This window comes from Paenibacillus sp. GD4 (genome assembly GCF_030846225.1).
GTDB classification, from domain to species: domain Bacteria; phylum Bacillota; class Bacilli; order Paenibacillales; family NBRC-103111; genus Paenibacillus_G; species Paenibacillus_G silviterrae.
This window is the reverse complement of record NZ_JAVCYK010000001.1, coordinates 1263247-1378589: the sequence shown is the minus strand read 5'-3', so window position 1 is coordinate 1378589 and position 115343 is coordinate 1263247. Positions and strand designations below refer to the sequence as shown.

At 52.9% G+C, this 115343-nt stretch carries 111 protein-coding genes and 1 pseudogene (1 of these 112 running past the window's edge); 81 read left to right on the top strand and 31 right to left on the bottom strand.

Annotated elements, in window-relative coordinates; translation table 11 throughout:
- Nucleotides 1-124: 124 nt before the first annotated feature.
- Nucleotides 125-1267, top strand: coding sequence for a cyclic dehypoxanthinyl futalosine synthase (mqnC, locus tag RAC89_RS06590; RefSeq protein ID WP_306612557.1), 1143 nt, complete (start codon nt 125-127; stop codon nt 1265-1267).
- Nucleotides 1268-1301: 34 nt separating this feature from the next.
- On the opposite strand, the gene RAC89_RS06585 is transcribed toward mqnC, so the two are convergent.
- Nucleotides 1302-2429 (bottom strand): GGDEF domain-containing protein, encoded by a 1128-nt coding sequence (locus RAC89_RS06585; RefSeq protein WP_306612555.1) that lies wholly within the window; start codon nt 2427-2429, stop codon nt 1302-1304.
- A gap of 151 nt (nt 2430-2580) precedes the next feature.
- Here RAC89_RS06585 and ytxC point away from each other — a divergent pair, with 151 nt between their 5' ends.
- From ytxC to RAC89_RS06560, 5 genes are all read left to right on the top strand, one after another.
- Nucleotides 2581-3510 (top strand): putative sporulation protein YtxC, encoded by a 930-nt coding sequence (gene ytxC / locus RAC89_RS06580; protein WP_306612553.1) that lies wholly within the window; start codon nt 2581-2583, stop codon nt 3508-3510.
- A 316-nt stretch (nt 3511-3826) separates the two neighbouring features.
- A complete protein-coding gene (gene thrS, locus RAC89_RS06575; protein WP_306612551.1) occupies nt 3827-5764 on the top strand; it encodes a threonine--tRNA ligase in 1938 nt (645 codons plus the stop codon).
- A gap of 140 nt (nt 5765-5904) precedes the next feature.
- Nucleotides 5905-6591 (top strand): 3D domain-containing protein, encoded by a 687-nt coding sequence (locus tag RAC89_RS06570; RefSeq protein WP_306612550.1) that lies wholly within the window; start codon nt 5905-5907, stop codon nt 6589-6591.
- A gap of 19 nt (nt 6592-6610) precedes the next feature.
- Nucleotides 6611-6733, top strand: a complete 123-nt coding sequence (locus RAC89_RS06565; RefSeq protein ID WP_306612549.1) for a hypothetical protein — start codon at nt 6611-6613, stop codon at nt 6731-6733.
- A 207-nt stretch (nt 6734-6940) separates the two neighbouring features.
- Nucleotides 6941-7282: a hypothetical protein gene (locus tag RAC89_RS06560; RefSeq protein ID WP_306612548.1), complete on the top strand. Its 342-nt coding sequence runs from the start codon at nt 6941-6943 to the stop codon at nt 7280-7282.
- Between the two features lie 148 nt (nt 7283-7430).
- Here the strand turns inward: RAC89_RS06560 and RAC89_RS06555 are convergent, their stop codons facing one another.
- On the bottom strand, nt 7431-8726 hold the full coding sequence (locus RAC89_RS06555) for an ammonium transporter (RefSeq protein ID WP_306612547.1): 1296 nt from the start codon (nt 8724-8726) through the stop codon (nt 7431-7433).
- Between the two features lie 221 nt (nt 8727-8947).
- Here RAC89_RS06555 and RAC89_RS06550 point away from each other — a divergent pair, with 221 nt between their 5' ends.
- The 8 genes from RAC89_RS06550 (at nt 8948) to glnA (ending at nt 17821) form a co-directional block, all read left to right on the top strand.
- Nucleotides 8948-9361, top strand: coding sequence for a YugN-like family protein (locus tag RAC89_RS06550; protein ID WP_306612546.1), 414 nt, complete (start codon nt 8948-8950; stop codon nt 9359-9361).
- 136 nt (nt 9362-9497) lie between these two features.
- Nucleotides 9498-11051, top strand: a complete 1554-nt coding sequence (locus RAC89_RS06545) for a S1C family serine protease (protein ID WP_306612545.1) — start codon at nt 9498-9500, stop codon at nt 11049-11051.
- A 103-nt stretch (nt 11052-11154) separates the two neighbouring features.
- The gene (locus RAC89_RS06540) at nt 11155-11847 is read left to right on the top strand and encodes a response regulator transcription factor (RefSeq protein ID WP_306612543.1); all 693 of its coding nucleotides are present in this window, start codon (nt 11155-11157) and stop codon (nt 11845-11847) included.
- On the top strand, nt 11848-13389 hold the full coding sequence (locus RAC89_RS06535) for a sensor histidine kinase (protein WP_306612541.1): 1542 nt from the start codon (nt 11848-11850) through the stop codon (nt 13387-13389).
- Nucleotides 13390-13433: 44 nt separating this feature from the next.
- Nucleotides 13434-14390: a 4-hydroxy-3-methylbut-2-enyl diphosphate reductase gene (locus RAC89_RS06530; protein ID WP_306612540.1), complete on the top strand. Its 957-nt coding sequence runs from the start codon at nt 13434-13436 to the stop codon at nt 14388-14390.
- Nucleotides 14391-14427: 37 nt separating this feature from the next.
- Nucleotides 14428-14964 (top strand): DUF2062 domain-containing protein, encoded by a 537-nt coding sequence (locus tag RAC89_RS06525; RefSeq protein ID WP_306612539.1) that lies wholly within the window; start codon nt 14428-14430, stop codon nt 14962-14964.
- A gap of 132 nt (nt 14965-15096) precedes the next feature.
- The gene (aroF, locus tag RAC89_RS06520) at nt 15097-16140 is read left to right on the top strand and encodes a 3-deoxy-7-phosphoheptulonate synthase (RefSeq protein ID WP_306612538.1); all 1044 of its coding nucleotides are present in this window, start codon (nt 15097-15099) and stop codon (nt 16138-16140) included.
- Between the two features lie 253 nt (nt 16141-16393).
- The gene (gene glnA / locus RAC89_RS06515) at nt 16394-17821 is read left to right on the top strand and encodes a type I glutamate--ammonia ligase (RefSeq protein WP_284641315.1); all 1428 of its coding nucleotides are present in this window, start codon (nt 16394-16396) and stop codon (nt 17819-17821) included.
- 73 nt (nt 17822-17894) lie between these two features.
- On the opposite strand, the gene thpR is transcribed toward glnA, so the two are convergent.
- Entirely contained in the window at nt 17895-18482 is a 588-nt protein-coding gene (gene thpR / locus RAC89_RS06510; protein ID WP_306612537.1) for an RNA 2',3'-cyclic phosphodiesterase, read from the bottom strand.
- Nucleotides 18483-18606: 124 nt separating this feature from the next.
- Here thpR and serC point away from each other — a divergent pair, with 124 nt between their 5' ends.
- Nucleotides 18607-19695: a 3-phosphoserine/phosphohydroxythreonine transaminase gene (gene serC, locus RAC89_RS06505; protein ID WP_306612536.1), complete on the top strand. Its 1089-nt coding sequence runs from the start codon at nt 18607-18609 to the stop codon at nt 19693-19695.
- A gap of 109 nt (nt 19696-19804) precedes the next feature.
- Here serC and RAC89_RS06500 read toward each other — a convergent pair whose 3' ends face one another.
- On the bottom strand, nt 19805-20521 hold the full coding sequence (locus RAC89_RS06500) for a response regulator transcription factor (protein ID WP_284641312.1): 717 nt from the start codon (nt 20519-20521) through the stop codon (nt 19805-19807).
- A 147-nt stretch (nt 20522-20668) separates the two neighbouring features.
- Between RAC89_RS06500 and trmL the strand changes: the two genes are divergently transcribed.
- Nucleotides 20669-21133: a tRNA (uridine(34)/cytosine(34)/5-carboxymethylaminomethyluridine(34)-2'-O)-methyltransferase TrmL gene (trmL, locus tag RAC89_RS06495; protein ID WP_306612535.1), complete on the top strand. Its 465-nt coding sequence runs from the start codon at nt 20669-20671 to the stop codon at nt 21131-21133.
- A 110-nt stretch (nt 21134-21243) separates the two neighbouring features.
- Complete coding sequence (locus RAC89_RS06490) at nt 21244-21516, top strand: AbrB/MazE/SpoVT family DNA-binding domain-containing protein (RefSeq protein WP_284644932.1); 273 nt, start codon at nt 21244-21246, stop codon at nt 21514-21516.
- 291 nt (nt 21517-21807) lie between these two features.
- On the opposite strand, the gene RAC89_RS06485 is transcribed toward RAC89_RS06490, so the two are convergent.
- From RAC89_RS06485 to RAC89_RS06470, 4 genes are read right to left on the bottom strand one after another with little or no spacing between them, the layout of a single operon-like run.
- A complete protein-coding gene (locus tag RAC89_RS06485) occupies nt 21808-22881 on the bottom strand; it encodes a phosphodiester glycosidase family protein (RefSeq protein WP_306616057.1) in 1074 nt (357 codons plus the stop codon).
- Between the two features lie 17 nt (nt 22882-22898).
- Nucleotides 22899-23330 carry a hypothetical protein gene (locus RAC89_RS06480; protein WP_306612534.1) on the bottom strand — a complete coding sequence of 144 codons (432 nt, stop codon included), beginning with the start codon at nt 23328-23330 and terminating at the stop codon, nt 22899-22901.
- Nucleotides 23327-24949 (bottom strand): response regulator, encoded by a 1623-nt coding sequence (locus RAC89_RS06475; RefSeq protein WP_306612533.1) that lies wholly within the window; start codon nt 24947-24949, stop codon nt 23327-23329. The genes RAC89_RS06480 and RAC89_RS06475 overlap by 4 nt, the downstream gene beginning before the upstream one ends.
- Nucleotides 24950-26740 (bottom strand): sensor histidine kinase, encoded by a 1791-nt coding sequence (locus tag RAC89_RS06470; RefSeq protein WP_306612532.1) that lies wholly within the window; start codon nt 26738-26740, stop codon nt 24950-24952. It abuts the gene before it with no gap.
- Nucleotides 26741-26923: 183 nt separating this feature from the next.
- Between RAC89_RS06470 and RAC89_RS06465 the strand changes: the two genes are divergently transcribed.
- The 5 genes from RAC89_RS06465 (at nt 26924) to RAC89_RS06445 (ending at nt 32760) form a co-directional block, all read left to right on the top strand.
- Nucleotides 26924-27805: a carbohydrate ABC transporter permease gene (locus tag RAC89_RS06465; RefSeq protein WP_306612531.1), complete on the top strand. Its 882-nt coding sequence runs from the start codon at nt 26924-26926 to the stop codon at nt 27803-27805.
- On the top strand, nt 27805-28638 hold the full coding sequence (locus tag RAC89_RS06460) for a carbohydrate ABC transporter permease (protein ID WP_306612530.1): 834 nt from the start codon (nt 27805-27807) through the stop codon (nt 28636-28638). The genes RAC89_RS06465 and RAC89_RS06460 overlap by 1 nt, the downstream gene beginning before the upstream one ends.
- Nucleotides 28639-28877: 239 nt before the next feature.
- On the top strand, nt 28878-30176 hold the full coding sequence (locus RAC89_RS06455; protein WP_373430006.1) for an ABC transporter substrate-binding protein: 1299 nt from the start codon (nt 28878-28880) through the stop codon (nt 30174-30176).
- A 257-nt stretch (nt 30177-30433) separates the two neighbouring features.
- On the top strand, nt 30434-31732 hold the full coding sequence (locus RAC89_RS06450) for an MFS transporter (protein ID WP_306612528.1): 1299 nt from the start codon (nt 30434-30436) through the stop codon (nt 31730-31732).
- A gap of 92 nt (nt 31733-31824) precedes the next feature.
- Nucleotides 31825-32760, top strand: a complete 936-nt coding sequence (locus RAC89_RS06445) for an NAD(P)/FAD-dependent oxidoreductase (protein WP_306612527.1) — start codon at nt 31825-31827, stop codon at nt 32758-32760.
- A 59-nt stretch (nt 32761-32819) separates the two neighbouring features.
- Here the strand turns inward: RAC89_RS06445 and RAC89_RS06440 are convergent, their stop codons facing one another.
- Nucleotides 32820-33569: a DUF2161 domain-containing phosphodiesterase gene (locus RAC89_RS06440; RefSeq protein ID WP_306612526.1), complete on the bottom strand. Its 750-nt coding sequence runs from the start codon at nt 33567-33569 to the stop codon at nt 32820-32822.
- Nucleotides 33570-33971: 402 nt separating this feature from the next.
- Here RAC89_RS06440 and RAC89_RS06435 point away from each other — a divergent pair, with 402 nt between their 5' ends.
- Entirely contained in the window at nt 33972-35867 is a 1896-nt protein-coding gene (locus tag RAC89_RS06435) for a PrkA family serine protein kinase (protein WP_306612525.1), read from the top strand.
- 70 nt (nt 35868-35937) lie between these two features.
- Here the strand turns inward: RAC89_RS06435 and RAC89_RS06430 are convergent, their stop codons facing one another.
- Nucleotides 35938-37473: an ATP-binding protein gene (locus RAC89_RS06430; protein WP_284641300.1), complete on the bottom strand. Its 1536-nt coding sequence runs from the start codon at nt 37471-37473 to the stop codon at nt 35938-35940.
- Nucleotides 37474-37750: 277 nt separating this feature from the next.
- Here RAC89_RS06430 and RAC89_RS06425 point away from each other — a divergent pair, with 277 nt between their 5' ends.
- A complete protein-coding gene (locus RAC89_RS06425; RefSeq protein ID WP_306612524.1) occupies nt 37751-38530 on the top strand; it encodes a class I SAM-dependent methyltransferase in 780 nt (259 codons plus the stop codon).
- Between the two features lie 228 nt (nt 38531-38758).
- Here RAC89_RS06425 and RAC89_RS06420 read toward each other — a convergent pair whose 3' ends face one another.
- Nucleotides 38759-39799 carry a D-alanyl-D-alanine carboxypeptidase family protein gene (locus tag RAC89_RS06420; RefSeq protein WP_306612523.1) on the bottom strand — a complete coding sequence of 347 codons (1041 nt, stop codon included), beginning with the start codon at nt 39797-39799 and terminating at the stop codon, nt 38759-38761.
- 329 nt (nt 39800-40128) lie between these two features.
- Between RAC89_RS06420 and RAC89_RS06415 the strand changes: the two genes are divergently transcribed.
- From RAC89_RS06415 to RAC89_RS06395, 5 genes are all read left to right on the top strand, one after another.
- A complete protein-coding gene (locus tag RAC89_RS06415) occupies nt 40129-42033 on the top strand; it encodes a DUF2334 domain-containing protein (RefSeq protein ID WP_306612522.1) in 1905 nt (634 codons plus the stop codon).
- Between the two features lie 126 nt (nt 42034-42159).
- Entirely contained in the window at nt 42160-44280 is a 2121-nt protein-coding gene (locus RAC89_RS06410; protein WP_306612521.1) for a sensor histidine kinase, read from the top strand.
- A gap of 72 nt (nt 44281-44352) precedes the next feature.
- On the top strand, nt 44353-45054 hold the full coding sequence (locus tag RAC89_RS06405) for a response regulator transcription factor (protein WP_306612519.1): 702 nt from the start codon (nt 44353-44355) through the stop codon (nt 45052-45054).
- Nucleotides 45055-45121: 67 nt separating this feature from the next.
- Nucleotides 45122-46249 carry a type I phosphomannose isomerase catalytic subunit gene (locus tag RAC89_RS06400; RefSeq protein ID WP_306612518.1) on the top strand — a complete coding sequence of 376 codons (1128 nt, stop codon included), beginning with the start codon at nt 45122-45124 and terminating at the stop codon, nt 46247-46249.
- A 25-nt stretch (nt 46250-46274) separates the two neighbouring features.
- Nucleotides 46275-47192 (top strand): phosphotransferase family protein, encoded by a 918-nt coding sequence (locus RAC89_RS06395; RefSeq protein WP_306612516.1) that lies wholly within the window; start codon nt 46275-46277, stop codon nt 47190-47192.
- Between the two features lie 52 nt (nt 47193-47244).
- On the opposite strand, the gene RAC89_RS06390 is transcribed toward RAC89_RS06395, so the two are convergent.
- The 4 genes and pseudogenes from RAC89_RS06390 to RAC89_RS06375 form a co-directional block, all read right to left on the bottom strand.
- Nucleotides 47245-48678, bottom strand: coding sequence for a SpoVR family protein (locus tag RAC89_RS06390; protein WP_306612515.1), 1434 nt, complete (start codon nt 48676-48678; stop codon nt 47245-47247).
- Between the two features lie 574 nt (nt 48679-49252).
- Nucleotides 49253-49645, bottom strand: a complete 393-nt coding sequence (locus tag RAC89_RS06385) for a retropepsin-like aspartic protease (protein WP_306612514.1) — start codon at nt 49643-49645, stop codon at nt 49253-49255.
- Entirely contained in the window at nt 49635-49892 is a 258-nt protein-coding gene (locus RAC89_RS06380; RefSeq protein WP_306612513.1) for a hypothetical protein, read from the bottom strand. The genes RAC89_RS06385 and RAC89_RS06380 overlap by 11 nt, the downstream gene beginning before the upstream one ends.
- A gap of 209 nt (nt 49893-50101) precedes the next feature.
- Nucleotides 50102-50410 (bottom strand): annotated as a pseudogene (locus tag RAC89_RS06375) (SpoVR family protein); the annotation flags it as partial.
- Nucleotides 50411-50531: 121 nt separating this feature from the next.
- Here RAC89_RS06375 and RAC89_RS06370 point away from each other — a divergent pair.
- Entirely contained in the window at nt 50532-50753 is a 222-nt protein-coding gene (locus RAC89_RS06370) for a hypothetical protein (RefSeq protein ID WP_306612512.1), read from the top strand.
- Between the two features lie 14 nt (nt 50754-50767).
- On the opposite strand, the gene RAC89_RS06365 is transcribed toward RAC89_RS06370, so the two are convergent.
- Both RAC89_RS06365 and yhbH read right to left on the bottom strand, forming a co-directional pair.
- Complete coding sequence (locus RAC89_RS06365; protein WP_306612510.1) at nt 50768-50962, bottom strand: hypothetical protein; 195 nt, start codon at nt 50960-50962, stop codon at nt 50768-50770.
- 100 nt (nt 50963-51062) lie between these two features.
- Nucleotides 51063-52226: a sporulation protein YhbH gene (yhbH, locus tag RAC89_RS06360; RefSeq protein WP_284641289.1), complete on the bottom strand. Its 1164-nt coding sequence runs from the start codon at nt 52224-52226 to the stop codon at nt 51063-51065.
- Nucleotides 52227-52566: 340 nt separating this feature from the next.
- Here yhbH and rpoD point away from each other — a divergent pair, with 340 nt between their 5' ends.
- From rpoD to RAC89_RS06330, 6 genes are all read left to right on the top strand, one after another.
- The gene (rpoD, locus tag RAC89_RS06355) at nt 52567-53688 is read left to right on the top strand and encodes an RNA polymerase sigma factor RpoD (protein WP_306612509.1); all 1122 of its coding nucleotides are present in this window, start codon (nt 52567-52569) and stop codon (nt 53686-53688) included.
- A 112-nt stretch (nt 53689-53800) separates the two neighbouring features.
- Nucleotides 53801-54745 (top strand): N-acetylmuramoyl-L-alanine amidase family protein, encoded by a 945-nt coding sequence (locus RAC89_RS06350; RefSeq protein WP_306612508.1) that lies wholly within the window; start codon nt 53801-53803, stop codon nt 54743-54745.
- Nucleotides 54746-54822: 77 nt separating this feature from the next.
- Entirely contained in the window at nt 54823-55269 is a 447-nt protein-coding gene (locus tag RAC89_RS06345; RefSeq protein ID WP_306612507.1) for a MarR family winged helix-turn-helix transcriptional regulator, read from the top strand.
- Between the two features lie 110 nt (nt 55270-55379).
- Entirely contained in the window at nt 55380-56372 is a 993-nt protein-coding gene (locus RAC89_RS06340) for an ABC transporter ATP-binding protein (protein WP_306612506.1), read from the top strand.
- Nucleotides 56369-57484: an ABC transporter permease gene (locus RAC89_RS06335; protein WP_306612505.1), complete on the top strand. Its 1116-nt coding sequence runs from the start codon at nt 56369-56371 to the stop codon at nt 57482-57484. The genes RAC89_RS06340 and RAC89_RS06335 overlap by 4 nt, the downstream gene beginning before the upstream one ends.
- Before the next feature lie 28 nt (nt 57485-57512).
- Nucleotides 57513-57953 (top strand): DUF6526 family protein, encoded by a 441-nt coding sequence (locus RAC89_RS06330; RefSeq protein ID WP_306612504.1) that lies wholly within the window; start codon nt 57513-57515, stop codon nt 57951-57953.
- Here RAC89_RS06330 and RAC89_RS06325 read toward each other — a convergent pair.
- On the bottom strand, nt 57941-58621 hold the full coding sequence (locus RAC89_RS06325; RefSeq protein WP_306612503.1) for a PDDEXK family nuclease: 681 nt from the start codon (nt 58619-58621) through the stop codon (nt 57941-57943). The genes RAC89_RS06330 and RAC89_RS06325 overlap by 13 nt on opposite strands.
- A gap of 676 nt (nt 58622-59297) precedes the next feature.
- Between RAC89_RS06325 and RAC89_RS06320 the strand changes: the two genes are divergently transcribed.
- From RAC89_RS06320 to RAC89_RS06255, 14 genes are all read left to right on the top strand, one after another.
- Nucleotides 59298-60029, top strand: coding sequence for a ZIP family metal transporter (locus RAC89_RS06320; protein WP_306612502.1), 732 nt, complete (start codon nt 59298-59300; stop codon nt 60027-60029).
- A 102-nt stretch (nt 60030-60131) separates the two neighbouring features.
- Nucleotides 60132-60569: a DUF2383 domain-containing protein gene (locus RAC89_RS06315; RefSeq protein WP_306612501.1), complete on the top strand. Its 438-nt coding sequence runs from the start codon at nt 60132-60134 to the stop codon at nt 60567-60569.
- Nucleotides 60570-60812: 243 nt separating this feature from the next.
- Nucleotides 60813-64163, top strand: a complete 3351-nt coding sequence (locus tag RAC89_RS06310) for a glycoside hydrolase family 44 protein (RefSeq protein WP_306612500.1) — start codon at nt 60813-60815, stop codon at nt 64161-64163.
- A 24-nt stretch (nt 64164-64187) separates the two neighbouring features.
- Nucleotides 64188-65324, top strand: a complete 1137-nt coding sequence (locus RAC89_RS06305; protein WP_306612499.1) for an S-layer homology domain-containing protein — start codon at nt 64188-64190, stop codon at nt 65322-65324.
- Nucleotides 65325-65439: 115 nt separating this feature from the next.
- On the top strand, nt 65440-65637 hold the full coding sequence (locus RAC89_RS06300) for a hypothetical protein (protein ID WP_284641277.1): 198 nt from the start codon (nt 65440-65442) through the stop codon (nt 65635-65637).
- Between the two features lie 203 nt (nt 65638-65840).
- Nucleotides 65841-66683, top strand: a complete 843-nt coding sequence (locus tag RAC89_RS06295) for an alpha/beta fold hydrolase (protein WP_306616056.1) — start codon at nt 65841-65843, stop codon at nt 66681-66683.
- Nucleotides 66676-67260 (top strand): nitrogen regulation protein NR(II), encoded by a 585-nt coding sequence (locus RAC89_RS06290; protein WP_306612497.1) that lies wholly within the window; start codon nt 66676-66678, stop codon nt 67258-67260. Before RAC89_RS06295 ends, RAC89_RS06290 begins: the two co-directional genes overlap by 8 nt.
- Before the next feature lie 88 nt (nt 67261-67348).
- Nucleotides 67349-67837 carry a spore coat protein gene (locus tag RAC89_RS06285; RefSeq protein ID WP_306612495.1) on the top strand — a complete coding sequence of 163 codons (489 nt, stop codon included), beginning with the start codon at nt 67349-67351 and terminating at the stop codon, nt 67835-67837.
- Between the two features lie 213 nt (nt 67838-68050).
- A complete protein-coding gene (locus RAC89_RS06280; protein ID WP_306612494.1) occupies nt 68051-68809 on the top strand; it encodes a single stranded DNA-binding domain-containing protein in 759 nt (252 codons plus the stop codon).
- A 127-nt stretch (nt 68810-68936) separates the two neighbouring features.
- Complete coding sequence (locus RAC89_RS06275; RefSeq protein WP_306612493.1) at nt 68937-69524, top strand: bifunctional transcriptional activator/DNA repair enzyme AdaA; 588 nt, start codon at nt 68937-68939, stop codon at nt 69522-69524.
- Nucleotides 69514-70080, top strand: a complete 567-nt coding sequence (locus RAC89_RS06270) for a methylated-DNA--[protein]-cysteine S-methyltransferase (protein WP_306612492.1) — start codon at nt 69514-69516, stop codon at nt 70078-70080. Before RAC89_RS06275 ends, RAC89_RS06270 begins: the two co-directional genes overlap by 11 nt.
- A complete protein-coding gene (locus RAC89_RS06265; RefSeq protein WP_306612491.1) occupies nt 70040-70987 on the top strand; it encodes a DNA-3-methyladenine glycosylase family protein in 948 nt (315 codons plus the stop codon). The genes RAC89_RS06270 and RAC89_RS06265 overlap by 41 nt, the downstream gene beginning before the upstream one ends.
- Nucleotides 70988-71051: 64 nt before the next feature.
- A complete protein-coding gene (locus RAC89_RS06260) occupies nt 71052-71345 on the top strand; it encodes a phasin family protein (protein WP_306612489.1) in 294 nt (97 codons plus the stop codon).
- A 28-nt stretch (nt 71346-71373) separates the two neighbouring features.
- A complete protein-coding gene (locus tag RAC89_RS06255) occupies nt 71374-73056 on the top strand; it encodes an ABC1 kinase family protein (protein ID WP_306612488.1) in 1683 nt (560 codons plus the stop codon).
- An 11-nt stretch (nt 73057-73067) separates the two neighbouring features.
- Here the strand turns inward: RAC89_RS06255 and RAC89_RS06250 are convergent, their stop codons facing one another.
- Complete coding sequence (locus RAC89_RS06250; RefSeq protein WP_284641268.1) at nt 73068-73265, bottom strand: hypothetical protein; 198 nt, start codon at nt 73263-73265, stop codon at nt 73068-73070.
- Between the two features lie 186 nt (nt 73266-73451).
- Here RAC89_RS06250 and RAC89_RS06245 point away from each other — a divergent pair, with 186 nt between their 5' ends.
- The 3 genes from RAC89_RS06245 (at nt 73452) to RAC89_RS06235 (ending at nt 76304) form a co-directional block, all read left to right on the top strand.
- Entirely contained in the window at nt 73452-73751 is a 300-nt protein-coding gene (locus tag RAC89_RS06245; RefSeq protein ID WP_284641267.1) for a hypothetical protein, read from the top strand.
- Between the two features lie 100 nt (nt 73752-73851).
- A complete protein-coding gene (locus RAC89_RS06240) occupies nt 73852-74235 on the top strand; it encodes a DUF423 domain-containing protein (protein ID WP_284641266.1) in 384 nt (127 codons plus the stop codon).
- A 146-nt stretch (nt 74236-74381) separates the two neighbouring features.
- Nucleotides 74382-76304, top strand: a complete 1923-nt coding sequence (locus RAC89_RS06235) for a putative bifunctional diguanylate cyclase/phosphodiesterase (protein WP_306612487.1) — start codon at nt 74382-74384, stop codon at nt 76302-76304.
- Here RAC89_RS06235 and RAC89_RS06230 read toward each other — a convergent pair.
- On the bottom strand, nt 76301-76831 hold the full coding sequence (locus tag RAC89_RS06230; protein WP_306612485.1) for a hypothetical protein: 531 nt from the start codon (nt 76829-76831) through the stop codon (nt 76301-76303). The two genes, RAC89_RS06235 and RAC89_RS06230, sit on opposite strands and share 4 nt — an antisense overlap.
- A gap of 178 nt (nt 76832-77009) precedes the next feature.
- On the opposite strand from RAC89_RS06230, the gene RAC89_RS06225 reads away from it, so the two are divergent.
- The gene (locus RAC89_RS06225; protein WP_306612484.1) at nt 77010-77312 is read left to right on the top strand and encodes a YunC family protein; all 303 of its coding nucleotides are present in this window, start codon (nt 77010-77012) and stop codon (nt 77310-77312) included.
- 115 nt (nt 77313-77427) lie between these two features.
- Here the strand turns inward: RAC89_RS06225 and RAC89_RS06220 are convergent, their stop codons facing one another.
- A complete protein-coding gene (locus RAC89_RS06220) occupies nt 77428-79407 on the bottom strand; it encodes a beta-galactosidase trimerization domain-containing protein (protein WP_306612483.1) in 1980 nt (659 codons plus the stop codon).
- A 159-nt stretch (nt 79408-79566) separates the two neighbouring features.
- Between RAC89_RS06220 and RAC89_RS06215 the strand changes: the two genes are divergently transcribed.
- Together RAC89_RS06215 and RAC89_RS06210 are read left to right on the top strand one after the other, a co-directional pair.
- Nucleotides 79567-80442, top strand: coding sequence for a helix-turn-helix transcriptional regulator (locus RAC89_RS06215; RefSeq protein WP_306612481.1), 876 nt, complete (start codon nt 79567-79569; stop codon nt 80440-80442).
- 67 nt (nt 80443-80509) lie between these two features.
- Nucleotides 80510-81223, top strand: coding sequence for a FadR/GntR family transcriptional regulator (locus RAC89_RS06210; protein WP_284641260.1), 714 nt, complete (start codon nt 80510-80512; stop codon nt 81221-81223).
- 8 nt (nt 81224-81231) lie between these two features.
- Here RAC89_RS06210 and RAC89_RS06205 read toward each other — a convergent pair whose 3' ends face one another.
- Both RAC89_RS06205 and RAC89_RS06200 read right to left on the bottom strand, forming a co-directional pair.
- Complete coding sequence (locus RAC89_RS06205) at nt 81232-81660, bottom strand: Hsp20/alpha crystallin family protein (protein WP_306612479.1); 429 nt, start codon at nt 81658-81660, stop codon at nt 81232-81234.
- 73 nt (nt 81661-81733) lie between these two features.
- On the bottom strand, nt 81734-82477 hold the full coding sequence (locus tag RAC89_RS06200) for an SDR family NAD(P)-dependent oxidoreductase (RefSeq protein WP_306612477.1): 744 nt from the start codon (nt 82475-82477) through the stop codon (nt 81734-81736).
- A gap of 146 nt (nt 82478-82623) precedes the next feature.
- Here RAC89_RS06200 and RAC89_RS06195 point away from each other — a divergent pair, with 146 nt between their 5' ends.
- The 4 genes from RAC89_RS06195 (at nt 82624) to RAC89_RS06180 (ending at nt 86335) form a co-directional block, all read left to right on the top strand.
- A complete protein-coding gene (locus RAC89_RS06195; RefSeq protein WP_306612475.1) occupies nt 82624-83373 on the top strand; it encodes a (Fe-S)-binding protein in 750 nt (249 codons plus the stop codon).
- On the top strand, nt 83351-84823 hold the full coding sequence (locus RAC89_RS06190) for a LutB/LldF family L-lactate oxidation iron-sulfur protein (protein ID WP_306612473.1): 1473 nt from the start codon (nt 83351-83353) through the stop codon (nt 84821-84823). The genes RAC89_RS06195 and RAC89_RS06190 overlap by 23 nt, the downstream gene beginning before the upstream one ends.
- Nucleotides 84813-85580, top strand: a complete 768-nt coding sequence (locus tag RAC89_RS06185) for a LutC/YkgG family protein (RefSeq protein WP_306612471.1) — start codon at nt 84813-84815, stop codon at nt 85578-85580. Before RAC89_RS06190 ends, RAC89_RS06185 begins: the two co-directional genes overlap by 11 nt.
- 164 nt (nt 85581-85744) lie before the next feature.
- A complete protein-coding gene (locus tag RAC89_RS06180; protein WP_306612470.1) occupies nt 85745-86335 on the top strand; it encodes a hypothetical protein in 591 nt (196 codons plus the stop codon).
- A gap of 94 nt (nt 86336-86429) precedes the next feature.
- Here RAC89_RS06180 and RAC89_RS06175 read toward each other — a convergent pair whose 3' ends face one another.
- Nucleotides 86430-88142: an ABC transporter ATP-binding protein gene (locus RAC89_RS06175; RefSeq protein ID WP_306616055.1), complete on the bottom strand. Its 1713-nt coding sequence runs from the start codon at nt 88140-88142 to the stop codon at nt 86430-86432.
- Between the two features lie 224 nt (nt 88143-88366).
- On the opposite strand from RAC89_RS06175, the gene RAC89_RS06170 reads away from it, so the two are divergent.
- From RAC89_RS06170 to RAC89_RS06140, 7 genes are all read left to right on the top strand, one after another.
- Complete coding sequence (locus RAC89_RS06170; protein WP_284641253.1) at nt 88367-89116, top strand: IclR family transcriptional regulator; 750 nt, start codon at nt 88367-88369, stop codon at nt 89114-89116.
- A gap of 18 nt (nt 89117-89134) precedes the next feature.
- On the top strand, nt 89135-89908 hold the full coding sequence (locus tag RAC89_RS06165; RefSeq protein WP_306612469.1) for an SDR family NAD(P)-dependent oxidoreductase: 774 nt from the start codon (nt 89135-89137) through the stop codon (nt 89906-89908).
- A gap of 43 nt (nt 89909-89951) precedes the next feature.
- On the top strand, nt 89952-90860 hold the full coding sequence (locus RAC89_RS06160) for a fumarylacetoacetate hydrolase family protein (protein WP_306612468.1): 909 nt from the start codon (nt 89952-89954) through the stop codon (nt 90858-90860).
- Between the two features lie 33 nt (nt 90861-90893).
- Nucleotides 90894-91214, top strand: a complete 321-nt coding sequence (locus tag RAC89_RS06155) for a UxaA family hydrolase (RefSeq protein WP_284641250.1) — start codon at nt 90894-90896, stop codon at nt 91212-91214.
- Between the two features lie 18 nt (nt 91215-91232).
- Nucleotides 91233-92393, top strand: coding sequence for a UxaA family hydrolase (locus RAC89_RS06150; protein ID WP_306612467.1), 1161 nt, complete (start codon nt 91233-91235; stop codon nt 92391-92393).
- Between the two features lie 101 nt (nt 92394-92494).
- Complete coding sequence (locus RAC89_RS06145) at nt 92495-93289, top strand: SDR family NAD(P)-dependent oxidoreductase (protein WP_306612466.1); 795 nt, start codon at nt 92495-92497, stop codon at nt 93287-93289.
- A 97-nt stretch (nt 93290-93386) separates the two neighbouring features.
- Nucleotides 93387-94052: a cyclase family protein gene (locus RAC89_RS06140; RefSeq protein ID WP_306612464.1), complete on the top strand. Its 666-nt coding sequence runs from the start codon at nt 93387-93389 to the stop codon at nt 94050-94052.
- A gap of 1045 nt (nt 94053-95097) precedes the next feature.
- Here the strand turns inward: RAC89_RS06140 and RAC89_RS06135 are convergent.
- Nucleotides 95098-96225 carry an IS110 family RNA-guided transposase gene (locus RAC89_RS06135; RefSeq protein WP_306612462.1) on the bottom strand — a complete coding sequence of 376 codons (1128 nt, stop codon included), beginning with the start codon at nt 96223-96225 and terminating at the stop codon, nt 95098-95100.
- 421 nt (nt 96226-96646) lie between these two features.
- On the opposite strand from RAC89_RS06135, the gene RAC89_RS06130 reads away from it, so the two are divergent.
- On the top strand, nt 96647-97234 hold the full coding sequence (locus RAC89_RS06130) for a hypothetical protein (protein ID WP_306612460.1): 588 nt from the start codon (nt 96647-96649) through the stop codon (nt 97232-97234).
- Nucleotides 97235-97307: 73 nt separating this feature from the next.
- Nucleotides 97308-97436, top strand: a complete 129-nt coding sequence (locus RAC89_RS06125) for a hypothetical protein (protein ID WP_306612459.1) — start codon at nt 97308-97310, stop codon at nt 97434-97436.
- A 58-nt stretch (nt 97437-97494) separates the two neighbouring features.
- Here the strand turns inward: RAC89_RS06125 and mtnA are convergent, their stop codons facing one another.
- From mtnA to RAC89_RS06110, 3 genes are all read right to left on the bottom strand, one after another.
- Entirely contained in the window at nt 97495-98577 is a 1083-nt protein-coding gene (gene mtnA, locus RAC89_RS06120) for an S-methyl-5-thioribose-1-phosphate isomerase (RefSeq protein ID WP_306612457.1), read from the bottom strand.
- Between the two features lies 1 nt (nt 98578).
- The gene (gene mtnK, locus RAC89_RS06115; RefSeq protein WP_306612455.1) at nt 98579-99784 is read right to left on the bottom strand and encodes an S-methyl-5-thioribose kinase; all 1206 of its coding nucleotides are present in this window, start codon (nt 99782-99784) and stop codon (nt 98579-98581) included.
- Nucleotides 99785-99938: 154 nt separating this feature from the next.
- Nucleotides 99939-100109 carry an asparagine synthase gene (locus RAC89_RS06110; RefSeq protein ID WP_306612453.1) on the bottom strand — a complete coding sequence of 57 codons (171 nt, stop codon included), beginning with the start codon at nt 100107-100109 and terminating at the stop codon, nt 99939-99941.
- A 152-nt stretch (nt 100110-100261) separates the two neighbouring features.
- Here RAC89_RS06110 and RAC89_RS06105 point away from each other — a divergent pair, with 152 nt between their 5' ends.
- From RAC89_RS06105 to RAC89_RS06075, 7 genes are all read left to right on the top strand, one after another.
- The gene (locus tag RAC89_RS06105; RefSeq protein WP_306612451.1) at nt 100262-100834 is read left to right on the top strand and encodes a DUF1802 family protein; all 573 of its coding nucleotides are present in this window, start codon (nt 100262-100264) and stop codon (nt 100832-100834) included.
- 168 nt (nt 100835-101002) lie between these two features.
- Nucleotides 101003-101833, top strand: a complete 831-nt coding sequence (gene sufC / locus RAC89_RS06100; RefSeq protein WP_306612450.1) for a Fe-S cluster assembly ATPase SufC — start codon at nt 101003-101005, stop codon at nt 101831-101833.
- A 28-nt stretch (nt 101834-101861) separates the two neighbouring features.
- Nucleotides 101862-103175, top strand: coding sequence for a Fe-S cluster assembly protein SufD (sufD, locus tag RAC89_RS06095; RefSeq protein WP_306612448.1), 1314 nt, complete (start codon nt 101862-101864; stop codon nt 103173-103175).
- Nucleotides 103172-104398, top strand: coding sequence for a cysteine desulfurase (locus tag RAC89_RS06090; RefSeq protein ID WP_306612446.1), 1227 nt, complete (start codon nt 103172-103174; stop codon nt 104396-104398). Before sufD ends, RAC89_RS06090 begins: the two co-directional genes overlap by 4 nt.
- A complete protein-coding gene (gene sufU, locus RAC89_RS06085; RefSeq protein WP_306612445.1) occupies nt 104385-104813 on the top strand; it encodes a Fe-S cluster assembly sulfur transfer protein SufU in 429 nt (142 codons plus the stop codon). Before RAC89_RS06090 ends, sufU begins: the two co-directional genes overlap by 14 nt.
- Before the next feature lie 46 nt (nt 104814-104859).
- Entirely contained in the window at nt 104860-106257 is a 1398-nt protein-coding gene (sufB, locus tag RAC89_RS06080; RefSeq protein ID WP_306612443.1) for a Fe-S cluster assembly protein SufB, read from the top strand.
- Between the two features lie 139 nt (nt 106258-106396).
- Nucleotides 106397-107551, top strand: coding sequence for a C40 family peptidase (locus RAC89_RS06075; RefSeq protein WP_306612441.1), 1155 nt, complete (start codon nt 106397-106399; stop codon nt 107549-107551).
- Between the two features lie 48 nt (nt 107552-107599).
- On the opposite strand, the gene RAC89_RS06070 is transcribed toward RAC89_RS06075, so the two are convergent.
- The 3 genes from RAC89_RS06070 to moaD form a co-directional block, all read right to left on the bottom strand.
- Nucleotides 107600-108634: an HD-GYP domain-containing protein gene (locus tag RAC89_RS06070; RefSeq protein WP_306612440.1), complete on the bottom strand. Its 1035-nt coding sequence runs from the start codon at nt 108632-108634 to the stop codon at nt 107600-107602.
- Between the two features lie 155 nt (nt 108635-108789).
- On the bottom strand, nt 108790-109860 hold the full coding sequence (locus tag RAC89_RS06065; protein ID WP_373430005.1) for a ThiF family adenylyltransferase: 1071 nt from the start codon (nt 109858-109860) through the stop codon (nt 108790-108792).
- A 2-nt stretch (nt 109861-109862) separates the two neighbouring features.
- Nucleotides 109863-110618, bottom strand: a complete 756-nt coding sequence (gene moaD / locus RAC89_RS06060; RefSeq protein ID WP_306612438.1) for a molybdopterin converting factor subunit 1 — start codon at nt 110616-110618, stop codon at nt 109863-109865.
- A gap of 113 nt (nt 110619-110731) precedes the next feature.
- Between moaD and RAC89_RS06055 the strand changes: the two genes are divergently transcribed.
- The 5 genes from RAC89_RS06055 to yfkAB all read left to right on the top strand — a co-directional run.
- The gene (locus RAC89_RS06055) at nt 110732-111193 is read left to right on the top strand and encodes a hypothetical protein (protein ID WP_306612437.1); all 462 of its coding nucleotides are present in this window, start codon (nt 110732-110734) and stop codon (nt 111191-111193) included.
- Nucleotides 111194-111231: 38 nt separating this feature from the next.
- Nucleotides 111232-112674, top strand: a complete 1443-nt coding sequence (locus RAC89_RS06050) for a bifunctional metallophosphatase/5'-nucleotidase (RefSeq protein ID WP_306612436.1) — start codon at nt 111232-111234, stop codon at nt 112672-112674.
- A gap of 64 nt (nt 112675-112738) precedes the next feature.
- Complete coding sequence (locus RAC89_RS06045) at nt 112739-113542, top strand: undecaprenyl-diphosphate phosphatase (protein WP_306612435.1); 804 nt, start codon at nt 112739-112741, stop codon at nt 113540-113542.
- A 185-nt stretch (nt 113543-113727) separates the two neighbouring features.
- Nucleotides 113728-114834, top strand: a complete 1107-nt coding sequence (locus RAC89_RS06040) for an HD-GYP domain-containing protein (protein WP_306612433.1) — start codon at nt 113728-113730, stop codon at nt 114832-114834.
- Nucleotides 114835-114979: 145 nt separating this feature from the next.
- Nucleotides 114980-115343 carry the 5' end (the start) of a radical SAM/CxCxxxxC motif protein YfkAB gene (yfkAB, locus tag RAC89_RS06035; protein ID WP_306612432.1) on the top strand. It continues 773 nt past the right edge of the window, so only the first 364 of its 1137 coding nucleotides appear in the window; the start codon lies at nt 114980-114982; the stop codon falls past the right edge of the window.

Genomic DNA, 115343 nt, shown 5'->3' with positions numbered 1-115343 from the left:
ATCGCACGATCCATAAATGCCATAACCTACCGACCGCCTCGAGCCTCAGCGCTGGATGGCGGTCTTTTGATGTAGCCGTAAGGCTGCTTTTATGTTAGGATGGACTCATAAAGGAGTGAAGCGTATGCGTTCTATAGACCGCATTCTAGATCAGGCATTAGCAGGAAACCGCATCAGCGCAGAAGACTGCATGGAGCTCTACGAGTCGAACGAGATTGAGAAAATGGGCCATGTCGCCAATCAAATCATGCTGCGGTTTCATCCGGAACCCATTACGACGTTTGTCATTGGCCGGAATGTAAACTATACCAATATATGCGATGTGTATTGCCGGTTTTGCGCATTTTACCGCCCACCGGGCTCGGAGCAAGGATATGTTCTCCCGGATGAGGTTATTTTCCAGAAAATTCAGGAAACCATCGATGTAGGCGGTACGGAGATTCTGATGCAGGGCGGCACGAACCCGAACCTGCCTTTTAGCTATTATACAAACTTATTGCGTGAGATTAAGAAACGGTTTCCTCAGATTACGATGCATTCGTTCTCCCCTGCAGAGATCATGAAGATGAAGGATGTGTCGGACGGTCTCTCCTTGGAGGAGGTTGTTCGACAAATTCATGAAGCGGGTCTGGATTCCTTGCCGGGTGGGGGAGCAGAGATTCTCGATGATCGGACAAGACGTAAGATCAGCCGCTTAAAGGGGTCCTGGCGCGATTGGATGGACGTCATGCAGACGGCCCATCGCGTAGGAATGCATACTACCGGTACCATGGTCATCGGCTTCGGGGAGTCGAGCGAGGAGCGCGCACTGCACTTGCTGCGGATCCGGGATGCGCAGGATGAATGTGTAGCAAACGGCTGGCCGTCGGAAGGATTCAAAGCGTTTATCTCGTGGACCTTCCAGCCGGATAACACGAACATGAAGGCAGAGAAGCTGGGTGCTGAGGATTATTTGAAAAATGTGGCGATCAGCCGCATTATGATCGATAACATTCCGAACTTCCAGTCCTCCTGGGTGACCATGGGGCCTGAGGTCGGCAAGCAGTCCCTCCATTATGGATGCAACGATTTCGGATCCACTATGATTGAAGAAAATGTGGTATCCGCTGCGGGTACGACACATAAGGTGAATATCGAGAGCATTTTGCGCCTGATCAGAGAGGCCGGCAAAATTCCGGCACAGCGTAACACAAAGTATGATATTCTCCGCGTGTTTGACGACGAGCAAGCAACTCGTGTAGATAAAGATTTTATCATGCAAAACTAATTCACTACAAAATAAGCGCCGCATTTCCCAAAGGCTACTTCGTGGGAGATGGGCGCTTTTTGTGTTGATCCGATTCATTATAAACTACGGTTTGATTCCTGCCGTTACGCTTGGCTTCATACAAGGCCTCATCCGCTCCGATGAATAGTTCCTCTTTTCTGCAGCCCTGCTCGTAGGAATGAATGCCGATGCTGATGGTTACCGGCTGATAATCCAGCTCCGGATGCTTCATGAGCGCAATGGACTTTCGTATGTGCTCCGCCTGCTCTACAGCGGATTCCGGCGACGTGTCGGTGAACAAAACGGCAAATTCCTCCCCCCCATAACGGGCGGCAAAATCATTGGGCGAAACCATGTCCCGAAGGACGGAAGCCACACGCTTTAACACCGCATCCCCCGCACGATGTCCGTAGGTATCGTTCACCTTCTTGAATCGGTCGATGTCGAGAACCGCCAGGGTAAAGTCGAGGTGATGCTTTTCTCCATGCAGGATGAGCTCGTCCAGGTATTCATGAAAGGACATATGGTTGTATAACTCCGTCAACGCATCGGTCTTGGACAGCTTGTCCATCAGTATATTCTGAATACGAAGCTCCTGCTCGGAAGCAAGGGCGTTACGCAAAAATTTCAGCAGCTCGGCTCCGCGGCTTACAATCCCTAAGGCTACGGCTCCTCCTACGATCAATGCGCCAAGCATGGCAAGCAATTCATTTAATTGATAAATGCTGTACTGTGTCATTTGCCCCGCATAGAGGTAAATAAAGCTTAGCAGGCTGATAAGAAGCCCGAAAACGACTTTTCTGCGCTGAAAATAAAAAACGGAGACCATGATGGGCAGGTAAAGCGTAGTCAGCAGAGGACTAGTCAAAGGAAAAGAAATGATCAGGTTGACAGCAAGCAGCGCTGCACCGAAGAGGACAATGTAGTCTTGCCATGGCTTAAGGAATGCGTGGAGCGCTTCCACCAGCAGTAGGCTTGCGCAAATCCGAAGGGTATTCACGGAGATGATAGGTACGATATCGGAGGATGACCCTTGCAGCCAGACCACCGCATCGAAGATCGCCGTTAGTAGAACGGATAAGCCAACAATGCCCCAAAAGCCGGTAAGAAGTCTGCGATTCCACCGGGGCAGATGGACGTTCTGCAGCAAATCAAACGACATATACCATTTCACTCCATTAATTACAGGTACTGTAAAAATGTGTTGACTTTCATTTATTTACTATACCATGGTCCCTTGTTGTTTGTATATATGCTTCTACCTGACCATATACTTTAAAGGAGAGTGAAGGGTCGAAAAGGAGTGATTGGACTTGAAGCTGTTTACGGTAACATTAATGAAAAGCCCGGAAGAACTTGCAGAAAAGCTTGTCATGGCCATTCAACGATCCGACTATTATGTACATAATAAGGCGAAGCTCGATCTGTCCGTGCGACGCGGTGACGGCTTTTTTTCCATCGACTTATATGGACTTCTGCCGCATTTTACTCTAAATGCCGAGGTTCATAGCCTATATCATGATACGGCGGAGCTGCTGGCCGATTATATTCTGGATGAAGCGGAAGCGGATCTCCTTCATATGCTGATCCGCAGGGAGTTCGACTACGATCAGGAGGAGGATATCCGGTCCATCATGGATTATTGTCTTCAAATGCTGGACGGCTCGGAGGAGACCGACGAACCGATGTCCGGCCAGAAGGCCCGGCAGAGACGCAGACACAAGATCGTGCTTGAGCTGGAGGACTATTTGCAGCAAAATACGGAGCTCCATTTGGAGGGCTTCCTTCGCTTCCGCCTAGGCTCTTACCTTGACGAGCTGAGGGATGTCGTGGAATATGCTGTGGATGAGTATGTGATGGATCGCCAATATCAAGAGTTCATCTCGCTGCTCAAATATTTCGTCTATATCCAGGAAGCGAAAATTCCGTTCGTACATTTGATTCATAAGGGCGGAAATGAGTTTATGCTGCTGAACGACCGTATGGAGCAAATCGATACCGACGACGCGGAAGCAACGGTGACGATGGAGATGCTCGAAAAGGATATGAATTTCGAGGATATGATCGTGAGTACGCTGATCACAGTCTCTCCGGGACAGGTGTACATTCATACGCGAGAGCCTGACGTTCAGGTGATCAAAACGATCAAGCAAATTTTTGAGAACCGGGTCGAAATTTGCAGCTACTGCCGTCTGTGCCACCAGCTTGACCGAACGACGGCGGCTGAATATAATAAAGGATAAAGCGGACATCAAAGTCACACTTTACTGAAACGAACGATCCAGAGAGAGGGGACTCGGCTGCAAGCTCCTTGCGCGACGACGGTGAAGTACCCCTTTGTAGCTGCAGCTTGGAACCTTGCATCCTGCCCGGATGCAAGCAGTATAAGCCGCCGAATCATTCCCGTTACCGAATGTCTAGAGGATTCGTGATCGTCGTAAGAGGATATTCCCTTCGGATGCGGATCGAATTAGGGTGGAACCACGAGCTAAGCGCACTCGTCCCTTTGAGGATGATGCGCTTTTTTATATTTTACAGCATGCAGGAGGTAAGGAAGTTATGGCTATCAAGGTAACATTCCCCGATGGTGCCGTTCGCGAGTACGAGCAAGGCATCACAGTGGAGGAAATTGCAGGCTCTATCAGCCCGGGTCTTCGGAAAAATGCGGTTGTCGGCAAGGTAAACGGTAAGATGGTGGATCTGAGCACACCGCTTGAGCAGGATGCGGGACTCGAGATCGTAACGCTGGACAGCCAGGACGGCCTGGAGGTTTATCGTCACAGCACAGCACACTTGCTGGCTCAGGCGATTAAGCGTATTTACGGCGAGAAAAATGTGAAGCTCGGCATCGGTCCCGTCATCGAAGACGGCTTCTATTACGATATTGATATGGAATCCTCTCTGACTCCGGATGACCTGGTTCGGATCGAGAAGGAAATGGAGCGCATTGTAGGCGAAAACCTGCCGATTCGCCGCCGTGAGGTAAGCCGCGAGGAAGCAATCCGCATCTTCACGGAGCTGGAGGATCCGCTCAAGCTGGAGCTGATTCGTGATCTGCCAGAGGATTCCGTCATTACGATCTATGATCAAGGCGAATTTTTCGACCTGTGCCGCGGCCCGCATTTGCCTTCTACCGGACGAATCAAAGCCTTTAAGCTTCTGAGCGTGGCCGGTGCTTACTGGCGCGGAGATTCGAAGAACAAAATGCTGCAGCGTATTTACGGCACCGCCTTCCCGAAAAAAGCGGATTTGGACGAGCATCTGCATCTGCTGGAAGAGGCTAAGAAGCGCGACCATCGCAAGCTCGGCAAGGAGCTGAAGGTGTTCACCTTCGCCAACGAGGTGGGACAAGGCCTCCCGATATGGCTGCCGCACGGCGCCAAAATCCGCCGGACAATGGAACGTTACATCGTCGATCTGGAGGAGCGTCTCGGCTATCAGCACGTGTACACACCGGTTCTGGCGAATGTGGAGCTGTATAAGACAAGCGGACACTGGGAGCATTACCAAGAGGACATGTTCCCCAAAATGGTCATGGATAACGAGGAGCTTGTTCTCCGCCCGATGAACTGCCCTCACCATATGATGGTATATAAGAGCGAAATGCGCAGCTATCGCGATCTTCCGGTCCGTGTAGCCGAGCTAGGCACGATGCACCGTTACGAGATGTCAGGCGCTCTGACCGGTCTCCATCGTGTGCGCGCCATGACGCTGAACGATGCCCATATTTTCTGCCGTCCGGACCAGATCAAGGAAGAGTTCGCTCGCGTTGTCAATTTGATTCGTCAAGTATACGAAGACTTTGGAATCAAAGAATATCGCTTCCGTCTGTCTTACCGTGATCCCAAGGACACCGAGAAGTATTTCCAGAACGACGAAATGTGGGAAATGTCCCAGCGCATGCTGAAAGAAGTGGTAGAGGAGCTCGGTCTTCCTTATTTCGAGGCGGAAGGCGAGGCGGCATTCTATGGTCCGAAGCTGGACGTACAAATCAAGACCGCGCTGAAAAAAGAAGAGACCCTCTCGACGGCGCAGCTCGACTTCTTGCTGCCGGAGCGCTTCCAGCTGGAGTATGTAGGCCAGGACGGTCAAAAGCATCGCCCGGTTGTCATTCACCGCGGCATCATTTCGACAATGGAACGTATGACGGCCTTCCTGCTTGAGAACTTTGCGGGCTCCTTGCCGACTTGGCTGTCGCCGGTTCAAGCGAAAATTTTGCCGGTTTCCACAGCGTTCGACGCTTATGCGAAGGAAGTGACGGAACAGCTGCAGCAGGCGGGTATTCGTGTAGAGGCCGATCTTCGCAATGAGAAGCTGGGTTATAAAATCCGTGAAGCGCAACTGGAGAAAATCCCGTACATGCTTGTCGTGGGCGAGAATGAAGCCAGCTCGAAGAGTGCATCCGTTAGGAAACGGGGGCAGGGCGACTTAGGCGTCCAGCCGCTGGATGAAGTTATCGGCTTGATCAGCGAGGATATCCGATCGAAGCAAGTATAATTGTATTTAGAGGCTGTGTCCGAGAGGTACCTGGGACACAGCCTCTTTTTGCCGTTCATGGATGAACATGGGTTTATGCGTATAATCCCCTCCCTACTTGGAAAACCTGAAAGACATAAGGGGAGGTTACAAACCAACTTATGTTATCCAATACGGCAAGCCATGCAAAATGGATCTGTCTAGTTACTGTCATTCTTACTGCGTTCGTGTGGTTCGAACAGGAGCGTCCTTCTTTGGCCGGCCAGGGGGCACCGAATGCTGCACCGCCTGTGGAAGGCACATTGGTACCGAATGCTGCCGCTGTTGCCAGCAGCAAGCCGGAAACGAAGCCGGAGGCCCCGGCAGCGCCAGTCTCCACACAGAAAGCCAGAAGCTATAAGCTGTTCCCGAATACGAATCAGGACCTGTCCCGTTATTCCTCGATTGAGGTAGTAGCGACCGGCTATTATGCAGGGAAAGAATCCACGGGGAAAAATCCCGGACACCCGGAATATGGACTGACAAGATCCGGTCTTCGCGTACTGCGCGATGAATATGCTTTCTCTACGATTGCGGCTGACCCCGCTGTGTTCCCTATCGGTACCGTACTGTATATTCCCGGTTACGGCTATGGAGTCGTTGCGGATACCGGAAGTGCGGTAAAAGGGAATCGCATTGATCTTTATTTCGAGACGAAGGATCAAGTATATAAAGAATGGGGAAAGAAAACCCTCAACGTTTATGTGGTCAAAAGAGGCTCCGGAAAACTGACCGAAGCAGTCTGGTCTGAACTGAAGAGGGATACATTTGCTAACATACCGTCTGACAAGCCCGCTAATACTAAGTAACATGCGGGAGGTGAGAAGGATGGCAAAAAACAAAAACAAGAATAATAAAAAAATCGATACGGAGTTTGCCGAAGAGGTTTTTGCGGAGAAGGTAGCCGAGCCAAACGCAAGGAAAGCCCAAGGCAGCGGGTGTGAGAGATAAACTATAAGAATAGCTGACATAAAAACGGAGAAATAAGAGCTTCCTGTCCTTTGAAGGATGATGAAGCTCTTATTTCTTCATTTCCGAACAAAAATGGATGTTTTCAAGCCGAATGTTTTGGTGTAATATATAAGTATTGTGATAAATGTTAACATCAAAGGGTGATGTTTCGTGCTGAACGCTATAATAACAGGGAGTACAAAGCCGGTGACACATCGGAAAGCGGCGGAGGTTTACCCTTTTCTGGAGACGTTTATCGCCAGAAAAGAGGAGCAAATCGTTGAAATGGAGCAATTGATCGAGCGTTATGAGAAAAAACGGCAAATGGAAGAGCGTAGCTACCAGTCCATGTCAGGTTTACGCAGGATGTTTGCCGGGAAAAAGCCGGATCACCATTTGGCGGTTGAGTATATTCATTATGTTAAGCGCCCGATGGAGCAAATTCGCCAATTACGTTTGGAAGTGGAGAACGCACGGTCGATATTGCAGAGCAGCAAGCCTACGGATCTTGTGACGATTAGTGATGAATTGGCCAAAGAGATGATATAAAGGCTAGAAGCTATAGAGGTTGAATCCTAAGGTGTATGCATGCCAAGGAAGCAGCCTCCTTTTTATGTTATGCCGCTTCGGCAGCTTGCCCGGGAACGGGTCCTTGTCCAGTTAAAATAAGCCCCGCAGGCTGCCTGCGGGGCTTTGGTTATCTCTCTATTTTTAACCGATCCAGCTCGATGAAATCATGCTCCTGACTGTAGGCGGGTACGCCGTGGATCCCGACGTCAAGTCCGACCAGCTCTTCGTCGCGGCTGACACGGATCGCAATCAGCTTGCCGATCACCTTCATAGCCAGCCAGCTCAAGGCGAAGCCCCAGAGACTTACGGTTACAAGTCCTAACGCTTGGATGCCGAGCAGGCTCCAACCGCCGCCATAGAAGAGGCCGTGATAGCCTTGCCCCACACCTTCGATCAGCTCCGGCTTAGCGAACAATCCAACGGCCAACGTGCCGATACTTCCGCTTACACCGTGAACGGCAAAGGCGCCGACCGGATCGTCGATTCGCTTGGATTCAAGAAACTCGGTGGCGAACACCATGGCGATGCCGCATACTGCGCCGACCAGAATAGCGGCAGCGTCACTAACGAAAGCGCAGCCCGCCGTAATTCCGACGAGTCCGGCAAGCGACCCGTTGATGACCATTGGCGGATCCGCTTTACGGTAACGGATCATGGTGAACAAGATGCATGCGGCACAGCCCGAAGCGGCGGCTAGCATCGTCGTTACGGCAATATGGCCAATGTTTCCGTTTGTTGCGCTCAGCGTGCTGCCGGAGTTGAAGCCGAACCATCCGAACCAAAGGATGAAAGCGCCAACAGAGGCGAGCGGTAAATTGGAAGGGGGGACAATATTGGGAGTGCCGTTCTCGCTGAACTTACCGATACGCGGGCCCACCAGGATCGCCGCAGCCAGAGCGGAGAAGCCGCCAAGCGCGTGAATGACGGCAGAACCAGCGAAATCGACCATACCGAGGCTGCCCAGCCAGCCGCCGGCACTCCATACCCAGTGTCCTGCGATGGGATAGATGAGGCCCGTCATTGCAATCGTAAACAAAATATAGGCGTGAAAATTGATTCTTTCGGCTACGGCACCCGAAACGATGGAAATGACAGCAATGACAAAGGCGCATTGAAACAGCCAATACGTGTCATGAGAGATGGAGAGATCGATATGTGTAAGATCTCCTCCCATCAAAAAGCCTGTAGTTCCGATCAAACCGCCGGCATCCTTTCCATACATAAGGGCGAAACCGAAGAAGAAAAAGATGAGAGCCCCGAATGCAATATCGACAAAAACCTTCATGATGATGCTGACCGCGTTTTTTTGTCTGACGAATCCAGCCTCCAGCAAGGCAAAGCCGCCTTCCATCAGCAGAATCATCGCAGCGGTAAGGACAACCCAAATGGTATCCAGACCGCTGGCGAGAGTGGCTAAATCCATGAAGCTCATCTCCTTAAAAAACGTACAATAGATTGAACTGACGCCCCTCATTATACGGTTCTGATGATAATTATGTCAACGAATTACGTAAGAATTAATAACATCAAATGATGGTAGTTCGTTGTGATCCTCGGCATAGTTGACATCGGCATAATTTTCCCCCAATCCGATCAATCTAATGAGTAGGAAACGAATAGAAAAAGCAGCGGAGGCGAACCGACATGATCCCGATCAACTCGAGCATCGAGAATACGCAAGAGCCTTTTGATAAAATAAGAAATTACTTACATTCGTTTGAATTTGTGCTGGGCGGTAATTGGGATTACGAGCATGGCTATTTCGACAGATACTTGGATGAGGGGCATAAGGTATGGCTGCGGATCCCGTTCGAGGTGACGCACGGACGCTTGGAAGGCGATACGGATGCAACCGACGCCGTGATTCGAGTCGGCACGCCTTTTGTTCTGAAGCACGTATATAATGAAGGTCTCGATAAGGAAGCCCAAATACGCACTTATGGAGCTCTCGTTGATCAGTTCCAAGAGCCGGTGGATAAGGATGCTCCAGTAGATGATAAATGGGTTCAGCAGGCAAAGGACATGTTACAGGAAGTGGAGCGCAGCTGGCTTCATTAATTTTGCTAAGGTTTTACCTCCATTTTATTTAATTTTAAGGTTGCTTTAAGGTTGCGGATGCATGATAAAGTCAAGAATAAAAACTACATCATCCTACATCTTACAATGCTTGAAGATATGAATGGAGGTTTTCTCTATGGACGACAACAACAAAAGAGACTATAGCGATTTTTTCCGCACGCCGGGCGAAGAATCGAACAATAAAGAGCAGCAGTCCGGCATCAGGAAGGACAGCGAAGAGCGTGAGTCGTATTACTACTCCTACGGACCTTACAAGTCGCAGGAGCCCGTATCCGAGGAGCAGGCAGGCGCAACGCCGGTAGAGGTGACACCGCCTAAGCCGCTCCGCTCGATGAGCTTCACATCCTCCGACGAGGGGGCGCCACGTACGCCATCCGCTAACGGCAATATGGGGAATTGGCAGTTCGGCCAGCCGAAGAAATCGTCCCGCTTTAAGAGCGCCTTCACCGCTTTCCTTGCAGGGGCCGTCGTCGTTGGCGGTCTGATGTTTGCAGCCGATACAACGAACCTGTTTACAGGCACCAAGGGTGTCATGGCAGGCAACGGCAGCTCGAGCAGTTCGGGCTCCGGCAAGCTGGTGAATGACGGCGGTGTTACTTCCACGAATTTGGATCTTGGAAGACCGAACAATATTTCGCAGATGGTGCAGCAAGCCAGCCCCGCTGTCGTGAAGATTGAAACCAAGGTTAAGTCCAAGAGCACCGGCCGCAGCAGCAATCCGCTCTTCGACGATCCGTTCTTCCGTCAATTTTTCGGAGATGACTTCTTCGGCGGCAACCGTCAGCAGCAGCCCAATAACAACGATCAGCTGCAGCCAGGCGGGATGGGAACCGGTTTTATTTTCGAAAAATCCGGCTATATCTTGACCAATGAGCATGTCATCGAGGGTGCGGATGAAATTTGGGTGACGGTGCAGGGCTATGATAAGCCGTTCAAAGCAACGCTGCTCGGCAACAGCTACGATCTTGACCTTGCCGCACTCAAGATTGAAGGCGAGAAGGAATTCCCGACGCTTCCGCTCGGCAATGCGAACGATCTCAATGTAGGAGATTGGGTCGTGGCAATCGGTAACCCTTATGGCTTCGACCATACGGTAACCGTAGGTGTGCTCAGCGCAAAGGAACGTCCGATCTCGATTCCGGATCAGAAGGGTACTAGAAACTATCAGCATTTGCTTCAAACGGACGCTTCGATCAACCCGGGGAACTCCGGCGGTCCTCTGCTGAACACAAATGGCGAGGTGATCGGGATCAACGTTGCGGTGAGCGCACAGGCGCAAGGTATCGGCTTCGCGATTCCGACAAGCACGGTATCCGCGGTTCTTGATAACCTGAAGAACAACGTGAAGATTCCGAAGGAGCCGATCCCGTACATCGGCGTACAGCTGGCCAACATTGATAAGGAATGGGTTGCGGAGCTGAAGCTGGACAACACTGACGGCGCCATCATTTCGCAGGTCGAGCGCAGAAGTCCGGCATTCCAGGCGGGTCTGAGACCATATGACGTCGTCACAGAGGTGAACGGAACTAAGGTGAAGACGTCCGAGGAGCTTTCCAGCAGCATTAAGAAGCTGAAGGTCGGTGACAAGGTCACTTTAACCGTGATCCGCAATGGTCAGAAGATGCCGATAGATGTTATCATCGGCGACCGGAACGCCGAACAGAAGTAACGATTGCCATAAAGGGGCAGAGTGCGCAGGGGTAAGCGCCTCTGCCTTTTTTGCCTGACGGATTCGGTTTGGATACAATGAGGGTAAGGCAGGTGTTCAGCAGATGAGAGAAAAAATATTGGTCATTGACGATGATGAGAAAATCACTTCGATGCTCCGTCGCAGCTTGGCGTTCGAAGGGTACACGGTGCTGACGTCCAACCATGGGATGGACGGCTTAAAGCAAATTTTGGAGCATGAACCGGATGCTGTCATTCTCGACGTAATGATGCCCCAGCTGGATGGCTGGGAGGTGGTACGCCGCATTCGGGAAGGCGGGTTCGAGGTGCCTGTGCTGATGCTCACGGCCAAGGATGAGGTCGCCGACCGGGTGAAGGGACTCGATCTGGGCGCGGACGATTATTTGGTCAAGCCGTTTGCGCTTGAGGAGCTGCTGGCCCGGATTAGGGTTCTTCTGCGGCGCAAGGCAGCCGATAAGACGGATCAGGCCACAAACCGGCTGCAATTCCAAGAGCTGTTTATGGATCTTGACACGCGCGAGGTGTACCGTGGGGGTCAGCGGATTGATCTCACAACGAAGGAGTTCGAGCTGCTGCACCTGTTCATGCAGAATCCGAAGCGTGTACTTTCCCGGGACGTGATCATGGAGAAAATATGGGGCTATGATTACAGCGGAGAGTCCAACGTGCTTGAGGTATACATTGCCATGCTGAGGCAAAAAACGGAGGAGCATGGCGGCAAGCGAATGATTCAAACCGTCCGCGGCGCCGGCTATGTGCTGCGAGGTGAGGGCTAAATGTCAATTCGGCTTCGGCTTACGCTGTGGTATTCAACCATCCTCGGCGCAACGCTGCTGCTTTTCGGCGTTGGTCTTTATATTTTTCTTCATTATAGTTACTTCAGCAGTCTTGAGGAGGACCTTCAGTCGCAGGCCGCAAGCGTAGAGTCGCGGATTCAGCCGCGGCTTGCCGTTACGCTGAACGGTCTTAGTGTGGATCTTGTCCTGGAGGGGCGCGATTATTTGCGGAGCGGGAATACCTTCTTTCAAGTCGTGAATTTGGGCAACGGAAGAATCAGTAAATCCGCAAATTTGGAGATGTCGGATGTGGAGCTGCCCAAGCTGGATGAGAAAAGGGTGCAGCGGTTGGCGCAGAAGGTAAGTTATTTTGAGACCGTCAAGGTTGATGATATGCGATTTCTTGTTTACAGCTCCCCGCTTTTCGTAGCACCGGGCGGAGTACCGCAGCTGGCCGGGGTGATGCAGGCGGCGATTTTTTTGGAGCCGCATGAGCGATTTTTTATTATGATGCGGTGGATTCTTGCCGTGACGGCATTGGCTACCATTATCCTTGCCGGTACGGTAGGCTGGTTCCTCGCCCGCAAGGCGCTTCGCCCGATTGATCAGGTCATCGCGGCTGCGAACCAGATTGAGAACGGGACGGATCTGGAGAAGCGGATTGAATATCATGGTCCCGGAGACGAAATCGGGAGATTAACCAGTACGATTAACGGTATGCTGGGCCGGATTCAAGGGGCGTATACCGAGCTGGAGGAGGCTTACCGCACGCAAAGAAGATTCGTGTCCGACGCCTCCCACGAGCTACGAACGCCGCTCACAACGATTAGAGGCAATGTAGAGCTTCTGGAGAAAATGTGGAAGCAAGCCTCGCTGCAGGCACCGGCCGGTTCTCCGGAGGAGGATCCGAAGCTGGCGCTCTCCCTGGAGGCCATGCATGACATTGCCGGCGAGGCGGAGCGCATGTCGCGCCTTGTCGGGGATTTGCTGTCGCTTGCCCGTGCCGATGCCGGGGTACAGATGGCGAAGTCCGAGGTCGCCATGGACTCCCTGATGGAGGAGATTGCCCGCAAGGCGCAAATGCTTCCCCGCACCGTGGAATGGCAGGTAGGGGATTTGACGGCTGCGGAAGGGGTGCAGGTCTTCGGCAACGAGGACTATTTGAAGCAGCTTTTGTTTATTTTTATCGAAAATGCCTTTAAGTACACTGATGAGGGCTATGTTCGCCTTGATACTATGAAGTCAGCTACCCAGATCGGCATCCGGATCTCCGATACGGGCATCGGTATGGACAAAGAAGAGGTGCCCCACATCTTCGAGCGGTTTTACCGTGCTGACGTATCGCGCGGGAAGAAGGCCGGGACAGGCCTCGGTCTGTCGATCGCCAAATGGATCATTGATGAGCACCACGGCTCCATTGAGGTGAAAACTCGCAAAGGGGAAGGAAGCACCTTTGTCATCTGGCTCCCGGTTTCACAGGGATCCCGTATCCCGGGCACTGTGATAAACGTGAATTCCCTCTCTTCCGAGAATCGGGTATAATAGATCATATACAAAAATTCGACAGATGAGCAGGTGTCCTTACCATGGATGTAATTAAAATCTCGCCTCGAGGCTATTGCTACGGAGTTGTCGACGCTATGGCGCTGGCAATGCAAACGGCCAAAAATCTTGACCTGCCGAGGCCTGTATATATATTGGGAATGATTGTGCACAACGCGCATGTGACCGAATACTTCGAGAAGGAAGGGATCGTCACGCTGGATGGTCCGAACCGTCTGGATATTTTGGATCAGGTCGAAAAGGGCACGATTATTTTCACGGCGCACGGCGTTTCGCCGGAGGTACGCAAACGGGCTAGGGAGAAAGGCTTGACCGCGGTGGATGCCACGTGTCCGGATGTGACGAAGACGCATGATCTGATCAAGGAGAAAACGGCCGAGGGCTACCATGTCGTTTACATCGGGAAGAAGGGCCACCCGGAACCGGAAGGAGCGGTCGGAGTGGCTCCGGGCCGAGTACATTTGATCGAGAAGCTGGAGGAAATCGACTCTCTTCAGCTGGATGACAGCCGAATCATCATTACCAACCAAACGACGATGAGCCAATGGGATATTAAGCATATTATGAGCAAGCTGCTGGAGCGCTTCCCGAAAGCGGAAATTCACAACGAAATTTGTCTTGCCACACAGGTAAGACAGGAAGCGGTGGCAGAGCAGGCGAAGGATGCGGATCTCGTGCTGGTTGTGGGCGACCCGAGGAGCAACAATTCAAACCGTCTTGCACAGGTGTCTGAAGAAATTGCCGGGGTCAAGGCTTACCGTATTGCTGACCTGGGTGAGTTGAAGCGGGAATGGCTCGTGCCGGTAAGGCGAGTTGCCGTCACCTCGGGGGCTTCGACTCCGACACCGATCACGAAGGAGGTCATCAGCTACCTTGAGCAGTACCGGAATGATGATCCGAACACCTGGGAGCTTAAGCGGACAGTCAATATGAACCGGTTAATACCTGCCGCGAAGCAGAAGACGGCCGCGGAAGGATAATCATTCGAACTAGAGGCGAGGGAAGGGAGATAACAGAATGGCAATGAATACAGCTAAGAGCAGGAAATCCTTTCACTTGCGAAATGTTCCCCGTTGGTTTCGGCTGCAGTACCTTCAGCTGATCAGGGCGAAGGGAGGACCCGGCATGGTGGCTATGGGCTTCTCCATCGGTCTGGCAGTGGAGATGTTTACCCTTCCTACCGGAGGCGTTGCCTTCCTTCTGATCTTTCCGCTCGTCTACTTGCTTCGCGCAAGCATGGCCGCAGCGATGATCGGTTTTGTTATCGGGAAGCTGATCTATATTCCGATGACCTTTCTCATGCGTCAAATCGGCGTAGCGGTGCTGCCCAAAGGATTGCAGCATATGTTATACCACTGGCTGCCGGGCTGGCTGGATCATTTTGTGAAGCTGTATCTCGAATTGTTTGCCGGGGGTGTCATCGTAGGGCCCCTCCTTGGGTTATTGATGTTCTTTCCCGTGAGACAGCTGCTGCTGTGGGTCAGCAGACGCCGGGAGGAGAAAAGAAAGCTTCGGCGCGCTACGGTACATCTTGTTCCAGGCTCCAACGGATAAGAATAAAATAAAGAAGGTATTGACGAAGGGCTGACCTTCGTTGTATATTTACTTTAGCGATTAAAAGCTTAAAAGCGTATAAGCGTCGAAGCGTCTAAGTGCGAAAAACTTGTCCAATGGGAGTGGATGGTTATGATAGCGATCATCAATAATAAAACGTCGGAAGAGCGGATTCAAGAGATTGTAGCTCATATTGAGAAGCATGATGTAAAGGCTCATGTATCGCGCGGTGTGGACCGGACGGTCATCGGCATTATCGGGAAGGCGACTCCCGTGCTGGCGGAGCAGATACGTCAGCTGTCCGGTGTCGAGCAGGTGGTTAAGATTTCGAAGTCTTACAAGCTGGCGAGCCGTGACTTCCATCCCGATAACACCGTGATCAAGATTAAGGATGTGGAGATCGGCGGAGAGCAGCTCGTCATCATGGGCGGACCGTGTGCGGTGGAATCCCCGGAGCAAATTGATGAAATCGCGCGTCTGGTGAAAGCATCGGGAGCTCAAGTGCTTCGCGGGGGAGCCTTCAAGCCGAGAACTGGTCCTTACAGCTTCCAAGGAACAGGAGTGGAAGGCCTCGTGATGATGGCGGAAGCCGGCAAGAAGCATGGCTTGCTTACGATCACGGAGGTTATGACTCCGGAGTATGTGGATGTGTGCGCGGAATACGCCGATATATTGCAGGTAGGTACCCGCAACATGCAAAATTTCGACCTTCTCCGCAAGCTGGGTACGATCCAAACGCCGGTACTGCTGAAGCGGGGCTTCAGCGCAACCTACGATGAATTCTTAAATGCAGCGGAATACATCCTGGCAGGCGGAAATCCGAACGTTATGCTTTGTGAACGCGGAATCCGAACATTCGAAACCTACACACGTAACACGCTCGATTTATCAGCCATTCCTGTGCTGCAATCGCTCAGCCATCTGCCGGTAATCTCCGATCCGAGCCATGGAACCGGACGCCGGGAGCTGGTGGAACCGATGAGTAAGGCTTCGGTGGCGGCAGGAGCCAACGGATTGATTGTAGAGATGCACACCGATCCCGACAATTCGATGACCGGTGACGGGGTACAGTCGCTCTTCCCGGATCAGTTTGCCCGTCTGATGCAGGATCTGGAGAAGCTGGCTCCGCTCTGCGGGAAGCGTTTTGACACGAAAAAAGAGCCGATTTTGGCCTGATTCCCATATCATATTGTAGTAAAAAGGCTTGATTTCCCTGGGGTTACAGGGAGTCAAGCTTTTTGTTTGTACAAAATGTGAACAAACCATGGCTGTATGTCAGCATACCTAACACCTCGATAAAAAATACCTCACATAAGTATTGACGATTCTTGGCGGAACGTTTTATAATATGACCAAGATCAATAAAAAACTTGAACAATACACGAACAAACAAGCAAGAATGTTCGGAATTTAGGAGGTAAGCGAGACCATGTCAGTTCAAAACGTATTAAATATCATCAAAGAAAAAGGTATTGAGTGGGTTGATTTCCGTTTCGTTGATTTGAGCGGCAGAGCACATCACATTTCCCTTCCGGCGGTGGAAGTAGACGAAGCGGTACTTGGTGAGAACGGCGTAGCATTCGACGGTTCCTCTATCCCTGGCTTCAAAGGTATCGAAGAATCCGACATGGTCATGATTCCGGACACTGAATCCGTGTTTGTAGATCCTTTCACTGCGCATCCGACACTTGTAGTAATGTGTAACATCCACACTCCGGATGGACAGCGTTATGACCGTGACCCGCGCAGCATCGCTCAGAAGGCTGAAGAATATCTTCAAACGACTGGCATCGGTACGACAGCATTCTTCGCTCCTGAGTCCGAGTTCTTCATTTTCGACGAAGTTCGTTTCGAAACAAAGCAAAACACTTCTTCTTTCTTTGTAGATTCCGAAGAGGCTCACTGGAACTCGAACCGTAAGGAAGAAGGCGGCAACCTTGGCTTTAAAGTTGGGCACAAGGGTGGATATGTGCCTGTAGGTCCTACAGACACCCAACAAGATATCCGCAGCGAAATGTGTCGCTTGCTGATGGAATCCGGTCTTCGCATCGAGCGTCATCACCACGAAGTGGCGACTGCCGGTCAAGGCGAGATCAACTTCCGTTTCGATACACTGACTAAGACAGCCGACAACCTGATGAAATATAAGTACATCGTACAAAATACAGCAAGACAATACGGCAAGGTAGCAACCTTCATGCCGAAGCCGATCTTTGGCGACAACGGCAGCGGTATGCACGTTCACCAATCCATCTTCAACGGCGACACTCCTTTGTTCTATGAAAAAGGCGGATACGCTAACCTGAGTGAAATGGCATTGCACTACATCGGCGGCATCCTGTACCATGCACCGGCTCTGATCGCAATCACGAACCCGTCCACGAACTCCTTCAAGCGTCTGGTTCCTGGTTACGAAGCACCAGTTAACCTGGTTTTCTCCAAGGGTAACCGTTCTGCAGCAGTTCGTATCCCGGTTGCAGCAGTTACACCGAAGGGCTGCCGTATTGAGTTCCGTACTCCGGACTCCACTGCTAACCCTTACCTTGCTTTCGCAGCTATGCTTCTTGCGGGCCTCGACGGCATCAAGAAGAAAATCGATCCTCGCGCTCTGGGCTACGGTCCGCTCGACAAGAACATCTACGAGCTGTCCGATGCGGAGAAAGGCGAAATCCGCAGCGTTCCAGGCTCCTTGGATGAGGCGCTTAACGCTCTGGAAGCGGACTATGAGTTCTTGACTGAAGGCGGAGTATTCTCCAAAGACTTCATCGACAACTACATCGCTCTGCACCGTGATGCTGCTAAGGCGGTATCCATCCGGATTCATCCGCACGAGTACTCCCTGTACTTCGATCTGTAAGATTCGGCACTTATACGAATATCATATAAGCCTCTGCGGCAAGTGGGCCGCAGAGGCTTTTTGCTAGAAGACATTACTTTTGAAGGGCGGGCTGTCCCTGCAGAGGGAACGTATGCAGGACATGGTACATCGGCTTGCGCCCGAGATGGCTTTGATAAAGGACGATTTCATTGACTTCCCAGCTCCAGCTTCCCTTCGCGGGGAGGACGGCTTCTTGAGCCCACAGGCGCTGGAACGGTTCAGACCCCACGTATCGGCGGGCAAGCGTAATATGGGGTTTGTAGGGGCGTTCCTCCGGCGCAAAGCCATGTGCTGCTGCAAGCTGCTCTACGCGCCTGTGCATGTGCTTCAGCGCATCTGTGTCACCGTGGACACCGGCTTGCAGGACGCCGGGTGCAGAGGGCTTGCCGAAGGCGCCGAGCTCTCCAACCGACAGGTGAAAAGGGGACAGGCCGTTAGCAAGCGATGCCAGCTGCTCCTCCAGCTTCTCTTTCATTTTCACCGGGGTACCGCCTAGAAACTTCAGGGTAATATGAAGATCATCGGGATGAACCCATTTTTGAAACGAGAGGTTCGCCTGTAAATCCAGCATGTAGCCTTTAAGCGAGTCCTTCACTCGGGATGGGATCGGGACAGCAATAAACAGCCGTAACTCTGACAAGAATCGGCACGCTCCTTTCGAATGTTCGAACGTTTCCTGAATATTGTAACGGACTACTTGATGCGAAGCGACAAACTTTGCTATCATAGCCATATCCTATATGTAAAGCGAAGGTGTGAAATCAATGACGAAGCGCGCTTACAACTTTAACCCGGGTCCTGCGGCCCTTCCCCTCGAAGTGCTGCAGCAAGCTCAGCAAACATTCGTAGATTACAACGGCATCGGTATGTCGTTAATGGAAATTTCCCACCGAAGCAAAGAGTATGAAGCCTTGAATGCAGAAACGCAAGCGCTCCTGCTGGAGCTGCTCGGTCTGGAATCCGGCTATCAGGTATTGTTCCTCGGCGGTGGCGCAAGCATGCAGTTCTCCATGATTCCGCTCAACTTCTTGAAGCAGGGTAAGGTCGGCAGCTATGTGATTACGGGAAGCTTCTCGGAGAAAGCTTATCAGGACGGCAAGGTCGTAGGCGAAGCTGCCATCGCTGCTTCCAACAAGGAAGGAAACTGGAGAAGCCTGCCGAAGGCATCGGATATTCAGCTGGATCCGAATTCCGCTTACCTTCACATGACGACAAACAACACCATTGAAGGCTCGCAATTCACGGAAATTCCGGATACGGGAAATATCCCGCTGATCGGCGACATGACCAGCGGCATTCTGAGCCGTCCGATCGACGCGAAGAAATTCGGCATGATCTACGCGGGCGCACAGAAGAACCTGGGTCCTTCCGGAGTAACGGTTGCTGTAATTCGCGATGACTTGCTTCAAGAAGAGCCTAAGCATATACCGGTGATGCTGCGCTATACAACCCATGCGAAGAATCAGTCGCTTTATAACACACCTCCGGTGCATTCCATCTACATGGTGAACCTTGTGCTGAAATGGGTGAAGGAGCAAGGCGGCGTACAGGTAATGGAGAAGCGCAACATCGAGAAGAGCGGATTGATCTATGATGCGATCGATGCAAGCGGCGGTTTCTATCAAGGCAATATCGATAAGGACAGCCGTTCCATTATGAACGTGACGTTCCGCTTGCCAAGCGAAGAGCTGGAGAAGAAGTTCGTGAAGGAGTCCGAGCAGCACAACTTCGTAGGTTTGGCAGGTCACCGCAGCGTAGGCGGAATCCGGGCGTCGGCGTACAACGCCGTTCCTTACGAAGCTTGTAAGGCATTGGCGGATTTCATGGTCGATTTCCAGAAGCGTAACGGGTAAGAAGCGGATAACTCGCGGCGATGCAAATCGCTCGCGGGTTCTTTTTTTGCAAACAAAAAAATGAACCCCGGACACACCAAGTGAAGTGCGATGGAGGTTCATTTTATGGTTAGGCCAGTGACTCCTTCACAGCCGGTTCGGTAAGCTTGTAGCCGACATTGCGAATGGTCATGATATATTCGGGTGTACGTGCATTCGATTCGATCTTGTCGCGCAGGTGACTGATATGGACATCGACGATACGCGTATCTCCCAAGAAGTGATAATCCCAGACGCCATGAAGCAGCTGCTGGCGGCTCAGCACCTTGCCGCGATGCTTGCATAGGAAAAGCAGCAGGTCAAATTCCTTGGGCGTGAGCTCGATCGGCTCGCCACGGAGCGTTACCTCGCGCTGATCCGGCTGTATCACAATGTGGCCAATGTTGATCGGCGTATTCTCCGCTGCGGATGGCAGGGTTTGAATGCGGCGCAGAATGGCTTGAATCCGGGAGATCAGCTCCTGCGGACTGAACGGCTTGGTCATGTAATCGTCCGCCCCGTTATCGAGACCGGCGATTTTGTCGGACAGGTCCTGCATGGCGGTCAGCATGATGATTGGCACCAGATTGTTCTGGTTGCGCAGCTTGCGGCATACCTGGATTCCATCCATTTTAGGTAACATCAGATCAAGTACGATCAGGTCAGGACGGAACTGCTGAATGGCTTGGAAGACTGCCTCGCCGTCGTACACGCAATGGACCTCGAAGCCTACAAGCTTCAGGTTAAACTCTATTAACATGGAAATCGAAGGCTCATCGTCGACGACCAAAATTTTTTTCTTCAACATGCCCCGCATACTCCTTTACATTAAGCCTTATGTTCTTATTATGCCAGCCTACTATCATGAGCATATTAAGAAAACGTAAAACGAGTGTAAAATTAGGTCGCGAAATGTAGTATAATGAGTAACGGCAAGCGAGGTGACAAGAAAATCATGGCATTTCATATTGTATTGGTGGAGCCCGAGATCCCTGCGAATACAGGCAATATTTCCCGAACCTGCGCGGCGACGGGCACTTGGCTGCACCTGGTTAGGCCACTCGGCTTTGACACCGATGACCGCACGCTGAAGCGGGCGGGGCTCGACTACTGGCACTCGGTCAAGCTGGAATACCACGACTCCTTCCAAGAGGTCAAGGAGAAGTATAAGGACGGGCGCTTTTTCTTCGCTACGACGAAGGCGAAGAAGCTCTATACGGATATTGCCTTCCAGGATGGAGATTTCCTCGTATTCGGGAAAGAGACCAAGGGACTTTCGGACGATATTCTGCAGGCTCATCCGGAGCAGCTCATGCGGATGCCGATGTCAGATGCGGTAAGATCGCTCAATCTGTCGAATTCGGCAGCCATTATCCTCTATGAGGGACTGCGCCAAACCGGGTTTGCCGGCCTATCGTAACCGAAAAATAGGAAAAAACTAGCGGCTCTGGGAAGGAATTTTCACACAAACATCGAATATGAATAGAGGTGTTCCGATTTTTTTTGTGTGAAAAGAGAGGTGAATTAATGATGAAGCCGGCAGGAGTCGTAAGGAAAGTCGATCAGCTGGGGAGAATTGTTCTGCCGAAATCGCTCCGTAAACGGTATCAGATGAATGAAGGTGACCCTGTAGAAATTCTCGTCAGCGGAGATCACATCATCCTCGAGCGTTACCGTCCGCGCTGTGTATTCTGCAGCTCTATGGAGCAAGTTAGCGAGTTCAAGGAAAGACATATTTGTGCCGAATGTCTCGGTGAGATGAAAGGCATTAAGGGCGAACGGAACGAAGTGCTCGGAGAATAAGAAAAGCTTCTATCGAAGCCCATTCGAGGAAGTACATAAAGAAAAGCATCACACCCTTGTTAAACAGCAAGGACGTGATGCTTTTTTTCTGTGTGTATTTTGAGAACGCAAATGCTATTACAGACCCTTTGTTTTGTCATCGTTATATGCAGCGGTAAGAATAGCAACGATAAACATCGCAATCGTCACCATAAAAATCCAGAATGTTGCCGACATGAGAAAGCACCTCCTGCCCTATATTATAACCAACCCATAAGGAAAAGAAAATTATATTTGTGTGAACATTTGGCATCATTTGAAAAATAAAAAGTGCGTCGGCATCAGCCGTAAGCGTCCGTCGGACGGGCGATTGATGACTTGGCCGTCATAGACGAGCGAGGAGGAACCTCCTCCGTCAAGATTATAAGCATCCTTCACCCCGAGCCCGATCAGCTTATCCTGCAGCTCGGCCAGAGTAGCGCCGGAATTGCCCTTCTCGTCATAGCCGTCCGTCACAAGAAAGATCAATTGGTCATTCTTGAAGTTGCCGACGACCGTTCTTGGGGCCCTCGCGGGGGAGGTTTGCCATTGCGCCGGGATCGGCTGCTTCTTGCCGCCGAGGAGCAGTGTCGGAACGAAGGTGGAGCCGAAGGCCGGCTTCAGCTTGTCCAAATCCGCCTGCCGCGTAAACTTGCCGCCGATCAGCTTGCGGTCGGTGCTCATGCCGATGAAGGTCAAGTCATCCGTGCTGGGGAAGAAGCCGTACACATATTTGCCGTTCAAGACGGTTGTGCTCAGCGGATATCGTTTACCGGTTTTGCTGTCGTCGGCAAATCCGCCGGCATTCACACCCGCAACGGCGCTGTAACGTCTGGCCGCATCCAATGTCGTTTCGCTGCCTCCGACTTGATCCTTCCCAAGCACCATGCGCATCGCTTTATCCGTTTTGAGATCCACCTTTAAGGCGTAGCCCCGATACCGGGGATCATCGAACGTATAAAGCTTCAGATCGATATTGGCGGAGGAGGTCGAGCGGGTGACCTTGCCGCCCAGCTTGGAGGCAATGTGATTGTCGAATATAAACAGAGGACGTTTCATCGCGGCATCGGCTGAGGTGACCATCCCGGCTACCTCGGAGGCGCTTTTCTCGTAGATTTGATAATATTTTTCAATCGTGCTTCGGGTCACCGTGGCATCTGCCTTCATCTGATCCAGCTTCTGTGAGGTTGTAGTAAAATCGTTCTCCATCGTAAAGGGAACGGAAGCAGGCTTCGCCAGCTCTGGGAGCTGTACGCTGAAGGTTGAGATCAGCAAGTACAGCATGGCGCCAAGAAAAGGTGCGACGGCTAAGAGGAAGGTACGGTTCATCTGTTGAATGGGATTCATCATGGCAGCGTCACCCTCTATTGCAGAGCATCCAGGTTCTTCTTCAGCTCGTCCAGCTTCTTCTTCACGTCGGCAAGCTGAGTATAGAGCTGGTTGCTGTTGTCCGTCTTGGAGTTGGCGCTATCCTTCGTGAAGGCCAACAGCTCATTGATCGAGTCGATCTTGCTCTGCATGTTCGCCATGTCCGAGGTGATACTGTCCTTGAGCGCACTGATTTGCTTCTCATAATCTGCGTGAGCCGCCGCAAGCTGTGCTTCCGTTTGAATGGCAAGCTCCTTGGCCAGCTGCTCCTTCAGATGGTCGGTATACAGCTTGGCCCCCAAAACACCTAAGGCGATAAGCAAGGTCCAAGCCATGAACAGAAACATATAGGTTCTCGGTTTTACATTTTTCGGCTTTGCAGCGCGCGCGACGGCCTGGGGAGCTCCCGGCTCGAGCGGAGTATTCATGGTTGCTTCACCTTCCTGAATTCATTCGGAGAGAGACCAACCATTTTCTTGAACACCTTGCTAAAATATTTCTCGTCCTCATATCCGACCATCGCCGCAACTTGCGAGATGCGAAGGTTCGGGTTCAGCAGCAGCAGCTTCGCCTTATCGATCCGAATGCTGCTGATATAATCAGACAAATTGATTTGAAATTCTTGTTTGAACTTACGGGAAATATATTCACGGCTCAAGTAAAAATGGTTTGCAATCTCTTGCAGGGTAATATCCTGATGATAATGGTTTTGAATGTACTTTGCAATGTCGAAGATGACGTTGCTTTCCCGGTGCTGAAAGGACAAAAACCGCTTGGACAAGTCGATTAAACTATCGCTTAGCTCCTTCCCCCATAATTCAATCGACAGCATTCCTTCCGAATCCAGGGGGAGGAAGAAGGCGGCTGCAGTGTCTGCCGACGGCAGCGGAGGCGGCTGCTCCCCGAACAGCTCGGACAGCCAGCGGCTGCGCATGACGTTGTATTCGTACCACCACAGCTCCAGCTGGTCGATGGTGATGACCTTCAGCTCCCGTACCGCCTGAAGCCATACATCGAGCGACCTGTGGATCTGATCCTCGCTGCCGCTCCGCACGGCAAGATACACCCCCTCGCTGTAATCCGTAAAGGATAGCAGCTTGCCGGGTGAAGGCGATGCCGGATCGAAGACGTGAACCTCCTTCTGGCCGGACAAGAGGTTGCGCGTGCGAAGGGCTTTCCGGGCTTCCATGTAAGCCTGGGTCATGCCGCTGGGGAAACGTGCGGTCATGCTGACACCGATATCCAAAGTGCTGTAGTAAACGTCGTTGATCGCACTTTGGATTCGGGACAGCAACGATTCAGCCCCGGCCAGCCCGGAGAACAACAGCACGGCGATTTCGTCCTCGCTGTTCCAGTAGCGGTAGGCAACGCCGCGGCGTTCGCCGCCCTCTATCAATAGTTCGTTGGCAATGTTAGTTAGGGAAAAGAACAGCAGATCCTTATTTGCCGCGAATTTCTCCTTCAATCCCTTGGTCATTGTATCGAGACTGATGATCCCTAAACGGCATGTCGTAACGGCCGGACTCAGACCGAATTCCTTCGTTAAAGCCTCAGCATGGGATTCATAGCCGGTAGGCTCTGCGATCAGATTGGATAATATTTTTTCCCAATAAACCGGTTTGAACTGATTTCTCTCAATGTTACGTTCGGTTTGGCGGAGCCTCTCGGCCTCCTCCTGCTGCCACTGCGTTACGGCTTTACTCACGGCGCTCAGCAGCTGATCGGCATCGATAGGCTTTAAGATGTAGTCGACGCTGCCGGCCTTAATCGTATGCCGCAGCAGCTCGAAGTCATCGTGCCCGCTGATCACGATCGTTTTGCCGTGGGGATAGTGCTCCTGAAGCCAGTCCAGCAGCTCTACCCCGCTTTTCTGCGGCATCATCATATCGGTGAAAATAAGCTGCGGCCGCTCCCTGACAATCATACGTGAGGCCTCCAGCCCGTCCTGGGCCTCAAACACCTCTTCGATCCCGTATTGTTCCCATGGGACGAGCAGCTTGATTGCTTCCCGTACATGCTTCTCGTCATCTATGATGATGGCTCTCATTTATTTCCCCTCCTCAGTCGGACGCACCGGCAGCCACAGCTCAACGCGCAGCCCGGACGGCTCTTTCCTCGTCAGCCGCATTTCCGCTTCCTTGGTGTAATAAAGCTGCAAGCGCAGGAGAACATTCATCAAACCGATGCTTTCTCCTTGCTCGGATTCTCTAGGATGAAGCAAGCGTGTCTGCAGCTCGGCGGCTTCTTCCTCGTTCATTCCTTTGCCGTTATCTTCAATGATAAGCCTAAGTCCGGTTGAGTCTTCGCTCCACTGGGCTGCGATAAAAATTCGTCCCATGCCCAGGCTCGGATCGAACCCGTGCTTGAAGTAATTCTCCACAATAGGTTGCAAAATCATCTTAGGAACCGTTACGGACACGGTAGAAGGATCAATCTCGTAGGTAACATCCAGCTCATTCTCAAAGCGCTGCGTTTGCAGCTGCAAATAAGACTTTACATGCTGAAGCTCGCTGCTCAAGGGCACCATCGTTTCATTCGTATTCATGCTGTAACGCATCATTTTGGCGAGCGAAGAGAGCAGGGAATAAATCTTCGGCGCATTGTGCTGCAGGGCCAGGGTTCCAATGGATTGCAAAGAGTTATATAGGAAGTGAGGATTGATCTGGGCCTGCAGCGCTTTAAGCTGATTCGTCTTATTGGCTATCTCCAGACGATACTCCTCGGTTATTAGATTATTGATGGTTTGCATCATAAGCCGAAACCGGTTCGCGAGAATGCCCAGCTCGTCTTGACTTTTGACATGAATATCGACGTTCATATTACCGGTCTGAATTTGGCTGATATATCGGATTAAGTCCCGAATGGGCGCCGTAAAACGAAACGAGATGACCAGGGTTGCAATAATAACGACAACAAGGAAAAACAGCAGGATTAGCGAATTGAGCTGCGTCAGCTTCCTGGCATTCCGGTATAACACCTCATCCGGAACCCGTTTGACCAGAGTCCATTTCATATACGGCGTTTCCATCCGTTCATAAATATGAATGCCTTTGAAGTGATCCTTACTCCATTCGAAGCTGCCCTTCGCCTCTTCCAGCCCGGTAAGATGTGCAACCCATTCCTCTTGCAGCACCTTTCCGGAGAGCTCAGGATCAGGACCGTAAATCACGGTACCTTTTTCATCCAGTATGAAAAGCTCCTCCTCACCCTTGCTGTACAGCTGCTCGCAAATCGTCTTCAGGCGCTCCAAATTCACATCGATAGACAATGTCCCCAGCGTTTGCATTGTCAACGCATTCACCAGAGCGCGATGGAAGGTAACGACGGCCGTGCCGGGAGGAACATACAGACCCTTAACGCCATAGCCATGACTTGCATGGGTTGGCTCGAGGATGACCTCCGCATTCCCGAGCGGAGCCACAATCTTCGGCTCAGGGCCCTCATTCCGCAGAAGGATCCCTTGGACATGAAGATAAGCCTTGTTCGTGCTGGCCACATACAGGTACACCTGGTGAATTTCGCGCAGCGTGCCGGCGATTCGCTGCAGCCCTCGGGTGACCTCCGCCGTGCTCAGATAGTCCCAGCCTAAGCGGTTCTCGATCGCTCTATACAACTCTTCGTCGGTATATGGAAACAAAGAGGTTTGCTGCAGGATATTAAAATAATTAATAATGTTGGTCTTTCCCTGAAATATTAAGTTCGAATTTTGCCGGATGGTTTCCGCCGTAATGTTCTGTTTGGTGAAGAAATACGTAATCCAGATCGAGGTGGCGATCGGCAAAATGGTAGCGACTAACAGGAAGAGAATCAGTTTGTTTCGAATGCTGTTTTTTACCATAACGGCAGCTCCTCGATCGACGGGAATAGGCTCAGCGCCATTATTGTATCAGTATAGGTCAATAAATTCCACCTCTTTCGTCACCTGAGTCAGTGTGTCAAAGAGACAGCGGATTTTATACTAGGTGTATACTTTTAAAGCAATTTGCCAAAATAAGAAAAGTTTCATAAAGGGGGAAACGTCATGGGATCAAAACGCTCTAGCGAAGGGCTGCAATGGCTGGTGTTTCTTGGACCGGCTGTCGTGTTCTTCTTTATCATTATTGTTATCCCGTTTGTCATGAGCTTATATTACTCCTTCACGGAGTGGAATGGCGTAACTTCGAACGTCAAGTGGGTAGGTTTCGATAATTTCAAACGCATTCTGGTCGACGATCAAGATTTCCACCGTTCCTTCTGGTTTACCACGCGGTTTACCATAGCAAAGGTATTGCTGGCTAATCTGGTAGGCTTCGGCTTGGCTTTATTGCTGTCTCAAGCGCTTAAATCCAGAAATGTGCTGCGTACCGTATTTTTTATGCCGAACGTCATCGGCGGCTTGCTGCTGGGCTTCATTTGGCAGTTTATTTTCGTCAAGGGCTTTGCGACGCTTGGCGAGTTGACGGATCTTGCGTTCTTTAAGCTCCCTTGGCTCGGAGATGCTCCTACAGCCTTTTGGGGTCTTGTCATCGTAAGCGTATGGCAAACAGCCGGTTACCTGATGGTAATTTATATCGCTGCTCTGGCGAACGTACCCAAAGAGCTGCTTGAGGCCGCTTATATTGACGGAGCGACTCGCTGGGAGACACTTCGCAAGATTACCATTCCGATGATCATGCCGGCGGTTACGGTATGTTTGTTCCTTGCCATTTCCTGGGCATTCAAAATGTACGACTTGAACGTATCTTTGACCAAAGGCGGTCCGTTCAACTCCACGGAATCCGTAGCGCTGAACATTTATGAAGAAGCGTTCCGCAATAACCGGTACGGCTTAGGTACAGCGAAGGCCGTGATCTTCTTCATCGTCGTTGCCCTAATCACAATGGTTCAGGTGACATTGACGAAGCGTAAGGAGGTGGAGGTGTAATGAACAAGAGTTCTTACGGCGGCAAGCTGCTCTTTCTTGAAATCATCGGGATTATCATCGGCATTTTGTTCCTGGTCCCGTTCTATTTTGTCATTGTGAACTCCATGAAAACCTTCTCGGAGCTGCTGATCAACTCCGCCAATTTGCCGAGCTCCTTATACTTCGGCAACTATATGAAGGTATGGACGATCATGAAGTTTCCCAAGGTGTTCACCAACTCCTTGCTCATTACAGTGTTCAGTAACCTCGGATTGGTTCTGATCAGCTCGATGGCAGCGTATCGTTTGGTTCGTCGTCCGACGAAGCTCAATAACACCATCTTCATGCTGTTCGTTGCTGCGATGGTCATTCCGTTCCAATCCATCATGATTCCGCTCGTTCGGGTAGCCAGTGAAGTGGGGCTCATGGACAGCCGCATCGGCTTGATGATTTGTTACTTTGGCTTCGGGGTTTCCCTGAACGTGTTCTTGTACCATGGCTTTATCAAATCGATTCCGCTTGAAATAGAAGAATCAGCAAGGGTAGACGGCTCGTCCCCATACGGTGTATTCTGGAGAATCGTATTCCCGCTGCTGAAGCCGATGACGGTTACGATCATCATTCTGAACAGCTTATGGATTTGGAACGACTTCCTGCTTCCGTCCCTTGTGCTGAGCAACCCGGATTTGCGGACGATTCCGCTCGCAACGTTCTCCTTCTTCGGTCAATATACGAAGCAGTGGGATCTGGCGCTGGCCGCCTTGGTCCTCGGGGTGCTGCCGATCATCATCTTCTTCTTGGCTATGCAGAAATATATTATTGAAGGAATTACAGCCGGTTCCGTTAAAGGCTAGGTTTTCAAATCGGAAAAATTGGAAAAACAATATTCTCCACCTTTTCGTTCAATATTCTCGGTGTTCGGAAGGGTGGAGCTCAAGCTACAATGTCATCACAAGGGAAATCAAAGCGTTTTCAAAAAAACAAGCGATTGCAAGAAAAAGAGGTCGGCCTCGGTCGATCGATTTTCTTTCAATAAATGTTAGGTAAATAACACATACTAAGTGAAAAGATTAGGGGAGGTACCACAATGAAGATGAAGAAAGTGGTTAGCCTTAGCTTGGCATCCGTCATGGCTCTGACCTTGGCGGCAGGCTGCGCAAAGAAAGAAGAGACTCCGAATGCAGGCGGCGCAGCAGGTGGTGCAGCAGGCGGGAAAAACGTAACGCTGAAAATGTTTCAGTTTAAAGTAGAAATTGCCGAACCGCTTGCCAAGCTGGTAGCGGAATATGAGAAGCAGAATCCGGGCGTGAAGATCCAAATCGAAACGGTCGGCGGCGGCTCCGATTACGGTGCGGCTCTGATGGCGAAGTTTAACTCCGGCGATAAGCCTGATATTTTCAATAACGGCGGCTTCGCCGATATGGAAAAATGGCTCGAGCACCTCGAGGATCTTTCCGATCAGCCATGGGTGAAGGATCTTGTCCCTGTTGCGAAAGAGCCAATGACGAAAAACGGCAAGCTGTACGGCCAGCCGCTGAACCTGGAAGGCTACGGCTTCCTGTATAACAAGGATCTGTTCGCCCAAGCAGGCATTACCGAAACGCCTAAGACGTACTCCCAGCTGGAGGATGCGGCGAAGAAGCTGCAGGCGAAGGGCATTACGCCATTCGTTAACGGCTACGGCGAGTGGTGGGTACTCGGGAACCACTTCGTGAATCTTCCTTTCGCGTATCAGCCGGATCCGAATGCATTCATCGACGGCCTGAACAAGGGCACTGCCAAAATTCCGGGCAATGCGGCATTCGACAACTGGGTGAAGCTGCTTGACCTTCAGCTTACTTACGGCAATAAGAACCCGCTGCAAACGGACTACAAAACGCAGGTTACCGAGTTTGCAACCGGAAAAGCGGCTATGACGCAGCAAGGGAACTGGACGCAGCTTCAGCTGACCGAAACGAATAAAAACCTGAAGGTGGGCTTCCTGCCTATGCCGATCAGCGATGATGCGGCGGCGAATGACAAACTGCCTGTTGGCGTACCGAACAACTGGGTAATCAACAAGAACTCCCCTAACAAGGAAGAAGCCAAGAAGTTCTTGAACTGGCTTGTTACTTCCGACACAGGGAAAAAATACATTGTCGAGCAATTCAAATTTATCCCTGCATTCACAACCATCCCTGCTGACCCTGCGATCCTCGGACCGTTGGCCGGCGATATCGTAACCTATTCCAAGGCTAACAAAACACTTAGCTGGAACTGGTTTAAATTCCCTGGCGGCGAAGCTTCCTCCAAGAAGTTCGCGGCTTCGATCCAAGCTTACATCGCGAAGCAGAAGACGAAGGACCAAATGCTGACGGAGTTCCAGTCAACCTGGGATAGCCTGAAGAAGTAATAACAGCGATTGAAGCCCCGGCCTAACGGTCAGGGCTTTTTTTTTTGCATGTAAAGCGAGTGTAAAGCGCAAGGATGACGAACAGAAGAGCATAGTGCGGGCAGTGTGCGCTGAAGGTGGAAATATGGCGTTATATGCCTGTATAAGAGCGATTATGGCATTTAACACGCCTACCTGCAGGCTGTTACAATGGTCAAAAGAGCAAGGCAGCCTTCATGAGCCTGAAACAGGCAGGCTGCCCTACAGGGGCTGACGAGATGGCATTACCGTTGATAAGCTGGCTGGAGTCGAGAAGATCAGGGATTCCGCCGGAGAAGCGTTTGTCGAAGGATGCCGTCACGGCATTATTTATTCATTTCTGCTTTCAGTTCGGAGCCTCGATGTCGGGCGTGTTCCTGATGCTGTATTTGTGGCGGCTCACTCACAGCTTGTGGATTAACGGCATGTATAACATCGTCAACTATGCCATCGCTCCACTCGCTTTTGCCATCGGAGGCTACATTATTAAACGCAGGGACCGGATGGTGACCTATCGGATCGGCATCGGACTGATTGCCTTGTTCTATTTATGCGTCATTATGGCGGGAGAGCGTGTAGTCGATTACTATGTCATTTTTGCGATATTCGGGGGATTATCAGGTTCGTTCTATTGGGCCGGGTATTTAACTCTCATGTATGACGTATCTACGGACCAGAACCGCATTCGCTTTCTGGCGATCAACAGTATTGTGTTCACTTTGGCCGGTTTGATCGGACCTGCACTTGCCGGATTTCTGATTAAAGTGAATGAGGGGCTGACAGGATATACGATCGTGTTTTCCATCTCCTTTATGATGTTCCTCGCAGCGGCGCTGGGGAGTCTTAAGATTCAGTCGAAGAAATCGCATCACAAGGCCTACTACTTGAAGTATGTAGGGCTGTTGATGCGTCGTGAGCCGGATTGGCTGAAGGCTTTGTTCGCTTTTGCCGTAATGGGGCTGTTCCAAGGGTTGATGCTTTTCCTCCCAAGTATTCTGCTGTTTGAGATTGTGGGCCGTGAGGATTTGGTAGGCTATTTGGGTGTGCTGTATGCGAGCTTGGGGATCGGGACGGGCCTTTTCATCTCTAGGTACGGTTCAGAGAGCTTGGCGAAGCGGTTTGTGCTGGTGTCCACAATCGGGTTTTTACTGGGTACGCTGTTTATTATTTGGAAAATGAGCCTCTTCACGGTGATTGCTTTCATGGTGCTATATTCGGTTTGCGCTCCGCTTCAGGGCAACACGGTGACTTCCTATTATTACCGGCTCATGGGAGGGCTACCGTTGAAGGGTCAGCTTCGGGTGGAATCGGTCGTTATGAGGGAAGTATTCCTCAATACCGGAAGAGTGGTTTCCATCGTTCTCATGCTGCTGGTAACGGGCTACCTGGGCAATGAGACGCTTCCCTGGGTTCTATCGGCAACTTCGCTTCTGCAGGTCGGGCTGGTATGGCTGCTAAGCCGAAACGCTGATACTGAGGATGCTCCGGCAGGGGTTCAGGAGCGGGAGTCGACGCACGGGAAGAGCACGACTGTGTAATTTTGCTAAGCGTTTCGATAAGGTCCGCTGCATGGGGCGGTCTGGGAAGGGGATAAACTAAAAGCAAACCTGGTGAAAGGCGGTTGCCTTGAATGTTCGATTGTGTTGTGGTAGGCGGCGGAATTGCCGGACTGCAGGCTTCCATCCAATTGGGACGGTATCAGCATAAGGTGCTGGTGATTGACAAAGGACGCGGACGTTCCACGCTGTGCAGGAGCTATCATAATTTGCTGGGCTACCCTGACGGGGTGTCCGGCGAGGAGCTTCGGAGGGTCGGCCGGCTGCAGGCAGAAAGTCTTGGCGTCAGGTTTCAGGAATGCGAGGTCATCGCAGCAGCCAAGGATGGCGATACGGTCGAAATTGCTTGCGCGGACGGCGGAATCCATCGGGCTCAAACGCTGCTCATCGCTACAGGCGTGCTGGATCGTTACCCGTCGATCCCGGGCCTGGAGCCCTGCTTAGGGCTCACGATATATGTATGCCCCGACTGCGACGGCTACGAGGTTCGAGACAAGATGACGGTGGTGCTCGGCTCCGGGGATGTCGGTTCCAGCATAGCTGTGGGGCTCCGCGACTTCACCGATCGGTTGATCTATATCAATCATGAGCGGAAAATCGTAGGCAGCGAGAAGCTGGATAAGCTGAAGGAGCTCGGGATCGGCTACGAGGAGGCGGAGATCGCTGAGGTGCTGCTGAAGGGGGATGCCGAGCAGGGGCAGCTGGCAGGAGTCAGGCTGGCGGACGGCAGAATCATTGAAGCGGAGCGTGCATTTCTGGGCTTCGGGGGCAATCAGGTGTTTTCCGATCCGTTCGTCTCTCTCGGCGTTGAGCGGATGGAGAATCGGCATATTGTGACCGACCCCCGCACGAAGATGACCAGCGTCACCGGTGTATGGGCAGCCGGCGATGTGGGGGTTCATGCGGAGCAAGTCAGCATAGCGATGGGAGAAGGGGCGCAGGCGGCCATCTGGATTCATAAGGAACTGATGAAACGCAAAGCAAGGGCAAGGTCAGCTGTAACCGTATAGTATGGTCTTGGAATAACCTCAGACGTGAGCTCTGAGGTTATTTGGCGTGCTGGCCGTGGTTACTTGGATCCGGCTGCCTGCTGCTCGGGAAGCGCCTCAGGCAATGTTTCCAGCACATGAGCATACGTCTCGAGCGCTTGCTCGCCTTGCGGAGTCAGTCGGTATACCCCGCGCTCCACGCGCTCATACCAGCGGTATACATTCCTCTGAAGGAAAGCAGCTGCATGGCTGTTGCCGGTTAGGCCCTTCAATCTGCGCGGACTGAGCGGCCCATGGAGCTTCAGCATCATGGCCAGATGAAGCGCCTTCTCCCTATAGGCGGTGACCAGCTTGCGCTGCGTGCTTCCGCCGACGTTGTAATCGGCGCGTCTTTCGTGGAACTCCTGGACGAGCCGGGTGGCTACTCGTTTATTGTGACGCGGCAGCAGCAGCTCCTGCCGCTCCGCCGGCGGGTAACATTCCACCTGCAAGCGGGGCTTGCGGGTTTTGTAGAACTGGACCGTCATCATCCCGATGCCTAGCATGCCGCAGAGCTTGCGCAGCTCGGGCCAGCTGGCCCCATGCGGTGCTTTCCCCTTGTTGGGCAGCTCGAAGGCTACATAGACATTGCGGGTGATCTTAAGCCGGTCGATCGCCTGCAGCAGCAGCGGAATCGAGAAGCTCTTCTTCAGCTCGACGATGAGGGGAGCCTCATCCTCGCGCATGGCTACGAGATCACAGTGGTTCACTTCGCCGCGCACACTGTATCCTAGCTCCTCGAGATAAGCTTTGACAGGAGCGTACAGCTCCGTTTCACTTTTTATCGGCATGGTGTGACGCCCCTTTCTCTGCGTGGTACTTCTCTTTGCATTATAGCATACCGCCTCTTGAAGCATTATAGGTTCCTTTACAAAAAGAGCGTCCCTCCGGGTCGCTCTTTTAAAATTGTTTGAAATTTTCGGTCAACTTCTTTCCTCTTTCTGCATAGGTATTTAATACACTTCTTTCGAAGAAGAAGAGCTAACGCGTTAGCCGAAGAGGCAGTCAATTGTCAAACCTGTAAAGCGTCCATGCACGGAATGCACCCAGTCCAGCTTCCTTTGACCGGCGCATGTTTGAAGTACCTATTGTTTTTTTGCTCAAGCAGTCGGAGTCACACGCATTTGTCAAACCCCGTAGCCAATGCTTACAAAGCAGGTTTCGCGACTGCGAAACCCGGAGGAGGTAGACCCATGGACATATTCAAAAAGATCGCGGATTATCGCACCGAAACCGAAAGGCTGGCTTGGACCGGAACTTTCGCAGCTTACATCGATAAGGTTCGCACACAGCCAAGCCTTGCTATGACCGCGCACGCTCGGGTGTATGAGATGATCGCCTCCCAAGGCATCGTGGAGGCGAACGGCCAAAGGAAGTACAACTTCTTCGAGAAGGAAATTTATGGTCTCGATTCGGCTGTAGAGAAGCTGGTTGAAGAATACTTCCATTCAGCCGCGCGGCGTCTCGATGTGCGCAAGCGGATCCTGCTCCTGATGGGGCCGGTCAGCGGAGGCAAGTCTACCATCGTCACGATGCTCAAGCGCGGACTGGAGCAGTTCTCCCGAACCGATGAAGGAGCCGTCTATGCGATTAAAGGCTGCCCGATGCACGAGGATCCGTTCCATCTCATCCCGAATGAGCTTCGCCCGGAGGTGGAGAAGGAGCTCGGCATCAAAATCGAAGGCAACCTGTGCCCGTCCTGCCAAATTCGATTGAGAGATGAGTATGGAGGACGTATTGAAGAAGTGCTTGTCGAGCGCGTGCTCATTTCGGAGGAAAGCCGAGTAGGTATCGGTACCTTCAGCCCGTCCGATCCGAAATCTCAAGACATTGCGGACTTGACGGGAAGCATTGACTTCTCGACGATAACGGAGTACGGCTCGGAGTCGGATCCCCGCGCATACCGCTTTGACGGGGAGCTGAATAAGGCCAACCGCGGTCTGATGGAATTTCAAGAAATGCTGAAGTGTGACGAGAAATTTCTTTGGAATTTGCTTTCCCTGACACAGGAGGGCAATTTCAAGGCAGGGCGGTTCGCGCTGATCTCGGCGGATGAATTGATTATTGCCCACACGAACGAATCCGAGTATAAGTCCTTCATCGCCAACAAGAAGAACGAGGCCCTCCAGTCCCGGATGATCGTCATGCCGATTCCATATAATCTGAAGGTGTCGGAAGAGGAAAAGATTTACCAGAAGCTCATCAGCCAGTCCGATATGGCCCATGTCCATATTGCTCCGCACAGCTTGCGTGCCGCAGCGATCTTCTCCATTCTTACCAGGCTGAAGGAGTCTAAGAAGCAGGGGATGGATCTCGTCAAGAAGATGCGGATGTACGATGGGGAGGAGGTCGAAGGCTACAAGGAAGCGGATCTGAAGGAAATGCAGAACGAGTTCCTTGAGGAGGGCATGTCGGGGATAGACCCGCGCTATGTCATCAACCGAATTTCGAGCGCGCTGATTCGCCAGGATTTGGAGTTCATCAATGCCCTTGATGTGCTCCGCGCCCTTAAGGATGGACTGGATCAGCATCCTTCGATCACGAAGGAGGAGCGGGAGCGATACCTGAACTTCATCTCCATCGCGCGCAAGGAGTATGACGAAATCGCGAAGAAGGAAGTCCAGAAGGCGTTCGTATATTCCTTCGAGGAGTCCGCCAAAACGCTCTTTAACAACTACCTCGACAACATCGAGGCTTATTGCAACTGGTCGAAAATCAAGGATCCGCTCACCGGCGAGGAGATGGATCCGGATGAGAGGCTGATGCGCTCGATTGAGGAACAGATCGGCATCAGCGAGAATGCGAAGAAGGCGTTCCGCGAGGAGATTCTGATCCGGATGTCGTCCTATTCACGGAAGAGCAGACGCTTCGATTACAGCAGCCATGAACGGCTGCGCGAGGCGATTGAGAAGAAGCTCTTCGCCGACCTGAAGGACATCGTCAAGATTACAACCTCCACGAAGACGCCGGATGAGCAGCAGCTGAAGCGTATCAATGAGGTCATTAACCGCCTGGTTGAGGAGCATGGCTATACGGCCGCTTCCGCCAATGAGCTGCTTCGCTACGTAGGAAGCCTGCTGAACCGATAAACCCGAGGTAACGAAACGATCCCCTAAGCTGCAAATGCAGTTCAGGGGATCGTTGTTGTTTTGAAGGCGACTAGACATAAGGCAGCAGCAGCTCCACCGTCGTTCCGCGGCCAAGCTCGCTGAAAAAGCGCATTTTGCCGCCGTGATTTTCGATGATTCTGAAGGTGACCATGAGCCCGAGCCCGGTTCCCTTCTCCTTCGTAGTGTAGAAGGGCTCTCCCAAGCGGGGGAGCCGGTCCTCCGGAATGCCTCCGCCTTGATCGATGAACCGGATCAGCAGATGCCGCTCATCGTGCTTTCGCAGCTCGATTCGAATTTCGCCTCCGTCGGGCATCGCGTCAATGGAATTATTCAATATATTAATGAAGACCTGTTTAATTTGATTTTCGTCGCAATTGATGGGGGGCAGCTCTTGTTCCGAATGGGTACGAATATCGATATTGTGTATCAGTGCTTGAGAGCCCAGCAGGAGCATGGTGCTCTGCAGGATACTGTCCGCATTGACGGGCCGGAATTTTACGGATTGCGGCTTGGCAATGACCAGAAATTCGCTCACAATAAAATTGATGCGATCCAGCTCTTCCATCATAATTTGAAAATAGCTGTCGTATCCCCCGATTTTTGTCTGCATCAGCTGTACGAAGCCTTTGAGCGACGTGAGCGGGTTACGGATTTCATGGGCTACTCCGGCAGCCATTTGCCCGACGACGGACAGCTTCTCGCTTCGGATGAGCATCTCTTCGGAGCGTTTGCGCTCGCTGATGTCTTGACCGATCATGTAAACCCCGGAGATCTGCTTATTGACGTAGATAGGAAAATTCAGCACGCTGAGCTGAACCGACTTGCCGTTTATGTGGTGGAACGTAATCTCATAATGGGGAGTAGCTCCTTGCAGAGCCCCCTGGAAATTGGCGGTCCACATCGCCAGCTGCTCCGGATCGACGAGCGTATCGATTGTTTTGCCGATCAATTCCTCAGGAGTATATCCCATTACCTCGAACATGGCCGGGTTCACGCTCGTGATAAGTCCGTTCAGGTTAAGCGACAGGATCGGATCGGGGTTATTCTCGAACAACGATTTGTAACGCAGCTCACTTTGCTCCAGGAGGAGCTCCGCCTTCTTCTTCTCATATAAGGCCTTGATCATGGCATACGATCTGGCGAAACGATGATCCTCCTCCTGAGCGAGGATCGTTTCGAAGATATCGTCGTCGTCATCGTCTTCGGGCGGGAGTCCGTTGTCCAGCTCTTTCATTTTGCGAAGCAGGCTCATGACGTTCAGAATATGATCCCCGTGGATCCAAGCCGCGGAGGCCGTCTTGCTGCGCCCTGCTCCGGCAGGCTGGAGCACGACGACTCCCTTCTTGGGGTTATATTCCTTGACGTGATTCATGTTGACGACATTCATCTGGTCGATGAGCCGAAACCCGTCCTCGTAAAGCCACTCTTCGAAAGCTTCGAGGGATGAGGCCAAATAAAACTTGTCGGCAGCCGTATGTAAAATATATTCTTTATCTCTGACGCACTCGATTTTGATGACCTCGTCCGCATGGATGATGGTGATGTCAGAGCCCTTTTTATCGCGAGTGACTGGAATTTTTTGCATAATCTGAAATCACCTGCCTGTATCATTCATTTCATTATACCAGACGAAGGTCATGCTGCGTCAATCTCCATTGCAAAATAATATAGAAACAATGAATACATTATATCCTCAGCGGTTTCTCGAAGTAAATGCGTTTTTTAAAGCCTATCTTAATCATATTCGACATTATTCTTCGTTAATTTAATAGATAAAAACTATAGAAACTATTTAATTTATATATTTCACAAATAAGATTACATGACTGATAATGGGTATCAAAGAGAAGGAGTGATCGAACATGAATCGGATGGAGAGCTCTAATGAATGGAATGCAGGGCACTATGACGAGCACATCGGCTATGTATCCCGACTGGGAAGAGGTGTGGTGGAGCTGTTGAAGCCCGCCCCCGGTGAACGTATTCTCGATTTGGGCTGCGGTACGGGAGATCTTGCCCATCAGATCCGCCGGAGCGGAGCTTATGTACTCGGGATGGATCAATCAGAGGCGATGATTGCTGAGGCGCGGGCCAAATTTCCCGAACAGGATTGGATTCAGGGGGACGGGGAAACCTTTCGGCTTCCGGGTGTCCCTGCCTTCGATGCCGTTTTCTCCAATGCAGCGCTCCATTGGATGAAACGTCCTCAGCTTGTGGCGGCTTCCGTTCATAAAGCATTACGAACAGAAGGACGTTTCGTTGCGGAATTCGGAGGCAAGGGCAATGTAGAACAGCTGGTGAAGGCGATCCTGCAATCGATAGCACCCTTCGGTGTGGATGGAGCTGCACGGCACCCATGGTTTTTTCCGAGTGTAGGAGAATACACGGGACTGCTGGAGGAGCACGGCTTTGAAGTCGGCTACGCCGAGCTGTTCGACCGCCCAACACCGCTTAGCGGAGGAGAGCAGGGATTACGGCATTGGCTCAAGGCGTTCGCTGGGATGTTCTTCGACGGACTGACCGAGGAGCAGCAAGAAGAGGCGTATCGAAGCTGTGAGAGAATGCTGAAGCCCGTCTTATGGAACGGGGATACGTGGGTAGCGGACTACCGGAGAATTCGGGTCGTGGCAGTGAAGAAATAGGAGCTGTTGCGTTAGAATCGTGAAGATGTGGTCATCTTATCGTCCACCGTGGCCAAATGCCTTCAGCCTGAGCTCAAACATCTTGATTGCCGTCATTAGGATTATCACTTTAAGGTGTTGACGGCAAGCCAAAACTCGCGCTGAAGACATTTGGCCACTGACTCGCAGATGGCCACCCTTCAAAAATCTAAGAAACCGCTCCTATTTTTTTAATATAGAATAGGTAGATTAAGGCTTGCCGGCAGAAGGCTTGGAGACGGGCACGGCATCCTGAAAGTACTCTTCAAGCGTAATTCCCTTTTCCGTAATCTCCTTGGCGAGCTCGATGCCGACGTAGCGAATGTGCCATGGCTCATAGCTGTAGCCGGTAATGCTTTCTTTGCCCTTCGGGTATCGAAGAATGAAGCCGAACTTCCAGGCATTCGCGGCAAGCCACTTGCCCTCGGGCGTCGTGCCGAATACTTCCTCCAAAGCATACTTGGCGCTCGGACTGGAGACATCGATCGCGAGGCCGGTTTGGTGCTCGCTCTGCCCAGGCTTGGCGCTGTACTGCGAGGCAAGCTTTTCCCCTTGTGTTTTTACATTATTATTGTAAATGGATTTTTGAGAAGCGTAGGAGCGGTAGGCGGAGACGCCGGCCAGCTTGATCTGCTCCTTCGCCGCTTGGTCGAAGAGCTTCTCCAGCGCACGTGCGGCCTCCGTCCGCATCAGCTTCTTCTCGCTTTTCTCCTTAAAGGTAAACGGAACGTTCGGCTCTACCAGATCGGATTTGTCCGGTGCATAGTCCGGGGGCAGCGCCCGGGTTTTGTTGACGACAGCTATGATATCGGAAGGGTTGGTAACCATGGAAGCTGAGGTTACCGTATCGGCGAGCGCATATTTGACGGTCAGCGGTACTTCCTTCTTGATTCCTTGTGATTGGACCGTGATAGTCACCCGTGTACCGGTTCTCGTCCCCGGCGATATGCTGATGGTGCCGTCAGCTGCAACCGTCGCCGCCTCGTTTGAACTCGACTGATAAACCACTCCGGACTCCGAAGTCATGTCCTTCTTACTTCCATTCTTCGCAATACCTGTGACGGTGAGCTTCTGCTTCGCACCCGGCGCTATGACAAGCGCGGCGGGAGTGACGTCCAGATCGGTAATGCTTTGATTTCCAGCTTTGCCGCTGACGGGAGAGGCCGGAGCCGGTGAACTCTGGGCAGGCTGCTGCTGTCCTGCCGATGGATCGGAGCAAGCCGATGTGAGCCATACGGCTGCCGTTAACATTAAGGCAAGTTTTCGTTGTAATGATGGCATAATGTCCTCGCTTTCTTACCTGCTGCGAATTTCGTGAATTGTTTCATTATAACATATGCCTTCCGGGGGTTCATCCGGACGAACGAACCAGAAGCAAGGAATACGCATGCATGGATGAAGCGATCGCAGCATAATCGTAATCATGGACGCAGCGGCCCTGAAAAATGTTCTTTTTTTTCTCTATTTCCCAAGGAAAACCATGTTCGGCATTGTCGAAATCTGTTACAATATCTCAGAAGCTGCATCTATGAGACTTTGTTATGAATAGATTACTAGAGTAAGAGGGAGCAGGATGGTCCATGGCCTTTTTTCGCAAATATAAGCTTGCGCGTTATGTAGTCTCGGTACTGCTGGTAAGCGTGATTGTAACCGCTTACCATATGATTTCGGTAGAAGGCGAAGCCAGGCTGCCGAAGTTCGTCATGATGCGTCTGGAGGACATCGGACCGGGAGGCCAGTACGAGACGCCGGAAGGGCTCGGCAAGCTTCGAGCGATCCTGGAGTACTTGCGCGATGAGAAGGTTTCCTATCATTTGGCCGTAATCCCAAGGTGGATCAATATTTCTCCGGACGGCTCCCGTTATGATGTAAGTCTGGATCAAACGGACAATCCGCTAGCGGCGGCTTTTGTACAAATATTAAAAGACGCGGTCAGGGGCGGAGCAACGCTTGGCATGCATGGCTATACGCATCAGGTAGGCAGTGTGCGCCGAGATGACGGACATCACGAATCGGGTATCGGCAACGAGTTCAATAACCCGGGAAGCGCGGAGACGATGCCGGCGTCTTACGGAGAACAGCGTATGAAGGAGGGCTTGGCCGTACTGGAGCATGTAGGTCTTAAGCCTCAATTCTGGGAAGCGCCGCATTATCGCTCCACGCCGGAGCAGGATCAAGTCTTCCGCTCCTACTTTGGTCTTCATTACCAGGCTGAAGTGCAAGAGCACAGGAACGCTCAGACGGTTCATTACGAAAACAAACGCAATAAAGCATCAGGAGCGTCCTCGCTGGGCGCGGCTTACATTCCGACTCCCTATGATTATATTCCGTATAATAAGGACGAGAAGGTCATTGTGGATCGGGTGGGCACAACGGGCCATGTCGCCTCCTTCTTCTTTCATCCCTTTCTGGATTTCAAGCAGCTGATTCCCGTAATCAATGAGGATGGGGAGCCCGTAATGCGAGACGGAATTCCGGAATATCGGCTGCCGGATACGAACCGCAGCTTGCTGCAGAAGCTCATTGCCGGTTTGCGCGCAAAAGGGTATACCTTCTATTCCATCCAGGATTATGTACCCTTTACACCCGCTCATAGCATTGGGTTATCCGGCGGAAGCAAGTCGATGGTCGGCGATGTGAACGGGGACGGGCAGGCGGATTTGGTCACGTGGGATACCAAGACCGGCAATCTGCATGTCGTCGAGTGCAATTTCCGCGGACAGCGGAACGAGGCACAGCCGGCTCCCGCTCTATGGGGCCAAGCGGCTTACGTTCAAGGGGCGACAGCCGCCCTAAGCGGAGCCGACGGTTCTCGGTCAGCCGTGCTGTGGACCCTTTCGCCGAAGGGGCAGCTGGAAAGCTACCGGGTTACCGGGCGTCAGTTCCGGAGGGAGGGCTCCTGGCGAACGGAGCAGGCCGGCTGGTCTACGATGATCGTCATTCCTCAAGCGAATGGAGCCAGCTTGCTGGCAGGGCTGTCCAAGGACCGGCGCCAGCTGAACGGACTGCTCGTTACCTCCGGAGGCGATGTCAAGCCCCTGAAGCCCTTCAGCTTCAGAAGCGAGCAGAAGGCGGAGCTCCAGCTGCACAAGGGACAGGAGGGCATCACATCTCTCCTATCCGTGAAATCCGGTGCCAGCAGCGGGTTTGAGCTTATCCCGGATATCGGCTCCCTCACTTGGAGGCTCCAACGAACAGCCGTTTCGGTACCTAATGAGAGCGGAGTGTTGAAGCTGGGGGATTTTAACGGCGATGGCCGGGAAGACGTGCTGCGATGGGACCCGGATTCCATGAGCGGGTCCGTATATCTTAAGCAGGAGAACGACGAATATAAGCTTCTCTCCTTTTACGGGCCGTGGGGCCGTGGAGGCTCGGGGCTGCAGCCTCTCATTGCGGATCTCGACGGCAACGGAACGAGCGATCTGGCGGTTATGAACCGCGAGGAAGGCTATCTGGATACGGCACTTTCTTTTATTCACCAATAAGTTTAGAAGCGTTGCATTCCCCTGATAAGCTGCCAAGGCTTAGCAGGGGAGTTTGCGCATAAGGCAGGATTTGGTCTCCTTCGCATCGAATGGATACTGTCTAAGCGTAAGGGGGTTTACCAGCCTATGGGCAAAGCTGCCAATCAGCGTACTACGAAGGTCGTCATCCTGCTTGTTTTGCTTGTTGCCGCTTATGTCCTCTTTTATATGACGGGGACGTTCACCAAACAAAACTACCCGCGGGTGACGAATGGGAATATGAATTTATCCGAATGGAATTTTGAAACGAACGGCTCGGTGCTGCTTAACGGGGAATGGGAGTTTTATTGGAATCAGCTGCTGGAGCCGAGGAGCTTCTATACGGACGAGGCACGTCTTGTCAAAGATTATATCCATGTACCCGGCTCTTGGAACGGGCATGGGGATCGGCTTCGCAGCGGCAGCGAGCTTCCGGGCGTAGGCTATGCCACCTATCGGTTGAAGCTTCTGTTGCCCTACGAGACTCAAACGTTTGCGATGCGGATACCGACCGTCTTTACAGCATATACCTTGTATGCCAACGGGGAGAAGATTTCTTCCGCGGGCGTTGTGGCCCCATCCGCCGAACAGATCCGTCCGCAATTTTTGCCTCAGCTTGTTGTTCTGCATACCCACTCCTCCGAGATTGAGCTGGTCCTGCAGGTAGCCAATTTCGATCATCAAAAGGGGGGCTTGCGTTACCCGATTGAGTTCGGGCAGTTTCAGGATATTTCCCGTTCGATGGAGCTCTCCGTCGGTTTCGATACGCTGCTGATCGGCAGTTTGCTGATCATGGGGCTGTATCATCTCGGGCTGTTCGCCGTCCGCAAGAAAGAAGCGGCCATGCTGTTTTTCGGACTGTTCTGCCTGTTGATCAGCCTACGAATTTCACTGCTCGGGGAGATTCTGCTGACGAAGCTCATTCCGGACTTCAGCTGGGTGCTTGAGATGAACCTCGAATACTTGACGGCCACCTTAAGCATGCCGTTGTTTGTATTGTTTTTTGCGTGCTTATACCCGGAGGAAAGCTCACGCAAGGTCAGCTACGGCTTCGGTATCGTAACGGTAATGTACTCTGTTATCATGGCTGTGCTGCCTACGATTCTTTTTACCAAAATACTCGTTGTTATGCAATTGATCATCGTCGCCGGCGTAACCTACATCTTGCTTATCGTCGGGAGAGCTTACATTCGGAAAAAAGAAGGCGCGGGTATTTTGCTCCTGGCCTGCGGCATCTTCGCCGCTACCATTATAAACGATATGCTGTATGCTCACGAGCTTGTGCAAACCACGGACAAAATGTCCGCGTTCGGCCTGCTGGTGTTCATTTTCTGCCAATCGGTGCTGCTCTCGATTAAGCTGTCCAAGGCTTATGCAACCGAGGAGAAGCTGTCCGCGGAGCTGACGGTCATGAACAGCGGACTGTATGCCAAAATCAAGGAACGAACCATTGATCTTGAGCACGTGAACGAAGCGTTGAAACGTAAAAACGACGAGCTGTCCCGCTTGGAACGATCGCGAAGCCATTTGCTCAGCAACATCTCGCATGATCTCGGCACACCTCTCACGACGATTCAATGTTATCTTGAGGCAATTCTCGACGGGCTTGTGGATCATGAGGAGCAGCGCGACCGGTATTTGCGGCTCATTCATGCGAAGGTGATCGGTATGGACCGGCTGATCGAGGATTTATTCCAGCTATCTCAGCTGGAGGCGCGTCAGGTGACGTTCAAGAAGCAAACGGTGTCTACCGACCGTCTGATGGATCTGCTGTTCACCCGTTACGAGCTGGACGCGCGGAATGCGGGCATTGACTATACGCTGGAAATCCTGCCGCCGGCGGTAGAAGGGGAGCGTTACTCTTCGGTTTTGGTGGATGTCGAGAGACTGCATCAGATGTATTCGAACCTCATCTTCAATGCCATCAAGTTCACACCTGAAGGGGGTTCCATTCGGGTAGAGATGTCCGACGACGGAAAACGGATGCTCTGCCGCATCATCGATACGGGGCTCGGCATTCCTTCGGAGGATTTACCGTTCGTCTTCGACCGCTTCTATACCAGCAACAAATCGAGAAACACTGTTACCGGGGGGAAGGGCTTGGGTCTATCGATTTCCAAGGAAATCGTCGAATCCCACGGGGGCCGCATCTGGGTAGAGCGAACGCAGCTTCAGGTCGGAACGGTTCTTTGCTTCACAATTCCGGTAGAAGAGACACTTGATTCCTAGAAAATGTTGGACTATGCTTGCAATAGCAGCAAGAGAATCGGCAGAAAGATACACTGAATGGTGGTGAGAACCTTGATCGGTGCGAAAATACTGGTTATCGAAGACGACCCGGAGATAAAGGAGGTCATTCGTTTATACTTGGAGAAAAACGGGTTTCGCGTCGTCCAGGCTGAGGACGGCCAGAACGCGGCCCACATTGTGATGGAGGAGCAGCCCGAGCTAATCATTCTGGATGTGCTGCTTCCTGGTAAAAACGGGTTTGAGGTGTGTCAGGAGATACGGGAGCGAACCCAAGCTCCGATTTTGTTCTTAAGCTGCAAGAAGGATGAGACGGACAAAATTATGGGACTCGGCCTCGGGGGCGACGATTATATGACCAAGCCCTTCAGCCCGAATGAGCTGATCGCCCGGGTGAAGGCGCATTTGCGCAGACCTCATCTGTCCGGCGGCGAGAAGGAAGCCGGCGGCGCCAAGCAGACGATAGGCTCTATCCAGATCGACCGCTTGAGCCGCGTCGTGCGAGTCAACGGCGGGGAAGTCACGCTGTCCCGGAAGGAATTCGACCTGCTCAGCTTCCTTGCCTCCCGTCCGGAGCAAACCTTCTCGCATGAGCAGCTGTTCCGGGAAATATGGGGCCAAGAGAGCTTTAATGATACAAGAACGATCATTGTTCATGTAAGCAATCTTCGCAAGAAGATCGAGCCGGATCCTTCCAATCCGCAGTACATTATTAATGTGCATGGCGTTGGGTATAAATTTATAAGCTCATTATAAAAGGAAAGGACCTAAGCGCAAGCAATCTTGTGTTCTAGGTCCTTTATGTCCAGGAAGGAACACGAGGATGACAAACAGCGAACGCATATCCGCTTCACTAACGGTACAGCCGTTAAAGCTGCAATCCAATCGGGTGTGGCGCACTTATTCGGGCGGGAAAGCATTGGAGGCTTGGCTCGGGCAAAGTGAAGCGGCGGATGACGATTTCCCGGAAGAATGGGTGGCCTCTGTGGTCAAGGCAAAGAACGTGGGGCGAGAGCACCTCGTTGAGGGGTATAGCCGCATAGTGCTTCCCGGCAGCTCAACGGGGCCGCTGCTGAAGGATCTGATCGAAGCTTACCCGGAGGCGATGCTGGGGACCCGTCATGCTGCCGCCTTCGGGAAGCAGACGGCTGTGCTCGTAAAGGTGCTGGACGCGGCGGAGCGGCTGACGATCCAAGTGCATCCGGACCGTGCCTTCGCCAAGGAGGCATTCGACTCCGCGTTCGGGAAAACGGAAGCGTGGTATGTTCTAGGCGGCAGACCGATCGACGGCGAGGAGCCGTACGTGTTGTTCGGGTTCAAGCCGGGCGTGACGCGCGAGCGGTGGAAGGAGCTGTTCGATAAGCAGGACATTCCCGGGATGATCGACGCGCTTCACCGCATTCCGGTACAGGAGGGTGATGTGTTCCTCGTCGAGGGAGGCGTGCCGCATGCCATCGGCAGCGGCTGCTTCCTGATCGAGATTCAGGAGCCGACGGATCTTACGCTACGAACCGAGCGAACGACGCCGAGGGGACATGCGGTCCCGGATCAGGCCTGCCATCAGGGGCTGGGCTTCGAGCGGATGCTGGATTGCTTCCACTATGACACCTATAGCTACGAAGAGGCGCTGGCCCGTTATCGCAAAACACCGGTTACCGTATCGGACACGGTAGGCGGGACCGAGTGGGAGCTAATCGGGGCCAAGGATACCGACCGCTTTCGGATGAACCGGGTTACGGTTACAGGAAGTTATGCCTTGAAGCCTTCCGGTACGTTCGCTGTAGCTATCGTGACCTCCGGTAGCGGGAGCGTCCGCTGGGAACAAGGGAATATGGCCGTACGGCAGGGCGATCGTTTGTTCATACCGGCAGGTGTGCGGGGCCTTCATTGGTCTTGTGAAGCAGAGGACCGATTGGACATCGTTCTCTGCTACCCGCCGGCCTCATCCTGATTACTTAATGAAGGAAGGGTTGCGTATGGCTGATTTTCCATCTTCTGCATCGCTGCAATGGGCTGCTGCATGTGTAGGTACCGACGCTTCCGTTGAATCGGTTCAGCCCATGCCGGGCGGCGCTTCCTCGGCGGTACACCGGGTGGTGCTTAGGAGCCGGGGCTCCTTGCATCAGCTCGTGCTCAGGCAGTTCACGAACCGGGAGTGGCTGGAAAAGGAACCTGATCTCGCGCTCCATGAGGCTCGCAGCTTGGGGCTTGCCGAGACAACTGGAGTTACCGTGCCCCGGGTGATCGGCTTCCATGAAGAGGGAGTAGATGATCAAAGGAGACCGCTAGTCCTGATGTCCCTGCTGCCAGGTCATGTAGACCTGCAGCCTGTTCGAATGGATGTGTGGCTGCACCGGCTGGCCGAGCCTCTCGTACAGATTCATCGCTGCACGGGAGAAGAACATGCCTGGACCTATTTCAGCTATAACGATTGCGATAGCTTAACGGTACCGTCATGGACGGAGCTGCCGGCTTTGTGGGAACAAGCGATCCGCATCGTTCGACAGCCGCCACCGGAGGGAAGGACGGTATTCCTCCACAGGGACTATCACCCGACCAATGTGCTCTGGCAGGACGGCCGGGTAAGTGGAGTTGTGGACTGGGTGAACGCCTGCCGCGGCCCTGCCGGGGTCGATGTCGGCCACTGCCGCCTGAACCTGGCGCTTCTGTTCGGGCCTGAGACGGCGGGAGCCTTCCTGTCGGCTTACCGCCGTCTCGCGGGGGATGATTTCGATTACCAGCCGTATTGGGAGCTTGTCTCCATTCTCGAATTTTTGCCGGGGCCTCCGGAGGTATACTCCGGCTGGACAGCCTGCGGTGTGACCCATCTAACGCCTGCTATGATGAGGGATCGATTGGAGTGTCATCTTGCGGCAGTGCTTGCCGATCTGTAACAAAAAAGCCGCGGCGGATGCTTCTCCAGCAACCGGCGCGGCTTCTTTGTCATTATAGAAACTTCCTCTGATGCTTCTTCCCGTCATACGAGAACAATACCGGCTTTCCTTCCACAACACTTTCCAGATGCACCGTCTTGCCCCACAGCTGATGAATGTAAGGGACGGTGCGTTCCACATACTTGAGATCCAGCTCCATCCCTTCGTATTCGTGGAACAAATAGAGCTCGCCGTTTCGTTCATAATCCCCGTTGTCCACCGAGATGTAGGGGAAGCCGCCATTCACCCGCGAGTAAACCAGCTGATCGCGGATGTTTTCCCACGACTTGTCGGTGATCTTCCATTCCGGCCCCTTTTTCTCAAAAACGTAAAGATCCAGCTCCTCGACCAGCTTCTTGTTCATATAGTTGCGAATGAAGGAGATGTCGGAATCGACCTCCCTGACCTCGAACATCTTCTGCCGTCCCTCACCGCCCTTACGCCCGAAGCGTTCCCGTTCTTCCGGAGTAGGGTTATCCCAGCGTTTCTCGATGTCCTCGAAAATTTTGAGTCCCAGATAGTAAGGATTAAGCGAGTGGCGCGAAGGGACAACGACGGAGGAGTTCAGCTTGGCATATTCGATCGTTTCGTCCTCCGTCAAATCGAGCTCTCTCATGATGCGCTGATGCCAGTAGGAGGCCCAGCCTTCGTTCATGATTTTCGTTTCGATCTGCGGCCAGAAGTAGAGCATCTCATCGCGAAGCATCGTCATGATGTCGCGCTGCCAATCCTTCAGATAGTGGGCGTGCTCCTCAATGAACAGCATGATGTCCTTCTGCTTTACCGGCGGGAACTTCGATTGCGGCTGCTTCGGCTTCTCGGAGCTATCCTTGTTACGCTCATCCAAGTCCCAGAGATCCTCATAGCCGAATTGGCGCTCCGGCTTTTCCCTTAGCTGGTTGTTGCGGGGATCGCGCTCCTCGCGCTGGCGGTGGTAAGGCTTCATGATCAGCGGATCGACATGCTCCTGAATGGCCAGCACGGCGTCGATGAAGCGCTCGACCTCCTCCGTCCCGTATTGCATCTCGTATTGCCTGATGCGCTCGGCTGTGGCGGACATGCTTTCGACCATGTTGCGGTTCGTTTTGGAGAAGCGGACATTGTTCTTGAAGAAGTCGCAGTGAGCGAGTACGTGAGCTACGATCAGCTTGTTCTGGATGAGGGAGTTGCCATCCAACAGGAAGGCGTAGCAGGGGTCGGAATTGATAACGAGCTCGTAAATTTTGCTCAGACCGAGGTCGTATTGCATTTTCATTTTATGAAAGGTCTTGCCAAAGGACCAGTGCGAGAAGCGAGTCGGCATCCCGTAAGCGCCAAACGTGTAGATAATATCGGCCGGACAAATTTCATACCGCATCGGGTAAAAATCGAGTCCGAAGCCTTGCGCGATTTCGGTAATTTCCGCGATCGCATAGTTGAGCTGCTTCATGTATTCATCGTGGTTCATCGTCCGTCCCCCTCCGGCAAGGAGTTTTAAGGTTCATACCATATGTATGCAGTGGGACGGGGGAGTATGCGGGGTTTGAGACGAGGTTGGGTTGTTCATGCGCAGCGTAGCTATTTCTTATGGCAGCCCTTTTTGTCTTGTATGTATTACAAGCTCCGCGAGATCCAAACCAAATGAAGGTATACCGTTCATAAGGAGTCAGAATGTATATCAAAATGAGATGGAACTTGATAATATAGCATATATTTCTGAAGAAATCCATCAGTCAATGAAACGTATACATGTATGTGCACTTACCCACTACCGCCTGTAGAAGAACACAAGGAGATGGTGCTTCTTATTAGATCTCTCTTCGAAAAAGTAAGCGGATATCATTGAACTGATTACTTTAGGGGATCAGATAGATTTATAAAAACAGTCGGTCTTATCAAAAGCATTCTCTGGGTAACTTGGTACAAACAATAATTGTGAGGAAGATTCTGTACTCGCGCTGACTAAATTGATGTCAAAATTCTCATAATAATATAATAGGTATATTAGGGTAAAAAAGCTGAGCTTCCATCTAATTGGTAACTTAGCTTTTTCCTTTTGTTGTATACATGACAAGCTCCGACAAATCCAAAACAATATTTGCAGCCATAAGCAAATCCAAACCTAAAAGACCATTAATCTCAAGCTTCTCATGAAGAGCCCCAACATCAAGCTTAAAATTCCCTACCTGGAAATTGCCAAGTGTAACAGAATCAAACGCTTTTCTAAAGCAGCTCTCCTCGCCGCCGATGCCGATAGCACTGATAATTTCGTCTCCGTTTTCAAAATAAACTCCAATATCAGCCACAGCATCGGCGGATAACAGTGTATGAGACGCGCCGGTATCAATGACCAGCTTGTCTATGGTTAGGGCTTGTCCCTTATAATTTATCTTAATCGTGGTTTGCAGCAGTCCATCCACGAGTTCAATTATCATATTGGACAACTCCTCTAAAGCCTCTAAGAGTGCGGAGCTCGATCTTAAGCTCTTCATTCGAGGTGTGCGACACAATAATGCCGTCCTTCGAACGAAGCAGTTCTTGGGTTGCCTCTTTGGGATCCTGTATCGCTTTAATTAAGGCAACTTCGTCCACGTATTTCATATTGCCTTCGGTGTGGGATGCGAGGATTTGCAGCTTCACGTATTGGTCAGGATATATCTTACGAACTTCTTCCCATTGCATGGCTGGCACCTCCATAAAGTTTTGATACCTTCATTGTACCAAAAAATAAGCAATAAGAAAGCTCTCCGACGATCCCTGATCATTCGTGGAGAGCTTATTTTGCGTTAGCATTTCCACAGATCTTCATAGCCGAATTGGCGCTCCGGCTTTTCCCTCTAGCTGGTTGTTGCGGGGATCTCGTTTCTCGCACTAGCGGTGAAACGGCTTCTGATCAGCGGATCGACATGCTCCTGGATGGCCGGCACGGCGTCGATGAAGTGCTCGACCTCCTCCGTCCTGTATTGAATCTCGTATTGCTTGATGCGCTCGGCAGTGGCGGACATGTTTTCGACCTTGTTGCGGTTCGTTTTGGAGAGGCGGACATTGTTCTTGGAGAAACCGCAGTGAGCGAGTACGTGAGCTACGATCAGCTTGTTCTGGGTGAGGGAGTTGCCGTCCAGCAGGAAGGCGTAGAAGGGGACGGAGTTGATGTCGAGCTCGTATATTTTGCTGAGGCCGAGGTTGTACTGCATTTTCAGTGCTTGGTCCTTGTAATGTTGAATCATTTTTAAGAGTTGTTGATCATTATCCGGTATACTACAATGAAGATCATAATGGCTGATAGTATTTTCAAAATAGTAACCAAACGGAGGAACTCTCTTGGAGCAATATGCATCTTTAATTGGTGTCGTGCTGGAGAAGCTGGACCAAACCTATAAGGACCTCAAGTTCAATTTCGAAGGACTGGGGAGTGTGCTGGAGCAGCATTCGGAGGAGGAACGAAAGAATGTTCCGGAGCTGATAACCATGGCGGAGCTAAGGGATACTTACGCGGATATGATCCGAGCCTTGGAGGAACGATTGCCTGGTATCAAATCATAAAAAAACAGCCCGTGTTATGAACACAGGGCTGTATCTATGGAATCCTTATTTCCTTTGCCGCTAATCCGAATGTGCCACCCGGAGCAAATGCTGCAAAGGTAAGCTTCCAGATCGTTCGTGATGGTAATCTTCATGCCGTTGGCGAAATGCGTCGCTTCTTCTCTACTGTCAAACCTGATCTTTGCACAAGCTTTGTTTTTTTTGTCCATATCCACAGCCGCCTCATTTACTGAATCGCTTCATTTTATTGACATTATAGCCTATAATTCGACGTCAAAATAGAACCTTCGGCATTTCTTTAGACAAACTTTATCTAGTAGCTGCCTTGAGTTCACCGCTTTTCGGGAAGAAGGTTTTGAGCGCTTTATATACCTCGCCCTTTTCCCGGATAACGTAATGAACGAATTTTGGATCATGAATGTTGCGATATGCGGACATTAACGTGCTGCTGCGGTTGTATTGGTTCACCTCTCCGTAGCCGAACATATTGCTGCGCTTGACCAGCTCGCCGATCAGCTTCACGCAGCGCTCGTTATCGGAGGTCAGATTGTCGCCGTCGGAGAAGTGGAACGGGTAAATATTGTAACGGCTCGGGGGATACCTGCGATCGATGAGGTCAACGGCAAGCTGATAGGCCGAAGAGCAAATGGTTCCGCCGCTTTCGCCTTTCGTAAAGAACTCCTCCTCCGTGACCTCTTTCGCTTCCGTATGATGTGCGATGAAGACGATTTCCACCTTCTCGTACTTGGTTCGCAGGAACCGGGTCATCCAGAAGAAAAAGCTGCGGGCAATGTACTTCTCGAAGGAGCCCATCGAGCCTGAGGTATCCATCATGGCCAATATCAGAGCATTGGATTGCGGCGTGATCTTCTCTTCCCAGGTGCGGAAGCGAAGGTCATCGGGGCTGATCCCGTGGATGCCGGGGCTGCCTTCCCGCGAGTTGCGGCGCAGATTTTCGAGGATCGTGCGCTTTTTATCAATATTGGACATAATCCCCTTCTTGCGGACATCGTTAAAAATGATTTCCTTCGAAGTGACGTTATCCTTCTCTTTCTTCTGCAAATTCGGGAGCTCCAGCTCCTCGAAGAGCATCGACTGGAGCTCCTCCAGCTCGACCTCCGCGTCATAATAGTCTTCGCCGGCTTTATCTCCCGCTCCTTCGCCTTTACCCGGGCCGCTGGCCGCTTGGGGATCGACTCCTAGTACGTCGCCAACCTGACTATCTCCGTCGCCTTGACCCACATGCTTGCTCTTGTTGTAGTTGTAGCGAAAACGGTACTCATCCAAGCTTCGGATCGGGATTTTGACGGTTTGCTTGCCGTCAGACATAATAATGCTCTCATCGGACACGAGATCCGGCAAATTTTGCTTTACGGCCTCACGCACTTTCTCCTGATGTCGAGTTTGATCTTGATAGCCTTTGCGGTGCAGGGACCAATCTTCACGGGATACGGTGAATAGCGGTTCTGTCATGGGAGACACCTCCTGGATGAAAGGCAAAATAACGATAATATGAAAAAAGTGCTTGTTACTATTTATATTCGAGGAGAGGGGGGATATGTGAACAGAAATTTTTGCGGGCTCGTCCCATTTTTGCCATTCGAAGAAACAAAAAAAGCCGACCCTACGATGTAGGAGTCAGCTTTGTTGATCTCGTGAAAAAAAGTGTTGTCATGAAAAAATAAATTTGGTACAATAAAGATTAGTATATTATTGGTGGTATTACGTGCATAATTATCTATATTAAGATTAGCATAGTACCGTGGTATTGTCAACTGGAATCACCATGACTCACGAGCAAGGGAGATGAATTATGACTGACGATCAACGTGAGGAGCTGCAAACAAAGCCGACTCTCGAACAAGTAAAAGAGCAACTTATAGAGCTGGGGAAGAAGCGCTCCTCGTTGACCTACCGAGAAATAACGGAGAAGCTGGCTCCCTTTGAACAGGACCCGGATCAGATTGACGATTTCTTTGAGCAGCTCATCGAACAAGGCATTGACATTAGCGACGCTGCGGATAACGGCAGAGAACAACAGCAAGAGGGGGCTCCTGCTGACACGGATTTCGACTTGGATAATCTAACCTTACCTCCGGGGATCAAGATTGATGATCCGGTTCGCATGTATTTAAAGGAGATCGGACGTGTCGGGCTTCTTTCCGGTGAGGAGGAAGTAAAGCTGGCTCTGCGGATCGAACAGGGAGATGAAGAGGCGAAGCGCAGACTTGCCGAAGCGAACCTGCGGCTAGTTGTGAGTATCGCAAGACGATATGTCGGGAGAGGCATGTTGTTCCTCGATTTGATTCAAGAAGGAAACATGGGCTTGATTAAGGCGGTGGAAAAGTTTGATCATCGCAAAGGGTTTAAGTTCAGTACTTACGCAACCTGGTGGATTCGCCAGGCTATCACCCGTGCAATCGCCGACCAGGCTAGGACGATTCGGATTCCCGTACATATGATTGAGACGATCAATAAACTGGTGCGTGTGTCCAGACAGCTGCTGCAGGATCTCGGTCGGGAGGCGACGCCGGAGGAGATCGCGAAAGCGATGGAATTAAGCGAAGAGAAGGTTCGCGAGATCATGAAGATTTCTCAGGAGCCGGTATCGCTGGAGACGCCGATCGGGGAAGAGAACGACTCGAACCTCGGTGATTTTATCGAGGATCAGGACGCGCTGGCTCCGGCGGATGCCGCGGCCTTCGAGCTGCTTCGAGAGCAGCTCGAGGAGGTTCTTGATACGCTTACGGAGCGGGAAGAAAATGTTCTGCGCCTGCGCTTTGGCTTGGACGACGGCCGTACAAGGACGCTGGAGGAAGTGGGTAAGGTTTTCGGGGTTACCCGTGAGAGGATTCGTCAGATCGAGGCGAAGGCGCTCAGGAAGCTGAGACATCCAAGCCGCAGCAGAAGACTGAAGGATTTTATGGATAGCTGACGTATGCGAGGGAGCGGCCTGTAGAGGCCGCTTTTCTTGTTGTCGGTAGGATTTATGAGATATGATGGCGAATGGATGAAAGATACGGTTATGCGGAAGGGTTGGAGCTGGGATGAAGCGTGGCGGGCAAGCGGGAAGACTGGGAAGGATAGTATGCCTTATTGGCTTCATAGGCCTGTTAGGGCTGGAGTCGGGATGGGAAGCACAAGCGGCGCCTCAAAAGGAACGAACGGTTTGTCTCGATCCGGGGCATCAGCTTCGGGGAAATAATGAACATGAGCCGATAGGGCCCGGTGCTGCGGAAACGAAGCCTAAGGTATCTTCGGGAACGGCAGGGGTGAAAACGAAGAGGCCGGAGTACGCGGTCAATCTGGATGCGGGCTTGCTGCTCCGCGACCGGCTGCAGGAATACGGCTACAGGGTCGTAATGACCCGCGAGGTGCACGAGGTGAATCTTTCGAATCGGGAGCGCGCGGCAGTATGCAATGACGCAGCCGCAGACCTGGCGGTGCGAATTCACGCCGATGGCGACAGCTCATCCAAGACGCAGGGCATGACGATGCTTTACCCTGGCTTGAATAAGTATACAGGCGGGATCCATGAAGAAAGCCGCCGCGCGGCGGAGGTTGTACTCCCCGAGGTAATTGCTGCTACCGGCGCAGTTTCTCGAGGTGCCGTGCCACGTACGGATCTCAGCGGCTTTAACTGGTCGGAGGTGCCGACGATCCTTGTAGAGATGGGCTTTATGTCCAATCCCAGAGAGGATGAGTTACTGTCCGACCCGGATTATGTAGGCCGAATGGCGCAAGGGCTTGCCACGGGCATCAACAAGTACTTGTCCGAACCCGTAGAAGGAGAGCCGCTGGACATGCAGGGAGAAATGGTGCTAAGTCAGCCTGCCCGGCTATTCGAGCTCGTGGAGGGCCGCATGCTGCGAACGACGTTATCTTTGAGTCCGCAGACGGTTTGGGCTGCTGAGGTACGAGGCGAATGGGCGAAGATTGACACTTGGGTGGGAGAGCGTTGGGTGCATCTGCAGGATGAGCCATCCGTTTGACAGTGGGATCCCGTTCAAGTATACTTCAGGTACTACCATAATGAAATTAGTCTTCTAAGAAGGAGGGAGATGGCCGTATGTCTTCCCCTATTGACCCGAAGCAGCTTTGCTCGGTGCGTGAGTTTATTCTTTTCATCGGGCAGAAGCTGAAAAAGTGCACCCAGGCGTTCGAAAGCAATTGTGACCTGAATCGGCACGAGGCTTCGATCCTTCTTCTGCTGCACCAACGCGGCCCGCTCGTAGTGAAGGAGATCGCAGGGCAGATGCAGGATATCAGCCCCAGTACGTTGACCCGGCTGCTTGACAGTCTGGAGGAGAAACGCTTCATCCGGAGGAATCTCGATCCGGGAGATCGGCGGAGCTTTGTGATCACGCTGACGGAAGAGGCCCGTGAGGTTATGGAGAGCTTTCCGAAGCATATGGAGACGCTTGCCGGAGCTATGCTGGAATCGCTCACTCCAGCGGAGCGTATGATCTTGCTGGAGCTCTTTAACAAGATGGAGAAGCACATGGAAACTTCGTGAGTAACCCGCTTTTCTCGGCGGCACAAGGGTGCTGCTTGGAAAGCGGATTTTTTAAGCATAATAGTACCGAAATGAAAATATTCTAGAGTGAAATGATAGGAGTGGGACAGATGAATACCGAGGGGTTAGGCGCGGCTGTTTTGTCCGAGGAGGACCGACGAAAGCCGATTATCGAGGTGGAAGGCCTTGTGAAGCGTTATGGTGATTTCATGGCGGTACGCGGGATTCATTTTCAGGTGCTGCAGGGCGAGGTCTTCGGGCTGCTCGGACCGAACGGCGCGGGGAAAACCACAACCATGGAAATGATCGAGGGACTGCGTAAGCCGGACGGCGGTATAGCGAAGGTAGCCGGCTTTGATACGCAGACTGCGCTGAACCGAGTGAAGGAGGTCATCGGTGTTCAATTGCAGTCGACCTCGCTGTTCGAGCTATTGAAGGTGAAGGAAATCATGAACATGTACGCCAGCTTCTACAAGCGCTCCCTCTCGGTGGATATGCTGCTGGAGCAGATGATTCTGACGGATAAGGCGAATTCCCGGGTAAAAGGACTCTCCGGCGGGCAGAAGCAGCGGCTTGCCATTGCACTGGCGCTCTTGAATGATCCGAAGGTGGTATTCTTGGACGAGCCGACTACAGGCTTAGACCCTCAGGCGCGCCGCACCTTGTGGGATATCATTCTCAAGCTGAAGCAGGCTGGCAAGACGGTCGTGCTGTCTACGCATTACATGGAGGAAGCCCATGTCCTGTGCGACCGCATTTGCCTGATGGACAGGGGCGAGATCATTGCCCTGGACACCCCGCGCAATCTCGTGAGCGGCTTGCAGTCGGACAGCGCTATCGAGTTCCGGCTGCCCGAGCTTCCTGAGGATCCTAGCGACATCGATCGTTTGCTGAAGCGGTTAGGAGAGCTGGGAGAGGTCAAGCGAGCCGAACGGCGCAACGAGGTGTTCGTGCTGCATACCGATCACCTGCAGACCTCGCTGCTTGAATTCATTCAGTTCACCGAGCGGGAGACGCTGAAGTTCCAGGAGCTTCAGACTCGATCGGCAACCTTGGAGGATGTATTCCTTCAGATGACGGGAAGGAGCTTGCGAGAAGCATGAGAGCATATATACAGCTTACGATGGCGCAGCTGCGCATTTTTTCCCGGAACCGGTCATTCCTGTTTTTTACTCTTGTGTTTCCAATCGTGCTGATGGTTGCGCTGGGCTCGTTTCTGGGCAACGGCGGCGGGGTGCAGCTGTCAACGGCATTAATTGATCAGGACCGCAGCGCAGCGTCCTCCCAGTTTATCGAATCGTTGAAGGCTCAGCTGGTGCTGGATGTGACGATGCTGGAGAACGATGCCGCGGCTCTGGATGAGCTGAAGAAGGGTGACCGCCAGCTCGTTGTGGTCATCCCGAAGGGATATGGAGATGCCGTCGCGACGGTAAAGGCAGGGGCCGCCGCGGGTACGGCGAAAGAGGCTCAGGTCACGGTGTATTATGACGAAACGAACATGACCAATTCCCAGCTCGGGATGCAGCTCGTCCAGACAGCCGCGGATAACGTGAGCAAGCAGCTCACTCAGTACAAGCAGTGGGTTACTGTTCAGCCGAAGGGGATTCAATCGATTAACTTGAAGTATATCGATTTCCTCGTTCCGGGCATTGTGGCGATGATGATTATGTCCAACAACCTGAACGGCGTCGCCGGGCAAATTGCCGCGTGGCGGGAACGGGGGATTCTCCGCAGGATGCAGTCGACCACGCTGAAGGCCTCCACGTTCATCGCCGCACAAATTACATCTCGTTTGATCATGAACGGTTTTCAGGCCATTGCGGTGCTGCTCGTGGGATACCTGTTCTTCGATACGCAGGTGAACGGCTCCTGGTGGCTATTGATCCTGTTCGTCGTACTCGGTACGCTGACCTTCATGTCCATCGGCTTCATCGTAGCCGGGCTTGCCAAGACGCCGGAGAGCGCAGGGCCGATTGCGGGCTTCATCTCGTTCCCGCTGCTGTTCCTCGGAGGCGTATTTTTCCCGGTGAAAAATATGCCGGAGCTGCTTCAGCCTGTTGTAAAGCTGCTGCCGATCACCCATCTGTCGGGTTCGCTCCGTCAAGTGATGAACGTAGGGGCGGACTTGACAACCCTATGGCCCGAAGCGGCGCTGCTCGGCGGCTGGATGGCGGTTGCTTTTATTATTGCGAGCTTGTCCTTTAAATGGGAATAATACATTCTAGTTGGGGAGAGGATTATTCATGAGTCAGCCAAATCAGAGCTACGCGAATCATCGTCAGATCGTGCCGGTAGTGCATTATTTTCTCATGCCGTTAGGTCTCATTGTTGCGATTGCGTCCCTGGTGTATGCTCTAGGAAGCTTGAGGAGCGGGGATCGGCTTCTAGAGCCGTTAGTGATTGTCGGATTGTCCGTGATGGTGATGCTGCTTATCCCGTTGTCCCGGTCATTCGGTGTAAAAGTGCAGGATCGTTTGATCCGGACCGAAGAGAATTTACGGTACTTCCGATTGACGGGGCAGTGGCTGGATTCCCGTATTACACTGAAACAGCTGATTGCTCTACGTTTCGCAAGCGATCAGGAGTTTCCGGCTCTCTGTGACAAGGCAGTGAAAGAGCAGCTGTCGCCGGGCGACATCAAGAAGCTCATTAAGAGCTGGAGAGGCGACTACTATAGAGTGTAGTCAGAAAGCTGATCGGTGTTTATCTGATAGCGATGGATTCGCTTGGCTCCGGTCCCTTTTGGCCGCAGGATGTTTTTGTGATGCAGCTTCCTAAGGATGCGGCAAGCTTTGTATCGACTGACCTCCAGCAGCGACATGATGTCGCTTGCCCGGAGGTCTTTTTTCTTGTCCAAGGCATGGAGGATAATCTCTTTCTCCGTTGGGTTCAGCCTTGTAGTGGTGGTGCTGCCGCGCTGAGCCATACGTCTTCCCATCAGCTGAAGCAGCTGCTGTTGACATAGCTTGGGGCGTTCCTTCACATCGTCGTAGGAGAACCTTAGGATTTGCCAGCCTTCGATGATGAGGCTGTTTTGCCGCATGAGCTGATCGGAAAATTGCCACCGGCTGATTTTCGAAAGATGGGGGCCGTATCCATCGATTTCAATCGCTAACCGAATCGGTGCACGTAGAAAGGCGAAATCCAGGAAACGTGTGCCCTCCTTGTAATCGCCCACCTCGTACTCCGGATGCAGATCCTCCAAATGCTGAAAGATGGGATACCACACTTGTTCTAGGAATAGCTGCTCCGCATGGCTGTGCCCCTCCACCAATCGGCGAAATCTCTCTCCCGCGCGAGCTGTTTGATGCGCTGCCAGCCACTGCGTATGGGCCGTTTCGAACGTTGACATGGCTACGTACCTCCCCTGGTCAAATAAAAAACGCCGCTTCACCACAAACGATTACGTTTGGGTAGAGCGGCGTGTGCTTCACTGCCTAATATATGTGTGCAATGTTACCACGTTTGTGATTATTGTACAAGAGGTAATGAGGGACCTCTACTAAACTCCATACCATGTTGAGCGGCTGATGGGACGCGTGAGTGCACGGTAATGGCAGAAATGCGGCTGGAGGCGGCGAGAGTGCGTGAAACCGCGGAAATAGTGGCGAAAGTGCCACTGCATGCGCCGTGTTGAGCGGCTGATGGGACGCGTGAGTGCACAGTAATGGCAGAAATGCGACTGGAAGCGGCTGGAGTGCGTGAAACCGCGGAAATAGTGGCGAAAGTGCCACTGCATGTCGTGTGGGAGCGCCTGATGGGACGCGTGAGTGCCCAGTAGTGGCAGAAATGCGGCTGGAAGCGGCGAGAGTGCGTGAAACCGCGGAAATAGCGGCGAAAGTGCCACTGCATGCCGTGTGGGAGCGCCTGATGGCGCGTGAGTGCACAGCGGCAGAAATGCGGCTGGAATGCCAGAAACCGTCGGATGTGCCGCAAATTTGCGCCTAGGCGCTTCCCGTTCTCCGGGCGCTTGCATATGCATAATTATGGTATAATACCCTTACCATCTTAGACCAGAGGAGGTTCCTATGGAGACAGCACTGCTGGGCAGCTTCGTTTCGGCGATGGCCACGGTGATGGGCGCCGTACCGCTGCTATTCGTCAAGAAGCTATCCGAGAAGTGGAAGGACGTACTTATCGCCTTCACGGCAGGCATTATGGTTGCCGCGAGCACCTTCGGCCTGATGCCGCAGGCGATTAAGGAAGCGGGTATCTTCGCACTATCCGTCGGTTTCATATTAGGCTTCGTCGTACTGGACAGGATCGAGAAGAATATTCCCCATATCGACGTTGAGAATGATTCGGGCGTCAGCCAGTTCCATGCGAAATCACTGCTCGTCATCATCGCTCTTTTTATTCATAATATACCGGAGGGACTCAGCACTGGATTCAGCTACGCAAGCCAGAACGAGAGCCTGGGGCCGATGGTCGCCATTTCTATAGGGGCGCAGAATATGCCGGAGGGGCTGGTGCTTGGCGTCTTCCTGCTGAACTCAAACGTGACAAAATGGAAATCGTTCCTCATCGTCACGCTGACCGGACTTATGGAAATGGTATCTGCCGTCGTCGGCTACTTCACGGCTAGCTACATTCAGCCGCTTGTCGGCTACGGACTCGCCTTCGCGGCCGGCGCCATGCTGTTCATCGTCTATAAGGAGCTGATCCCGGAAAGCCACGGCCACGGCTATGAACGCCCCTCGACCTATTCCTTTATGTTCGGTCTCCTGCTCATGATTTACATCAGCTACCTGTTTACGTAGCATAGCATAGTCGCCTAAAGCTGCCGAGCCGGCCTTCAAGAGGAATAATGTGACGTATTTTCCCAAATACTACGGGAGACTACAACGGAAGGGGCTGGCAGCATGCAAGCGACGAAGGACAAAACCGTTACGATGCTAAACGATTATTTGAAGGGTGTTTATATGGGAGTACATAGCTATGAGACGTACATCCAGCATGTGAAGAGCCCTGAAGTAAAGCGGGCCTTTCAGGACATTCAGCAAAGCCACAAGAAGGAAGCAGCCGATCTGGCGGAACGCATCCAGAATTTAAACGGAACCGCCGCGGACGGACCCGGACTTATTGATTCGATTGCAGGCACGATCAGCAACAAATGGAAAGGCGTAAGCGAAGAAACGGCCGAGCTCATCCAAGAAGCGATAAAGGGCGAGCGCATGGGCATCGAGCAATCGGAGAAGCTGCTTCAGCAGGAGTTGGATGATACAAGCCGCAAGCTAATCGAACGTATCCGCCATTCCGCAGAAAACCATATCAAGCAGCTGGAAAAACACATCGTATAAATTCTAGCATTCTCTCCAAACATCCCTCTGGCCATTGCGCTGGAGGGATGTTTTTTATATGGGATCTAATGACTACTATTACCTGTGACCGTGTCATGCATGACTGTCACAATCTGCAAAACTGTGTCGAAACACACTTGTTTTGACGGTGGTGCTGTTCTAAGATGAGGGCATCCACAGCAGTCAAGTAGGTCGCAGGTCGGACCTAACGCTGCACAGTTTACCGGAAGGGGAGGAATCATCATGATCAAGGGGAAGCAAAGACTTCGCCGGGTTGCAGCCGGATGTCTCGCTATTTGTTTAAGCTTGACAGGTCTGCTCCCGACTTGGAGCGTTCAGGAGGTAAGAGCAGCCGTTACAAATGAAAAGGCCGTTTATACGGACGGTCTTGCCGCCGGATTTGCGGATCACAGCTGGGCCGAGCATTCGCTAGAGGAAACAAAGACGGTACATCAGGGAACAAGCTCCATCCGTTTCAACCCCAGCTTCGACGGGGGGTTATACCTGTACAGTCAGGAGCCGCTCCTCGTCTCCGAGCTGAATACGCTGCAATTTTGGATTCACGGGGGCGGGCAGGGACAGCAGCAAATGAACGTTGTTATTCAGGCCGGAGGTGAGCCGGTGGCGAAGGTGGACCTGAGCCAGTATTTAGAGAGCGGCGGGCTTCAGGCGGACGCATGGCAAAAGGTGCAAATCGATCTTACGCCGCTGCGCATCCCGAACGGCGTCTATGACGGCATTTTGCTCAGGGACAAAAGTCAGGGTCAGCAGGGGAACGTATACATAGACGATGTGAGTCTTCTATTTGAAAGCGTGCCTGTTTCGAACAAGCCGCCCGCTCCGGTTTATGAGCAGCTTACGGTTTTTGACAGCAAGCTGAATGCCGGGTTTCACAATTACAGCTGGGGTTCGCATTCTTTGACGGAACAAGCGACGGTCCACTCGGACGTGTACGCGATGATGCTGCAGCCCGGCTGGAATGCGGGTCTGTATTTATACAAGGATCGAATCTTGAGCACCAACGAATACACAACGCTCGAGTTTTGGATTCACGGCGGTACAACGGGAGGTCAGCAGGTCAATTTGATTTTCCAGGCAGGCGGCGATCCGGTAGTCACCATCGATTTGAACGATTACCTGAGCCATCGAACGATCCAGTCAGGCCTATGGGAAAAGGTAACGATTCCGCTCGATGAGCTCCCGGTGCCGAACACCATCCTCGACGGCTTCCTATTCGTAGGACGCGGAGATCAGGAGCAGGGGAAGCTGTATTTGGACGATATGGTATTGACCAAGGAAGTGTATCAGCAGCCGCAGCGCAAAGATATCACCTTCGGCCGCACCTCTCTGCTGATGTACAACGGGAACTCCGAGCTCCCTGTCGTTACCTCGAATTTTGATAACGGGTATTCCGAGCGTGTCACGCATGCGGTGTACTGGGCTTCCTCCGAGTCGGATGTTGTCAGTGTAAACGGGGGCGTTCTGCAGGCACATCGTACGGGAACCAGTGTGGTTACCGCCACCTATGACAGCTTCGAGGCGCAGCTCGAGGTGAAGGTAATCGAGGCGCTGCCGGAAACCGTCTATGACGACCAGCTGCAAAGCAATTACGACAACTGGAGCTGGGGGAAGGTTGATCTTCAAAATAGCTCCGTGGTTCATTCGGGGATGCGTTCGATCCGTTTCCAGCCGCACAACTGGACGGGTGTGTACCTGAATCATGACGAACCGTATGCCGTGCAGGATTACTATGGCTATGAGTTCTACGTGCATGGGGGCGATAAGGGCGGACAAAAGCTTCGTTTTGTCGTTCAGGACGGCAACAGTATTCTCGGCTCGGTTGTGCTCGATGATATTTTGCCGTACGGGATTAAAGCCGGCGAGTGGACCAAGGTTACAGTGCGCCTCTCCGACCTCGGTTTAACAGACGGCTATTTCGACTCCTTTGTTTTCCAGGCCTGGGACTGGAAGGAGCAGCCGGCGGTGTATTTGGATGATGTGAAGCTGCTTCGCTTTAAAGACCGGATCCAGAATCCGAAGCCTCCGGTCACCAACGTGAGTGTGCAGATCGATACGACGCAAAATCGCAGAGCTGTTAATCCCGACATCTACGGCGTCAATTATGAGGAGATTCCCCCGGAGGACGTGTCCTCCTTCACCCAATATCCCGTTGTCCGCTGGGGCGGTAATGCCGCCACGCGCTACAACTGGGAGGCCAATGTACAGAATCATGCGGCCGATTGGTTCTATATGAACCTGCCGAAGGAAATCAGTCCGAATGAGACGCTCCCGCACGGCTCGAGAACCGACCGGCTGATCGACCAAACCTTAGGTGACGGCGGTAAAATGCTGCTGCAAGTGCCGACGATCGGCTTGACGCCGAAGGATCGTCAAGTAAGAGTCGGCTTCTCCGTGAACAAATACGGGGCGCAGCAGCAAACGGAGTGCTCGTATGGCGGTTGGTGGTGCAACCCGGATGCAGGCAACGGCGTGTCGCCGGACGGGCAACCCATAACAGGCAACGATCCGAACGATACGTCCAAAAGGGTCGGTCCCGACTTCATTACCCGCTGGATGGACCATATCCAAAGCCGCGTAGGCGATAAGGTGAATTACTACGCGCTGGATAATGAGCCGATGCTTTGGCCGTACACGCACCGGGACATTCATCCGGAGAAAACGACGTATGATGAAATTTGGAGATATACTCAAGCCTATGGACAAGCAATTAAGGATAAAGATCCCGACAGTCAAATTTTCGGACCGGTCGTTTGGGGCTGGTGCGCCTACTTCTACTCGGCGGCGGACGGCTGCTCCTCCGGACCCGACAGGCAAAGTCATGGCGGCAAGCCCTTCCTGGAATGGTTCTTGGAACAGGTGAGAGGTTATGAGAATCAGCGCGGTACGCGATTGATCGATTACCTCGATATTCATTATTATCCGACGGAAGCGGGCGTAGCGATTACGACGGACGAATCGAGCTCGGTGGCTGCAAGAAGATTAAAATCACTCAAAGCGCTTTACGACCCTTCCTTCCGCGACAGCTCTTCGTGGATCGGCGAGCCGGTGAATCTGATCCCGCGGATGAAAGAGATCATTAACAAAACGGCACCAGGGACGAAGCTTGCAATAACGGAGTACAACTTCGGCAACGGACGCGGAATCAGCAGCGGGCTGGCGCAGGCAGAAGCGATGGCGATTTTCGGCCGGGAGGGCGTCGATCTGGCAACACGCTGGGGACAGCCGCTGGCGAACACGCCAGTCGAAGATGCCTTTAAGCTGTACCTGGACTATGACGGAAAGGGCAGCCGAGTTCAAGGCGATAGTGTAAAAACCGAGAGCAGCCATGTCGACATGGTAGGCGCCTACTCGATTCAGGGCTCCGACGGCAAGCTTTACATGCTGCTCTTCAACAAGGATACGGCTCCGAAAGTCATGGATATGAAGGTGGCGGGGACGTCTCTTCGCCAAGGCGAGGTGTACCGGTTCGACAGCACGAACCGACTCTCTCAGGCCGGGACGATGCAGCTGCAGAACCAATTCTCGATAGAGGTGCCGGCGAGGTCGGCGACGCTCATTGTGGGTACACCGTAGAAGGGAGTTGGGAGAATGAGTAACATGGGCAACTGGAAGAATAAGCTCGTTCGTGGAGGAGCGGCTGCGCTGCTCCTCGCTACGGTGTTGTCTGCCGACACCACGCTTGCCGCGGAGCCGCTGCGCGATGTAGAAAACGGTTCATGGTATGAAGGAAACGTACAATGGGCGGTAACGAAGGGGATTGTGAACGGCTATGAAGACCAAACCTTCCGCCCCTACGCCCAGGTGTCGGAGGCCGAGTTTCTAACGATGCTGCTGCGTTCCTATGGTGCGGAGGTTCGCGTCTTGAAAGCCGGTGAAGCGTGGTTCGGGCCCTATTACGAAAAGGCACAGTCCCTTGCGATTCCGGCCGCCCTAAAGACGGAGGACCGGCTTCAGCCGATTCTCCGCGGGCAGGTTGCTGCCATGATTGCCGCCTATTTCGGTAAGCGGCTAACGGCAACCGAGGCGGTGCAATTCGTTCTGGATAAGGGGATGTCGAATGGGAAAACGGCTCCCACAGTGGAGGGTTACCGGATGAACGACCGGCTGTCGAGGGCGGAGGCGGTTACCTTCGTCCGTAACGTCGTCGTCTTCGCGGAGTCGGAGGAAGGGCGCAAGCTGCTTGCGCCGGCTGATGGGACGAAGAAGCCTGCGGGTACTGGGAAGCAAGCGTCCGAGACGGCAGACGGCTTGGCAGCGGGAAGCGGGAGCAGCGGAGGCTCCTCAGGAAGCAACGGGTCCTCCGGCGGAGAGAACAGTACACCGGGACCAAGCAGACCGCAAACTCCGGTGCTGACCGAAGAATCCCGTACCGTTCTCGATCAGCAGGCAAAAACGGCCATTTCGCAGCTTGGTCTTACGATTCAGGAAAGCGGGCAAAGCTTGAGAATCCCTAGCCCGGAGGGCGGCGGCAGCGGACTGATCCAGACCCGTACCGACGACCGCTCCGGTGAAATTCAAATCCTGGAGCCCGGCAGCCCGGTGCTGATCAAGTCGGCTTACACGCTGCTTAAGGCAGCGGGAGCTGCGTTAAGCGAGTCTGATTTTACCCATATGGTCCGACAGGTCGACACGACCGGAAGCAGTACGGCGGTCAAGCTGGGAAGTCAGATGATTACGGTTGTGCGAGCGGTTCCCTCGGGGAGCATCATTATCAGATATGCAGGGATGAGGTAAGGCCGTTCCGGTGCAAGCGACAAATGTTCCTATCTCCTCGACAAAACTTCCTATGTCGCCGTCTAGCGGATTCTTTTACAATAGAGGTAGACTGATAGGCTGGGAGGATGCACGGATGACGGAAACCAAGGTGGGCAAGTCGCTCAACGAGCATTTGGCGGAGGATACGAATAAACTTTTACATATGATCGAGGATATGAGTCAGAAGTACCCGGCCGACAGCGACCAATGGAAAAAGCTGAACTCGATCTGGGTGTCGACGGAGACGATGATGCGGATCACCAAGATTGAGATTGCGTTCAACGAAAGCTGAGCAGCTCTTTAAACGATAAGCAGGCATGATGCAGGCGGCCGCCGCATTATGCCTTTTTCCTTTTTAAACGTATACGGACGGCTTGCCCATGGCATGTTCCAGGCTTCTCAGCTTCGTTTTTATTACTGCATGGAAGTATGATAGCGGGAGGTATTGAATATATGGTATATTAGCCTTTTACATCACGTCATCCTTGGGGGTATCTGAAGATGAGTATCATACAACGTAACAACGTTCAAATAAAAGGCAGCGGTGAAATGCCCATGATATTTGCGCATGGCTTTGGCTGCGATCAGCATATGTGGCGTTTTGTAGCTCCCGCATTTGAGAGCGATTACCGAACCATCCTGTTCGACTATGTCGGCTCGGGGAGGTCCGATTGGGGAGCGTATAACCCGGAACGCTACAAGGATTTAGCAGGCTATGCACAGGATTTGCTGGATGTCTGCGAAGCCGCCGGTATGCAAAAGGGGATCTTTGTAGGGCATTCTGTCAGCGCTATGATCGGGATTCTTGCGGCTATACGCGAGCCGAGTCTCTTCAGCAGGCTGGTGCTGATCGGTCCTTCCCCGTGCTTTATCAATGAACCGCCAGACTATATAGGAGGCTTCGAAAGGAAGGATATTGAAGAGCTGATCGGGCTGATGAGCAAAAATTATAAGGGCTGGGCTAACTTCTTGGCTCCGATTGTCATGGCGAATCCCGATCAGCCGGAGCTCACCCGCGAGCTTGAGGAAAGCTTTTGCGCGATGGATCCTCAAATCGCCATTGCTTTTGCACGGGCAACCTTCCTATCGGACTATCGTCAGGAGCTGTCGAAGGTAAACATTCCCGCGCTCATCCTTCAATGCGATCAAGATGCTATTGCTCCTTTGGAGGTAGGTGCGTTCGTGCATTACCAAATGCCCCAGAGCACATTGCAGCTCATGCAAGCAACGGGACACTGCCCGCATATCAGTCATCCTGAAGAAACCATTCAGCTGATCAAACAATACCTCTGCACTTCTTTTCCGGATTCCTCGGAGAGCAGGGCGGGACATGGATGACCGACTGCTTAACGCTCCGTGCGGGTACTTGACCTTAGATGACAATTGCCGAATTCTATCGGCTAATCATACGCTTCTTGCACTTATCGGATATCAAATGGACTTATTGTATATGTGTAAATTCGAATCGATCTTAAGCAGGGCCAGCCGGGTTATATTCCAAATCTATTTTGCTCCCTTAATTAAGCTGAACCAAAGAATCGATGAAATGTATGTATCCTTAACATCCGTAACAGGAGAGAACGTTCCTGTGCTGCTGAGTGCTGTCCGTAGGGAGCATCAGGGTAGTTATTCCAATGAATGCGTCTTGCTTCCGATGCAGCGTCAAATGGAGTATGAGCGGCAGATCACTCAAGCTGAGTATGGGGCAAACCGGGCAAAGAGCGAATTAGAACAGCTGCAGCACTTACTGAAAACAAAGGAAGATGAGCTTCGAGAGCTTACTGCGAAGCTGGAAGAGGTCCGCTCTCAAGCCAAAGCAGCGGAACAGTCCCTCGCTCAAATTCAGTCGGAGCTGAAAGCGGCCGAAGGAACCTTGTCTCCCTATCCATGCTTCAAGAAACCGTTAAGCGAATAAAGGATGCCTGTTGAAATAGGGGGACAATTTCTAATTTTTGACAACACACATATACTTTTTTGTACAATAAAAAAAGGAGTGTGTTCCTTTGAGCCCTCAAAGCAGACCGAATCACCTGGCGTGGCATGAAACCTTGGAGCTGCATGAGCTTGTGGCATTCCAGACCAGCCAGTTAGTCTCGTTCAAAAAGAAGCTGCCCAGCCTTCAAGACCGGGGCCTGTACTCCCTTTACTCTGAAACGGTAAAAATTTTGGAGAAGAATCTTACGGAGCTATTGCAATTTTACCCTAAAGCTCCTGAAATGCGGAGCAGCGGCGATATGCCGGAGCTGCTCGGCGCAGAGTCCGCCCAGCTGCTTGCTTTTGCCAAAACGGCTGTTCGCAATTACGCTATCGCCATCACGGAGACCGCTACCCCTCAGCTAAGAGCTGTTTTTCAAAAGCAGCTGATAGGTGCGATAGAGCTGCACGGGAAAGTATTCCAGTTCATGTACGAGCGCGGATTGTACCCTGCCTATGATTTAAAAGCATTGCTGGCCAATGATGTTACGAATGCCAAAGCGGCTATCTCCTTGTAAGGCGACAAGAAAATTACTAAGATCGCTCTACCGGCTATTATGGCAGGTGGTCAGCGATCTTTTTGCTGTTCCGGCAATATGTATAATTTGGAAACGATCGGGAGTTACTAAGGGTAGGAGATTAATAAACACTTAACATAAAACGCGGTTGGAATTAACACGAGCCGTCTATGATGGATGGAGTAGGAGATCAAGCGAAGGAGGACATTTCTAGTGAACACCTTAACCATCAAAAGAGGGAGAAGGCTGTCGGTGCTGTTATTGCTGCTTGTACCGCTTGTGCTTTGGTCGGTGCAGGAGGTGCTGGCACAGCATGTATTCCTTCAGGAGGATCGTGTTCAGGAGATGGAGATAGGGCTGGTCAAGGCGCGTGATCTTCCTGTTCTTTCCATTCTGGAAGCGAAGGACTTTATCGGGCAGACGGTGAGGATCCGCGGGATTGTTACGACGGAGGAAATCACGCGGCAGGGCAATATCCGATCCGTTCATATACAAGATGCTACCGGCGGGATTCACTTAAGCGCCTATGAGGGAATGACCCTTCAAAAGGGAGACCAGGTGCAAGTGATCGGTGCCATTGCAGATGACAAAGGATTAATGGAAATTCGGCCTCAGTATGGAGGTCTTGCGATAATAAAGACCGATCAGGCTTTGCCTCCGGTGAACGTACTGACGGCCGGCGATCTGAAGGATGCAAGAAAGCTTGAAGCATTAAAAGGGACCGTCGTTACAATCAAAGCGCAGCTGAAAGAGATCCCGCAAGAGGCTCGAGACGAGGGGGTACTGATCCCTCTTCAGGCGGGGGAAGGAAGCAAGCTGTCGTTGCGTCTTCCGAAAGGGACGATCAAGCCCTCACAGCTTCAGGTTGGAGGCATATATGAGGTGACGGGAATTCTTAGCCAGCACCGGCAATATCAAATTTTGCCGCAGCATATCGAGGATATAAGCTTAATCAGCCCGCCGCGCGGGTAGGTTAAGCTTTTTTCTTGTGCTTCGACGTGGGACTATCGAATTCTTGCTCTCCTATTGCGATTGTATTATCACACGCTGAACGTTGGTTTATAATGAGTGTCACGAGGAGCTAGGGAGGTGGGTTCGTTTGCAATACGATCAAGTGTTCGAAGCGGTGTATGAGACGATATTGAGCCGGGATACACGGCATGACGGTGTGTATTATGTCGGTATCGTCACCACAGGTATTTTCTGTCGTCCGTCCTGCCGTTCGCGAACGCCGAAGCGGGACAATGTGAGGGTCTACAGCAGCATAGAGGAAGCCCGGCACGCAGGGTTTCGGGCGTGCAAGCGCTGCAAGCCGGACGACCCGACCCCGCATGGACCGGATGCCGAGCTGGCTGAAGCTTTGTCCGAGCTCATCCGGCAGCGCTACCGGGAGAACGGCCTCACACTGGAAGCGATGGCCGCCGCCCTTGCTATCAGCCCTTACCATATGCAGCGTGTGTACAAAAGGGTCACCGGGTTGACCCCTTCGAAGCGGCTGCAGCAGGTCCGAATCGAAGCGGCGAAGCGCTGTCTTCATGAGACGGATCGGCCGATTGCCGACATTGCCAAAGCAAACGGGTTTGGGACGGCCGCCCATTTTTCCTTTGTATTTCAGAGAAGCGAGGGCTGTGCGCCTAATGAATATCGAAACCGAATAACAAAGAAGGAGAATACCGATGAAGAATAACCGTTCATGTACGGAGGTGTACTGGGACACCTTACTTCACCCTTTATTCGATAACAGGCCGATTTACTTGGCGGCGACGGAGAAAGGGTTATGCCGAATTACATGGCCGACGGAATCGTTCGATACGCTGCAAAGCTGGGTGCTTAAGCAAATACCGGATGCGCTGCTGATAGAGAACGGATTGCCGTTAGCAGAGGCCGCCGAGCAGCTGCGTCACTATTTTGACGGGCGCAGGGATGCTTTCTCGCTGCCCCTGGACATGCGGGGGACCCCGTTCCAAATCCGTGTATGGCAGGCGCTAAAGGAGATTCCTTTGGGCCAAACGAGAAGCTACTCCGATATAGCCGTTGCGGTAGGAAGCCCGGCCGCAGTCAGAGCCGTAGGGGCTGCTAATGGAGCCAATCCGATTCCGATCGTTGTTCCTTGTCATCGGGTCATCGGCAAGAACGCGGCATTGACAGGCTTCCGCGGAGGAATCATGACGAAGCAGAAGCTTCTGGAACGGGAGGGCTTTCATGATTACACCGGGAAAGCGCACGCAAGATTTCGGTTTTGATCCTGAATCCGGTGTGGTTACGATGACGCTTCCGGCGAGCTTCAGCTATAGTGAAGCCTTGCATTATCTTTCGAGATCGCCGCTGGAATGCTTGCATCTCGTGGAAGATCGGCGTATTTATAAGCTGCTGGAGCTAGAGCCGCTGGAGGAGCCGGTCCTTATTGAAATTTCCGAGCAGGAGCAAGGCTGCCTTCTGCTTCGCTCGGTTGAGGGCAAGCCCCTAAGCCCTTCCGCCGGACAAGCGGCCGTCTCCTATATACAGGAGTGGTTCGACCTAAAGCGGGATGTAACGCCCTTCTACGTTATGGCCGAGCGGGACCCGCTGTTAAGCAAGCTGGCGGAGGATTATGCGGGGCTGCGGATCATCGGCGTCCCGGATCTGTTCGAGGCGTTGAGCTGGGCGGTCGTCGGGCAGCAGGTCAATCTCACCTTCGCTTATACGATGAAGAAGCGTTTGGTGGAGTCCTACGGCTTGCGGAAGGAATGGAACGGCCGTACACTCTGGCGGTTTCCTAAGCCGGCCGATATCGCGAGCCTTACGGTGGAGGAGCTGAGACAGCTCCAGCTCACAACCAAGAAGGCGGAGTTTCTCATCGGCATCGCGAAGCTTATGGACAGCGGAGACCTTACCAAGGAGGCTCTAGCTTCGGCAGCGACGAGTCAAGAAGCTGAGCGACAGCTGACCTCTATCCGCGGAATTGGACCGTGGACGGCAAACTATGTAATGATGCGATGTATGCGAGACACGTCCGCCTTTCCGATAGGCGATGCCGGCCTTCAGAACGCGCTGAAGGCGTCGCTCCAACGTACGGAGAAGCCGTCCGCCGATGAAATCAGAGCCATCTTCGAGCCGTGGCATCCTTGGGAGGCCTACGCGGTCTTTTATTTGTGGAGAAGTCTTTCCTAAGCGGATATGCATATTTTTCCGTCAGGAAGAGGATACTTTTCCTAAAAAATGCGAGGTATGGTTCATGAATGATTTGTTCAGAAAAGCGTTATCGCTAGGTGTCGGCATTACTGTGCTCAGCAAGGAGAAGATTGAGCAGCTGGTGGAGGATTTGGTGAAAAAGGGTGATGTGGCGCCGGACGAATCCAAGGAGCTGGTTACTCGGCTGGTGGAAAAAGGGGAGCAGCAGCAGTCGGAGATCAAGCGCATGGTTCGTGAGCAGCTGCAGAAAGTGATGTCGGAGCTCCAGGTTGCCACGAAGGAGGATATCGCACGGCTCGAACAGAGGATCGAGAAGCTGGAAACCCCGACTTCGTAGACGGTAAGCGGGAAAGGAGGGGTTCGTAATGGGCAAGCGGATTCGCCATATCAATCGGTACCGGGATATTGCTCTGGCGTTCACCCGGCACGGCTTCGGCTTCCTGGTCGAGGACCTCGATCTTCTCAAAATCTCTTCCGTCCCGAGCAAAATCCGGTTTTTCGCCAAAGGCGTAGAGCGAAAGTCGATCGGAGAGCGAATCCGCCTCATGTTTCAGGAGCTGGGGCCAACCTTTATAAAGCTTGGCCAAATTGCGAGCACCCGGGCGGATTTGGTGCCGGAATCGATCCTGGAGGAGCTTGTGAAGCTTCAGGACCAGGTGGCTCCGTTTCCTTTCGAGCAGGTAAGAGACATTGTACGATCAGAGCTTGGGATGGAGCTGGAACAGCTCTATTCCTACTTCGGAGAGACCCCGCTCGCAGCAGCCTCCATCGGGCAAGTCCATGAGGCGGTGCTTCGAACCGGGGAGAGGGTGGCGGTCAAGGTGCAGCGCCCTCACATCACGGTCAATGTTCGAACGGATCTTGAAATTTTGCAAAATCTGGGCCAGCTCGCGGAAAGCCGGTTCGAATGGGCCCGGCGCTACCAGCTTCGCAAAATGATTCAGGAGTTCGGCAAATCGCTGCTGCAGGAGCTGGATTACACCATCGAGGGGAGAAATACCGAGACGATCGGCAAGCAGTTCGAGAAAGATCCTTTTGTTCGTGTTCCCCGCGTTTACAAGGAGCTGACGACCAAGAAGCTGCTGACGCTGGAGTTCCTCGACGGAATCAAGCTCAGCCATATCGAGCGGCTCCAAGCGGACGGCTACGACGTCAAGAAGATCGGCGAACGGCTTATGAAGGCGATGCTGCAGCAAATTCTCGTAGACGGCTTCTTTCATGCGGATCCCCATCCGGGCAATCTGCAGGTGCTTCCGGGCGGGGTTCTTGCGTTGATGGATTTCGGTATGGTGGGGCGGCTGACTCCGGCCATGAAGCGGCACTTCGCCAACCTGGTCATCGCGCTGATGCGTCAAAGCACGCCGGCCGTTATGAAGGCGGTGCTGGGCATGGGGCTGGTTACACAGGATGTGGACATTGCCGAGCTTGAGCGGGATGTGGACAACCTGCGGGACAAGTATGTAGGTATCCCGTTCAGCCAGATGAGTCTTGCCGAAGCGGTCAGCGATTTGCTGGGCGTGGCGAACCGCCACCAGGTGAGGATTCCTCCCGATTTCATTCTGCTCGGGAAGAGCCTGATGACGGTCGAAGGTGTGGTTCAGCAGCTGGACCCCGAGATCAGCGTGCTGCGAATCGCCGAGCCGTTCGGCCTGCGGCTGCTGAAGGATCGCTTCCATCCCCGCAATATGGCTACTCGATTCCAGGAAGAGCTGTCGGAGTATGGGGACCTAGCGCTCAAGCTTCCGAAGTATGTGAAGGATCTGATGAAGGTTGTCAGAAAGGGCAGGGTAGAGATCAGCCTCTTCGACCTGGACCGGCTGATGGCCAGGATCGATCTAATCAGCGGCCGGCTGATGTTCGGCATTGTACTGCTCTCCTTCAGCATCCTGATGTCGGGGATCATTATCGGCACCTCGCTGCAGCGTCAATCCGGTATCCTCTGGAACATTCCCGTGCTGGAGATCGGTACGCTGATCGCGATTTTCCTGCTGGTCTGGCTGCTGTTCGCCTATGCCGTGATGCGGTCGGGAAAGAAGCCTTTCGATTAAGGGCTCTGCGCTTATACTCTGGTTTTTGTCAAAATGCAGGGTACACCTTTGCCAACCGCTCCCGGCTCGCTCATTTTTTCCAGATACCGAAGTCCTCGGGTACATTTGCGGCAGCGCTCACATACATCGGATGTAACCACCTTCATGTGATACTGCTTTTTATCCGATGAGGGGGTATTTTTTTTGCCTTTCGTTTTTTTGCCGCCCATGGTCGATCCTCTCCTTCATGTACAATCATGTTGCATAGTATGAGGGAACGACGCAAAAGGGAACGAATCCAAAGGTAGAAGGAACTGGGTACTTTGCACTAAATTTACACGAAGCAAGGAGGGATAACCGGGAAGGGTGTCGAATGTCTTAGGGAGCATTCATTCTCGCAGCAAAGGAGGATTAAGATGAAGTACCTTATCAGCCAATCCGTCAAAATTGTCGACATGAACGATGAAATTTTAACCGAGGTGCTGTTCGAGCACGGTGAGTTCGAATCCCCCGCCTTGTCGATCGGCACGTCAGTCATTACGTACCAGCTAGGTTTGAAGGAGTTTCAGGTGGTGTTTGACATGCGGGAAGGAAAGCAGCACCGCGTCAAAATTATCGATATAGAGGTGGATTTGATCCGTCAGCCGACAACCACTCGCGCGTATCTGGAGCCGGTCACCTTGATCGTAGGACAGCATGATATCGGACAAATGTAATGGGCTGTGAAGCCGCTTTTCTGACGCGTTAAGAAAAGCGGCTTTTTTTGTGCTAAAATAAGTCTGTCCAATATACTGTGGAGGAGCGGTGTTCCATCCGATGACCAAATCACCTAATCATACCTTTCTTATGCTTGGCGGGTTGTTTGCTTTGCTGTCCGTTGCTCTTGGGGCCTTCGGAGCTCATGCGTTGAAGGAAGCCATGCCTGCGAATTTCATGGCGAATTACCAAACCGGGGTGCAGTATCAGATGATGCATTCGCTGGGTCTTATTGCCGTTGGCCTGGCTGCGGCCGTGCTGCCGGACACCGGACATTTGCGGCGTGCCGGCTGGTCGATGGCGATCGGCATCGTGCTGTTTTCCGGGAGTCTCTATGTGCTTAGCCTTACGCAAATCACCAAGCTCGGTGCGATTACTCCGCTCGGCGGGGTAGCGTTTCTATACGGCTGGCTGTCTCTTATGCTGGCTGCACGAAAGAAATAAGCGGGGAAGAAAGCCGTCCGATACCGGATGGTTTTCTGCTTTTTTACGGCAGGAAATCACCTGTGGAGCGTAGAATTGCTTAAGGGATATCCTAATTTCAGGAACAAAAGCATGTCCAACCGAAAACAGCGGAGGGGGCAAGAGTGATGAGAGACCAGCCGGATTCCAGCACTCCTCAAGGGAGGAGGCGTTTGTTCCCATGGTTATTGTATGGCTACGCTCTGCTGTGCACGATCTTTGCCTTCTGGACGGGACAGAAGCTGTTATGGGCCTTGATGGCCTTGGGAAGTCTGGCTTTGGCTTCCATGCTGTATCACGGTGCCGCGAGGCGGACCGGAGCTTCTAGGACTAGGGAAAGCGCCGGATTTTACGATGCTTTGCTTCATCATAATCCGAACGCGATCGGGGTGATCGACTCCGGCGGCAGCTTCAAACGAGTGAACGCTACGGCCGAAAAGTTGCTCGGGTATTCCGAATTGGAGATGCTGGGGCAGCCGCTTCACGCGATCTTAGCTTTCGACAGGAGCGATAAGGTGCAAGCCTTCTTCGCGGAGCTGAGTAGAGGGGCGCCTGTTTCCGTCAAGACGACGGTGCAGCACAAGGAAGGCTACCGGGTGGATCTGGATGTTACGGCCGTTCCCTTCAATGGAGGGCAAGGGGATGATGACATCATGCTGATCTGTCAGGATATTACGGCCAGCATGCGAACGGAAGAACAGATTCGTCATTTGGCGTATTACGATGATATGACCGGATTGCCGAACCGCCGGCTGTTTGTTCAAAGCTTGAATCAAGCCATCGCCCGTGCGGTCAAGAGAAACCGTATGTTGGCAGTCTTTTTCGTCGATCTGGACCGGTTCAAAATGGTGAATGACAGCTTCGGGCATGACTATGGGGATATGCTTCTGCTGCAGGTGGCCGAGCGAATCACCCGTTCCGTGACGGAGAAGGATTTCGCCGCGCGAACGGAGGGAGATGAATTCGCGCTCTATTATACGGATATACATAGCATTGAGAATGTGGCGGAAATTGCCGAGGGGATCTATAAGGAGCTGGAGGAGCCCTTCATGCTGGAGCAGTACCAGCTTCATGTGACCGCCAGTATTGGAATTGCGCTGCTGTCGGAAGACGAGGAGGATGCCGCCGCATTGATGAAGTGCGCGGATATTGCGCTGACCCGTGCCAAGGAAAAAGGGAAAAGCAACTATCAGGTGTTTAATTCCGATATGAAGTCGGTGTCGTTGAAACGGCTGACGCTGGAAAATGAGCTGCGCAAGGCGTTTGCGCGGGAGGAGCTAATGCTACATTATCAGCCGCAGATGGAGATAAGCACAGGACGGATCGTCGGCTTCGAGGCGTTGGTCCGCTGGCGCCATCCCGAAAGGGGGATGATTCCTCCGATGGATTTTATCCCCTTCGCGGAGGAAAGCGGACTGATCGTTCCTATCGGCGAATGGGTGATGAAAGAGGCTTGCCGGCAAAATCGACGGTGGCAGACGATGGGCTTCGCGCCGGTGCCGATCGCCGTAAATTTATCGACCCGCCAGTTTCTTCAGCACGATCTTCCGGACAAAATCGCCCGGGTGCTGCAGGAGACCGGACTTCCGCCCGAGCTGCTGGAGCTGGAAATTACCGAAAGCAGCACGATGGACGTGGACTACGTCTCCGAGCTGCTGCAAAGCTTGAAGAAGCTTGGCGTCAAAATCAGCATCGATGACTTCGGCACAGGGTACAGCTCGTTATATTACTTAAAACGGTTCCCTATCGATAAGCTGAAAATCGATCAATCGTTTGTGCGGGATATCATGACGGATCCTAACGATGCGGCCATCGTGGCTTCGATCATTGCCATGACACGGCATTTGAACCTTCGGGTCATAGCGGAGGGGGTGGAGACGAGGGAGCAGCTCGACTACTTGTACAGCAATCACTGCAATGAAATTCAGGGGTATTGGTTCAGCCCGCCGTTAGAAGCGGGGCAAGCGGAGCGGCTTCTGCTCCAGCAGAACGCCGCGGCTGCCTCTGTCTCTGAATCGGCCGCGGCCAGCGAGCGGAAGCGTCCCAATTAATCGGCGGTAAAATCATCGATTTCGTTGATTTTAAATAAATATACCTTCTTCTCATCTACGTGATATACGGTCACGTTCCCGACGGAGGGATCCGTGCTTAAGATGCGGCAGGGTATGCTAAGCTTGACGCCCTTTCCTTTTACTACGGTTAAGCGAATCAGCTTGTTGCTTTCCTTCAGCTGCTGCAGCTGCTCCCATATCACTCGATGCGGATCGTCCTTAGCTGCCTGCGCACCGGAATCATGCGCTTTCCCTTGAGGCTTTCCCGGCGATTCCGTTCGGGAGGCCTCTTTAGGCTGCTTAGCCGCATCAGGAGCACTGCTTGTCCCCTTGTCCTTCAAGATCGCCTGTTTTAAGGCGACTTCAATTTTCTTGCCCAGCTCGATCCCCTGCTTTACCTGGTAATCCTCGACAGAGCTGCTGTTCAACAACTGCAAAAGCTTTTCCAGTGCACGCCCGTTGGTATCTTCTTCGATCATGATGTCGACGTTGAACAAAAACTTCCGTTTCTGCGGTTCCTTCTCCAAAGGGTTGCCTCCCTGCTATCCTAATACCCACTACTATATCATGTTTTTCCCAAGTAACCAAAGCGCAAGCTTTGCCCAGTGGCGCCCGGTTTGCGATCAGCGTGGAACGGTTCTTCAGCCGGCTTCATACATTATATAAGGCATGATTTCCGATTGATGCATAAGGGGGAATGTCGTTATGATGCGAGTGGAGCCGGTTGAGCTGGATGGACGTATCGCGCTTGCCATTGAAGTGAAGCTGCCGAAGACGACCCTGCTTGTTGTCACTACGGATAAGGGCTATATCATGTGCGGAGCGCTTGACGTAGGTCTGCTGAACGAGAAGCTGAAGGACCGGCATATTATCGCAGGGCGGGCCACCGGAGTGCGCACGATAGAGGATTTGCTGGAGGCGCCGCTGGAATCGGTTACGTACGAGGCGGAAGCGCTGGGGATCGTAGCCGGCATGAAGGGCCGGGACGCTGTAATGAAGATGTTCTAAGATGAACAATCCAACGACAGTCCGATGGGGCAGCCCAAGGGCTGTCGTTTTTTAATGAATGGAGATACAGAAGCCCGCCCTTACGAGGGAGGGCGGGGCTGAACACAAGAGAGGCTTATACGTCGATTACGACCATTTGATGGCATTCGAGCTTAGGCAAAACATATTGAACGGTACCGTCCGCGTCCTGAAGGAAAGGAAGCTCCACCTGCTGTGGGGCCAAATATACCCGCTTAGCCTTCTCCTTCAGCTTGACGGCAACCTCCGTTTCATACAAAGGAACGATGTCTTCAATAACCTCGATTCCTTTCCCGCGTTTTACGGGAGAGGCATACAGCAAATGATGGATATAGCGGTTCTCCGCAGACTGCTTCGTTAACGTCACGACCCCCTGAGCCGGCAAGCTTGTGCGCAGCGTCTTAACCGTTCCCAGCAAGCGGTCAAGGGCAAACTGTACCGTTTCCTTCAGAATGAGGCTGCCGTTATTGGCATAATCCTCGAACACATTCCACGCGATATAAATGCCGCTCGGGCTTTCCACCATTCCCGGTCCGCTATTTTGCAGAGCGCTTGGCGTATGCTTGTGGGAGCAGAATGTAAACACATCCCGGTTAAAATAAGGATTCTCCCGATGTCCGAGCAGCGTGCCCTGATCGGTCAATTCCACCTGCTGCCCCTGAGAGTAGAAGATGAAAGAGGCCTCCGGCAGGCTCTTCAGCTCGAAATGCGGACGAAAGTAATCCGGCTGATAAGGATTGGCTCCGATATACCGTACGCCGAGGTCCAATGCAAAGGCGGAGCCCTCCGTGTTCAGGCCCGATGTGCCGGTGGCCAAAAGTTTTCCTCCTTGTGCCGCGTACGCCTTCAGCTTGGAAGCGAGCGCCTCCGACACCGGAATGCGATCCGGTAAAATGACGGCGCGATAAGGCGAAAGGTCGCTCTCCAGATCGACAACGTCGAACAGGAATTTGCCCTCCAGCAGCATCCGGACAGCTCCAGTATCGGAGTCGCCGGTGCGATCGCTGCGGGATTCCTCCCCTTGGGAAAGGACGGCCTCCACTGTGAGAAGAGCTACATCGGCTACGTTCCTTGCCTCAATGCACCAGGCCTCCTTTTGCTCCACTTCTGCATAAGCCGCTCCAATGATAGAGTAAGTGGCCGGGTCCATCACCCCCTCCGGATGAAGCTGGTCGCCGATCGAGCAGCGCGCGCCGTTCGCCAGGCTTAACGCCGTCTCATAGCGCAGCGCATTCGGATGCTTGTAGCCGCCGAACTCGCCCCAGGAGGTGTGAAACTTCCCGGTCATGCCGAGGAACGGCATGCCGAGGCCTTGGGCATAGCGGGCCGACAAAGGAAAGTGGTCATAGCCCCAGCCGCCGGTAGGCAGCGACTCCAGCTCCAGATGGGTGTTCATTTGCGCCAGGTCGCGTCGTCCGCGCCGGATATGACCGCCGTTATGGAATACCGGCAGTCCCGGCTTCACGGCGTCAATGGTTTCACGAACGCGGCGTGTATAGTTGGCATAGGTGCGCTCCCCTTGCTCTAGGATAGCGGCCTTGTCTCTGGGATCCTTTCCATCGGCCAGCAGCCGGTTCACACAGGTGTGGCAATAGCACTTGCGGACGCCCACGATGTCAAGAAAAATGCCGTCCGCGTCATAATTGCGTACAACCTCGTCGATCTGTCGAAGCAGGATGTCCAAATAAGGCGTGTTTAAGCAAAATTGATGATATCCCGGCTTCATGAACCCGTCGACCCAGTTCGTATTATCGTTGATGTCGCGAATCAGCCATTCCGGATGACGGCGGGCCAGCTTCTCATCCAGTCCTGCCGATAAATACACGGGGGCTTTGACACCGATTTCATGAGCGGCCTCAATCATGGCCCCCAGCAGGTCGAAGTCTAGATGCGGATGCATTTCATTCTCCCGGGTAGGATGATAAGCCCAGCCGTGATGGCATTTGGAGAACACGGTGATCGAATCTACATGGCCTTTGCGGAGCATGTCCTGAAACTGTCGCTTGTCGAAGCGGCTGCCGATACCGGCGATCGCCTCCGACGTATGAAAATCAAGGTGAACCTGACGAAAACGCATAGCTGCCATCTCCTCCTAAGGGGATATATGTACCTTCCGAAAACACCTTTACCTCCTAACTATAGTACGTATTTTGGAAGAGAGCATAGGTACGGTCGCGACCAGTTATAGCACATTTTCGACCATTTGCATTATAATGAATCCAAAGGGGGGAGCGTGATGGTGGATTGCTTGCAGCTGCGCATTCCGCCGCTGCCGCAGTTTCTGACCGGCGGGCATTCGGTGTGGCCTGTAGGGATGCAGCACTTTGAGCGGATCTTTGAGGTGTACGATTTATTGCTTGTTTTTGACGGGACTATGTATATGACGGAGGAGGACAAATCCTACAGCATTCGTGGCGGGGAGCTGCTGCTGCTGGAGCCCGGACGGAGACATGTCGGTCTGAAGCCCTGTGAGGAGCCGACGGATATTTATTGGGTGCATTTCAAGCATGAGCTCCCGCACGGCCGCCTCCAAGACAAGCAGGTCGAATGGTCCGTACCGGTGCGGGCAGGCCGGGATCAGGATCTGACGCCGCAGGAGCAGTTCCTGTATTTGCCGAAATACGGCGCTTTCGACCGGACGGCCCTCAAGCCGATTTTGGACGAGCTGCTTCAGCTGCGGTCCACTTTGACGATGGATCATGCGGTGGATATCCAGGTGCTGCTCGGCCGGCTGCTCTCCGCGCTTCAATCGTCCTTGCGTTCGGACCGGAGAAGAAGCCGCTCGTATGCCGTGGCCGAGCAGGTGATGCGATACCTGGAGGCAAGAACGGGAGAGGGATATCAGGCGGGCAGGATGGCCGAGGAGCTGCACTTTGACGAGGATTACGCCGCACGCTGTCTGCGCAAGCATTACGGAATGAGTCCGCTTCAGTACCATAACCGGCTGAGGATGGAGGAGGCGAAGCGGCTGCTTCGGCACAGCACGCTGGCCCTGCCCGAGATCGCGTCCCTGGTAGGCTATGGCGACTATAACTACTTCATCCGCATGTTCCGCAAGACCGTCGGATCGACTCCCGGCGCTTACCGCAATCAAGCGCAGGGGTATGTATAAGCGTTGTGTATCCTGTTAAAGCCTGTATAATGTTAGGTAACAGAACGGACGATAGGGGCTGGAGCGGATGGAGATACAGAAAATTACCACGCGCAAAATTTATGAGGTGGTCGCCGAGCAGATCAAGGAGCAGATTGTAAGCGGTGCCCTGAAGCCGGGAGAGAAGCTGCCTTCGACGAAGGAGCTGTCCGAGCGGTATCAGGTAGGCCGGTCCACGGTTCGGGAGGCGTTAAGTGCGCTGAAGGCGATGGGACTTGTCGAGGCGCATCAGGGCGAAGGCAGCTATGTGCGCATCATCGAAGCGCAGGATGTGGAGCTGCCGGAGCTGGGTTCCCTGCTGATGAGCCGAGAAACCGTGATGGAGCTGATCGAGGCCCGCCAGGCGCTTGAGATCTCCAATGCGGCGCTGGCGGCGGAGAAACGGACGGAAGCGGATCTGGAGCGGTTCGAGGCGGTGCTGAAGCGAATGGAGGAGCATCTGGGGGATGAGGTCGAGGGCGAGCGGACCGATCTCGAATTCCACCTGATTCTGGCGGAGGCAACGCATAATTCGATCATGATGCGCATGATCGATTCGATCTCTTCGCAGATGCAGGCGGCGATCCGCGAGACGCGCCGGCTGCAGCTGTACGCTCAGAAGGAGGTCGCCCGGCAGCTGTATCAGGAGCATAAGGCCATATTTCAGGCCATCCGTGACCGCAACCCGGCTGCAGCACAAGAGCAAATGCAAAAGCACCTATTCCATGTGGAGCAGGTGCTGGTCAAATTTCTAAAGAAGTGAGCTGCGGCTTACTTCTTTTTTTTGCGCTCTTGTCCTGCGGCAGGCTTCTGCAGGCGGATTTCCAGAATGCCGTCACGGAACTGCTTCCTCGGCCTCTTGGACAGCACCGGCGAGGGAAGTCGGAGAATCTTCTGCCGCTTGCCCGGGATACCGGATATCATTAGCTTCATCTCATCAAGTGTCAGCTTAACGGAGCGGGGGGATACCTGCTCGGGCAGCAGCACTCTGACGATAATGGAACGATGGGTTTCGAACAGGTCGGCGCTAATGCCGGAGAACCGGGACACCTGCAGCTGTCTTAGTGACCGGTCCATCGCACCGTGAAGCTCCCGCCGCACAGGTTCCCGGCTGCCCTTTAGCGAAGCCAGCCGTTTCCGCACCACATGCTCAAAGACGCTCCAGCCTTCGCCGAACGCCTTCTCGAATCGCTCATTCATAGGCAAAGCCCTCCTTTGACCTATGGGGATATCACAGGATATGCAGGAGGGCCCAGGATGGTTCCTTATAAGCTTATTGCAGGTCTCTTACGTCAGCAATGGAGCCGAAGCCGCAGGAGTCGCTGTGCAGGAAGCGAAGCACCTGCTCGGCAGCCTGCTCAGGCGAAGTAAGCTGCCCGGAGCGCTTGAGCTCAAGGAAGCGGTCAAGCTGAGGAAACGCCTCCGGGCTTGACGAGCGGATTTCCTGCTGCATCTGTGTGTCGATGACGCCGGGAGCGAGCGAGGCGATTCGCACGCCGTGGGCTTTGCCCTCCTCCTCCAAACCCACACAGCGGGTGTAGTGGTCGAGTCCCGCTTTCGATGCGCAGTAGCTGCTCCAGCCGGCATAGGGCTTGCGTCCGGCCCCGGAGGAGATATGCAGCACCCGTTTATCGATAGGCAGCTTAGCGCTGAGCCGGATAAAGGCGGAGGTCAGCAGCATCGGCGCCAGCAGATTGACTTGGACGTTCAGGGAGACCGCATCCGGCTCCGAATCGGCGGCGGGCGCAATCGGCCCAAGAACGCCGGCGTTATTGATCAAATATAGCGAGGTCAGTCCGGAGGGAAGCCGTTCAAATAGTCTCTGCATCAGCGCTTCAAGCTCATGACCCGCGGACAAGTCTTGCGTAAGGTAGGTGACGCGATCGTCATCCGATGGAGCTGGGTGAACGGTGCGCGAGACGCAGATCAGCTTCTTAGGCTCAGCATCGTTTAACATCCGGGCGGCCATCGCTTCACCGAGTCCGCGGGACGCTCCGGTTATGATATAGGCTTTCATAATAAGCAACATCCTTTCGTTTAGATCCGAAGTCCGATGTAAGTATAACATTTTTTTGGCGGGGGTACTTTTCAAAATCAAACTTATCTGATAACCTGACAAGTAAGAGATCATGATCCGAATTTTGCGAAAAGAGGGGACTTCAGGTGCGCGTATCCTTGTTCATTACTTGTCTCGCCGATAACATGTATCCTCAGGTAGGGGAAAGCGTCGTTCGGCTGCTGCACCGGTACGGGTGCGAGGTTGATTTTCCGGAGATGCAGACGTGCTGCGGTCAGCCCGCTTACAACAGCGGCTACCAGGATGATGCGAGAGAGGTTGCTCGCAATCTGATCCGTGCTTTCGAGCACAGCGATTACGTAGTGTCGCCGTCGGGTTCGTGTACCGGTATGGTGCATCACTACTATCCTCAGCTGTTTGAGAATGAGCCGGAGTGGAAGGCCAAGGCCGAGAAGCTGATCGACAAAACATATGAGTTTACCCAGTTCTTGGTGAATGTGCTGGGGATTACGGATCTTGGCGCTGTCTTCGGGGAAAAGGTCACTTACCACCCGTCCTGTCATGCCACGAGGCTTCTGGGCATTCGTGAGGAGCCGATGAAGCTGATGGAGAATGTCGAAGGGCTGGAGTTCATTGATCTGCCGAAAAAAGAGGACTGCTGCGGCTTCGGCGGTACGTTCGCGGTGAAGATGGCGGATATGTCGGAAGCGATGGTATGCGAGAAGGCGGCTAATGTATGCTCCACGGGGGCTAGCGTGCTCTGCGGAACGGACATGGGCTGCTTGATGAATATTGAAGGACGCTTGAACAAAGAGGGGCGTCCGATTCGGGTGATGCATCTGGCGGAGCTGCTGGAGGAAGGGGTGAAGCGCGGTGAGTCTGCAGGCAAAAAGTGAAAAGGAATTGATCGGCACCGGGCTGAAGCAGCGTACGGAGGAGGCACTGGCGAACGACTTCCTGCGCAAGGCGGTGGCGTACACGACGGATAAACTGAAGGGCGGCCGTCTGAAGGCGGCGGATGACTTCGGCAACTGGGAGGAGTGGCGTGACCGCGCAAGGCTCATCCGGAAGCATGTGATCGACAACCTCGACTATTATTTGACTCAGTTTACGGACAATGTCGCTGCGGCGGGCGGTCACGTGTACTTCTGCAAGACCGCAGAGGAAGCGGTCGCAACGTTCATGAAGCTGGCGGAAGAACGCAAGGCGAAGCTGGTGGCGAAAGGGAAGTCGATGGTGTCCGAGGAGATTCACCTCAATCATCACCTGGAGGAGCGCGGGATCGAAGCAATTGAGACGGATCTCGGCGAGTATATTCTACAGCTGGCGAAGGAGACGCCGTCTCACTTGATCATTCCGGCGATCCATAAGAATAAGGGTCAAATCGCCGATATTTTCTCCGAGGAGGCGGGAGAGAAGCTCGAGCCGGAGACGAAGGTGCTGGCGGGGTACGCGAAGCAGCGGCTGCGCAATTATTTCCTGGAGGCCGATATCGGGCTGACCGGCTGTAACTTCGGCGTGGCCGAGTCCGGGGCGATTACGCTGGTGTCCAACGAGGGCAACGGCCGGATGGTGAGCACGATTCCGAAGTGCCATGTCGTGATCATGGGCATGGAGCGGCTCGTGCCGACGTACGACGATCTGGAGGTCGTGCTGAACATGCTGGCGCGAAGCGCGACGGGGCAGAAGCTGACGACCTACACGTCGATGATTACGGGCCCGCGACGCGAGGGCGAGCTGGACGGACCGGAGGAGCTGCATCTGATCGTCCTCGACAACGGACGTTCCTCGCAGCTTGGCGACCCGGTGTTCCAGGAGGTTCTGCACTGCATCCGCTGTGCGGCGTGCTTGAACGTATGCCCCGTGTACCGGCACGTGGGCGGCCACACCTACGGAAGCGTGTACAGCGGCCCGATCGGGGCTGTGCTGACACCGCTGCTGCAGCAGGACATGAAGGAAGCGGGACAGCTGTCCTACGCTTCCAGCCTGTGCGGGGCCTGCCACGAGGCGTGCCCCGTGAAGATTCCGCTGCACGATATGCTCGTGCAGCTGCGCGCGCGCAAGGTCAAGCTGGGGCTGACCCCGCTTGCCGAGCGCGCCGCGTTCCGCACGTTCCGAACCGTGTTCGGGAACGTGACGCTGTACCGTATGGCGACGAAGTCCGCCTACTATGGGATGAAGCCCCTGGTAAGCAAGGGGGGCTTCATCAGGAAGGCGCCGGGGCCTGCCGCCGGATGGACGCAGTCGCGCTTCCTGCCGATGAAGCCGAAGCAGTCGTTCCGCGACCGGTGGGCAACGCTGCAGCAGGAGCTTCAGAAGAAGGGAGGCACTCACGATGGCCAATAAGACGGGGATCATTCACGGACGGGAGGCCTTCATCGGCAATATTTCGTCGCGGTTAGGACGCAGAGCGCCTGCGGCTGCCGTTCCGGAGCATCCTTATCGCGGAGCGCCGGACTTCTACAAGGCGGTACAGCGGACGACGGAGGAGCGGATGGAGCTGTTCGAGGCGAACTGGACTGCGCTGACCGGCAAGGTGCTGGTGGTTGACGAGGCGGAGGCGCCGGAGAAGATCGGCGCTTGGCTGCGTGAGGTTGCCGCCGAGCTGAAGGTCACTTCCGTCTCCCGCTGGGAGCATGAGGGACTGAAGGCTTTAGGTCTCGACGCTGCGCTGGCTGAGAGTGGTATCGAGGTCGTGCCTTGGCGGGAAGAGGAGGCGGGCTCGGAGGAGGTCGCCGCCGAAGGCTCCAACTGGTCGAAGCGCAGCGAGCTGCTGCGCCGGACGGAGCGCTGCCAGCTCGGCATCGTTTGGCCGGACTATGCGGTGGCCAACACCGGCACGCTGGTGCTCCAGTGCTCGCGTGAGAAGGGCCGATCGGTCAGTCTGCTGACCGAGATTTTGTTCGCCGTCTTCCGGGCGGATCAGCTGGTGGACCGCATGGGCGAGGCGTTCGCGAAGATTACCGACGGCAAGTCGCACGCATCGGATTATGCCTCCTCGCTCAACCTGATTACGGGCCCGAGCCGCAGCGCGGATATTGAGAACGACCTGACGATCGGGATCCACGGACCGGGGAAAGTGTATGCTGTGATCATCAAATAAATGGATGAATAAAATAACCTTCCGAAATTCTTCGTATTTTTACGAGAGCCGGAAGGTTTTTTGCATGTTTTGCCGAATTTTCTGTAGAGGCTTTGCGGGGAGGTCCGCGAAAGAGGCTTTTTTCTTATGAACGGGAGAGGACTACATTGAGCAGTGTGAACGACATGTTGCATTTTTTCTTGAAGGATGTATTGCAGTTTTTCGAAAAGCGCAAATTGGCCCGGGATCTGTCGGACTGTGATTTTGCTTTGGCCGGGCAGGTTTTATATAAAAAGTACGGGCAATCCTCGTCCATTAACGAGTTCTCCCAGCTGTTGGCGGGCTATCTGGGCGAGCCTTGTCTGGAGCGTGCGCTCGAGCTGATCGAGAACAATTCGGCGCTTACGATTTATTTTGTGGAGTGTAAGCCGAACGGCTATTACTCGCGCAAAAACAACAAGCTGTCGCCGGAGTACACGGACCATATCGGCCTCGCGCCGGTGGCTGCCGGAGCGGAAGGGGCAGGGGAGGATGCGGAGGAGGACTACACGCCGGATATCAACAAGTTTCCGAATGTGCTGCCGACGATCCGGAACTATATCGAGGATCTGCAGATGGAAATCGACCGCTGCCGCAGAGAATTCGATATCCATATGAACATGACGGAGAGCCGCAGGGCTCAGCTGGAAGCGTGGATCTCTCAGTGCGAGCAGGGGATCGGTGAGTTCGAGGAAGCAATCCGCGTGCTCAACCGCCATTCGCGAAAGACGATGTAGAGAGGCAGCTGCCCGCTTTATCACAATGACACAAAAGGAAAGCCCGCCGGCGCGACGATGCCTCCGCATCGCCCCCCAGCGGGCCTTTACTTCGTTATACCGTCTGCGCCTGGTGCAGGCGGCTGTACAGTCCTCCTGCGGCAAGCAGCTCGTCGTGGCCGCCCTGCTCGGCGATGCCCTGCTCCGTCACGACGACGATACGGTCCGCGCTCCGGATTGTTGCGAGCCGGTGCGCGATCACCAGCGTCGTACGGCCGACGGACAGCTCCGCCAGCGCCTGCTGGATCGCCGCCTCCGTCTCCGTGTCGAGCGCGGACGTCGCCTCATCCAGGATGAGGATGGGCGGATTCTTAAGGAACATCCGCGCGATGGCGAGACGCTGCTTCTGACCGCCGGACAGCTTGACGCCGCGTTCGCCGATCTGCGTATCGAGCCCCTCCGGCAGCGCCTCGATCAGCTCCCCGAGCCGAGCCCGCCGTGCGGCATCCAGGATCTCCGCCTCGGACGCCTCCAGCTTGCCGTAGGCGATATTTTCCCGCAGCGTTCCGGTAAACAGGAACACATCCTGCTGCACGATACCGATCTGCTTCCGCAGGCTGGCGAGCGTCATGCCTCGAACATCGAGCCCGTCGATCGTGATTCGGCCTTCCTCCACCTCGTAGAAACGCGGAATCAGGCTGCAGAGTGTCGTTTTGCCCGCCCCGGAGGGTCCGACGAAGGCTACGGTTTCTCCGGCCCGAATCGCCAAATTCACGCGGCTTAATACTCTTGCGTGCCCCTCGTAGCCGAAGGAGACCCCCTCGAAGCGGATATCGCCCCGCAGCGTTTCTACCCCCACAGCTCCCGGCTGATCCGCCACATCCGGCTCGGTATCCAATATTTCCGTAAACCGCTTGAAGCCGGCCATCCCTTTCGGGTAATTTTCCAGAAATGCATTAATTTTCTCGATCGGTTTAAAGAAAATGTTGATCAGCAGCAGGAACCCTACAAACGCCCCATAGGTCAATTCCCCCTGCACTACAAACCAGGCGCCGCAGATCAGCACGAAAAGCGAGATCAGTCTCATGAGCAAATACATCCCTGAGGAGCTGTAAGCGATAATGCGGTAGGACGCCAGCTTCGCTTCCCGGAATTGATGGTTACTCTGATTGAACTTCTTCATCTCGTACGGTTCGTTCGTAAAGGTCTGCACGACGCGGATTCCCGATACGCTATCCTCGACACGCGCGTTCACCTCGGCGATCTCCGAGAACATCCGCTTGGCCGCCTTGACCAGCTTCAGGTTGCAGGCCACTACAAGCCAGATCAGCAGAGGCACGATGAGAAAGGTGAGCACGGCCAGCTTCCAATTAATAGTGAGCATCAGGAAGAACGCCCCGATTAAGGTCATGACCGCGATGAAGAGATCCTCCGGCCCGTGATGTGCCATTTCCCCGATTTCAAACAGGTCGTTCGTCATTCGCGACATCAAATGCCCGGTCTTGGTGTTGTCGAAAAACCGGAACGACAGCTTCTGAATATGGCTGAACAGCTGCTTCCTCATATCGTATTCAATGTTGATGCCAAGCTTATGTCCCCAATAGGTAACGACGTATTGCAAAAAGGTGCTGATGCCGTATAAAACGAGCAATCCGACGCAAGCCCACACAATCAGAGGCCATTGCTTGCCCGGCAGCAGGTTGTCAACGATCCACTTGACCGCAAGCGGAAACGACAGCTCCAGCAGAGCGGCTAAGACCGCGCAGCCGAAGTCGACCATAAACAGCGTTTTGTAAGGGCGATAATAGCTGAAAAATCGCTTTACCATATCCAATCTGTAACAACCTCCTCATTCCATAACACGTACTCGTATCATTTCAGTCAGTATAGGTCGGCGCAGGGGTCATGGCAAGGGAAAAATCGGCTGAAATCCGTTTTTCCGGCCGGAATTTATTCGTTGACACCTTTTGGAGACGGGTGATACTATGTTTATGTCAGTATATAAAACTGCGGTTTATTATACAAAACCAAAACTCGGAGGCTTCTGTCATCATGGACAAAAAATATTGGGTTCCCGCCCTGGAAAAAGCAAACCATGTGCTGCAGACCATCGCCGAAGAGCCCTCCGCTTTGAAGCTGATTGATATCTCCAAAAAGCTGGGCATTAACAAAAGCTCGTTATTCTCTCTGCTTGCCACTATGGAAGCTCTGGAATGGGTTGTCCGGGAGAAGGATGCGACCTACTCCTTAGGCTCGAAGCTCGGGCTGCTCGGCAACGTGTTCTTCAAGCAATTCACGCTCATCGACCGGTTCAAGAAGGAAGCCTCGGTCACGAAGCACGTCATTCAGGAAACGATTCAGCTCGCCAAGCTGGAGCAGCATGAGGTGCTTTATTTGGCGAAGGAAGAGATGCCTTCCCAGGTCAAGCTGACGTCCGAGCCCGGGATGAAGCTTCCGGCCCATTCCACGGCGTTAGGCAAGGCGCTGCTTGCCTGGCTTCCTGAGCAGGAGCTTCCCGAGCGGTTTCCGCAGGAGATGCTCGAGCCGCTGCTGACGCCCTATACGGTGAAGACTCGTCAGGAGCTTGTGGAGCATTTGAATCAGGTGAGGGAGCGCGGCTTTGCTTTTGACCTGCAGGAGGCGGTGGTGGGGTTCTGCTGTGTCGCCGCACCCGTGCGCAATGCCCAGGGAGAGGTCATCGCTGCGATCAGCTGTTCGATGTTCCAGCATGTTTGGGAGCAGAAGAAGGAGCTCGCGCAGAAAGAAATTTGCGATTTGGCCGCAAGACTTTCACATTATTAAGGAAAAGGAAGTGAGCCCGTGAGACTGCAAAACAAAATCATCCTTATTACCGGATCCGGCTCCGGTATCGGCAAGAGCTCGGCGCTGCTGTTCGCCAGCGAGGGCGCGACGGTCGTCGTGAACGACCTGCAGGAGGATAAAGGACAGGAGACAGTAAGCGAAATTCGTCAAGCCGGAGGAGAGGCCTTATTCATCCAGGCGGATGTGACGGACCCGGAATCCGTCAAGGCGATGGTCGACGAGATCATCGAACGGTTCGGGCGAATCGATGTGCTCTTTAATAATGCCGGGATCAGCGGCGTGGGCGCCATTCACGAGGTGGAGCCGGATGCTTGGGACCGGGTTATCAGCATCAACATTCGCGGCGTTTTCCTCCCAAGCAAGTATGTGCTCCCTCATATGATGGCGCGCAAAGAGGGCTCGATCATCAACATGTCCTCCTGCATCGCGGAGATCGGCTTGGCGCGCAGGGCGTCCTATTCGGCAACCAAAGGCGCCGTGCTGGCTCTGACCAAGTCCATGCAGGTGGACTATGCACCTTATAATATCCGTGTGAATGCGCTGCTGCCGGGTACCATTTTGACGCCGTTTGTGGAAAATTATCTCCGAACCTCCTATGACGATCCCGAGGCAGCGGTAGAGTCCTTGAAGAAGCGTCAGCTCAGCGGAGATCTCGGACGGCCGGATGATGTGGCGAAGGCTGCCTTGTTCCTAGCATCGGATGAATCGAAGTTCATGATGGGCTCACCCCTTTATATTGACGGCGGAGTCGTGTTTGGCAAGAATGCGTAGGCAGCAAGCATAAGCATATTACCATTAGGAGGTCATCGCACTTATGAAACTTTTAACCTTTATCGATAACGGCTCGCAGCAGCTTGGCGTGAAGACAGATCGCGGTGTAGTACATATTACGAAAGCGCTTGAAACCGTTGCGGCGGAAGGGCCTATCGCGACGAACGTGCATCAGGTCATCGAGGGCGGAGCAGCGGCGACGGCGGCTTTGCAGGCATTCGTGGATAAGGCACTGGCTGCGGGAGGAAGCGAAGCCTATCTTCTGAACGAAGAGGAGCTGACGCTCGGTCCTGCCGTGACTCATCCGAACAAAATCATCTGCGTCGGCCTGAACTACCGTAAGCACGCGGAGGAAACGAATGCGCCGATTCCGCAGTACCCGATTCTTTTTAACAAATTCAATAACACGCTCACCGGCCATGGGGCCGACGTTCCGCTTCCTGTTCGTGTAACCGACAAGGTGGACTATGAAGCGGAGCTCGTGATCGTCATCGGGAAAACGGCAAAGTATGTGTCCAAAGAGGATGCGCTCAGCCACGTATTCGGTTACTGCAACGTAAACGATCTCTCGGCACGCGATCTGCAGCTTCGTACACAGCAATGGCTGCTCGGCAAAAGCTGCGACGGCTTCAGTCCGCTCGGTCCTTATCTTGTCACTGCCGATGAGGTGGGCAATCCGAACGACCTGAGCATTCGCTGTATCGTGAACGGAGAAGTTCGCCAAAGCTCCAATACCTCCGATATGATTTTCCATTGCGACGAGATTGTGAGCTATATTTCGCAGCACATGACCCTGGTGCCGGGGGACATTATTCTTACCGGGACACCGGAAGGCGTTGTGCTCGGCTACCCGCCGGAGAAGCAGGTGTACCTCAAGGACGGCGATGTGGTGACGATTGAGATTGAGAAGCTCGGCTCCTTGACGAATCGTATGGTGAATGAGCAAGCGTAATTGATTTCTCGTGAATGAGGGAGGTGCAGTCAGGTGGCAGGACATATTTCAAGCGGGGCGGATGCGCTGGTCATGGACGGACGCGATCATGTGGCGACCGCGATCCAGGATCTCGCAGCCGGGGCTCTTATTACTTATATGAAGCAGGGTCAGGTGTTTGAGCTGACGCTGCTGGACGCGATTCCGTTCGGTCATAAGGTGGCGATTACCGATTTGGCGGCGGGTACGGACATTCGCAAGTACGGTGAGGTTATTGGAAGAACGACGTCCGATATTCGGGCGGGACAGCATGTACATGTTCATAATGTGGAAGGCATTCGCGGTCGCGGAGACCAGGCGGCGGAGAAAGCGTAAGCGAGAGGAGAGGCTCACATGAGTCATATGATGGGATATAGAAGACCGAACGGCGATGTGGGAATCCGCAATCATTTGCTGATTATTCCTACGGTCATTTGCGCCAATCAGGTGTGCAGCCGGATCGAGCAGCTCGTGCCGGGGACGGTGGCGATTCCGCACCAGCATGGCTGCAGTCAGATCGGAGCGGATAAGGAGCGCACCTTCGAGGTGCTGGCAGGGACGGGCAGGAACCCCAATGTAGGAGGGGTCATTATCATCAGCCTGGGCTGTGAGGTGGTGGATCCGCACGCGCTCGCAGAGGCGATTCGTCCGACCGGCAAACCGGTGGAAGTATTCGACATTCAATCGGTCGGAGGCTCGGTGAAGGCGATTCAGTACGGTGCAGAGATTGCTCGGAGCATGCGTGCTCAGCTGGATGAGATGAAGGCGGAGCCCATTCCGTTCAGCGAGCTGATCATCGGCGTGAAGTGCGGGGGCTCGGATGCCACCAGCGGCCTTGCCTCTAACCCGGCCCTCGGTGCGGCGGCGGATACGCTCATTCAGCAGGGCGGCGGCGTCGTCATCGGCGAGACGACCGAAATTATCGGAGCTGAGCACGTGCTGGCTTCCCGCTGCGCAACTCAGGAGACGTCCGATAAGCTGTATTACATTGTCGACCGCTTCGAGAAGGAAGTGGAGCGGATGGGAGCCGACATGCGCGGCGGCAATCCGAGCCCGGGCAATATTGCGGGAGGGCTCACGACGATTGAGGAAAAGTCGCTTGGCTGCATCAGTAAATGCGGCAATGCTCCGATTGAAGGCGTGATCGAGTATGCCGAGAGCATTCCGAAGCACGGCCTCTACTTCATGGACTCGCCGGGCAACGATATCGAATGCGTATCGGGCATGGCGGCAGGCGGGGCCCATCTGGTGTGCTTTACGACCGGGCGGGGTACCCCCACCGGCTCGGCCGTCATTCCGGTCATCAAGATTACCGGCAACAAGAGGATGTATGAGCGCATGACGGACAACATGGACGTCGATGTGAGCGAGATGCTGGAAGGTACGCTGAGTCTGGAAGCCGCGGGCGAACGGATCTGGCAGGAAATTCAAGAGGTGGCGAACGGAAAGCTGACGAAGGCGGAAGTTCTCGGCCATACGGAGTTCAGCATTAACCGGATCGGACCGAGTCTGTAGCAGCACTCTGGGATAAACCGAATCCCCCGGCATGCATTCGACAGGTGAAGCATTGCTGCTCGGTGGAACGCACCAATAAATTCAAGCAGGAGGCTTTCTGTATGGGTAGATTGAAAGGCCGAGTGGCCTTAGTTACGGGCGCCAGCCGCGGAATCGGCGAGGCGATCGCGATTCGTTTGGCCGAGGAAGGCGCTCACGTCGCGGTTAATTTTACTTCGGAACGCTCCAGACCGCTCGCAGAGAAGGTCAAGGAGCAGGCGGAAGCGCACGGTGTCAAGTCGATCGTGGTCCAGGCTGACGTCGGCAGCAGCGAGCAGGTGGCTGCCATGTTTCAGCAGGTGAAAGAGCAGCTTGGCGAGGTGGAGATTCTAGTTAACAACGCGGGTATCGCCCCGTTTGAATCGTTCATGCATGTCACCGAGGAAACTTGGGACCGCACCTATAATACGAATGTCAAATCGATCTTCTTGGCTTCCCAGCTGGCGGCGCGCTCGATGATCGAGAAGCGCTACGGTAAAATCATCAACGTGCTGTCTACTGCGAGCCTGGTGGTGACAAGCCCTGTCATCCCGCATTACCAGTCGTCCAAGGCGGCGGCTCATATGCTGACGAAGGGCATGGCCATTGAGCTCGGCAAATATAACATCAACGTCAACGCGGTCGGTCCGAGCACGGTAGACACGGATATGTGCACGGACTACTTAGCGGATCCTTCCATCCGTGCGAAGGAGATTGAGGCGAATCCGATGAAGCGCCTGGGCACCGCCCGCCAGATCGGCGACGCGGTGGTGTTCCTCGCGTCCGAGGAAGCCATGCAGGTGAACGGTCACCTGCTGATGGTGGACGGCGGCTTGACGGTGAAAGCCGCTCAGCCTGACGACCACATGGAGCACTAGCACCATTCATGCTGCGATTCGCTTGAGCGGGGGCCGTGATCCATGCGGTACCTGCTCAGGGCGGGTCGCCCGGAACCAAGCATAAGGAGTTGACGTCATGCGGGTAAAGCGCATGCTGGATTTGACACAGGAGCTTTATCACAACAGCCCGGTGCTGCCGATCTTTGACCCGCCGAAGCTGGACTACATCTTCATTGGTCCTAGGGACGGCTGGAAGATGGAGCGGCTTACGCTGAGTCTTCATTCCGGCACACATATGGACGCGCCTTCTCATATGAATGAGTTTCGTACGAATCTCGACGAAATTCCCGTGGAGCGATTCCAAGGGCAGGCGGTGTATATTCCGTTGGCCGGGATAAAGGGGCCCTCGGACCCCATCACACCTGCTGATCTTGAGCCATACTTAGAGCAGCTCATTCCTGACGCCATTGTGCTTCTGTACACGGGCTGGGGGGAAAAGCAGGCCTGGACGACCGAGTGGATTTACCAATCGCCTTACTTGAATAATGATGCCGCCCGTTTGCTCGCGAAGCACCAAGTGCGCGGGGTGGCGATTGATCACTTCAGCATCGGCGGTACCGGGGACGAAAACGAGGAAACGCACAGGATCCTGCTGGGCAGCGGCATATGGGTGGCGGAGGGACTGCAGCTGAATTTCCCTGAGCTAAGTGATGGGAGCTGGCATCTCATCTCTCTGCCTATTAAGGTTCGCGAATCGAGCGGAGCACCTGCTAGAGTGGTAGCTATTCAATATGAGTCATGATACTAGACTGATAGAAAGTCCTTCGAACGAATCGAAGGGCTTTTTTCATATGTTCAGAAAGTATAAGCTAGAATTCCCTGGTCCATCTTTTCCACGTTTTGTTTGGTTTCGCCAGGGAGAAGGCCGTCACGTGTCGGGCAAGAGGTGCATTGCTGCTAAAGCGCAGAAATCTGCGATCCCAAATGAAATTCAAAAGCGAGCTTTGTGAGAAAACACAAATTTAAGAGAACACAATGACTAAAAATGCAGCTACTGGCCTCACAATGTTTGTATATAAAGTCAATTTCATAATTAGAAAGCCCTTGTGGAATAAGGGTATTCGGTATACAAAAGCAGGAGTACCTCCCCACATTCTCGAAGTTAAGGTTACCAAATGGCATGGGCAACACGAAGGCTCGAAAAAACGGGCTTTTGTCATTCTCGAACTAATTGTACAACTCGAAATCGGTTACCTGTGGCAGATAGATGGCGTTACAGGGCGTCTGACGCTTAACACGACCCGGTAATGCTCCCTGTAACGTTATGAAATCACCTGATATGAACGAAACCGTCAAGTGCTCAGCACGTACCCTTGATTTGGAGTGCTCTAAAGTAAGCCTGTCAAATGCCTTTTTTGACAGGCGGTTCACTCTGCCCATACTTTTTTACTTCGGTCTGGCTGATCAAGCCAGACCCTGCCCTACGGCGAGTAACGGGGTGCAGGGGGCGTGCTCCCTGCTGTCTTTCTTTAATTTGAGCTTGTGGTTCGAATGAGTTTCATTCCTTGGCACGAGGGCAAAATGGTTCTTTGCGCCGGTTGGCAACCTGATATTCGTGGGTTATCACAAGTGAATTGTATACGACCAGAGAGCTTACCTGCTAAACTTACGACGCGCATGAAGCCGCACTACCTGAAAGATTGACTTTGCGCAGGTGATTTCCGCGGATTATTACTCTCTGCCTTGCTTTAGTACTTTGCCCTCGAGCCAAAGAATGTAACGTAACGCATTGCCTAACTCACTAAGCCGGAATCACTTCCTTTTTCATTCAATCATACCCTTATTTTTTATGCTGTGATGCTGTTTTTTTGCTTATCTACTTCCTTGGCTATGGCCCATATGAAACCTATAAGCTCTCGGGCTACTGCGGCGATGATGGTTCCTTTGTGCTTTCCTTTGAAAAGGAGCTTCTTGTATTTGTGGTGTAATCGCTTTTGTGCTTTCCAGGAGATATTGACAATTTCCGAACTCAGTCCTTTTTGCCTATCTCGCAGCGTTTTCCGTATGGCAGGTGAGCTCCGATAGCTCCAGGCGGCTTCAACCAATACCCTACGTATATGGGCATTTCCAGCTTTCGTTATCCCACCTTGCCAACGACTCCCCCCGCTAGAACGTTCTGATGGCACCAGCCCCACATAACTCATGAGCTGCTGAGGGGATGCGAATCTTCCTGCAATGTGGCCAAGTTCCGAAGCTACAGTAACGGCTGTAATTAGGGCAACGCCATGGAGCCCCTGCAATGCTTGGATCATGGTCGCTTGGCATCCTTCACTCGTTTGCTTCTCCATCTCCGCTTCATATCTTCGGATCCGGTTCGTAGCTTCTTGGATGCTGTTTCGGTATTCTTGGAATACCATATCCTCACAACACCGAGAAAACCGTAAAGTATCTAACCAATTTTCATATGGCTGAGTCCACACTCGAACGCCCTTGGGCGGGTGGATCTGATGGCGAAGCAGAAACTTGGTTAAACGCTGTTTATGCCGATTCCTGTCTTGTACGGCATCTTCCCTGGCCCGAACCAAATCTCGCAAGGCTTCATCCTCGGGACGTGGTACATAGATCTCTGTCAATTCATTTGCTCTCCAGAGCTGCGCTAGACGTACAGCATCTCTCTTATCTGTTTTTATTCGAGTATTCCCCTCTAAGTCTGTTGGTGCGATGACGCTGCATTCCACATACATCTCCAAAAGCCATCGATACAAGACGAACCCCGTAGGGCCAGCCTCATAGCATATACTTAACTTTACGTCATCATCTTTCATTAACTGATTAACTAGTTTACGAACAGCCTCCTTCGTATGCGAGATGACACCATGGAACCTGACGGGTTCATTTCTATTTTCGGGGGCGATGGCTACAGCTATTTTTTCTTTGGATACGTCTAGACCAACATATTTTATGGTTATACTCATTACTAAACCGACTCCTTTTGTTTGTAGCTCTGTTTTGGAATATTGATTTGATTGCTCAATCAATTGATTTCCAAATTCACCCTACGTAATGCAAAATGGTAGTCGGTTTCGTTCATTTTAACTTACTGTACCAAGAATGTGTTCATCTGTCACCGTAAGATGAAAAAATCGCGTTACAGGCGTCTGGCGCTTAGATCGGGCCGGTAATGCTCATCGTAATGGGCAGAATTCGCAAGAGATTTGCGCTGCCAAAGCTCAATTTGTGCGATTGAAGTCAAAAATCCTTCGACTTTCGTATGAGCATTTGACACGAATTGTTCATTTTGGTATCCAATCTAATAATCTCTTAACGATTGCTTGATACTTTTTGAATTTCTTCCTAGTAAACTCCAATTATAGCAATGATGCGGAGGTGCTTCGGATGAAAGAGATTCAAATGTTGTATAAAGGCAAGGTTCACAAAGGAGAAATTGCATACGAGCAGCCGGACTTTATGGAAATCAGCCTGCCGGATGAAGCTGAATATTCGAGCGGAGATGCGATCATTTGCTTTGACCGTTTCCGCAGATGGACGATGAAAGTGATGCGGACGGCTACGTCGCGGATCATCGTGGCTCCTGTAAACAGCGAGATTTTTCAGATTCAGGGTCATTCGCCTATCGCGTACGAGGAGCTGTACCGCCAGGAGGACAAGGTGTTCAAAAGCTTTAAGCTCAATACCTTCGGTACGATCAGCGAGGATTTCAAAATCCGTTCGGTTCGCTTTACCGATGTCAGCAGGCTGGGCTTCGGGCTGGAGGTAGACGACTTCTCCGTCCGAATGAATGAGGTCTACGATTCGATGATCATCTGTGACGAGGAGACCATCCATCCGAAGCTGATCGTAAGATATGCGCATATCCTGGAGAAAACGATTCGGTACGGCTGTGAAATCAAGTCGATTTCTTCTAAGGATCTGCATAAGCTTCGCTGCTATCTTCTGACGAAGCAGTTTGCGCAGGAAGTGTGATATGGGTCACAGCCGCCGGGGCCGGCTCTATGGTTCAATAGGGGTAAGTTCAAAGATAAGGGGGCTGCCAGCCATGATTACCTGCGGAGAATGCGGCAAAATCAAGGGCCAAGGTGAAACGGGGAACAGCTGGATCTGCGAGGATTGCAAAGTCGAGCCGCCGGCAAAGGAAGAGGAGCGAAAGGAAACGAACACGCCATAAGAAAAAGGACGCCTTGAATCGGATTGAGACCCGAGGGGCGTCCTTTTGTATTTATCCGCTACTCTTCAAACAGCTTACGCAAGCCTTCCTCATAAGGGGCTCGCACGATTCCCTTTTCGGTGATGATCGCGGTAACGTATTCGTTCGGCGTCACGTCGAAGGCTGGATTGTATACCTTGATGCCTTGCGGGGCCGTACGTTTGCCGAAGCCTTGCGTAATTTCGTCTTCATGGCGTTCCTCAATCGGAATGTCCGCTCCTGTAGGCGTATTGAGGTCGATTGTGGACATCGGGCAAGCCACGTAAAAAGGAATGCCGTGCGCTTTGGCCAACACAGCTACACTGTAGGTCCCGATTTTGTTGGCTACGTCGCCATTGGCCGCCACGCGATCCGTGCCGACGATGACCGCCTGTACCCAGCCCTTGGACATGACCGCTCCGGCCATGTTGTCACAAATCAGCGTCACATCGACACCGGCCTGCTGCAGCTCGAAGGCCGTCAGTCTGGCGCCCTGCAGCACCGGCCGTGTTTCATCCGCGAACACCTTGATGTTGAGTCCCTTCTCCTTCGCCAAATACATCGGGGCCAAGGCGGTTCCGTAACGGGCTGTCGCTAAGCCGCCGGCGTTGCAGTGCGTGAGCAAGCCCATGCCGTCCTCGAACAGGGTTAGGGCATGCTCTCCAATCAGACGGCACGTCTCCTCATCTTCGGCTTGGATTGCCCTAGCCTCGTCAAGCAGTGCTTGCTTTGCGCCTTCGACCGTTACATCCGTACCCTCGGCAAGGAGCCCCTTCGCCGTTGCCCGCATACGGTCCAAAGCCCAGAACAGGTTCACTGCCGTAGGCCGGGAGGTAGCCAGGTAATCGCATTGCCGCTCCACTTCTGCCAGCAGGGCGCTTTTGTCCCCTTCGGTGTGACGTACCCCGAGGTAAACCCCGAACGCAGCGGCAATCCCGATGGCAGGAGCCCCGCGAACCGCGAGCTGTTTAATGGCGTCCCATACCTGTTCGGAGGTGGTCAGCTCCAAATAAACAATTTCATCGGGCAGCAGGCGCTGATCAAGAAGATCCAACCGGTTTTCCAGCGAATTCCAGCGTACCGACTGCAGCCAATCATTTTGCGTTTGCTCTACTGTTGACATCTTATTGAACCGCCTTCACTGCGATATCCAGAAGCTCTTCGATCGAAGCTGCCTTCCGGTTGTGCTTAATTAGGGACGTGCCGATTTGCAGGGCGATGCGCTGAGCGCGCTCCTTCGCCGCGGCGTCCTCCAGCTTATTGATATCGGCGACCTGTGCGAGTCCATGAACGCGGCGAACCATCTTACAACCGGAGTACCCGAAGGTGTCCTGCAGCAAGCGCGTCATATAAGCGTCCTGGAAGCCCTCTGTCTTGAACATGCGATCGTTGCCCTGCTCGTTCCAAAGCGTACGGAATTGCCGATCGAAGCCCACCCAAATGTCCCGGACGGTATTCAAGAGATACGCCCGGAAGTCCTGACGAGAGGAAGCATCCTGACTCCAGCCCTCTTGCGCGGCATAATTGAGCAGTAGATTGGCGAATACCGCACCGATATCAAAGCCCATCGGACCATAATAAGCGAATTCCGGGTCAATCACCTTCGTCGATTCGGGTTTAATGAAAATACTGCCGGTATGTAGATCGCCATGCAGCAGCGCCTGCGCTTGAACGAGGAACTTCTCACGGAGAAGGGCAACCTCAAGATGCAGCTCCTTATCGTTCCAAACCGCTTCTACCGCATCCTGAATGGCCGGCGGCACATTGTTGTTCGGCGAATTCGTATACGGGTCGTCGAAAATCAGATCCTCGGTAATTTTGCACAGCTCCGGATTGACGAATTGCTTCACCCGAGCTTTCTTCTCCTGCTGGTTCATTCCGAGGTCGGAGGTAAAGAACAAGGTGTGGGCTAGAAACCGGGAAATGTGCTCGGCGAACAGCGGATATTTATTGCCTTCCATCAGTCCGCGGCGCATGATGACATGATCGCTTAAATCCTGCATAACCGTAAGGGCAAGCTCCGGTTCATAGGCATGGACATGGGGCACAAGATCAGGACAAAGCGCTTCCTGGATCATCAACGCTTCGCTTTCAATACGGGCACGGTCCAGTGTCAGCGGCCAGGATTCCCCTACAACCTTTGCGTAAGGAAGGGCTTGCTTGAGAATAATGCTTTTTCCCGAAGATGGCTCCGAGATATGAAAAACGAGATTCAAATTGCCGTCGCCGATCTCACGGCTGACAAGCTCGCTGTTGGCTGCAAACAAATCAGGCAGGCGGCGGGCGTACTCGATTGCTTCCGCTTCACTTAATGCGTGGTATGCGCACATGGTATATATCCCCTCCAAGTGGACGTTAACTAAACGGTTTCGACAAAAAACTGCCATCCCTAAGTATAAATCAAATTAGGGTGATTGGAAATAGAGGGATACAAAAGAAAAGGGAGGGCACTGGAATTGTGCCTTCCCTTGTCCTCTTTCAGAATTAGAACATGCGTTGCTTGCGATGCTCCACTAAATCGATTGCCCCTAATACCACATGGGCAAGTCCGAAGCCTACTACAGCGGCGGCTGCCATAGGATACTTCCCTCTCATAGCTGCACCGGAAGCTGTTACTGCTGTACCCAGGACGGTAGGAATAAGACCTTCGCGCATGTACAATTCCTCCTCAAAGGATAATGTCATTACTTCTTTAGAATCGGGCGAACCGCGAAGTTTTATGCAATCAGGGAGCTGTATGGTTTTGCCTTGCCGCGCGAACATGGTACAATGAAAAGATCAAGCAAATACGGAGTTGAGAATCACGGATGAGCGGTCAGGTTATTGCACTAAAGGAGTGGGCTTCGGCCATTGAAGCACTTCGAAACGGGCAGCAAATTCTCATTATGCGCAAAGGAGGGATTCGGGAGGAAACCCGGGATTTTCAGGTCGAGAGCGAAAGCTTCTACTTATATCCGACTTACGAGCATCAGCGCAGGGAGCTTCTTAAGGAAGAGTATCAATATCAATTGGACGAGACTCTAAGGAGTTGGAGCAGCCAGGATACGGAAGCGGTGATTCGTTGTTATGCCGAGCTTACGGAAGACATACTAATTGCATCGCAAGAGGAGCTGGATCGGCTCAAAGGAGAGCATATCTGGACCGACCGATTCGCTGAAGAACGGGTCAAGTGGAAGCGGGCACAGCCGCTGCATCTTATGCTGCTGCGAGTGTACGAGCTTACCGAGCACGTCCGAGTAAGCATTCTGCCGGAGTATAACGGCTGCAAATCGTGGATCGGCTTGCCTGCCGCAGCTCTGGACGCGGCGGAACGCCGGCCGGTCTTATCCGATGAAGAATATGCGGAACGGATAAATACCATAAAATCTTTGCTGCGGTGACCGGTTTATTTGTGAGCGAGGCTCCTGGTTTCACTTCATTTTCACCGAGCCTAAGCACGCCTATTGATTTTTATTGGTAATGTAAGATAATATTATCATTGAGAATCATTGATAATCAGTTTAGAATAATTATTAACAAAGAATAATTTAACGCTGGAGGCGCAAATCATGGCTAATTCACCACAATTTATCATAGACGGTTTGAAGGCAACTGTCGAAGGGAAAGAGATCCTCAAGGGCTTAAGCCTGAAGATCAACGGCGGCGAGGTTCACGCCATCATGGGTCCGAACGGAACGGGGAAATCGACCCTTGCATCCACATTGATGGGTCATCCGAAGTATGAAGTTACTGACGGTTCCGTTTCCTTGGACGGCGAGGACGTGCTTGAAATGGCGACGGACGAAAGAGCAAGAGCAGGCTTGTTCCTTGCTATGCAGTACCCTAGCGAAATTACCGGTGTTACGAATGCGGACTTCCTGCGCAGTGCGATCAATGCGCGCCGCGGCGAGGGCAACGAAATTTCCTTGATCAAGTTCATCCGTCAAATGGAAGCGAAAATGAAAGAGCTGGAAATGAATCCGGAATTCATGCATCGTTACCTAAACGAAGGCTTCTCCGGCGGCGAGAAGAAGCGGAACGAAATTCTTCAGATGCTGATGCTCGATCCGAAGCTCGTCATTCTCGATGAGATTGACTCCGGTCTCGATATCGACGCTCTCCGCATTGTAGCGACAGGTGTGAACGCTATGCGCTCCGAAGACCGCGGCTTCCTGATCATTACGCACTATCAGCGCTTGCTGAACTACATCAAGCCTGATTTCGTTCACGTCATGATGCAAGGACGCATTGTAAAATCCGGCGGTCCTGAGCTTGCAGAGCGTCTGGAAGCAGAAGGCTATGATTGGGTAAAGGAAGAACTGGGGATTGTAGACGAAACGGTTGGCCAAGAAGAGAAAGAATTCAAGGTTCCGATGAATACTACAGCGCCTAAATACTAAGCGATAGAGGGATAGGAGGATACGCAAGATGAGTACACAAACCGCTCTTCCCATCGATCGTGCAAGCCTAACGGAGCTGTCGAAGTCCAGAAAAGAACCGGAATGGATGACAAATCTTCGGGCGCAGGCTCTCGAGCTGGCCGAATCGTTGGAATTACCGAAGCTTGAAAAAACAAGAATCGACCGTTGGAGCTTGAATTCCTACGGCAAATATAAAGCAGCAGGCGAGCTGACCGGCTTGGATCAGCTTCCTGAGGCGGCGAAGCAGCTGCTGCAAGGCGAGAATCAAGCTCAGCCGGAAAACCTGCTGATTCAGCAGAACTCGGCTGTAACCTTTCACAGCGTTTCCGAGCAGTTAAAGCAGCAGGGTGTTATTTTTACCAGCCTGGAAGAGGCTCTTCAAACGCATGGCGACTTGGTGCAAAAGTACTTCATGTCCGTTGTCGAGACGAAAGAAAACCTGCTTACCGCATTGCATACTGCGCTTTGGAGCGGCGGGGTATTCCTCTACGTTCCAAAGAATGTTCAAGTGGAAGTACCGGTTCAAGCGCTGTTCCTTACTTCGGATGCGGAAGCAAGCTTTTCCCCGCACGTATTGATCGTAGCTGAGCAGCATTCCTCCGTTACTTACGTAGATAACTTCGTTTCGGAAGGCAATCTGAATCAGCTTGTACTGAACGGTGTAGTAGAAGTAGTAGCAAAGCCCGGCGCCAAGGTTACCTTCGCTTCCGTACACAGCCTGAACGATTCCGTAACGGATCTGACTTATCGCCGCGCGGTCGTTGAGAACGATGCAGGCGTCGAATGGATTATCGGTGAAATGAACTACGGGAACACGATGTCCGATACGACGACGATTCTTAAAGGCAACGGCTCTACTTCCGATGCCAAGGTGATCAGTGTAGGCACCAACGATCAGAAGCTGAACGTAACGACCCGTGCGATTCATTACGGTAAAAGCTCGGACAGCCAAATGATCACTCGCGCGGTAATGCGCGATGAGGCGACGGCGATTATCAACGGTATCACCAAGATTGAGCATGGCGCTACGAAGGCAAACGGCGAGCAAACGGAGAAGGTGCTGATGCTCAGCCCGAAGGCGCGCGGAGACGCGAACCCGATTTTGCTTATCGACGAGGATGACGTAACGGCTGGACACGCGGCCAGCGTCGGCCAAGTCAATCCTGAGTATGTATACTATCTGATGTCCCGGGGGATTTCCCGTCAGGATGCCGAGCGCTTGATCATCTATGGCTTCCTGGATCCGGTTGTATCCGAAATTCCGCTGGAGCTCGTACAGACGCAATTAAGGAGCCTTGTGGAAAGGAAGCTGGGACAATGAATACCGCAGCCATCCGCAAGGAGTTCCCGATTCTTCATCAGGAAATCAACGGACACCCGCTAGTGTATTTGGATTCCGCGGCCACCTCGCAAAAGCCTCAGGTTGTAATCGATGCGATCAAGCATTATTACGAATGGGATAATGCCAACGTGCACCGCGGTGTCCACACGCTGGGCTCGCGGGCGACCGATGCCTATGAGAATGCCAGAGAGAAGCTGCGTAAGTTCATCAATGCCCGCTCAACGGAGGAAGTGATTTTCACCCGCGGCACAACCACGGCGTTAAACCTCGTAGCTTCAGGCTACGCAAGAACGGTTTGCGGCGAGGGGGATGAGATCGTCATTACTCCCATGGAGCATCACGCCAACTTAATTCCGTGGCAGCAGGTGGCCAAGGCTACCGGCGCCACACTGAAATATATTCCGCTTCAAGAGGACGGGTCCATCCGCCTTGAGGATGTCGAGAGTACGGTAACAAGCCGCACCAAAATCGTCTCCGTCACTTATGTTTCCAACGTGCTTGGCGTCGTCAATCCCATCAAGGAGATTACGGCGATTGCTCATAAGAACGGGGCCAAAATGGTTGTGGACGGAGCTCAGAGCACACCGCATCTTAAGGTTGACGTACAGGATCTCGATTGTGATTTCTATGCGCTGTCCGGCCATAAAATGTGTGCTCCTACAGGGATCGGTGCCCTATACGGTAAGAAGGAGCTTCTTCAAAGCATGGAGCCGATCGAATTCGGCGGCGAAATGATCGATCATGTTGGCTTGTACGAATCGACATGGAAGGATCTCCCCTGGAAATTCGAGGGGGGAACTCCGATCATCGCCGGAGCGGTCGGGCTTGGCGCAGCGATTGATTTCCTGGAAAGCATCGGAATGGATGCGATCGACAAGCATGAGAAGGAGCTCACGGCTTACGCCATGGACCGGATGCTTGAGATCGAAGGCCTTACCGTCTATGGACCGAAGGAGAATCGCGCCGGATTGATCACCTTCAATCTGGACGATGTTCATCCGCACGATGTTGCAACGGTTCTGGACGCAAGCGGAGTTGCCGTTCGCGCAGGACACCATTGCTGCCAGCCGCTGATGCGTTGGCTTCAAGTAACGGCAACGGCACGGGCAAGCTTTTATCTATACAATAACGAGGAAGATGTCGATCGCTTGATCGCTTCGCTAATCAAAACAAAGGAGTACTTCGGCCATGCAATTGGATGATTTATACCGCAGGGTCATCATGGATCATTATAAAAATCCACGCAACCGCGGCTCCTTCGAAAGCGGAGAAGCGGTTAGCATCGACTTGAACAATCCAACCTGCGGAGATAAGATTCAGCTTCAGATGCAGGTGGAGGACGGTATTGTCAAAGCGGCAAAATTCACGGGCGAAGGCTGTTCCATCAGCCTTTCTTCCGCTTCTATGATGACGGATGCCGTGAAAGGCAAAACGCTGGACGAAGCGCTGAAGATGGCGGAGAGCTTCTCCGGCCTGATGAAGGGCGAGCCGGTCGAGTTCGAGTATGAGGATATTGAGGCGTTGTCCGGCGTGAACAAGTTTCCTGCCAGAATCAAGTGCGCCACCCTTGCTTGGAATGCTCTGCGCAAAGGTATTGAGCACTCAAAACAACAATAGTAAAACGTACGGAATGACCTTAAATTGAAAAGGAGGTCTTACCATCATGGCGAAAAAAATGCCCGAAATGGAAGATTATAAGTATGGTTTTCGCGACGAGCACAAAGCGGTGTTCCAGTCGGGAAAAGGCTTGAATAAAGAGATTGTTACGGAAATTTCCCGTATGAAGGGCGAGCCCGAGTGGATGCTGGAGTTCCGTTTGAAGTCTCTGGAGCAATTCCAGAAGATGGATATGCCTACTTGGGGCGGCAACATGGACGATCTGGATTTCGAGGATATCCAGTACTACGTCAAGCCTTCTGAGAAGCAAGGCAAGACGTGGGAAGAGGTGCCTTCCGAAATCAAGGAAACGTTCGATAAGCTGGGGATTCCGGAAGCGGAGCAGAAATTCCTTGCCGGCGTATCCGCTCAGTATGAGTCTGAGGTCGTTTACCACAGCATGCAGAAGGAGCTTGAGGAGCAGGGCGTTATCTTTACCGATACGGATACTGCGCTTCGCGAGTACCCTGAAATTTTCAAGAAGTATTTCGGTACCATCGTGCCTCCGAGCGACAATAAGTTTGCCGCGCTGAACAGTGCCGTATGGTCCGGCGGCAGCTTCATCTACGTTCCGAAGGGCGTGAAGGTAGAAATTCCGCTGCAGGCATATTTCCGAATTAACTCGGAAAACATGGGGCAATTCGAGCGTACGCTGATTGTTGCCGACGAAGGCAGCTTCGTGCACTATGTAGAGGGCTGTACGGCTCCGATCTACAGCACGAACTCCTTGCATAGTGCGGTCGTTGAGATCCTCTGTCTGAAGGACTCCCGTGTCCGTTACACCACGATCCAGAACTGGGCACCGAATATCTTCAACCTCGTAACCAAGCGTGCGGTAGCGGAAGAGAACGCAACGATGGAGTGGGTTGACGGAAACATCGGCTCCAAGCTGACGATGAAATATCCTGCCGTCGTTCTGAAGGGCCGCGGCGCGAAGGGTATGGTGCTTTCCATCGCGGTAGCAGGGAAAGGGCAGCATCAGGACGCAGGAGCGAAGATGACGCATCTGGCTCCGGATACGACGTCCACGATCGTATCGAAGTCGATCAGTAAGCATGGCGGCAAAGTAACGTACCGCGGCTTGGCCTCCTTCGGACGCAATTCCCAGGGGTCCAAGGCGAACATCAAGTGCGATACGCTGATCATGGATAATCAGTCCACATCGGATACGATCCCTTACAATGAGATCATGAACGATAACATCACGCTGGAGCACGAAGCAACGGTATCCAAGGTTTCCGAGGATCAGCTCTTCTACCTGATGAGCCGCGGCTTAAGCGAAGCGGAAGCTACGCAAATGATCGTTATGGGCTTCATCGAGCCTTTTACGAAGGAGCTTCCGATGGAATATGCCGTAGAGATGAACCGTCTCATCAAGTTCGAGATGGAAGGCTCTATCGGTTAATAATAAGGAAGGACACAGCTTTCCCGGATTATACCGGAGGCTGTGTCCTTTTTGTTTCCATAGGCGATAATGCATAGGGGGTTCAGCCTTTTCTCATGCTATAGAAAGTGAAAATTTGCTGAACAAGGAGACAGCCAGCATGAAAAAGCGAAGCCAGAGAGCCGTTTTAGCCATGATCATCGGAACTCTTCTCATCCCTACGGGCTGCGGCCATATTTTGTCCAAGGAACAGCGTCAAAACAATCAATTGAGCTTTCCGAGCACAGACGGAAGGCAGACGAACAGGGCAAGAGTGGAGCAGGAAAATGCCGCAAAGGGCCTTACGGCCCAGTCGAAGCACCAACCGAAGGTGCTGGAAGCAGATACGGCGCGTTTGCCGCTCACGACGATCAACGGGGTAAGCTACGTTGAAGCTAACGCCTTCGCTAAGGCACTGGAGTATAACACCGATTGGGACGGCGATCTAGGCGTGCTGCAAATTGGGGAATACGGCTCCAACTATGAGCTGAAGGTGAATGATACCACTGCCTTGAAAGAAGAGGAGAAGGTAAGCCTTCCTCAAGCGCCAATCCTGAGAAACCATCAGGTGTTCCTGCCGTCTGCGGCGATTCAGCCTTTATTCGGCGACGATATCTCCTTCGAGCTGACAGATCGGGAAGTCGTTCTGCGTCCGGTGGGTGAAGCGGTAATGGATCCGATGGACGGACCGGAGGAGGCGGATACAGGCTCTGAACTGGACTTCGGAGATGACCCGGACGATCCTTTCAAGGGGGATGAGGGCGAGGATCCTGCCGATGCGGAAACGCTTAGCGGCGCTGTAGAGGAGCTGACACAGCTGAGCTCCGCGGAGCTGGATGCGCTCATGAACCAGGAGGCCGTTCCGGTGTTAAAAAATATTGATATGAATGCTTTAATTCGCCGCGGGAAGCGATATTTGGGCGTGAAGTATCGTTTCGGCACAGGGCCGTATCCAAGAACCGGCCGTTTCGACTGCTCCACCTTCACGGATTATGTGTTTAACAAGTTCGGCGTGGATTTGCCTAGAACGGCTCGCGCGCAAGCGAAAAGGGGAACGGCGATCAGCCGGAAAAACCTGCGTAAGGGCGACCTCATGTTCTTCTATGTACCGGGGCGTTTCCGGACCAATAAGACGGTCGGGCATGTGGGCATCTATATGGGGAATCGTCGGATGATTCATGCTTCCCCGCTGCCTCGGAATGGCGTTCAAATTTCAACTATCAATAAGGGCTACTGGAAAAAAACGTTCTTGCGTGCCAAAAGAGTAGCGTATTAATGCTTCAAAGGAATAAAGCTCAACGTCAGCCGACGTTGAGCTTTATTTCTAAACAAAAATTTGTTCGATATCCAGCTCACGTTCGTGAGACAAATCAACGAACCTTCCCTCGACGTTAATTAAGGGTCGGAAGAAGTCCACCGGATTCGTAAGAACGATCGTGCCGAGCTGTCCATTCGTTAGCTGGAGCTTCTTTCCGACAAAATTAGGGACCATATTCCGAATAAACACCTGTGTAATGCCAGGGTCCAGCTCTCCGAAGCTGCAGCGATGGATTTCACGGAGAACATGCAGCAGATTGCGGGCCTTCTGATATGCCCGATTGGAGATCATGGCGCTATACACATCGGCGACCGCTACGATTTTGGACATACGGGACATTTCATGTCCTTTAATCCGCAGGGGATAGCCGGTCCCGTCCAGCCGCTCATGATGCTGCAGCGCCGCGACCGCCAAGCTTTGCTCGAAGCCGGATTGCTTCAGCATCTCATACCCGAAAATGGTATGCTTTTTAATTTCTTCGTACTCCTCATCGGTAAGGCGCGAAGGCTTCTGAAGGATGTCTACGGATACCTTGCTCTTGCCTATATCGTGCAGATAGCCCGCTTTTCCTGCCAATAACGCTTCGTCTTCCGACTGCCCCAGCCATTTCGCAATGTAATAAGAGATCATGCCTACTTGGACGCTATGCTGGTAAGTGTAATCGTCCTTCGTATTCAGAGCGATCAGAAGCGAGACGACGTCTCTTTCCTGCTTGAAGTGCTGAACGAGCGGGGTGAAACCGTTCTCCACTTGCTCCTCATGGAGCTTCCCTTCATGAAGTACTTGCTCAAACACAAGCTTGATGTTGTCGACCGCGTTGCTGTATGCTTCTGCTTGCTGCTCTTGGACCGTTGAGACTGTGAGTCTGGAATTTTCCACTTGCAAATCAATGTCGACATAATCCAAGTCATGTCGCTGCAGTTTAGCAATATCCTCCGCATGAAGAATCGTATGAGCGGATAGCACAAGAAGCCCGTGCTTGTTGAAGGTATCCGAACCCAAACGATCGCCAACCCGCACATCATAAATGGGAACCCGCAAAAGAATTCACCTCGGAACTAAAAAATATTGTGCGATTTCCCTAATCATACCAGCATTCGGATTGGCAAACAATGTCGAACTATGCGATTTGCAGTAAAAATTTACTAAAAATTTATTAATAATTATTGAAATTTTAACACAAAAATTCCATTAAGTTACATTCCGATATAACGGCTATACAAGCTCTTGGCCAATACGGGATCATCCGTCCCTTGGACCAGCATCCGTCCGCCTTCAAACAGCACAAACGTGATCTCGTCATCCAGCCGGAATTTGAGCAGGAACGGATTCAGCTCCACTTCCCCCAGCGGACGCAATCGCTCCGCCCATTCCTTTAGGCTTAGCGCGGAAGGCCTAACCGGCTGAATCTGCACGGAGTTTCTTCCGCATAGCGTTTGCAGCGTATCCTCATGCATGAATGCTTCCAAATATTCATAACGTCCTTCCGCACAGCAGGGGCAATCCGCCTTCCGGGCTTTGCTCACGTCTACGGCCGAGTATTGGTTGTACCACAGGTCCCAGTGGACCATCCGCCGATTGCGCTGCTCGTGAGCGCCGACGAGCAGCTTCATGGCCTCGGTCGCCTGATGCGAAGCGACCGTATGAATGATCGGCCCGATGACGCCGGCCGTATCGCACGTCTCGGTCGTTCCCTGCGCCGGGGGCTGCCCGAAGAGGCAGCGCAAGCAAGGCGTCTCTCCGGGAACGACGGTAAGGCTTACGCCGCGGGAGCTGACCGCGCCGCCGTAAATCCACGGGATGCCGTGCTTAAGGCTCACGTCATTGATCAGGAACCGCACCGCGAAGTTGTCGGTTCCATCCAGGATGAGCTGCACATCCGTCAGCAGCTCTTCCGCATTGGTCGCGTTCAGGTCCGCGACCACCGACTCGACCGCGACCTGCGAGTTCGCCGCTCGGAGCCGCGCTGCCGCGGCGACGGCCTTCGGCGACGAGCCGGCCGCATCGGCTTCGTCGTACAGCATCTGCCGCTGCAGATTGCTGGTCTCGACGAAGTCGCGGTCGATCAGGCGCACGAAGCCGACCCCTGCGCGAACCATATGGTTCGCGAGGACGGTGCCGAGGGCGCCCATGCCTACGATGGCGACGCGTGCCTCGTGAAGCTTCGCTTGGCCTTCCGGCCCGATCGGGAGGAATAACATTTGCCGAGAGTAACGGTCAAGGTGGCTAAGATCTCCGTTCTCCTGTATGTGGCTTGCTTCATTCATGTTCATGCTGCCCCTCCTCCTTCGGGAGTCGATTGACCGGGACCGGCTGTAGGATCCCAGGGCCCCAACTGATGGCCCTTCCATTCGGAGCCGTCCTCCCAGATTTCTTTCTTCCATATCGGTACAATTTGCTTCAGTCGCTCAATGGCATACCGGCTCGCTTCGTAAGCGGCCGCGCGATGGGGGGCGGAAACAGCAATCACCACGCTAATTTCACCGATCCCCACGGAGCCCAGACGATGGGTAATGGCGCATAAGGCCCCGTCCCACCTCTCCCCGATTTCCGAGCAGATTTGCTCCATCGTCTTGAGAGCCATAGGCTCGTAAGCCTCATATTCTAGCAGCGTCGTTCTCTTCCCGAAGGTAAATTCCCTCGTGGTTCCGACAAAGGAGAGCGTCGCACCGTGGTTCGGATGAATCACCTTGCCGGTGACCTCTTCTACTGAAATCGGATCCTTAGTAATACATACAAGGTTCCCCGACGTCTGGAGCAGATCTTCCTCCGTCGGTTCTCCGCCCGAAACCGGAGGGATGACCGCAATTTCATCCTTCTCGGTGAGAAGCAGCTCCGGCTCGGCGTAAGCTTGATTTACCGCAATGAAGGATTGCTGCAGCGAGCGCGCTGCGTGAGGATACAGCTCCGCCAGCTTCTCCTTAAGCGCCTCTACCGTAAGGGAGTCCTGCTCGATATGTAAAGTCAGCTCAGATCCGCCTAGCTGCTCGGCGAGTCCTGCAAAGAGCAATAGTTGAAGTTTCATGACGCCTCCACGACTTCCTTTTTTCCTTTCAGCATATCATATTTTTCATGGGAAATGGTATAATGGGATGAGTTTGGCTGTGGTTTTGGACTTAGGGCAAGGGAGGCATAACGATGCAAATTCACGTATATGATGAAATACATGGGAGCGGACAACTTACCGTTCAGGAAATGGCTTCGCTGGCCGGCGGCGGCTTTGCTCTGCAGGAGCGCGTTCCGTCCGTCTCCGGCAAAGCCTTCGATCTGAAGCGCTGGTATGCCGGATGGCGCGGGCAGCAGGGAGGGGAGAACGACAGACTGCCGGTCCTTCTTCAAGTTGAGGCGGCGGATGAATTTCAGGCAACGATTCCATGGGATCAGCTCGATCAGGCATGCTTCTTGTACGAGCAGGAAGATGGCATTCCGCTGAAGAAAGGGTTTCCGCTTCGTCTCTACGTTCCGGATGGCAGCAGCGAATGCTTAAATGTCAAAAGCGTCGTTACCCTTCGTCTAGGGTATGAAGGGCTGGCTCCGGAGGAGGCAACCTACGGCTTCAAAAACACGGTGAGCCTGGACGATCTGAAGCTTCGCAAATAGAGCAGCCTTCGAAGCCGCTAAACGAAAGGAGAGCGCTTATGAATGCTGATCGAATCCGTCTGCGAATCCTCCACACGAACGATCTGCATAGCCGCTTCGAGCAAATGCCGAAAATTGCGGCGGTTATCCGGAGGCTGCGGTCGGAAGCCGGCGAGGAGCACACCGTTACGCTGGACATTGGAGATCATTTGGATCGAATGTTTCCGGAGACGGAGGGCACGGAAGGTCTTGCGAACATCGCTGTGCTGAATGCAACGGGCTACGACGCCGTGACGTTAGGCAATAATGAAGGACTGACCTTCAGCAGGAGTATGCTTGCCAAGCTGTATGCCGAGGCTCAGTTTCATATCGTCGCCAGCAACTTGCCGGAGACGGCCACCGGGGAGCTGCCCGAGTGGGCCCTGCCGTATCAAATCCTTACCAAATCAGGAATCCGGATTGGCTTGATAGGGGTCACGGCTTATTTTACAGAGTACTATCGCTTGCTCGGGTGGGATATTCAGGAGCCGCTGCAGGTAACGGAGCAGCTCGTTCGTAAGCTTCGTCCCGAGGTCGATGTGCTGATCGTGATGTCCCATCTCGGTCTGCGGCTGGATGAACGGATGGCACAAGAAATTCCGGGCATAGACGTCATTCTGGGCGGACATACGCATCACTTGCTTGAGGAAGCTCAGCGTATGAATCAAGCGCTGGTATGCGCTACGGGCAAATTCGGTCAGTATATCGGGGTCGTCGATCTGGAGCTCGACAGCGTAAGCAAGGCCATCCTAGCCTCCGCCGGCTTCGTCATTGCTACCGAACCGCTGGAAGAGACCGACTCCGAGGTGAAACAAGTCATCGCGGCGTATTCAGTGCTTGCTAGGCAAACCCTTAGCCATACGGTGGCCTTCGTGGACAGAGCGCTCCCGATCGATTGGAACGGCGATTCCCCTCTGGGGAACCTTCTTGCGGCGGGTCTGCGCCGGGTGACGGAGGCCGAGATCGGGCTTGTGAATGCGGGACAGCTCCTGGGGGATTTGAACTACGGCCCAGTTACGTCAGGAGACTTGCTGGCCTTGTGTCCGTCGCCTATTAATCCGTGCCGCATGACGCTGACCGGCGCACAGCTGCTGCGTGCGCTGGAGCAAGCCTTACTGCCGGAATACACGGAAAAGGCGATTATGGGTTTCGGCTTCCGGGGCAAGGTGCTCGGCACCCTCTGCCTCGATGGAATGACCGTAGAGTATGACCCTGCCGGCGAAGCGGGACGCAAAATTCATCGTGTGCTTGTGGGCTCAGCGCCACTTGAATTGCAAAGGGCATACCGCATTGGGACCATCGATATGTTTACCTTCGGAATCGGATACCTCCCGATTGCCGAGGGAACGCATGTAGAATACTTGCTGCCGGACTTCCTTCGCGACGTGCTGCTTCGGGAGCTGCATGCTCCGGGGGCGATTGAGGATAGTCTGCATCGCCGCTGGTTGTCTATCGAGCCATAACTGCGGGAATGCGGCGTTCGTACGGTACCTAATGCTCTGAATTCCGGTTCTTGGGAGGCGTGTAATGTACGATATTTGGGTTGCCGTTATCATCGGTATTGTGGAGGGCTTGACGGAATTTCTGCCGGTTTCCTCGACCGGCCATATGATCCTGACAGGTTATTTGCTGGGTATTCCGGAAAGCGATGAATTTATCAAGACGTTCGAAATCGCGATCCAGCTCGGAGCGATCCTGGCCGTTGTGCTGCTGTATTGGAAACGAATCATCCGATTATTCGGCCTTACCAAGTCCGATAAACCGGGTCCGAGACTGAATCTGCTCCATATTGCGATTGCCATTGTACCTGCCCTCGGTTTGGCTTATGTGCTGAAGGATTTTATAAAAGGCCAGCTTTTCTCGCCGACCACCGTCCTTATTGGGCTTGTCCTCGGAGGGATTCTTCTCATTATTGGGGAGAAGCAGCAAGGGACGGTGACGACCGAGGATGTGGATCAGATTACTTACAAGCAGGCTCTCATGGTGGGCTTATGGCAGATTCTCTCGATCTGGCCGGGGTTCTCCCGTTCCGGTTCGACGATCGCCGGGGGGATGCTGTCCGGCATGAGCCGGGCCGCCGCCGCTGATTTTACTTTTATCATCGCGATCCCTGTCATGGTTGTGGTGACCGGTTACGAGATGCTGAAGAGCTTCGATCAATTTTCTTCAGAGCAATTCGGTTTCTTCACAACAGGGTTCGTTGTATCGTTTGTTGTTGCGCTGTTGGCCGTCGTTACGTTCATCAAGTTCGTTCAGCGTTTCAGCTTGTCTTATTTTGCCTACTACCGATTCCTGATAGCCGCGGTGTTCTGGATGTTTCTGCTTCGTTAGGTTAGGTGGGGGGCCGGGGTCCTAATTTGATTAGGACTTTCGGCTTTCTTGTTTTTTTTGTCATAAAATTAATAAAAAAGTAGAAAAATGCATCAAAAGATAGTTGCCATTTTTTGACGGATCTTTTACTCTTATCATACAGCCTTATTCTAAAAAAAATTTAAGAAAGTAGACGTGACACTTCTATGCGCTTGCTGCCTATCGCGAAGATCATTCCCGGGATGAAGCTTGGCAAAAAGATATACAACAGCGACGGTTTGGTCTTGCTGAATGAAGGGGTGGAGCTCTCCTCGTCATTGATCAAGCGTTTAGGAGATCACGGTGTAGACTTTGTTTATATAAGTGACCCCAGAACTGATGACATCGTGATACGGGAGCTTATCTCGGATGAGACGCGTGCTGCAGCCATTTCCGGCATCAAGCAGTCCTTCCGCACGGCTATGGAGGATCACATGAAGCGTAAAGCGGTTGGCGCCTTACAGGTGGGCAAGGTGTTCCGCAATTTGCTGACGATGATTCTCGACGATCTCAGCAGCCATAAAGACGCGATGATCATGCTGACCAATATTCATACAATGGATGATTATTTATATCAGCACTCTCTTAACGTATGCATATACTCTACGATGCTTGGAATGGCTCACGGGTATTCCCGAGAGGAGCTCATGACGCTGGGTCTCGGCTCGCTGCTGCACGATATAGGCAAGACTCAGATCCCTATACAGCTTCTGCGCAAGAACGAAAGACTGACCGATGAGGAGTATCATGTGATCAAGAAGCACGCGGAATTCGGTTATCGCTACCTGAAGGACGAGCCTAATATCCCGCTGCTCTCCGCTCACTGCGCCTTCCAGCACCATGAGCGCGTTGACGGTTCGGGTTATCCCCGGGGCTTGAAGGGGGACGAGATCCATGAGTATGCCCGATGGATCGGACTCGTCGACTCGTATGACGCCATGACGACCCATCGGGTGTACCGCAGAGCGATGCTGCCTCATCAGGCCATGGAGATTTTGTATGCCGGCACGGGAACTCTCTATGATATGAAGAAGATCGAATTGTTCCGGGACAAAATCGCAATCTATCCGCTTGGCGTCACCGTTACGCTGAATACGGGTGAAACGGGAGTTGTGAGCGATCTGAATCCTTCCGTTCCGCATCGGCCGACGGTACGCATTCTGAAGAATGCCTATGGGGAAGATATTCAGTCCCCTTTCGATATTGATTTATCGCAGCAGATGACGCTGCTTATTACCGGTGTAGGCGAAGAGAACACGGTTACGCCGGTATAATGCAAAGGCGGTTCCTTACGGGAGGAAAGTCCTTCCACAAGGGACGGCCTCTTTGTTTTCAGAATGCCGTTCTGTTTTCTTTTGTGACGGGTTGCGATACAATAAAATGAAAATAAACCTCAAGAGTCAGGTGTGAAGAATTACCATGTCAGAAGGAATACAGAATCCATTTCGGGCGGAACTGGACCCGATTACCCCTGAGAACGACCCGTGGGAGCCGATTCGCTCCAGAAGCCGGCATCATAAACACATTCTTACCAGCGTAGAGTTAACCGTAACGAATTTGTGCAATATGCGTTGTGAGCACTGTGCTGTAGGCGATTCGCTGCTGATGACCGAAGGGCCGAGAATCCCCCTTTCCGCGATTCTGAAGCGGCTCGATGAAGTCGAGCATTTGGAAACCATCAGCATCACCGGAGGTGAGCCGAGCTATCACGAGCAGACCGTTCGCGACTATATCGTGCCGATCCTGCGTTATGCCAGAGAAAGAGGGATTCGATCCCAGATCA

Excerpts from the sequence above, each read along its gene's own strand:
- mqnC (WP_306612557.1), top strand. The coding sequence starts at position 125 with ATGCGTTCTATAGACCGCATTCTAGATCAGGCATTAGCAGGAAACCGC.
- RAC89_RS06585 (WP_306612555.1), bottom strand. The coding sequence starts at position 2,429 with ATGTCGTTTGATTTGCTGCAGAACGTCCATCTGCCCCGGTGGAATCGC.
- thrS (WP_306612551.1), top strand. The coding sequence starts at position 3,827 with ATGGCTATCAAGGTAACATTCCCCGATGGTGCCGTTCGCGAGTACGAG.
- RAC89_RS06570 (WP_306612550.1), top strand. The coding sequence starts at position 5,905 with ATGTTATCCAATACGGCAAGCCATGCAAAATGGATCTGTCTAGTTACT.
- RAC89_RS06565 (WP_306612549.1), top strand. The coding sequence starts at position 6,611 with ATGGCAAAAAACAAAAACAAGAATAATAAAAAAATCGATACGGAGTTT.
- RAC89_RS06555 (WP_306612547.1), bottom strand. The coding sequence starts at position 8,726 with ATGGATTTAGCCACTCTCGCCAGCGGTCTGGATACCATTTGGGTTGTC.
- RAC89_RS06550 (WP_306612546.1), top strand. The coding sequence starts at position 8,948 with ATGATCCCGATCAACTCGAGCATCGAGAATACGCAAGAGCCTTTTGAT.
- RAC89_RS06545 (WP_306612545.1), top strand. The coding sequence starts at position 9,498 with ATGGACGACAACAACAAAAGAGACTATAGCGATTTTTTCCGCACGCCG.
- RAC89_RS06540 (WP_306612543.1), top strand. The coding sequence starts at position 11,155 with ATGAGAGAAAAAATATTGGTCATTGACGATGATGAGAAAATCACTTCG.
- RAC89_RS06535 (WP_306612541.1), top strand. The coding sequence starts at position 11,848 with ATGTCAATTCGGCTTCGGCTTACGCTGTGGTATTCAACCATCCTCGGC.
- RAC89_RS06530 (WP_306612540.1), top strand. The coding sequence starts at position 13,434 with ATGGATGTAATTAAAATCTCGCCTCGAGGCTATTGCTACGGAGTTGTC.
- RAC89_RS06525 (WP_306612539.1), top strand. The coding sequence starts at position 14,428 with ATGGCAATGAATACAGCTAAGAGCAGGAAATCCTTTCACTTGCGAAAT.
- aroF (WP_306612538.1), top strand. The coding sequence starts at position 15,097 with ATGATAGCGATCATCAATAATAAAACGTCGGAAGAGCGGATTCAAGAG.
- glnA (WP_284641315.1), top strand. The coding sequence starts at position 16,394 with ATGTCAGTTCAAAACGTATTAAATATCATCAAAGAAAAAGGTATTGAG.
- serC (WP_306612536.1), top strand. The coding sequence starts at position 18,607 with ATGACGAAGCGCGCTTACAACTTTAACCCGGGTCCTGCGGCCCTTCCC.
- RAC89_RS06500 (WP_284641312.1), bottom strand. The coding sequence starts at position 20,521 with ATGTTGAAGAAAAAAATTTTGGTCGTCGACGATGAGCCTTCGATTTCC.
- trmL (WP_306612535.1), top strand. The coding sequence starts at position 20,669 with ATGGCATTTCATATTGTATTGGTGGAGCCCGAGATCCCTGCGAATACA.
- RAC89_RS06490 (WP_284644932.1), top strand. The coding sequence starts at position 21,244 with ATGAAGCCGGCAGGAGTCGTAAGGAAAGTCGATCAGCTGGGGAGAATT.
- RAC89_RS06485 (WP_306616057.1), bottom strand. The coding sequence starts at position 22,881 with ATGAATCCCATTCAACAGATGAACCGTACCTTCCTCTTAGCCGTCGCA.
- RAC89_RS06480 (WP_306612534.1), bottom strand. The coding sequence starts at position 23,330 with ATGAATACTCCGCTCGAGCCGGGAGCTCCCCAGGCCGTCGCGCGCGCT.
- RAC89_RS06475 (WP_306612533.1), bottom strand. The coding sequence starts at position 24,949 with ATGAGAGCCATCATCATAGATGACGAGAAGCATGTACGGGAAGCAATC.
- RAC89_RS06470 (WP_306612532.1), bottom strand. The coding sequence starts at position 26,740 with ATGGTAAAAAACAGCATTCGAAACAAACTGATTCTCTTCCTGTTAGTC.
- RAC89_RS06465 (WP_306612531.1), top strand. The coding sequence starts at position 26,924 with ATGGGATCAAAACGCTCTAGCGAAGGGCTGCAATGGCTGGTGTTTCTT.
- RAC89_RS06460 (WP_306612530.1), top strand. The coding sequence starts at position 27,805 with ATGAACAAGAGTTCTTACGGCGGCAAGCTGCTCTTTCTTGAAATCATC.
- RAC89_RS06455 (WP_373430006.1), top strand. The coding sequence starts at position 28,878 with ATGAAGAAAGTGGTTAGCCTTAGCTTGGCATCCGTCATGGCTCTGACC.
- RAC89_RS06450 (WP_306612528.1), top strand. The coding sequence starts at position 30,434 with ATGGCATTACCGTTGATAAGCTGGCTGGAGTCGAGAAGATCAGGGATT.
- RAC89_RS06445 (WP_306612527.1), top strand. The coding sequence starts at position 31,825 with ATGTTCGATTGTGTTGTGGTAGGCGGCGGAATTGCCGGACTGCAGGCT.
- RAC89_RS06440 (WP_306612526.1), bottom strand. The coding sequence starts at position 33,569 with ATGCCGATAAAAAGTGAAACGGAGCTGTACGCTCCTGTCAAAGCTTAT.
- RAC89_RS06435 (WP_306612525.1), top strand. The coding sequence starts at position 33,972 with ATGGACATATTCAAAAAGATCGCGGATTATCGCACCGAAACCGAAAGG.
- RAC89_RS06430 (WP_284641300.1), bottom strand. The coding sequence starts at position 37,473 with ATGCAAAAAATTCCAGTCACTCGCGATAAAAAGGGCTCTGACATCACC.
- RAC89_RS06425 (WP_306612524.1), top strand. The coding sequence starts at position 37,751 with ATGAATCGGATGGAGAGCTCTAATGAATGGAATGCAGGGCACTATGAC.
- RAC89_RS06420 (WP_306612523.1), bottom strand. The coding sequence starts at position 39,799 with ATGTTAACGGCAGCCGTATGGCTCACATCGGCTTGCTCCGATCCATCG.
- RAC89_RS06415 (WP_306612522.1), top strand. The coding sequence starts at position 40,129 with ATGGCCTTTTTTCGCAAATATAAGCTTGCGCGTTATGTAGTCTCGGTA.
- RAC89_RS06410 (WP_306612521.1), top strand. The coding sequence starts at position 42,160 with ATGGGCAAAGCTGCCAATCAGCGTACTACGAAGGTCGTCATCCTGCTT.
- RAC89_RS06400 (WP_306612518.1), top strand. The coding sequence starts at position 45,122 with ATGACAAACAGCGAACGCATATCCGCTTCACTAACGGTACAGCCGTTA.
- RAC89_RS06395 (WP_306612516.1), top strand. The coding sequence starts at position 46,275 with ATGGCTGATTTTCCATCTTCTGCATCGCTGCAATGGGCTGCTGCATGT.
- RAC89_RS06390 (WP_306612515.1), bottom strand. The coding sequence starts at position 48,678 with ATGAACCACGATGAATACATGAAGCAGCTCAACTATGCGATCGCGGAA.
- RAC89_RS06385 (WP_306612514.1), bottom strand. The coding sequence starts at position 49,645 with ATGATAATTGAACTCGTGGATGGACTGCTGCAAACCACGATTAAGATA.
- RAC89_RS06380 (WP_306612513.1), bottom strand. The coding sequence starts at position 49,892 with ATGCAATGGGAAGAAGTTCGTAAGATATATCCTGACCAATACGTGAAG.
- RAC89_RS06365 (WP_306612510.1), bottom strand. The coding sequence starts at position 50,962 with ATGGACAAAAAAAACAAAGCTTGTGCAAAGATCAGGTTTGACAGTAGA.
- yhbH (WP_284641289.1), bottom strand. The coding sequence starts at position 52,226 with ATGACAGAACCGCTATTCACCGTATCCCGTGAAGATTGGTCCCTGCAC.
- rpoD (WP_306612509.1), top strand. The coding sequence starts at position 52,567 with ATGACTGACGATCAACGTGAGGAGCTGCAAACAAAGCCGACTCTCGAA.
- RAC89_RS06350 (WP_306612508.1), top strand. The coding sequence starts at position 53,801 with ATGAAGCGTGGCGGGCAAGCGGGAAGACTGGGAAGGATAGTATGCCTT.
- RAC89_RS06345 (WP_306612507.1), top strand. The coding sequence starts at position 54,823 with ATGTCTTCCCCTATTGACCCGAAGCAGCTTTGCTCGGTGCGTGAGTTT.
- RAC89_RS06340 (WP_306612506.1), top strand. The coding sequence starts at position 55,380 with ATGAATACCGAGGGGTTAGGCGCGGCTGTTTTGTCCGAGGAGGACCGA.
- RAC89_RS06335 (WP_306612505.1), top strand. The coding sequence starts at position 56,369 with ATGAGAGCATATATACAGCTTACGATGGCGCAGCTGCGCATTTTTTCC.
- RAC89_RS06330 (WP_306612504.1), top strand. The coding sequence starts at position 57,513 with ATGAGTCAGCCAAATCAGAGCTACGCGAATCATCGTCAGATCGTGCCG.
- RAC89_RS06325 (WP_306612503.1), bottom strand. The coding sequence starts at position 58,621 with ATGTCAACGTTCGAAACGGCCCATACGCAGTGGCTGGCAGCGCATCAA.
- RAC89_RS06320 (WP_306612502.1), top strand. The coding sequence starts at position 59,298 with ATGGAGACAGCACTGCTGGGCAGCTTCGTTTCGGCGATGGCCACGGTG.
- RAC89_RS06315 (WP_306612501.1), top strand. The coding sequence starts at position 60,132 with ATGCAAGCGACGAAGGACAAAACCGTTACGATGCTAAACGATTATTTG.
- RAC89_RS06310 (WP_306612500.1), top strand. The coding sequence starts at position 60,813 with ATGATCAAGGGGAAGCAAAGACTTCGCCGGGTTGCAGCCGGATGTCTC.
- RAC89_RS06305 (WP_306612499.1), top strand. The coding sequence starts at position 64,188 with ATGGGCAACTGGAAGAATAAGCTCGTTCGTGGAGGAGCGGCTGCGCTG.
- RAC89_RS06300 (WP_284641277.1), top strand. The coding sequence starts at position 65,440 with ATGACGGAAACCAAGGTGGGCAAGTCGCTCAACGAGCATTTGGCGGAG.
- RAC89_RS06290 (WP_306612497.1), top strand. The coding sequence starts at position 66,676 with ATGGATGACCGACTGCTTAACGCTCCGTGCGGGTACTTGACCTTAGAT.
- RAC89_RS06270 (WP_306612492.1), top strand. The coding sequence starts at position 69,514 with ATGAAGAATAACCGTTCATGTACGGAGGTGTACTGGGACACCTTACTT.
- RAC89_RS06265 (WP_306612491.1), top strand. The coding sequence starts at position 70,040 with ATGATTACACCGGGAAAGCGCACGCAAGATTTCGGTTTTGATCCTGAA.
- RAC89_RS06260 (WP_306612489.1), top strand. The coding sequence starts at position 71,052 with ATGAATGATTTGTTCAGAAAAGCGTTATCGCTAGGTGTCGGCATTACT.
- RAC89_RS06255 (WP_306612488.1), top strand. The coding sequence starts at position 71,374 with ATGGGCAAGCGGATTCGCCATATCAATCGGTACCGGGATATTGCTCTG.
- RAC89_RS06250 (WP_284641268.1), bottom strand. The coding sequence starts at position 73,265 with ATGGGCGGCAAAAAAACGAAAGGCAAAAAAAATACCCCCTCATCGGAT.
- RAC89_RS06245 (WP_284641267.1), top strand. The coding sequence starts at position 73,452 with ATGAAGTACCTTATCAGCCAATCCGTCAAAATTGTCGACATGAACGAT.
- RAC89_RS06240 (WP_284641266.1), top strand. The coding sequence starts at position 73,852 with ATGACCAAATCACCTAATCATACCTTTCTTATGCTTGGCGGGTTGTTT.
- RAC89_RS06235 (WP_306612487.1), top strand. The coding sequence starts at position 74,382 with ATGAGAGACCAGCCGGATTCCAGCACTCCTCAAGGGAGGAGGCGTTTG.
- RAC89_RS06225 (WP_306612484.1), top strand. The coding sequence starts at position 77,010 with ATGATGCGAGTGGAGCCGGTTGAGCTGGATGGACGTATCGCGCTTGCC.
- RAC89_RS06220 (WP_306612483.1), bottom strand. The coding sequence starts at position 79,407 with ATGCGTTTTCGTCAGGTTCACCTTGATTTTCATACGTCGGAGGCGATC.
- RAC89_RS06215 (WP_306612481.1), top strand. The coding sequence starts at position 79,567 with ATGGTGGATTGCTTGCAGCTGCGCATTCCGCCGCTGCCGCAGTTTCTG.
- RAC89_RS06210 (WP_284641260.1), top strand. The coding sequence starts at position 80,510 with ATGGAGATACAGAAAATTACCACGCGCAAAATTTATGAGGTGGTCGCC.
- RAC89_RS06205 (WP_306612479.1), bottom strand. The coding sequence starts at position 81,660 with ATGAATGAGCGATTCGAGAAGGCGTTCGGCGAAGGCTGGAGCGTCTTT.
- RAC89_RS06200 (WP_306612477.1), bottom strand. The coding sequence starts at position 82,477 with ATGAAAGCCTATATCATAACCGGAGCGTCCCGCGGACTCGGTGAAGCG.
- RAC89_RS06185 (WP_306612471.1), top strand. The coding sequence starts at position 84,813 with ATGGCCAATAAGACGGGGATCATTCACGGACGGGAGGCCTTCATCGGC.
- RAC89_RS06180 (WP_306612470.1), top strand. The coding sequence starts at position 85,745 with ATGTTGCATTTTTTCTTGAAGGATGTATTGCAGTTTTTCGAAAAGCGC.
- RAC89_RS06175 (WP_306616055.1), bottom strand. The coding sequence starts at position 88,142 with ATGGTAAAGCGATTTTTCAGCTATTATCGCCCTTACAAAACGCTGTTT.
- RAC89_RS06170 (WP_284641253.1), top strand. The coding sequence starts at position 88,367 with ATGGACAAAAAATATTGGGTTCCCGCCCTGGAAAAAGCAAACCATGTG.
- RAC89_RS06160 (WP_306612468.1), top strand. The coding sequence starts at position 89,952 with ATGAAACTTTTAACCTTTATCGATAACGGCTCGCAGCAGCTTGGCGTG.
- RAC89_RS06150 (WP_306612467.1), top strand. The coding sequence starts at position 91,233 with ATGAGTCATATGATGGGATATAGAAGACCGAACGGCGATGTGGGAATC.
- RAC89_RS06145 (WP_306612466.1), top strand. The coding sequence starts at position 92,495 with ATGGGTAGATTGAAAGGCCGAGTGGCCTTAGTTACGGGCGCCAGCCGC.
- RAC89_RS06140 (WP_306612464.1), top strand. The coding sequence starts at position 93,387 with ATGCGGGTAAAGCGCATGCTGGATTTGACACAGGAGCTTTATCACAAC.
- RAC89_RS06135 (WP_306612462.1), bottom strand. The coding sequence starts at position 96,225 with ATGAGTATAACCATAAAATATGTTGGTCTAGACGTATCCAAAGAAAAA.
- RAC89_RS06130 (WP_306612460.1), top strand. The coding sequence starts at position 96,647 with ATGAAAGAGATTCAAATGTTGTATAAAGGCAAGGTTCACAAAGGAGAA.
- RAC89_RS06125 (WP_306612459.1), top strand. The coding sequence starts at position 97,308 with ATGATTACCTGCGGAGAATGCGGCAAAATCAAGGGCCAAGGTGAAACG.
- mtnA (WP_306612457.1), bottom strand. The coding sequence starts at position 98,577 with ATGTCAACAGTAGAGCAAACGCAAAATGATTGGCTGCAGTCGGTACGC.
- mtnK (WP_306612455.1), bottom strand. The coding sequence starts at position 99,784 with ATGTGCGCATACCACGCATTAAGTGAAGCGGAAGCAATCGAGTACGCC.
- RAC89_RS06110 (WP_306612453.1), bottom strand. The coding sequence starts at position 100,109 with ATGCGCGAAGGTCTTATTCCTACCGTCCTGGGTACAGCAGTAACAGCT.
- RAC89_RS06105 (WP_306612451.1), top strand. The coding sequence starts at position 100,262 with ATGAGCGGTCAGGTTATTGCACTAAAGGAGTGGGCTTCGGCCATTGAA.
- sufC (WP_306612450.1), top strand. The coding sequence starts at position 101,003 with ATGGCTAATTCACCACAATTTATCATAGACGGTTTGAAGGCAACTGTC.
- sufD (WP_306612448.1), top strand. The coding sequence starts at position 101,862 with ATGAGTACACAAACCGCTCTTCCCATCGATCGTGCAAGCCTAACGGAG.
- RAC89_RS06090 (WP_306612446.1), top strand. The coding sequence starts at position 103,172 with ATGAATACCGCAGCCATCCGCAAGGAGTTCCCGATTCTTCATCAGGAA.
- sufU (WP_306612445.1), top strand. The coding sequence starts at position 104,385 with ATGCAATTGGATGATTTATACCGCAGGGTCATCATGGATCATTATAAA.
- sufB (WP_306612443.1), top strand. The coding sequence starts at position 104,860 with ATGGCGAAAAAAATGCCCGAAATGGAAGATTATAAGTATGGTTTTCGC.
- RAC89_RS06075 (WP_306612441.1), top strand. The coding sequence starts at position 106,397 with ATGAAAAAGCGAAGCCAGAGAGCCGTTTTAGCCATGATCATCGGAACT.
- RAC89_RS06065 (WP_373430005.1), bottom strand. The coding sequence starts at position 109,860 with ATGAATGAAGCAAGCCACATACAGGAGAACGGAGATCTTAGCCACCTT.
- moaD (WP_306612438.1), bottom strand. The coding sequence starts at position 110,618 with ATGAAACTTCAACTATTGCTCTTTGCAGGACTCGCCGAGCAGCTAGGC.
- RAC89_RS06055 (WP_306612437.1), top strand. The coding sequence starts at position 110,732 with ATGCAAATTCACGTATATGATGAAATACATGGGAGCGGACAACTTACC.
- RAC89_RS06050 (WP_306612436.1), top strand. The coding sequence starts at position 111,232 with ATGAATGCTGATCGAATCCGTCTGCGAATCCTCCACACGAACGATCTG.
- RAC89_RS06045 (WP_306612435.1), top strand. The coding sequence starts at position 112,739 with ATGTACGATATTTGGGTTGCCGTTATCATCGGTATTGTGGAGGGCTTG.
- RAC89_RS06040 (WP_306612433.1), top strand. The coding sequence starts at position 113,728 with ATGCGCTTGCTGCCTATCGCGAAGATCATTCCCGGGATGAAGCTTGGC.